The sequence below is a fragment of the Burkholderia sp. AU39826 genome, assembly GCF_020419965.1.
GTDB classification, from domain to species: Bacteria; Pseudomonadota; Gammaproteobacteria; order Burkholderiales; family Burkholderiaceae; genus Burkholderia; species Burkholderia semiarida.
Window position 1 is genome coordinate 57,672 of sequence record NZ_JAIZQG010000009.1, and the last position, 115,343, is coordinate 173,014.

Below are 115,343 nucleotides of genomic sequence, written 5' to 3' on the forward strand. Positions count from 1 at the left end.
CCGAGCCCCGACAACGCGCCGGTGAACGCGAACAGCACGAGCCACGGCATTCCCCACAGGCCGATCCACGCGTGCAGGTCGAACAGCGCGACGCGCAAGCCGTTGCCGCGCCGGATGCGCGCCGCGTCGGGCCAGCGCTTGCGATGCACGACGACGCCCGCGACGATGAGCACGAGCAGCACGATGCCCCACAGGCTGACGAAGATGCGCCCGGGGAAACCGGCGAACAACGTCTTGTGCAGCGTGACGATCACGTTCGCCCGCCCCGTATCGGGCAGCTTTGTGCCGGTCGCCGGATCGAGCGCGAGCGTGCATGTCTGGCGCGCGTCGCAGAAACGGATGGCCGGATCGTCCGGCCGCGGCAGCACGATGCGCGCGTCGCGCAACGCCACGCCGAGCGCCGCCGCGCGCGCGACGAGCGCATCGAGCGGCAGCGTCGGCCGTGCGACGGCGACCGATGGCGGCCGCCACCAGCCCTGCATCGAATCGAACGCGAGACTCCAGGTGCCGCTGAACAGCACGATGAACAGCACCACGCCGAACAGCGCGCCGGCGCCGCGATGCAGCGCGCGCCAGCGCGAACGCGACGACGCGTCCATGTCAGCGCCCTCCCCAGATCACCGCGCACGGCACGAGCACCGCGAGCCACGCACCCGCGCGCCACGCGGCCTGCCGCCAGCCGGGGGCGACGAGCACCCACAGCAGCGCGGCGACGCTCGCCACGAGCGTCATCAACACGGCCGCATAGAGCCGGTTCAGGCCGTCGCCGGGGTAATGACGGGCCAGCGTCACCGCGAGCGCGGCCGCACCCGGCAGCACGCCGCCGATCGCGATCGCCGCCCGCACGCCCCAGCCGGACGCCATCAGAATTGGCCGCGCACGGTCAGCATCACGTTGCGCGGTTCCCCGTAACGGTTGTTCCAGCCCGGCTGGCTCAGGCTCAGGTAGTAGTTCCGGTCGAACAGGTTGTTGACGTTGAGCGCGGCGCTCCAGTGCTTGTCGTAGCGGTAGCCGAGCCGCACGCTCGCGAGCGCGTAGCCGCCCTGGCGCATCGTGACGCCGTTCGCCTGCGCCGAATAACTGCTCTGCACCTGCACGCCGCCGCCGATGCTCCAGCGCCGCTCCTGCCAAGGCAGGTCGTAGTTGGTCCACAGCCGGAACAGGTGGCGCGGGTTCAGCAGCGGCGCGAACGTGCCCGCGTTCGCGAGGTTGTCCGCATAGCGCATCGTGTCGTACGTGTAGCTCGCCCATACGCTCCACCACGGCGTGATGCGGCCGTTCGCCTCGAATTCGAAGCCCTGGCTGCGCACGCTGCCGCCGTTCACGTAATAGCAGCTCGGCCCCGCGCACGGATGCGCGAGATCGACCTGCGGGTTGTTGTCGAGATCGATGCGGAACGCCGCGAGCGACACGTCGAGCTTGCCGCCCGCCAGTTCGCCCTTCACGCCGGTTTCATAGGTGCGCCCCTTCACCGGCGTCAGGATGCCGCCGCCCCACATCGACTTGGTCTGCGGCTGAAACACCTCCGCATAGCTCGCGTACCACGACCAGTCGCGCGCGAAATCCCAGATCAGCCCGCCATACGGCGTGAACTGGTGGCCGGTGTTGTAGTGCGCGCCGAGACTGTCCTGGTTCCACCAGCTCATCCGGCCGCCGAGCACGAGCGTCACCGGTTCCGCGAGCTTGATGCGGCCAAGCCCGTAGACGCCCTTCTGCGAAATGTCGTTCTGCTGCGACTGCTGGTACGGCCCGATGCCGGGCTCGGGCACGCTGCTCGGGTTCCAGCGGTACACGTTCACCGGCGTGCCGGCCACGTTGCCGAGCAGCGGCGCCGTCATCTGCCCGCTGCTGCTGTTCGCATACGTGATGCCGAACAGCAGGTCGTGCGTGAGCCCGAACGCATGCACGGGGCCCTGCACGTTCGCATCGACGCTGCGGCTGTAGCTGCTGAACTGGTACGCGCTGCCCGTCAGCCGGCCGCCGGCGCCCGTCGCCGGATCGATCGCGCCGAACGAACCCGCGTACTTCAGATCGGAGCGCACGCTCTGGTATTCGCCGCTGACCTTCGCCTTCCAGCCGGCGCCGAGCTTCTGTTCGACCGACGCGAACGCGCGCGTCGTGTCCCAGTTGAAGCGGCCCCACGCGGTGTCGAGGAACGTCGAGCGCGACAGGCCGAGGCTCGACCCGTCGCGCGCCATCGGCACGCCGGACATGTCGGGCACCGACGACGTCGTCTGGTACTGCGCGCCGAACGTGAGCAGCGTGTCGCGCGTCACGTCGACTTCGGTGACGCCGTAGATCGAACGCGTGTCCTGCTTCGCATGGTCGTAGAAGAAGTGGCGATCCTCGTACGCGGCGACGAGCCGGCTGCGCACGGTGCCGGCCGCATTGAGCGGGCCGCCGATGTCGGCTTCCGCGCGATAGCGGTCCCAACTGCCGACGCTCGCGGTCGCATGCGCGGAGAACTGGTATTGCGGACGCTTGCGCACGAGGTTGACGGTCGCGGCCGGATTGCCCGAGCCGTGCAGCAGCCCGTTCGCGCCCCGCAGGATTTCCACGCGCTCGTACACCGAGATGTCCTGCGGCGCGCTCGCCATGTCGCCGATCACGACCGGCACGCCGTCGAATTCGAACGAATCGACCTTGAAGCCGCGCACGAAGTACGCGGTGGTGAGCAGCACGTACGGCTGAACGGTCACGCCGGCCGACTGCTGCATCACCTCGTCGAGCGAGAACAGGTTCTGCTGGTCGATCCGCTCGCGCGTCGTCACGCTGACCGACTGCGGAATCTCGCGCAGCGCGAGCGGCATCTTGCCGACCGTCGCCACCGACGGATCGTCGGCCACGCCCCGCGATGCGTTCACCGCGATCGCCTTCAACTCGCCTGCGGCAGGCTGCGCGGCGCCCGCCTCTTCCTTGCGGACTTCCGCGCCGCCCGCTGGCGCCGCATCGGCGAACGCGGCCGCCGGATGCGCGGCGATCAGCAGGCCGAGATACAGCGACGGACGCCAGCGCCCGAAACGGGCGACGCGCGCGCCCTTCATCATCGATCTCCCAGGTTCCCGTACCTCGTACCGCATTCACGCCCCCGTATTTGATAATCATTCTCATTATCAATTAGAACCGGCAGGCGATTTTTCGATCGAGGGGCTTTTCCTATCGATTCCGGGCACGGCGGCCCGCATTGTTCACGTCACTGTTCGGATTCGGCCGGACGGGTTTCCTCGCCCCGGCCGGCGGGCGGCGCCCCGTCGGGCGGCTGGCCGGCGCGGGCGAACGTCCCGTACCACGCATCGGTCTCGATCAGCTGCGCATGCGTGCCGGTCGCCCGGATGCGGCCCGCGTCGAGCACGACGATCGTGTCGGCGGCCGCCGCGAGCGCCGGCTGGTGCGTGACGACGATGCGCGTGCGCTGCCCGCGCAGCGCGACGAGACTGTCGCGCACGCGTCGCGCGCTCAGTTCGTCGAGGCTCGCGGTCGGCTCGTCGAACATCAGCACCGGCGCCCGCGCGAGCAGCGCCCGCGCGAGGCACGCCCGCTGGCGCTGCCCGCCCGACAGCAACTGGCCGCCCGGCCCCACGTCGGTGTCGAGGCCGTCCGGCAGGCGCTCGGCGTCGCGCAGCAGGCCGACCGCGTCCAGCGCGGCGCGCAGCTGCGCATCGGTCGCATCCGGCCGCCCCATCCGCACGTTCCACGCGAGGCTGCCGCGAAACAGCCCGTTGTCCTGGAACACGAGGTTGCGCGTCGCGGCGAGCGTCGCCTCGCTCAGGTGCCGCACGTCCGAACGGCCGAGCAGCACGCGCCCGGCGCACGGATCGTCGAGCCGCGCGAGCAGGCCGAGCAGCGTGCTCTTGCCCGCGCCCGTGGGGCCGACGATCGCGACGAAGCCGCCCGCCGGACAATGCAGGTCGATCCCGTCGAGCAGCGTCGCGCCGCCGGCCGACCGATAGCCGACACGCACCGCGTCGACGCTCGCATCGTGTACCGGCGTGCCGCGCTCGGGGCTGTCGAAACGCGGTGCATGCAGCACCGCGAGCACGGTGTCGAGCGCGCGCCAGCCGCCGCGCAGCGCCTGGTCAAGCTGCGTGAGCTGCGCGAGCGGCTCGATGAAGCGCACGAGCAGCACGAGCACCGCCACGGCCGTCGCCGCGTCGAGCCGGCCGACCGCGACGGCCCACGCGCCGCCGACCAGCATCGCGACGAACACGCCCTGCACCGCGCCCGCGAAGCCGAGTTCGATCGGCAGCGAGCGCCGCATCAGCGCGCGCGTGCGGCGATGCCGTTCGTCGAACGCGCGCTGCAGCGCCGCGCGCGCATCGCCGTCCCGGCCCGCGAAGCGCAGCAATCCCTGATGCGCGGCGAAGGTCTGAAGCTGCACGGCCATGTCGCGATCGCCGGCGGCGCGCGCCTGTTCGAACGCGAGCGTGCGGGCGCCGCCACGCTCCAGCAGCGCGAACAGCAGCCCGGCCGCTGCCCCGAGGCACAGCGCGATGCGCCAGTCGATCCACGCGAGCCCCGCGACGACCGCAAGCGGCGTGACGACCGCGCCGATCAACGGCCCGAGCAGATGCGCGGGAATCCCCATCGCCTGCATCACCGGCCCGCGCAGCAACCCGGCCGGATGACTGTCGCGCACGGTCTGCCACGACGCGACGCGCGGCAGGTGTCGCACGAGGCGTTCGACGAGGCCGACGGCCAGCGCGCCGCCCGCGCGATAGCCGCGAAGCTGCGCGACGTACAGCACGAGCGCATGGCACAGCGTCAGCGCGCCGAGCACGGCCGTCCAGTGCAGCGCGGCCGCCTGCGCGCCGGCAAACCACGCGCGGATCAGCGGCACGAGCAGCAGCCCGCACGCGCCGTCGAGCAGCGCGGCGGCCAGCGCCCAGCCCACGCCGCGCCACAGCGCGCGGCGCGTGTCGCGCGGCAGGCATTGCAAACGTTCGAGCGACTGCATCATCGTGCGGCCTCCCCGCCTGCGGCGCCGCGTTCGCGCCAGAGCCGCGCATACAGCCCGTGCGCGGCGAGCAGCGCCGCATGCGTACCGCGTTCGACGATGCGGCCGCGTTCCATCACGAGAATCTGGTCCGCGTGCCGGATCGCATCGAGATCGTGGCTGACGATCACGCGCGTGCGCGCGTCGGCGCGCAGCGCGTTGCGCAACGCGCGCCCGGTTTGCGGATCGAGCGCCGACGCCGGTTCGTCGAGCAGCAGCAACGGCGCGCGCGACAGCAGCGCACGCGCGATCGACAGCCGCTGCAGTTCGCCGCCGGACAGGCGCACGTCGCGCCCGCACACGCAGTCGTAGCCGCCCGGCAATGCGTCGATGCGCGCGTCGAGACAGGCCGCGCGCGCGGCGGCGCGAATCGCGTCGCGATCGGCATCGGGCCGGTACAGCGCGATGTTCGCGGCAATCGACACATCGTCGAGCGCCGTCGCTTGCTGGAACACCATCGCAACCTGTTCGCGGCGCGTCTGCGATGTGAGCCGCCGCAGATCGGCGCCGCCGAGCCGCACCGTGCCGCGATCCGGATCCATGAAGCGCGCGAGCAGTATCAGCAGCGTGCTCTTGCCCGCGCCCGACGGCCCGACGATCGCCGTGGTCGTGCCGGCCGCGATCGTCGCATCGATGTCGCGCAGGATCGGCTCGCCGTCGATGTCGACCTGCACGCCGCGCAGTTCGATCGACGCATCGCGCGGCACCTGCGCCGCGCTGTCGGCGGGTTCCTGCAGGCCCGGCTGCGCGAGCAACGCGTCGAGCCGCGCGGCGGCCGCGCGCGCCTCGCGCAACGCATCGGCGCCATGACCGAGCGCGCGCACCGGCGCCGCGATGGCCCAGACCAGCAGCGCGAACGCGCACAGCGTGCCGACCGGCAACTGCCCGGCCGTCAGCCACGTCGCGCCGAACACGACCCACGCAAGCAGGAACGGCGTGCCGAGCAGCACCTGCGTGCAGGCGCCGAGCCCGCCGATGCGGCCGACCCACGCCGAGAACGCGTGCGAGAAATGCCCTGCCGACGCCAGCGCGGCCGCCTCGATGCCGGCGCCCGGATACTGCCGCACGAGCGCCGGATTCTGCGCGAGCTGCGCGTAGTCGCCCATCAATCGTTCGAGCGCCGCGTTGCGCGCCGCGAAGGCCGGCGCGAATCGCGCCGAACGCATCCAGCGGAACAGCGCCGCACCGGCGGCGAGCGGCGCGAGCGCGAACGCGAGCAGCACGGGATTCAGGTAAAGCAGGCACGCGAGCGCCGCGCACGGCACGACGACGAGCTGCGTGAGATCGGCCGGCGCATGCGCGACGAGCTGATGCAGCGCGCGCACGTCCTGATCGACGTGGCGCGCGACGCGGTCGCTGCCCGCGCGCGCGAACCAGCCCAGCGGCAAACGTTGCAGATGATCGGCGAGGCGCTTGCGCAGGCGGTCGCCGAGATCGGCGTCGACGCGGTGCGTCAGGTGCAGCGCGACCGTCTGGCCGCCCAGCCAGCACGCGCCGGCCGCCACGGCGGCGACGAGCCAGCCGCGCGCGGCCACATCGAGCTGCGGTGCGACGCGCCATGCGTCGGCGAGCTGCGCGAGCGCGAGCCACGGCACGAGCGACGCGATGCCGGCCAGCGCCTGCAACGCCACCGCGGCGACGAGCGGCGCCGCGAACGGCCGCAACATCGAAAGCAGCGGCCCGTTCATGCGGCACGCTCCAGCAGCATGCCGAGCGTCGCGGCGCGCGCATCGCCCGGCGGCTGCTCCGGAAAACCGAGTTGCGCGGTCAACTGCTGCCAGACGCGCGCCACGTCGATGCCGCGCTGGTTGCACGCATGCAGCCCTTCGCCGGACACGAGCCGATCGACCGCACGCACGGCGGCCTGCGGCCAGCTTCGCGCGTGAATCTCGCCCCACGTGTCCCGCGCGTCGTCGCAGATCTGGATGCTGGGCATGGTGTCGCCGGTCGGCTCGCCGAAGATCGGAAAGAGGCCGTCCTCGTCGGTCGCCGGCTCGCGCAGCGCGGGCGCCCACCACAGCGGGCCGTGCGGCGACGCGAGCGTCCAGGTGCCGGCGTCGGTCGTCAACGTGATGCTGAACAACAGGCTCATCCGGCCGTCGTCGGCCGCTGCCATCTCGTTGTGCACGCGCAGCGACACCGGCGTTTCGGCGAGCACCAGCGCGCATTCGCGCATCGACGACAGCGCCGGCCTGATCGGTTCGACCGACCACGGCCCGACACCCTGCAATGCGGCCGCAAGCACGTCGAGCGCCGCGTAGCTCGCCTGCACCGAGCACGCCACATCGGCATGCACGGGCGCGCACGTCTCGCACAGCCGTCGCGCGACCGCGATGAAGCGCGCGACGACCGGCAGGTTCGGATAGAAGCTGTTGAGCAGGCAGCGGCGGCCCTGGCGCGACGCGGTGCGCAGCACGCCGTCCCATTCGTCGGGCAGCAGCGGATGCTCGATCACGACGTCGATCCCGCGTTCGAGCAGCCGGCACGCGAGCGCGGCGCCTTGCTCGCCGCGCGCCGCGCCGCCGACGGCGACGCAGGCGACGCGCACGTCGTCGGGCAACGCTTCGACGCGGTCGAACACCGGCGCGCCGACGCGCGCGGCCAACGCCGCGGTGCGCGCGCTGCCCCGCCCGAGAATGCCGGCGACGCGATACGAACCGGACGCCGCGAGGCCCGCCGCATAGAACTGGCCGAAACGGGAGCCGGCCACGACGACCGGCAGCGGATGGACCTTCATCGTGCCTCCTTCAGGTGCGTGTCGACGAACGCGGCGTTCAGGCAGTCGAAATGACCGCCGGGAATATCGACGGCGGTGATGCCGCCGAGCGCCTGCGCCGTCCAGTAATCGATGAGCGCCGCGCGCTGCTGCGGGATCAGCGGGTTGCAGCGCTCCGGCACGAACAGCCGCAGCGCGCCCGCATACGGCGCATCGCCGGCCCAGTGGCACGCCTGCACCGAATGCATGAAAAGCCGGTAGAGCCGCTCGCGCTCGTCGAGCAGCGGATGCGCGAGTTCGTCCTGCATCGACAGGCCGGCCGCCGCGCGCAGCACGCGGCGACGCAGCGCATCGACCGGCTCGCAGCAATCGCCGAAGATCTCGAGCTGCGCCTGCAGGCTGCCGGGCGCGAGCCGCGCGGGGTCGGCCTTCAACGCGTCGGCGAGCGCGTCGGCCAGCACGTACGTTTCCGGGAAGCCGAGCGCATCGAGCGGCAGCCCGAGCGTCGCCGCGAAGTTGAACAGCACGAGCCGTTCGTCCTCGATCAGGTACGGAATCCGGTAGCTCGACACGATGTCGAGCGTGCGCACCGCGACGCCGAGCTGCACCAGCGACTTCGCCATTTCGAGCGCGACCAGCCCGCCCGAGCAATAGCCGAGCACGTCGACCTCGCGCACGCCGCTGCGCCACAGCGCCTCCGCGTAGCGCCGGCCCAGCGTCGCGTTCAGGTGGCGCACCGGCAGGTCGAGATAGTCCTGCGCGTCGCGCACCGCGAAGCCGAGCACCGGGCCGAGCCGCGCGAGCGCGGGAAGCACCGGACGATACGCATGCACGGTGCCGAGCCCTTCGTGCACGATCACGCGCGGCACGCCGTCGCCGGGCGCGAGCGGAATCGGGCGCACCGCCGCGCGCACGCGCGGCGCCGGCGCATGGACGACCGCCGATGCAGGCGGCGTGCGCGAGGCGGCAGGCGCAGCCGTCGACATCGCGCCCGCCGGCTGCGCGCTCGCGTCGCGCAGGCATTGCGCGAACGCGGCCGGCGTCGGCTGCGCGAGCACCCAGCGCAGCAGCCGGTCGAACGGATGCGCGTGCGCGAGCGGTTCCTCGCCGCGCAGCCGCGACACGAGCTGCGCGATCAGTAGCGAATCGCCGCCCGCGGCGAAGAAGTCCTGATCCGGCGAGACGTTGCGCGTATCGAGCACGGTTTCCCACAGGCCGATCAGCCGCGCCAACAGCGGATCGGCCGCCGGTGCGGGCGTCGATCGGGCCACGGCCGGTGCCGGTTCGCGGATCTCGGCGATGCCGGCCAGCGTGCGGCGGTCGATCTTGCCGTTCGCGGTCACCGGCAAACGTTCGAGCACGCGCAGTTGCGACGGCACCATGTAGCCCGGCACGCGCTCGGCCACGAACGCCAGCAGCGCATCCGGCGCGAGGCGCGCCGCGCCGCGCTTCACATGCGCCAGCAGGATGTCGTAGCCGAGCGCGGCGAGCGGCGTGCCGGGCGCGACGCAACCGAGCGCGCGATCGCCTGCCTCCGCCTGCAGCCATTCGAGCCACTGCGCGTGCGGCACGAACAACCGCGCGGATGCGGCCCGCGCGTCGTCCGGCGTCTCCATCATCAGCGCCTGGCTGATGCTGATTTCCGGATGCTCGGCCGTCAGCTCCTGGATCACCCACCACGCGTCAGGCGCCGACAGCGCGCGCAAGCCGGCGATCAGCGCGACCGTGTCGCGCGCATTGTTCAGCGCGCCGGAGCTGATCGTCAGGTCGACCGAATGCGGCGCGATGCCCTGCGCATCGCATCGCGCGTTCATGTCGAAGCGCACGAAGCGCATCCACGGATACGCGGCGAAACGCTCGCGCGCGGCCGCGAGGAAGTAGCTCGACACGTCGCTGAACAGGTAATCGATGCGCGTGCCGGCTTCGACGAGCGGCGCGAGCGCATCGACGATCGCCCGCGTCGCGGCGGCCGTGCCCGCGCCGATTTCGAGGATGCGCCACGCGCGCCGAGGCTCGCGCGCGACGACCGCACGCACGGCCTGCGCCATCCCGCGATGCAGCGCGCGGGCGTGCTCGCCGTCGCTGTACATCGCTTCGGCGATATGCGCGGTGCCTTCCGGGAACATCAGGCCGGCCGGCGATACGCTGCCGTCGATCTGCGCATCGAGGCATCCCGCGCTGGTGCGGAAATAATCGACGAGGACGGCCGGCCACAGATCGGGCGATGCGTGCTGCGCGAATGCATCCCAGCATGCGAGCGCGTCGACGACGCCGGCATCGGGCCGCATGCGCCAGCCGTCTTCGCCGTCCGCATCCAGCACGCCGTGCGCAACCAGCATCGCGAGCCAGTGGCGCAGCAGATGCCGTCGCGCCGCCGGCACACGCAGCCGCTCGCACAGCGTCGCGAAGCCGGTCGAGCCGTCGGCCGTCAGGCCACCGGCCGGCACGATCCACGCGGCGAGCGACGCCACGCACGCCGTTTCGAGTTGCCCGACCGAACGCGACATGTCCGCCTGCGCGGGCCAGCGTGCCGTGTCGAATGCCGCACGCGCATGCGTCGCGATCTCGTGCAGCGCATCGTCCTGCGCCGACGGAGGCGCGTCCGCGGCCTGCAGCGACACGAAGCTCGCGAGCCGGCGCTCCGCGCCGTCGCCGAGCACGATCGTCGCGGCCGCGCCGACGAGCGGATGCGCGGTCAGCGCCGCGTCGATCTCGGCCAGCTCGATCCGGTAGCCGCGGATCTTCACCTGATCGTCCTGCCGGCCGAGGAATTCGAGCGCGCCGTCGGCCCGCACGCGCCCGAGGTCGCCGGTGCGGTAAAGCCGGCGCCCGTCCGGATGACGGATGAACCGTTCGGCCGTGCGCACGGGATCGTTCGCATAGCCCGTCGCGAGCCCGACGCCGCCGATATGGATCTCCCCGCGCACGCCGGGCGGGCACGGCCGGCCAAGTGCGTCGAGCACTTCCATCGTCTGCCCGGTCAGCGCGCGGCCGTACGGAATGCTCGCGAGCTGCGTATCCTCCGGACGGATCGGATGCTCGATCGACCAGATCGACGCCTCGGTCGCGCCGCCGAGGCTGAACAGCGCGCTGTCGGGCCAGCGGCGCCACCAGCGGGCCGGCAGCGTCACCGGAATCCAGTCGCCCGACCACAGCACGCGGCGAGGGCCCGGCACGTCGAGCGCCGGCTCGCCTTCGAGGTAGTCGATCAGCATCTGTCCCTGGGCCGGCACCGAGTTCCACAGCGTCACGCGGTGGCGCGCCATCAACTCGGCCCAGTGCGACGGATCGTTGCCGCGCGCCGGGTCGGGCAGCACGACGCACGCCCCGCGCGCGGTCGCGCCGAAAAAGTCGTACACGGACAAGTCGAAGCTCAGTTCGGCCAGGCCCAGCACCACGTCGCCCGCGCCGACCGCATGTCGCGCGTTGATGTCGGCGAGCGTGTTGCACACCGCCGCGTGGCTCAGCATCACGCCCTTCGGCTCGCCGGTGGAGCCCGACGTGTAGATCACGTAGGCCAAGGCATCGGGGGCGACGTCGCGCGCGGCGCGCGGCGGCCATTGCGGATCGATCGGCAATGCATCGATATCGATGCGCACGCAACCATCGTGTTCGAACGCGAGCGCCTGCACGCTGACGACCGCGCGCACCCGCGCATTGCGCAGGATCGCCTGCTGCCGCAGCGCCGGCTGGCGGCTGTCGACCGGGACGTACGCGGCGCCCGCCTGGACGATCGCGAGCACGGCCGCGAGCTGGTGCGCGCACTTCGGCATCAGCACCGCGACGGTATCGCCCACGCCGACGCCGGCCCGTTCGAGCGCGCCGCGCAGCGCCGCCGCATGTTGCGCGACCTCGCGGTACGTGCGTGCGCCCCGCGCATCGATCACGACCGGCGCATCGGGCGTGCGCAGCGCCTGCGCGGCGAACCCGGCCGCGAGATGCGTATCGGCGTCCGGATGCACGTCGGCGACGGGCGCGGCGGACGGCAATACGATGTCGCCCGCGCGCGACCACCATTCGGCATCGTCGGCCAGCCGGCCCAGCAGCGCGACATACGCATCGAACATCGCGGACGGCATGCCGTGCGGAAACAGGTCGTCGCGTACGTCCCAGCCGATTTCCAGCCCGCCGAACTGGTCGGTCACCTGGCAGTCGAGCCACACCTGCGGCGTCTGGCTGATCATGTAGCGCGGCGGTTCGGCGCGCGCCGCGTGCTCGCCGAGCAGGCGCCCGACGCTGCCGATTCCGCTCGTGAACACCACCGGCATCAGCGCCGCATCCTTGCCGCGCCGCCGCGCGAGTTCGCGCATCACGTCGACGCCGGTGAACGCGCGATGGTCGAGATCGTCGAACATCCGCGCGCCGATCGCGCGGGCACGCTCGACGAAATCGCGCCCATGCGTCGCATCGACGGCGAGCAGGCTCAATGCGGTGAAATCGCCGAGCACCGCATCGATGCGCGGATGCACGGGCGGACGGTTCAGCACCGTCAGGTTCAGGCAGAACGCCGGCGCCTGACTCCAGCGGCCGACGACCTCGGCGAACGCGGCCAGCGCGACGCTCGCCGCGCTCAGCCCGAAACGGCTCGCATGGCCGCTCAGCGCGGCCCATTGCGCGCGATCGAGCCGCGCATGCCGATGCGTGAAGCGCGGCCGCCCGTCGGCGCGCAGCGCGGGCACGATCGGCAGATCGGGACGTGCGGGCAGATCGTCGAGCCGGGTGAGCCACCACGCCTTGTCGCGTGCATGGTCGGCACGCGTCGCGGCCTGCGCTTCATGCATCACATAGTCGCGAAACGTCGCGTCGAGCGGCGCCGGTTGCCATTGCGGATCGTCGTAACGACGCCGCCATTCGGCGAGCAGTAACTGCAGGCTCGCGTAGTCGATCAGCGTGAAATCCACGGACAGGTGCAGCACCGCGCCGTCCGGCCCGACGCTCACTTCCGGCTGCAGCACCGGCCAGCGGTCGAGCGCGTGCACCGCATGGTCGAGGCGCTCGCGCACGCGGTTCAGGTGGGCGTCGAATGCGTTCGCGTCGGCGTCGCGCAGGTCGTGCACGGTGAGCGGCTGCCACGGCACGTCGGGCAGCACGCGCTGCCATGCGTTGTCCTCGACGATCGCGCGCAGCATCGGATGGCGGGCGACGCACGCATTCCACGCGGCTTCGAAACGCACGCAGTCGAGATCCTTCGGTTCGTCGTATTCGACGTACAGATGGCAGGCGCTGCCGCCGAACTCGAACGATTCGTGCCGGCCGAGCACGTACGCGGCCTGTACCGGCGTCAGCGCGAACCGTTCGTACTGGCGCGCCGGATCGCCGCGCCACGCGCCGCCCTGAAGGAAACGGACGAACGCATCGCGTTCGGCCTTGATGCGCGCGGCGAGATCCGCGTCGAGCGCGCCGGCCGGCGCGCGATAGCGCAACTGGCCGTCGTCGTCGCACCACAGTTCGATCTGCCGTTCGCGGCAGAGGTCGAGCACGTCGTCGAAGCTCACAGCACGCCCTCCTCGATCGTCGCGAACGATGCGTCGCCATCGGCGGGCGCCGCAGGCGTCAGTGCGTCGAGCTGCGCCGCGAGACCGGCGAGCGTCGGCTGCCGGTAGAACGCGGCCATCCCGATCCGCACGCCGAGCCGCTCGCGCAGTTGCGCGAGCAGCCGTGTCGCGAGCAGGCTGTCGCCGCCGAGCGAGAAGAACGTAGCGTCACGCGCGTTCGCCGCGCGGCCGAGCGCCTGCTCCCAGCAGGCGAGCAATGTCGCGTGCCGTTCGTCGGCCGGCACGAACGCGTCGTGCGCGGCCGGCGCGTCGCCGAGTGCGCGCGCGAGGGCGTCCCCCACCGCCCGGCGATCGATCTTGCCGTTCGCGTTCAGCGGCCAGCGCGGCGCCCACCACAGCGCATCGGGGCGCATCGCGTCGGGCAACCGGTCGCGCAGCCAGTCGGCCAGCGCCGCCTGCGCGATCGGCTCGCCGGTCCGGCGCGCATCGATGCACGCGAACGCAGCCGAGCGCCAGCTCCGCGCATCGACCGCAAAGCCGCACGCGTGCGCGGCCGCCGCGAGCGCGTCGTGGGCGAACGGCCGCGGCGGCGACGCATCGCCCACGACGCCCGCGACGAGTTCGCGCAGCGGCGAATCGCGCAGCACGTCGGCGAGCAGCAGGCGGCCGTCCCGCGCGAGCAGCGCGGCCGCGATCCGGAACGTGTCGCGCGGATCGTCGCGCAGGTGCGCCGCCGCGAAACTGATCACGCAATCGAATGCGCCGAGATGGCGGGCGGGCAGCAAGCCGTCCTGCATCGTCTGAAGCGCAGGCAGCGTTCGCGTGAAGCGCGCCGGGGCGTCGTGCAGCAGGCCCGGCGACACGTCGAACAGCGTCACGTCGAAACGCGGATCGTCGAGCACGCCGAGCCCCGCATCGAGCGCCTGGCCCGCGCGCGCATCGAGCACCGCGACGCGCAATGCCCCTGCGTGTGCCGCGGCCTGCGCGTCCAGCGCGACGGCGAACGCGCGCAACGCGCGGGCGCCGTCCGGCAAACGCGTCGCGAACGCGAGCGGCGCCACGCACCGGTCCAGCGGCACGCGCTGCGCGGCGGTATCCGGCTCGGCGGCGAGCGCGCGCAGCGCGGCCGTCAGCTCGTCGAGATCGGTTCCCTGCCAGTCGAGCCGATCGAGCGCCGCGTCGATGGCCATCGATGCGTCGCCGTTTGCGTGCCAGTGCGCACGCAGCGACGGCGGCAGGCCCGCGCCATCATCGAGCAGCCGGCCGGCGACGGCACGCGCGACGGCCGCTTCCGCCGGCATCGTATCGGCCATGCCGGCCTCGACGAGCGATGACGGCGCCGTGTCCGCTGCCGCGCGATCGGCCGGCACGAACGCCGCGACGATGCGCGCGGCCTCGCCGTGGACGACGCTCGCGCACGCGCCGTCGATCAGCGGATGCGCGGCCAGCGCCGCCTCGATCTCGCCAAGTTCGATCCGGTGCCCGCGCACCTTCACCTGCCGATCCTCGCGCCCGAGGAATTCGAGCGTCCCGTCCGGCCAGTAGCGGCCGCGATCGCCGGTGCGATACCAGCGGCCCGACGCGTGCTGCACGAAACGCTGCGCGGTCAGCTCGGGATCGTTCCGGTAGCCGCGCGCGAGACTGTCGCCGCCGATCAGCAATTCGCCCGGCACGTAATCGGGCGCATCGCGCCCGTCGGCATCCACGACGCGATACGCCTGCCCCGGCAACGGCCGGCCGTACGGAATCGAACGCCAGTGCAGCGGCACGTCGTGCACCGTCTGCACGTTGGACCAGATGCCGGCCTCGGTCGCGCCGCCGAGCGCGTGGAACGCACAGGCATCGCCGCAGCGCTCGCGCAGCCGCGCCGGCAGGTCGAGCGCGATCCAGTCGCCGGACAGCAGCGCCGCGCGCACGCTCCGGCACGCGTCGCTCGCCGCCGGCACGGCCAGCGCCATTTCCAGCAGCGCAGGCGCCGAGTTCCACAGCGTCACGCGGTGCTGCGCGATCAGCTCGATCCAGCGCGCCGCATCGCGCGCTTCGTCCTGCGTCGGCAGCACGAGTTCGGCACCCGCCCCGAGCGCGCCGAACAGGTCGTACACCGACAGATCGAAATCGAGCGCCGATACCGCGAGCAGCCGGTCGCCCGCGCTCACGCCGAGCAGCGCGTCGATCGCATCGATCGTGTTGATCGCCGCCGCGTGCGTCATCTCGACGCCCTTCGGCACGCCGGTCGAACCGGACGTGTAGATCACGTAGGCCGTCGCCTGCGGCGCGACCGCGAGCGGCGCGGCCAGCGGCGCATGCCGCAGCAGCGCGGCGATGCCGACATGCGGCAGCGGCCCGTCCGCGCATGCGATGTCGCCGATCGCCATTTTCACGCCTGCCGCGCGCTCGATGAGCACCTTGCGCGCGACCGGCTGCGCGACGTCGAGCGGCACGTAGCACGCGCCGGCCGCCAGCACGCCGAACACGGCCGCGACCTGCGCGGGCCCGCGCGGCAGGCTGATCTCGACGGCATCGCCGTGCCCGATTCCGGCCGCCCGCAACCCGCCCGCGACCGCGAGCGCCTGCGCGGCCAGTTCAACGCGCGTCACCGCGCGGTCGCCGCAACGCAGGGCCACGGCGGCCGGCTCGCGCGCGGCCAGCGCGAAGAAATCGTGATGCAGCGTGCGCGCGCGGTCGCAGGCCGGCAACGCGTTGAGCGTATCGCGCACGCGCCGCTGCGCGGACGGCAGCTCGACCGCGATCGGCCACCGCCAGTCGCGATCGCACAGCGCCTGCACGAACGCGACATACGCGCCGAACATCGCGTCGATCATCCCGTCCGGGAACAGGCCGTCGACGCTGTCCCACGCGAGCAGCGCGCCGCCCGGCACGCGATAGAGCTGATGGTCGAGCCATACCTGCGGCGTCTGCGAAATCATGTCGTGCAGATCGCCGAATACCTGCGCGAACGCGTCGGGCACGAACGATTCGTCGCCGAGGTTGCACGAGAACACGACGGGCGCCGCGCGCGGCATGCCCTGCCGACGCGCATCGCGCAGCACGTCGAGCGCCGGATACGCGGCGTGCGCGATCGCACCGTGCAGCCGCTGCTGAAACGCACGCACCGTATCGGCCGCGCTCGCACCGGCTCGCACGTCGCATTCGACGAGCAACAGCGTCGTGAAATCGGCGATCACGCGGCCCAGGTCGGCCGCATCGCCGTGCCGGTCGAACAGCGGCACGTTGAGCAGGAATGCCTGCCGGCCGCTCCAGCGCGCGAGCACGGCCGCGAACGCCGCGCCGAACACCGACGACAGCGTGACGCCGTGCTGCGCGGCGCGCGCCTGCAGGCGCGCGAGCTCGTCCGTGCTCAGCGTATGCGCGACGCGGCTGAAACGCGGCGCGCGGATCGTTTCCGGCGCACGGGCGAGCGGCAGCGCGGGCCCTTCCGGCAACGTCGCGAGCCGCGCCTGCCACGCGTCGCGCGCCGCGGCGCGTGCATCGCGCGTTTCGGCCGCGCGACGCGCGAGCCAGGCCGGGAACCACGTCGACGGCGCGGCGGGCAGCGCCGACGGCTCGGCATACGCGACGCCGATCTCCTGCATCAGCAGCCGTACGCTGTCGACGTCGGCCGCGAGCAGATCGACACTGAGCCACACGCGATCCTCGCCGCCGGGCATCTGCACGAGTCCCATCATGAACACTTGCGCGTGCTCGACGTCGAGGCATTCGTGCGACCGGAACGCACGCAGCGACACCCATTCGGCCTGCGCATCGGCCGCCGTCCGGTCGCGCCAGTCCGCATGCGCGAACACCGGCGCATTCGACTCGGCGAGGATCTGCTGGCGGCCGCCGTCGAAACGCGCGCGCAGCATCGGATGACGCTCGCGCACGCGCCGGCATGCGATGTCGAGACGAACGGGATCGATCGCGCGGCTGCGGAATTCGAGAAACGCGTGACAGCTCACGTTGCCGAGCACTTCGCCGTCGCCGCGGCCGAGCCAGTACGCCTGCTGCACCGCGGACAACTCGAACGGCGCGTGCACGTCGACCGCTTCGGCAGCGACGACGGCCTCCGCCCGAGCGGCCCGAGCGACAGGCAGCGCACTCGCGAGCAACGCGGCCCACGCGCCGAGCGTCGGCGTGCGCGCGAGCGCATCGAACGTCAGCGCATGGCCGAGCCGGTTCAAGCGCGTCTGCAGATACATCAGCCGGATCGAATCGAGGCCGCAGCTCAGCAGGTCCTCGTCGTCGTCGAGCGACGCGATTTCATCGACGGATTCGTCGAGCAGCTCGGCGATCAGCTCGACGAGCCGCGCGCGAAAATCAGTAGGAGAACAACAGGAAGGATCGGAATGGTCGGTCGTGGAATCGACAACGGTCTGGCTCATGGGCACGCCTTGTATGGGTCGTTCGGCGGCGGCTCCGCGCGGCGGCGGCCACCTGTGAATGAGAATCTATCTCATTAACACCCATGCGCCCGGTCGATTCCTTTAGGCTGCCGGTCAGTTGTTTTAGATCGCCGCGCCCGCCAGTTCCTCGTGGTCGATCGCGTTCGACGACACGCGAATATCGCTCGGCGAAATGCCGTAGCGCTTGCGGAACGCGATCGAGAAATGCGCGGGGCTGTAGCCGACGCGGTACGCGACGGTCGATACGTTCGCATCCTCCGCGCACAGCATCGCGTGCGCGGTCCGCAGCCGGTATTCCTGCAGATACGCGTACACGCTCGTACCGAACACCTTGCGGAAACCGGCCGTCAGCTTGCGCGAATTCATCCCGACGCGCGCCGCGAGCGCGTCGAGCGTCGGCGGATGCTGGAGCTCGCGCGTCAGGATGTCGCTCGCTGCGTACACGCGCTCGACATCCGACGACGTGACGCGCACGTCGGCCGGCGCGGACTGCCGCTGCGTGGCCAGCAACTGCGCGCTCAGCGCGGTCAGCTCGAACGCCTTCGCCTTCAGGTAGTACTCGCGCACGGCCCCCTCGAACGGACAGGTGGCGATCTGCACGGCGAGCGCCTGCAGCGCCTTCGACGCCGGGCAACTGACGATGCGCGGATCGCCGCCCGTCGGCGCCAGCAGCTTCTCCGGCAGCAGGCTCAGGTTGCGGTCGAGTGCATCGAGGCCGAGCTGCACGATCGTGTAGCGCAGCGGCACGTCGCGGTCGTAGATCTGGTGCGTCGTGAATTCGCCGTCGTTGGCGATCACGCACAGGCCCGGCCCCTTGATGCATTGCTCGGGCTGGCCCGGCACGCGGCAGCGCAACTGCCCGCTCTGCACGAGGACGAGCTTCAGCCCTTTTTCGAGCGGCTCCTCGTACCAGTCGCGGCTATCCGAGCACAGCGTGCCGCTCATGAGTTTCATGCCCGCGTCGATGTGCACCACGCCCGGGTGATTGCCGGGCACGAGCACCGGCGGGTGACGTCGTGACGAAGCGAAGGAGGTCGATCTCATCGGAGGTCCGTTGGTTAGGCGGCACGCGCGGACCGGCACGCACCGGCAGCCGGCCGATTGTCCGGCCGGATTGGCCGGGCGCCGCGCGACCGGCGCCTGATCGAACGAAATTGCCGCGATATCGAAAGAAACGGCGCTATCGCAGCACCCGTTCCAAATGATAATACCTCTCATTTACATTTTCTGACAACTTGCCGGAACCCAAGGTCAGCGCATGCAACCCTCCCCTTCCTCCCTGGCGGCGGCCGTGCCGGCCGACGCGCCCGACTGGCCCGACGACTTCGCGCGCCGCTACCGCGACGCCGGCTACTGGCAGGACATGACGTTCTTCGACGCGCTCGACGCGTGCGCGCGGCGCCATCCCGACGCGCTCGCCATCGTCGACGGCGCGCGCCGCCTGCGCTATCGCGATCTGCTGGCGCGCATCCGCCGCCTCGCGGGCGGCCTCGCGCGGCTCGGCCTCACGCGCGGCGACGCGGTCGTCGTCCAGTTGCCGAACGGCGCGCGCTTCATCGAGACCTGCTTCGCGCTGTTCCAGCTCGGCGTGCGGCCGGTGCTCGCGCTGCCGGCCCACCGTCACTACGAGATCGGCGCGTTCTGCCGCTTCGCCGGTGCGCGTGCTTACCTCGGCGCGTCGCGACTCGGCGATTTCGACTGCCGGCCGCTGGCGGCGGCCTTGCAGGCCGACTGCCCGACGGTCGAGCACGTCGTGATGGCCGGCGACGATCACGCGTTCACGTCGTTCGACGCGCTGTACGACGCGCCGCCCGTGCACGCCTGCGCGGCGCGCGCCGACGACATCGCGTGCTTCCAGTTGTCGGGCGGCACGACCGGCACGCCGAAGCTGATTCCGCGCCGCCATCGCGAATACCTGTACAACGTGCGCGCGTGCAGCGCCGCGAGCGGTGTCGATGCCGACACCGTCTACCTCGCCGCGCTGCCGATGGCGCACAACTTCACGCTGTGCTGCCCCGGCACGATCGGCGCGCTGCTCGCGGGCGGCCGGATCGTGACGACCTCCCGGCCCGAGCCCGACCAGAGCTTCGCGCTGATCGCGCAGGAGCGCGTCACGCATACCGCGCTCGTGCCGCCGCTCGCGCTGCTGTGGCTCGACGAGCAGCCGCAACGGCAGGCCGACCTGTCGAGCCTGCGCGTGCTGCAGGTCGGCGGCGCCCGGCTGATGGACCACGCGGCCGCACGCGTGACGCCCGTGCTCGGCTGTCGATTGCAGCAGGTGTTCGGCATGGCCGAAGGGCTCATCTGCTGCACGCGGCTCGACGATACGCCCGAGCGCATCGCGCGCACGCAGGGCCGCCCCGTCTCCGAAGGCGACGAAGTGCGCATCGTCGACGAAGCCGGCGCACCGGTCGCGCCCGGCGAAATCGGCGAACTGCAGGTACGCGGCCCGTACACGATCCGCGGCTACTACCGGCTCGCGGAGCACGACGCGACGGCGTTCACGGCAGACGGCTTCTACCGCAGCGGCGACCGCGTGCGGCGCACCGCGGACGGCGACCTCGTCGTCGAAGGCCGCGACAAGGATCTGATCAACCGCGGCGGCGAGAAGGTCTCGGCCGAGGAAGTGGAGAACCTGCTGCTCGCGCATCCGCAGGTGCACGACGCGGCGGTCGTCGCGATGCCCGACCCGATGCTCGGCGAGCGGACCTGCGCGTTCGTCGTCGCACGCGCGCCTGCTCCGTCCAGACTGATGCTGAAACGCTACCTGCGCGACCGCGGGCTCGCGGCCTTCAAGATCCCCGATCGGATCGAATTCATGCCGCGCTTTCCGGAAACCGGCATCGGCAAGACCAGCAAGAAATCGCTGCGCGACCTGTTGCGCCGCCAGTTGCAGGCGGCGGCCGCATGAGCGCGCGCCCGATCGAGTCGAACTGGATTCGCGAGTTGCGGCTGTCGCCGTGCCCGCGCGCGCAGCTCGTCTGCTTTCCGCACGCGGGCGGCACCGCGAATTTCTTTCGCGGCTGGAGCCGGGCGCTGCCGTGGGACGTCGATCTGCTCGCGCTACAGTATCCGGGCCGCGAGGAACGCTTCGGCGAGCCGTGCCTGCACTCGATCGACGCGCTCGCCGGCCCCGCCGCCGACGCGCTGCAACGCCATGCACACGCGCCGCTCGTGCTGTTCGGGCACAGCCTCGGCGCGGCGCTCGCATACGAGGTCGCGGTGCGGCTCGAGGCGCGCGGCGCCGCGCCGCTTTACGTGGCCGTTTCCGCGCTGCCGCCGCCGCATCGCCAGCGCCCGTCGGATCTGCACCTGCAATCCGACGACGCGCTCATCGGCGACGTCGCCCGGCTGTCCGGCGAGCACGCCGCGCTGCTCGCCGACCCGGAAATGCGCGCGATCTACCTGCCGATGATCCGCGACGACTACCGCGCGATCGAAACGTATCGGCGCGAGCGTCCGCCGCGCATCGATGCGCCGCTCGGCGTGATGCTGCCGCTCGCCGATACCGAGCTCGACAGCGACGAGGCGCACGCGTGGCAGGACGTCGCGACGCGCCCGATCCACGTCGCGACGTTCGACGGCGACCACTTCTACCTGCGGCACCAGTACCCGGCGGTGATCGCCCATCTGGTCGAACGGATCGACCAGTCCCTTCGTTACGGAAAGGAGTACACATGAAAACACCGGACGCCTGCACGGGGCTTCCCGACATTCGCGAAGCGATCGATCGCCTGGACGCCGACATCATCGACGCGCTCGGCCGGCGCATGCAGTACGTAAAAGCCGCGTCGCGCTTCAAGCCGGACGAGGCGAGCATCGCCGCGCCGGAGCGGGTGGCCGCGATGCTGCCCGACCGGCGCCGCTGGGCCGAACAGGCCGGCCTCGACGCCGACTACGTCGAGACGCTGTTCGCCCAGCTCATCGCGTGGTACATCGCGCAGCAAACCCGATACTGGCGACAACAGCGGGGGCTCGCATGACCGCCGGCCTTCCACTGCTGCACGACACGTTCGCGCGGGCGGCCCGCCGCGCCGCCGCCACCGGCACGCCGACGCTGGCGTCGGTCTCGGTGCCGCTGCGCGCGCTTGACTTCTTCGACCTGATCGCCGCGTGGGACGACGGCGTCACGCCGTGGTGCTTCCACGAAGCCGGCGATGCGTCCGTCACGCTGTTCGGCTGGGGCTGCGCAGTCGAACTGAGCGCCGCCGGCGACACGCGCTTCGCGCAGATCGACGCGCGCTGGCGCACGCTCGTGCGCGACGCGGTCACGGCCGGCCCGCAGCCGCCGCGGCTCGTCGGCGGCTTCCGGTTCGATTCGCGGGGCCCGCGCAGCGCGCACTGGTCGCCGTTTGCCGACGCGAGCATGACGCTCGCGAAGCTGCTGATCGTGCGCGAAGGCGATGCGCACTGGGCCGTCTGCCAGCAGGTCGTCTCCGCCCACGACGATCCGGCCGCGCTCGCGCATGCGTGTCTTGCACGGATCGACTCGCTCGGCGCCCTTGCGCCGACCGCGGAAGACGAGGCGCCGCAACTGCTGCACACGCAGGCGCTGCAGGCGAGCGAATGGCAGCACGAAGTCCGTCGCGCGGTGGACGCGATCCACGACGGCGCATTCGGCAAGGTCGTGCTCGCGCGCGACGTGCTCGAGCAGTACGCGCGGCCGGTCGCGATCGCGCCGCTGCTGCGCCGTCTGCGGCGGCGCGACGCGCATGCGCACCTGTTCGCGGTCAGCCGCGAAGGGGCGTGCTTCGTCGGCGCCACGCCGGAACGGCTCGCGCGTGTCGCGGCCGGCGACGTGCGCACGCATGCGCTGGCCGGCACGATCCGGCGCGGCGCGACGCCCGACGACGATCGTGCGCTCGGCGCCGCACTGATGGCTTCGGCGAAGGAGCGGCTCGAACACGCGCTCGTCGTCGACGCCATCCGCGCCGCGCTCGGGCCGCTGTCGCGCGCGCTCGACGTGCCCGATCGACCGTCGCTGCACCGGCTGCCGAAGCTGCAGCACCTGAGCACGCCGATCCGCGCGACGCTGAATCCGGATGCGTCGCTGTTGCAGGTCGTCGCCGCGCTGCACCCGACGCCCGCGGTCGCCGGCCATCCGCGCGCACCGGCGCTCGACCACCTCCGTGCGCACGAAGGCTTCGATCGCGGCTGGTATGCGGCGCCGCTCGGCTGGATCGACGCGCACGGCAACGGCGATTTCATCGTCGCGCTGCGCTCGGCACTCGTCGCGGGCGGCGCGTGCCGGCTGTTCGCGGGCTGCGGCATCGTCGCCGATTCCGAGCCGGCCAACGAATATCAGGAAACCGAACTGAAGCTGTCGGGCATGCGGGCGGCGATCCGCGTGCGCGATACGGCGGCGGCGGTGCGTGGCCGCACGCCCGCGTCGGCCTCGTCGACGGTCGACTGATTCGCGCCGGCCGTCAAAGCAACGGCAGCGTTTGCCGGATATGGTCGGCGAAAGCGGCCGTCAGGTGCGACGGGCGCTTCCGATCGAACCGCAGCGTAATGCCCACGGCCGGCAACGGCGGCAAGTGCGGGTCGCCGTTGACGATCGCGAGGTCGGCCGGCACGGCCGTCTGCGTCATCACCGCGAACGCCTGCCCCGAGCGCACCAGCGCGATCAGCCCGGCGAGGCTGCTGCTCGCATACGCGACGCGATAGTCGCGGCCGGCGCGGTTCAACGCGTCGCACGCCGCGAGGTGATCGAGCGTATCGCGATCGGACAGCGCGAGCGGCAGCGGATCGAAATGCGCGGGCTCGAGCCCCGGATAGCCGATCCACACCAGTTGCTCGCGGCGAATGATGTCGTCGGTCGCGCCGTCGTCGGGCACGGAGATCATCGCCAGATCGACCGCACGCTTCTCCAGGTGTTCGACGAGCCGCGGCGTCGGCCCACACACGACTTCGACGATCGCCTGCGGATGCTGGCTCGAAAACTGCCGCAGCAGCGACGGCAGCCACACTTGCGCGTAATCGTCCGGGCACCCGAACCGGATCGTCCCCGACAGCCCCGTGCCGCACAGGTCGGCCATCGCCTCGTCGTGCAGCCGCAGGATGCGCTGCGCATGCACGAGCAGCCGCTCGCCCGGATGCGTGAGCACGACGCCCCGGCCGGTGCGCTGGAACAGCGGCTGGTCGACGGCCTCTTCGAGCCGCTTCATCTGCTGGCTGAGCGCGGATTGCGTGCGGCCGACCCGCGCGGCCGCGCGGCTCAACGCGCGCACCTCGGCGATCACGACGAACGAGCGCAGCAGGTCGATTTCGAGCGAAAGCGCCAAGGTATCAGCTCCTTTTCTACCTTGCATTAGAACTATTCGTTTCCATCAAACCAGACGCGCGCCTAGACTGCAAGCTCCCCCTGCCCTTTGCCCGGAGCCGCCCGATGTCCCTGAACGACGACGCAATCTTCTGGCGCAACGCCACGCAGCACCTGGTCCGCTACGGCGGCACGTTCGAGCCGATGATCGTCGAGCGCGCGAAAGGCAGCTTCGTCTACGACGCCGACGGCCGCGCGATCCTCGATTTCACGTCGGGCCAGATGAGCGCGGTGCTCGGCCACAGCCATCCGGAAATCGTGTCCGTCATCGGCGAATACGCGGGCAAGCTCGATCACCTGTTCAGCGGGATGCTGTCGCGGCCGGTCGTCGATCTCGCGACGCGCCTCGCCGAGATCACACCCGCCGGGCTCGACCGCGCGCTGCTGCTCAGCACCGGCGCCGAATCGAACGAGGCGGCGATCCGGATGGCGAAGCTCGTCACCGGCAAGTACGAGATCGTGGGCTTCGCGCAGTCGTGGCACGGGATGACGGGCGCCGCCGCATCGGCCACCTACAGCGCGGGCCGCAAGGGTGTGGGCCCCGCGTCGGTCGGCTCGTTCGCGATTCCGGCGCCGTTCGCGTACCGGCCGCGCTTCGAGCGCAACGGCGCGTACGACCCGCTCGCCGAACTCGACTACGCGTTCGACCTGATCGACCGGCAGTCGAGCGGCAACCTCGCCGCGTTCATCGCGGAGCCGATTCTCAGCTCGGGCGGGATCATCGAGCTGCCGGAAGGCTACATGGCCGCGCTCAAGCGCAAGTGCGAGGCACGCGGGATGCTGCTGATCCTCGACGAGGCGCAGACGGGCGTCGGCCGCACCGGCACGATGTTCGCGTGCCAGCGCGACGGCGTGACGCCCGACATCCTGACGCTGTCGAAGACGCTCGGCGCCGGGCTGCCGCTCGCGGCGATGGTCACGTCCGCGGCGATCGAGGAACGCGCGCACGCGCTCGGCTACCTGTTCTACACGACGCACGTGTCCGATCCGCTGCCGGCCGCCGTCGGCCTGCGCGTGCTCGACGTCGTGCAGCGCGACGGCCTCGTCGCGCGCGCGAACACGATGGGCGAGCGGCTGCGGCGCGGCCTGCTCGACCTGATGGAGCGCTTCGACTGCATCGGCGACGTGCGCGGGCGCGGGCTGCTGCTCGGCGTCGAGATCGTCAAGGATCGCCGCACCAAGGAGCCGGCGGACGGGCTCGGCGCGAAGATCACGCGCGAGTGCATGAAGCTCGGGCTCAGCATGAACATCGTGCAGTTGCCCGGCATGGGCGGCGTGTTCCGGATCGCGCCGCCGCTGACCGTCAGCGAAGACGAGATCGATCTCGGCCTGTCGCTGCTGGAGCAGGCGATTACCCGCGCGCTTTAGCGCCCGTCGCCGCCTCGCCCGGTCCGTCGCACCGGTTCAACCCGCCGGCGCGACGGACGCCCGATCGTTCAACCCGCTTCCGCCGCCCACGCCTGCGCATCGGCGCCGGCCGGAATACGCATCGGGCTCGACGGATCGGTCGCCGCGCGCCACACGGCTTCGGCGACGTCCTGCGCGTGCGTGATCGGCCCCGACGCATCGAGCATCCGCGCCACGGCCTTGCCGACGAAGTCCGCATACGCTTCGTGCTCGAAGCCGTGCATGTTGGCCCGTGCGTTGTCCGCGAAACGCGTGTCGGGCGCGCGGCCCGGCAGCACCAGATGCGCGCGCACGCCGAACGGTGCGAGTTCGACCGCCATCGATTCGGTGAACGCATTCACCGCCGCCTTGCTCGCCCGATACGCGCCGACCAGCGGCAACGCCTTCAGCGTGACGCTCGACGTGACGTTCACGACCACGCCGGCGCCGCGCGCGCGAAACTGCGGCAGCACGGCCTGCGTCACCGCGATCGTGCCGATCGTGTTGGTGTCGAACAGCGCGCGCACCGTGTCGAGCGGCGTGAGCTCGGCCGGTGCGGCCGCGCCGAAGCCCGCGTTGTTCACGAGCACGTCGATCGGGCCGGCGGCGTCGATCGCGGCGCGAATGCTGTCCGCGCTCGTCACGTCGAGCGGCAGCACGCGCAAGCGCTCCGACGGCGGCAGCACGTCGTCGGCCGGCCTGCGCATGGTCGCGACGACCTGCCAGTCGCGCGCCAGAAAATGGCGCGCGATTTCGAGGCCGAAGCCGGAGGAACAGCCGGTAATCAGTACGGTCTTCATGTGAACTCCCGGGGTGTGTTGAGCACGTGTCCGTACGATAGATGGCGGGAGCCGTATTCGCTACAATCGACAATCCGCTTTTCTTTTGCGAGAGTCCGGCGATGATCGACCCGCTGACCGAAGTCGTGACGCTGCTGCAACCGGGCGCGCGGTACTCGAAGTACGTGCGCGGCGCGAGCCCGTGGGCGATCAACCGCACGGTCGCCGGCGAGCCGTTCTATTGCGCGGTCCTCGACGGCGGCTGCCGGATCGCGATCGACGGGCATGCGCCGATCGAACTGCTGGCCGGCGACTTCATGCTGATTCCGGCGGCCTACGGCGTCGCGATGTCGAGCCTCGAACCGCCGCCGCCGGGCGTCGACACCGCCCCGCCCGTCATGCTCGACCACGGCGAATACCGGATCGGCGATCCGGCCAACCCGGTCGATACGCAGATGATGGCCGGCAACTGCAGTTTCGGTTCGCCCGATGCATCGCTGCTGGTGTCGCTGCTGCCCCGCTTCGTGCACGTGCGCGGCGAACCGCGGCTGACTACCCTCGTGCAACTGGTGCGCGACGAATCTCGCGCACAGCGGCCTGCCCGCGAGATCGTGCTGGCGCGTCTGCTGGAAGTGCTGCTGATCGAGGCGCTGCGGTTCACGACCGGCACGCACGCATCGCCCGGGCTCGTGCGCGGGCTCGCCGACAGCCGCCTCGCGGCCGCGCTGCGGCGAATGCACGAACGCCCCGCGCACCCGTGGACGATCGTCGAACTCGCGAAGGAAGCCGCGCTGTCGCGCTCGACGTTCTTCGAACGCTTCAGCCGCGCGGTCGGCGTCGCGCCGATGGAATACCTGCTGACGTGGCGCATGGCGCTCGCGAAGGATCTGCTTCGCCGCAACGAAGGCCGCATCGCGGAAATCGCGGCGCGCGTCGGCTACAGCTCGGCGAGCACGTTCAGCGTCGCGTTCGCGCGTCATGTCGGCCGGCCGCCCGCGCAATATGCGCGCGACGAACAGGCGGCGGTGAACGGAGCATGAACCGCACGCGCCTCCGCTGTTCCGCCGCCTGCTTACAGGGTCCGTCACACAACGACGACGTGAGAGGTAGCCGATGACGACAGATGCGAAAGCCACCGGCGAACCCGACCACTGGCTCGTCGCGCGCCGCGACGCGGAAACCGGCATCGAAAGCCTGCACGCGCATTTCAACGGCCATGCATACGACGCGCACGACCACGACGACATGCTGGTCGGCTTCACCGAACAGGGCGTGCAGCGCTTCCAGTGCCACCGCTCGCTGCATACGAGCGTGCCGGGCCGCGCGATCCTGATCGAGCCGGGCGCGATGCACGACGGCCACGCGCCCGAAGCCGGCGGCTTCACGTACGGGATGCTGTACCTGCCGCAAGCCTGGGTCGAGCGCGCCGCGCGCCGGCTCGACCTGCCGGGCCTCGGCAGCGTCGAAGCCACGTTCGGCCACACGCTCGTCGACGATCGCGGCCTCGTCGATGCGATCCGAAACGCGTTCTTCGCGCTCCACGACAACGAAGGCCGGCTTGCGCGCGACCAGACGCTCGACCGCCTGCTGATGCGGCTCGGCAGCCATCTGGGCGGCCCGCTTGTGCTGGAAAGCGACGTCGTGCCGCCCGCGATCGCACGCGTGCGCGACCTGCTGCACGAACGCATGGGCGACAACATCGGCCTCGACGAACTCGCGAGCGTCGCCGGCATCGACCGGTTCCGGCTGACGCGCATGTTCCAGCGCGCGTTCGGCACGTCGCCGCACGCGTACCTCGTGCGTTTGCGGCTGCGTGCCGCGCGCCGGCTGCTGGCCGCCGGCCGCACGCCCGCGCAGGCGGCCGCCGACGTCGGCTTCGCGGACCAGAGCCACCTCGGCCGCTGGTTCCGCCGCGCGTACCGGATCACGCCGGCCGCGTACCGGCAACTCTGCACAAACGTTCCAGACTGATCGCGCGCGGCGTCGGATCATGGGCGCTCCAACCAGGAGCAAGCATGTTCGATACCAAAGTAGCGCTGATCGTGCGCGACGATCTCGCCGCGTGGCAGAAACTCAATGTCGTCGCATTTCTCGCGACGGGCGTCGCCGCCGGCGCGCCCGAGGCGCTCGGCGAACCTTACGAGGACGCGGCCGGCCGCCGCTACGGCCGGATGCTGGGCCAGCCGATGCTGGTGTTCGCGGCCGATCTGAACGGATTGCAGGCCGCGCATCGGCAGGCGCTGTCGCGCGAGTTGACGATCGTGCCCTACGTGCGCGCGATGTTCTCGACCGGGCACGATGCGGCCAACCGCGAAGCGTTTCGCGCCGAGGATGCGGAGAATCCCGATCTGGTCGGGTTGGCGCTGCACGGGCCGAAGAAGGCTGTGGACAAAGCGGTGAAAGGGCTGGCGTTGCATGCGTGAACGCCGGCGGCGTGCCCGCTCGCCGTCGCCGGTCAGCGATGCGCGAGCACGTTGACGAGCTTGCCGAACGGGTCGCGCACGTAAAAGCGCCGCACGCCCCACGGCTCGTCGGCCGGGCCGTATTCGACGGGCACGCCGGCCGCATGAATACGCGCAAGCGCTTCGTCGAGATCGTCGACCTCGATCGACAGATCGGGCGTCGGCGTGCCCGATCCGCCCTGCGACGCGAAGCTGATCTGCACGGCCATCTGCTCGGCGTTGCCGTAGGTCGCGATCCAGCCGTGGTCCATCAGCAGGTCGAGGCCGAAGATGTGCCGATAGAAGCGCTTTGCGTCGTCGATCGAGCGTGTGTCGATATTGGCGACGATTCGTTTGACCTTCATCGGTTGTCTCCGGGAAGCGAGGACGTAGCCGATTCGACTACGATCGAAGCCGAATCGGCTGCGGATTCGCTACACAAACGGGCATGGCCCCCATCGTACCGACACATTCGAAACGACGCCAAAAAGCCGCCGGCCCGTTGCAGGCCAGCGGCTTCCCGCCGATCAACCGCCGAGATACGCTTGCTTGATCCGGTCGTTCGCGAGCAGGTTCGCGCCCGTGTCGGCCAGCACCACGCGCCCCGTTTCGAGCACGTAGCCGCGATCGGCCACGCCGAGCGCCTTGTTCGCGTTCTGCTCGACCAGGAACACCGTGACGCCTTCGTCGCGGATCGTCCGGATGATGTCGAAGATCTGCGCGATCACGAGCGGCGCGAGGCCGAGCGTCGGCTCGTCCAGCAGCAGCAGGCGCGGCTTGCTCATCAGCGCACGGCCGATCGCCAGCATCTGCTGCTCGCCGCCCGACATCGTGCCGGCGCGCTGCGCCGCGCGTTCCTTCAGGCGCGGAAACAGCTTGAACACGTGCTCGATGCCGTCGTCGATCTCGTGACGGCTCGCGAAAAAGCCGCCCATCTTCAGGTTCTCGAGCACCGTCAGGCTCGGGAACACGCGCCGCCCTTCCGGCGAGATCGCCATCCCCTGCCGCATGATCTGGTGCGTCGACATCGCGGTGATGTCGTTGCCCTCGAACAGCACGCGGCCCGACGACGCGCGCGGCGTGCCGCATACCGTCATCATCAGCGTCGTCTTGCCGGCGCCGTTGCTGCCGATCAGCGTGACGATCTCGCCCTTGTTCACCTCGATCGACACGCCCGCGAGCGCCTCGACCGCGCCGTAGTGCGTATGGACCTGTTCCAGCTTCAGCATCACTCTTCCCCCAGATACGCCTTGATCACGCGCGGGTCGTTGCGGACCGCTTCCGGCGTGCCGATCACGATCGGCCGGCCGTGCTCCATCACGAGGATGCGGTCGGACACGCCCATCACGAGGCTCATGTCGTGTTCGATCAGCAGCACCGATACGCCGAATTCACGGCGCAGCTTGTCGATCAGGTGCTGCAGCTCGATCTTTTCCTGCGGGTTGAGGCCGGCCGCCGGCTCGTCGAGCATCAAGAGACGCGGCTCGGTGATCATGCAGCGCGCGATCTCCAGACGCCGCTGGTGCCCGTACGACAGCGTGCCGGCCGGCCGGTTGGCGACCGCGGTCAGCCCCATCCGGTCGAGCCACACGGCCGCGCGTTCGAGCGCCTCCTTCTCGGCGTGACGATACGCGGGCGTCGCGAACAGGCCGTGCAGCAGCCCGGCCTTCACCTTCCGATGCTGCGCGACGAGCAGGTTCTCGACGACGGTCAGCGACTTGAACAGGCGGATGTTCTGGAACGTGCGCACCAGGCCCTTCAACGCGATCTGGTGGCTCGGCAGCCCGCCAATCGCGTGGCCGTCGAGCACGACGTCGCCGCCGGTCGGCTTGTAGAAGCCGCCGACGCAGTTGAACACGGTGGTCTTGCCCGCGCCGTTCGGCCCGATGATCGCGAACACCTCGTCGCGGCGCACGTCGAAATCGATGCCGTCCACCGCGAGCAACCCGCCGAAGCGCATCTGCAGCCCGGCAACCTTCAACAGTTCTGCATTCGCGCTCATTGCGGCAGCTCCACGTGAGGACGGCTCGCGGGCAAGAGGCCCTGCGGACGCCACATCATCATCAACACCATCACCAGACCGAAGATCAGCATCCGGTACTCGGCGAACCCGCGCGCGACTTCCGGCAGCACGGTCAGCAGGATCGCCGCGAGAATCACGCCGAGCTGCGAGCCCATCCCGCCGAGCACGACGATCGCGAGGATCAGCGCCGATTCGATGAAGGTGAACGATTCAGGATTCACGAGGCCCTGACGCGCGGCGAAGAACGCGCCGCCGATACCCGCGAACGCCGCGCCGAGCGTGAACGCCGACAGCTTGATGCGCGTCGGGTTCAGGCCGAGCGATCGGCACGCGATCTCGTCGTCGCGCAGCGCTTCCCATGCGCGGCCCATCGGCATGCGGATCAGGCGGCTCGTCACGAACAGCGTGAAGCCGACCAGCACCAGCGCGATCAGGTACAGGAAGATCACCATGTGCTCGCCGCTGTATTCCAGCCCGATCAGTTCATGGAAGGTCTTCGCGCCTTCGACGCTCGCCGAGCGCGCCATCTCGAAGCCGAACACCGTCGGCTTCGGAATGCTCGAGATGCCGTCCGGGCCGCCGGTGAGGCTCGTCAGGTTGTTCGCGAGCAGGCGGATGATTTCGCCGAAGCCGAGCGTGACGATCGCGAGATAGTCACCGCGCAAACGCAGCACCGGGAAGCCGAGCAGGAAGCCGAACGTCGCCGCGGCAATCGCCGCGATCGGCAGGCATTCCCAGAACGACAGCCCGAAATACTGGTTCAGCATCGCGTACGTATAGCCGCCGACCGCGTAGAAGCCGACATAGCCGAGATCCAGCAGCCCCGCGAAACCGACCACGATGTTCAGCCCGAGACCGAGGATCACGTAGATCAGCGCGAGCGTCGCGACGTCCACTGCACCGCGCGAGCCGAAGAACGGCCACACGAGGCCAACGGCTAGCAGCACCCAGATGATCGCGCGCTGCTGCCGCGCGCCCATCGCGGGCATTGCCGGCAGCTTCACCGCGGATTTCGCGCGCACGAGCCACGGCTTGAACAACTGGAACAGGAACACGGCCGCGACCGCGATCCACACCGGACGCCAGTGCGGCGTCAGCACCACCTGATAGCCGTCGAGCTTCAGCTGCAGGCCGAGCACCGGAATCGTGAGGATCGCCGTCAGGAGCGCGGCGGCCACGGCATTTTTCAGCGCCTGGCCGATCGATGCGTCGGCGGCCGGGCGGCGAACGGAAATGACTTGACTCATCTGCGTCTCCGTCAAACCTTTTCGATGTCCGACTTGCCGAGCAGGCCGGTCGGGCGGAAGAGCAGGATCAGCACGAGCAGGCCGAACGCGACCACGTCCTTGTACTCGGCCGGCATGTAGCCCGCGGCGAAGGTTTCGGCGAGGCCGAGCAGCACGCCGCCGAGCATCGCGCCCGGAATGCTGCCGATCCCGCCGAGCACCGCGGCGGTGAACGCCTTGATGCCCGCGACGAAGCCGATATACGGATTCAGCTTGCCGATCGTCAGCCCGATCAGCACGCCGCCGACGGCCGCCAGCATCGCGCCGAGCACGAACGTGAACGAGATCACGCGGTTCGTGTCGATGCCGAGCAGGTTCGCCATCTTCATGTCCTCGGCGCACGCGCGACACGCACGGCCCATCCGCGAATGCGAGATGAACAGCGTGAGCGCGATCATCAGCACGATCGTCACGCAGACGATCAGCAGGCGCGCATACGGAACCGTCACGTCGTAGTCGCCGCCGAGATGGATCTCGAACGCGCCGGAGATCAGCACCGGCACCGACACGTCGCGCGCGCCCTGGCCGATCTGCACGTAGTTCTGCAGGAAGATCGACATGCCGATCGCGGAAATCAGCGGCACGAGGCGCGGGCCGCCGCGCAGCGGGCGATACGCGACGCGCTCGACCGCGAAGCCGTACAGGCCGGTGACGATCACCGACACGATCAGCGCGGCGCCGAGCACGAGCGGCAGCGGATAGCCGGCGGAGATGCCGATGGCCGTCAGGGTCACGAGGCCCACGTATGCGCCGATCATGTAGATCTCGCCGTGGGCGAAGTTGATCATGCCGATGATGCCGTAGACCATCGAATAGCCGATGGCGATCAACGCATAGATCGCACCCAGCGTCAGGCCGTTGACGAGCTGCTGGGCGAATTGGGGAAAAAAGTCAGTCATGTGCGGGAAGCTCCCGTTGGCGCTGGGTCGCGTGCCGTCGCCGGATCACGGCGGCCGGCCGCGCGCAACGCACGGTGTCGTCTCGGGCCGCCCTTTGGCGCGCATGGGGCAGATGCGCGGCCAATACGCACCCGCCCCGTCCGGGTTTCGGGCGGGGCGGGTGCGCGAGCGGATACTCCGTTGTTACTTGGCGGCGGTCTTCGTCGCGTCCTTGTGCCACGTGTACACGACGAACTTGAACGCCTTCAGGTCGCCCTGCGCGTCATACGCGACCTTGCCGATCGGCGTGTCGAACGTCGTCTTGTGCATGTACGCGGCGACCTTCGTCGGGTCCGTCGTCTTCGCGCCCGCGATCGAGTCGGCGATGATCTTCACCGCTGCGTACGACGGCATCTGGAACGGGCCGTTCGGGTCGCGCTTCTTGTCCGCGAACGCCCTCACGAGCGCCGCGTTGGCCGGATCGGCCGAGAAGTCGGCCGGCAGCGTGACCAGCATGCCTTCCGAGGCCGGGCCGGCGATCGCCGTCACGTCCTTGTTGCCCACGCCTTCAGGCCCCATGAACGTCGCCTTCACGCCCTGCTCGCGCGCCTGGCGCATCAGCAGGCCCATTTCCGGGTGGTAGCCGCCGAAGTAGACGAAATCGACGCCTTGCGACTTCAGCTTCGTGATGATCGCCGAGTAGTCCGAATCGCCGGCGTTGATGCCTTCGAACAGCACGACCGGGATCTTCGCGGCTTCGAGGTCCTTCTTCACCGACGACGCGATGCCCTGGCCGTACGACTGCTTGTCGTGCAGGACCGCGACCTTCTTCGGCTTCACGTTGTTGATGATGTAGTGCGCGGCGGCCGGGCCTTGCTGATCGTCGCGGCCGATCGTGCGGAAGATGAAGTGGCGCTTCTTGCCTTCCGTCAGCTGCGGCGCGGTGGCCGACGGCGTGACCATCACGATGCCTTCGTTCTCGTAGATGTCCGACGCGGGAATCGTCGAACCCGAGCACACGTGGCCGATCACGTACTTGATCTTCTGGCTGACGATCTTGTTGGCGACGGCGACGGCCTGCTTCGGTTCGCACGCGTCGTCCATCATCACGACTTCGAACTTGTTGCCGCCCGCACCGCCTGCCGCGTTGATCTGTTCGATCGCGGTCAGCGCGCCGGCCTTCACCATGTCGCCGTATTGGGCGACCGAGCCGCTCATCGGACCAGCGATGGCGATCTTCACGGTTTCCGCTTGCGCGGCGGCGGCGCCGGCGGCGAACAGCACGGCGGCGACGGAAATGGACGTAAGACGGGACAGCGTCATCTGGGAGCTCCTCGATGTTGTTTAGTCATACGGGCAAAGGCGGCATGACTTGCGCAATCGAACAGCACCCGGGGCGAGGACATGGGACACGCCCGAGACACATAGAAGACGGAACTCCAGCGGAATGTTGCGTAGCGGGGCCCGGCTCTTGCAGTCCCCGAAGGGGACGTCTGGTTCGGAAAGACATCGTGATGCGTCTTGCATTGCGCAAGCGTTTCGCCTGCCCCGCTTGCCAAATCGCTCGTTCGGAGGGATGGTCCGACAGCCATTGGCAAGGCAGCCGAAATTATATGGGCGTTTTTCAATCGTCTGTCAAAAATGCCTGTCGATTGAGGGAAAACACGTACGTTTTGGAGGTGGGTGGGTGGCGACGGGGGCGCAACCTCCGGAAGGCGGGAACGTTTGCTTCGGGTGCAATCGGGTTGCTATTTGGCGGGGAGACCGGGCGGGTTCCTTGCTGGGCGTGGCGTTCGGCGAGAGCGTGATCCGCGATGGTGCGTTTTGTGGGCGGCCGAGGAGTCGATCGCCGGAAATCAATCGACTGATGATTGTGTGAGTGCGCATCAGAACGGGCGCTCGACATCGCGGCAAATCTTACTGTTTACCTTTAACACTAAACATTTTGAAAGCTTTTTGAGATTTCCATGAAATAATGTGGCCTCGCTTCAGCAATCCAGCCAGCCTCCCTGCAAGTCGCGCCCGCCGCGCCTCACAGTCGCTTCAGGGACGCTTCGACGTCCCCCTTGTCGCTCAGCCGCCAGCCAGTGATTTGCCGTTTTTGTTCAATGCACATCACCTGCTTCGAATCACCGATGAATTGCCCAATCCGCCTCTCTTCCGCCGCCGCGATCGCGTGCGCGCTTTCTGTTTGTGCTGCCCATGCTTCCGGACGCGATACGCTGGCCGATCGGTCGGCCGGTGCCAATGTGTTTCGCTCGGAGCGTGCGGCCGCCCGGGATGATGGGCATGCGGCGCGGTTGAGCCGCAGGCGGGTGCAGTTCGCCACGCCCGCCGAACGCAGCCCGTTCGATACGCCGGATACGCGGCCGCTGCGGGTGACGAGCGATGCGCTTGTGGCGTTGCCGCCTGCTTCTTCTGAGCGTGAACCCGATGTCATCTTGCCGCCGAATCGTGTCGCGCTCGGCGCGGGCGGGAGCGATAGTTTGGGTCGCGCTGTGCCGGGGTATGAGCAGCGCGAGCGGAACTGGAATGAATACCTGCGCGCTAATGGCTCTCGGCCGGCTGGCAGCGGCGGCTCATATGCGCCTCAGCGGCCGTACGATGCGCCGCGCGGTCCGCACGGCGCGCCGAATCCGTTCGATCCGTCGGTGCCGCAGCCAGAGACGCGGACGTTCTATGACAACGGCTCAGGGACGAAATGCACGGCTACCGGCGGTGCGGGGACGTCGCGGTCGTCTTGCGATATCGCTTGGTGATGCGTGGTTTGGGGTGGCTGCCGCCGGTTACGGCTGCTCTACCCCGTCCGGCGCGCTGCGCGACGTCGCGCAGCGCGGCCGCATCCCGCGGCGTTGCCTTTTACATCTGCGTGATGATCAGCCTGCCCGGCTCAATATCGATCCTCGCCTTACGGCCCGGAACAAAACACGCATCGTTGATCAGCCACATGCCACCAATCTTCATGTACGGATAAAACGTCTCCGGCCTCGGATCCATGGTCTTCGGGGTACCCCACATCTCCTGGATCGTGACGAAACGTTCCGTCTTCGGTGGTCGTGCTTTATGATTCGGCTTAGCCATGGACAACTCCTGTTCAGTTGGCCTGCGCCGCCTATTCGGAACATGATTGATCACAACGTGACGATTTGAAACAATTCCACGAGTTCAGACTCGACGTTGTGCGCCAGGCACGATACTCGTGCGGCCAATGCTGGGTTTTTGAGTGCGCACGCTTGTGGATGTCACTTGTGCTGAGCGTGTGCCCCGTCATCCTCATTCAGCGGGAAAGTCCCCATTTTTATAGCTGCGCCACAAAACCCTAACTGGCCAGCTATCCGATTTCCCGGCCAACATGCTCTTTGCGATCAGTTCGACGTCGTCTGAAACTCTTCCCGCGATGTCGGAATTTCCCGAGGCTCGAAACGAGAGCTTGAATGCCTTCTCTCTAATAAAATCCAAGAATTTCTTGTCGCGGACTACGAGGTCGAGTCCGTCGACTTCGTTAAACGCTTGCACCCAGAGATCGCCGAATGATGCGGCATCCCTTTTTTCAAGTAAGCCATCGAAATCCATGCCAGTAAAAAAATCGAAAAATCCCGGCTTGGATATCTCCGCATCGATACTATTCAAAATCTCATTTGGCATTCCATAATCCCTGTTCCTTGTGCCGATGACACTACCGCGGCGCTAACGTCAGTATAGATCCCGCCACCCTCCGGACGGAGGACAACTGCCCTTGAGCCGCCGGATCCGCCGGCCGAATGCGTCATACTCGAAATACGTTGGTACGATCTCGATCGAACTACGATTTGACTATGAAAAATCAACAGGTTAATCGTTTGCATGATTGCTCCTTTAATTCATTATTCACGGAGAACTAAGATTGAATAGCCACTCGTGATATTTCATCTTATCACGATCCGTCACGGTACCTGCAACGAGTTCACGAGCAAAATCCTTCTGCACGTTCATTTCATGGTCGACTGGATTCGCCACATGCTCTCCAATCAACTCAAAACTCTCCAAGTAGTCGATTCGGTTTATCAGAATCTCGGCACATGCAACCAACTGTTCCACGTTGTGTTCAGCACACCATTTTCCGCCGGCCACGCGACGTCGTCCGCGACGCGGAATACTTCCTTGCCGATGGGCGCGATCAGCTTGTCGCCGCGCGGCACGACGCGCGGCGCAATCAGGTCGCTGCTGCGGTCGCCCAGAAATTGCGCAATCGCGCATGAAGGAAACGGGCGCAGGAAAACACCATGCAGTGTGTCGAGAAAACCGTGCGTAAACGCCGGCACGTCATCTTCGATGCGCATGTCGTGGCTCGCCGCCATCAATGCGAACGACTGCAACAGGCGTTCGACGTGCGGATCGTCCGAATGCTCGCCGTTGATCGCCAGCCGGGCGGCAATTTTGGGGAAGCGCTGGGCAAACGTCTGCACCGAACGGCGCAGCAGCGTCAGTTCACGCTCGAAGTGCGGCAGCAGATCCTTGGGTTCGATGGGCATCCTCGTTCCGTCCGTCGCCGCATGTGCGTATGACGATGCAGCGTTAAAAAAGCGGAACGATTTTATTGGGACCACCTATTGTTTCATTCGCGACGCATCGAACGGGCGTCATTTCTGCGATGACGAATACTGCCGATGCCGCGCCTGAATGCCGCGAACATCAAGGCTCGCCGCTTGCAAACGGCCGTTCGGGCACTTTCGCGTCAATGGTGGCGAACCGTTACAGCGGACGGCACGGCGCGCGTGTCGGCGCGTCTACCCATGCGCGGCGTACCACCTCATCGCGGCGAGACCACAATCGCCGCCCGCCGATTCTGCGCGCGCCCTGCCGGCGTCCTGTTATCGCCCACCGGATCGCGCTTCCCTTTGCCGGCAATCGCGATCTGCTTCGCGTCGAGCCCGACGTCGACCAGTTCGATCGCCACCGCCTCCGCCCGCCGCCTCGACAATTCGATGTCGTACTTCTCCGTGCCCTCGTTATCCGAATACCCATAAACCCGCACGCCGTTGATGCCCGCCGACCGCAACGTTCGCCCGATCCGTTCGACGATCCGTCTGACATCCGGCTTGAGGTTGTATCGATCGAAATCGAACAGAATCGGCCCGGTCGAACCGAACTCGAACCCCTGCCCGGTCTCCTGGAACCCGGCCGACTTCAGCGCCGTCACCTGCGTCTGCGTCAGCCCCCGATGAAGCGGCAGCGGCGTGTTGCAGCCCCCCAGCAGCATGCACAGCAGCAGCGCACTCCCGACGCACATCCGCCCCGTGCTCACAGGAAACGAGTGGTTCATTTCGCATCCCCTTCCATCGCGCCCGCTCTGCAAGCGCTTCTTTTAACCGCCGCCGCGGCCTCGCCCGCGGCGCGAGTCGATCGACATCACACCGGCCCTGCCACGCTCTCCGCCAGTTGCCACGATCCCGGCCGCGCGCGCTTGGCGCGGTACATCGCGATATCCGCCGCGCGCAGCAGGCCGCTCGCGTCGGATGCGTGATCGGGAAACAGCGCAACGCCGGCACTCATCATGGTGGCCACCACGCGGCCGTCGGACAGCTCGATCGACGGCGCCATGCCGGACAGAAGCTCGTCGGCGATCCGGCACACGCTGCCCGCTTCAGGCACCGCCGCCAGCATCACCGCAAATTCGTCGCCGCCCAGGCGCGCGACGAGATCGGCCTCGCGCACCCGCGTGCGCAGCCGCGACGCGATGCCGATCAGCACCGCGTCGCCCGCATCGTGGCCGAGACCATCGTTGATCTCCTTGAAGCGGTCGCAGTCGAGATAAAGAACCGCGACCCGCTGCCCCGTCAACGTGGCGTCGCACAGCGCCAGCGCGAGACGCGATTCGAACTGCACGCGGTTGGGCAACCCGGTGAGCGCATCGTGCGTCGCCTTGTGTTCGAGCGACGCGTTCTCGTCGCGCAGCGTGTTCTGCCAGTCTTCGAATTCGTCGAGCAATGCGTTGAAGTCGTCGCCGAGCTGGTTCAGTTCGGCGATCGCCGCCGGCTCGACTCGCCGCGCGAACGCACGCTCGCGCCGCACCGCGTGCGCGACGCCCGCCAGCGCGCGCAGCGGCGAAACGATGTTGCGCAGCAGGCGCTTCGAACTGACGTACGCACCGAACACGCTGACGGCCAGGCAGCCGAGAATGCCGCCGACGCCGCCGAGCAGGAAGCCGAAGAACTGGTGCCCGCGGCCGCGCACGACGACGTGGCCGACGATGATGCCGTCGTGCATCACCGGGACGGTCACCGGCCCGGGCAGCGCCACGTCGGCGACCGCGCGCTCGAGCCGCGCGATCCCGCTTCCGGCCGGCAGCTGCCACGTGGCGAACAGTTGCCCGTTGCTGTCGGTGACGACCACCTGCGCGACGTCCTCGTCGCCGGCGATCATGCCGATCGCCTCGTTCGCCGCGACGCGATCGCCGAACACGAGCGCCGCCTCGACCGTGTAACCGAGCGAGCGCGCGAGCAGGTTCAGGTTGTTGCCGGCATACGCGCGCAACGCGATCACGGCGACGACGATCAACGACACGGCGGCCATCGTCACGGCGACGAACGCGAGCCGCAAGTGTGCGCGACGCAGCACGCTTTGCAACGTCGGGCGCGGCACGGGCGAAGCGGGAACGGGAAGCGAGGGCCGTGTCATGGCGTCACCGGCCGTCGTGCGAGATTGAGGACGTTCGGATGCACGCGCACGCCGCTGCGCGCGACGGCATCGAGGTTGATGTCGAACGACACGCGATCGCCGTCGACGTCGAGGCAGAACATGCCGCCCGCGGTGCAGGACGGATCGTGTTCCGCGATCGTCAGCACCGGATGGCCAGCCAATGCGGCTCTCACCCGCGCGCGCTCGTCGTTGTTCAAGGCGCCGAGATAGACGACGTCGCATGCGATGCCGAGCGACGGATCGTCGAAGCGGACGCGTTGCACGTCGAGCAGCGTCGAGCCGGCCTGCAGCGTGTCGGTCAGGCCGCGCGCGTAGTCGGGGCGCCCGGTGATGCACAGATGCAGGCGCACGGGCGTCGTCGGCCAGCGCGTGAAGCTGATGATGCCGAGTACGACGTGGCGCACGGCCGCGTCATGTGACGAAATGGCGGGATCGGCCGGGCTCGCGGCGGCGGCTGCGATGAGCCCATTGTCGGCCGGGCCGTCCGTATCGGCGAACGCTCCGGCGAGCACGGCGGGCGCGGCGCCCAACACGCAAACGATTGCGAACAACGCGCGGCGCAGCGAAGTGATCCGGCCGGGCCGGCGCGTCGTCCGTGCGGCGCCCTGCGCCGCGCCCGTCGGCGTCGCTGCCGTCGCAAGACAGGCAGCCGCCGCACACACTTTCGCTTCCATGATCGCAACATCCGCCGGCATCGCTCTGGCGCTGCCTCCTGCCTCCCTCCATGCGCGCAAGCACCGAACGACGCGCACGATTTCTTCATCTTAGGTAAAAAGTCGGATCACCAAGCAGTGGGAAACACCCGCGAAGAACACCCTGAATGGCATGGATCCGGTGCCGCGGCACGACGAGGCTGGCAATCGCGTCGACCGAAGCCGATCGGGTGTCGACGCGTGCAGATTGATCAGTGGATTGGACGCCCGTGCGCGGAAAACCTCATACGTTCCCACGCGCCAGGTGAGCGCCGGCAAATCGAATGACATCTCGCAACGGCTTTCGGGTCGGCCGGAACACTGCATTCGCAACCGGAGAAGTCGCGCGTGCGGCACGCGGCATGGACCTACGGTTGCATGCGCACCGGCCCGAAACGACGCACCAGGTCGTCATCGCTTGTCGGCTTCCTCGACGAAAATCTCGAACCACGCGTTCATCACGGCCCAGAAATCCACCGGTTCGAGTTCGGTCGGGTTCTCGTGCCACCAGATCCGCCCTGCGTCGCTCCCGTCGCCGGCGCTGTTGCGCAGGTCGAGGCACAGATAGTCGCCGCCGCCATTCTGGAACACCGTCCACACGAGATCGGGATTCACGCCGAGCTGGCGCGTCTCGTCGGGCGTCAGGTCGAGCTTGTCGGTCAACGCGGTCTGGTCGCCAATCGGCAACGGGCCCATCGAGTTCGCAGGGAAGAACGTCCAGCCGTTGTGCGTGAACTGGTAGAAGCTGCGCAGATCGTCGGGTAACGCGCGCCACAGCGGCATGTCGTCCGATACGAGCTCGCCGAGCGGCGGATGGCCGATGAAGAAGTTCAGGTCGTCCTGTTCGACCGTGTACGGATACAGCAGGCACAGATCGCCGCTCTCCTTCTGGAACACGGCGGGGCGCCGCAGCTTCTCCGCGAAGAACTGCTCGACCGCCGGCAGGCGGCCGGCGACGCCCGCCCACATCTTCGCGAGCCAGTTGCCGAGCGCGGCGTCGGGCGTATCCAACAGCACGCGCCACGCGGTCGGCACCTGCACGTCGGCGGGAATCTCGTTCGCTGCAAGCCAGACCTGGCCGCGCAGCTTGAAGCGCTTCAGTTCGGTCGTGTAAGTCGTTGCGGAAAGCTCGATCATTGCCACTCACCCTTGAATTCGTCGTCGACACATTCTACTTGGGCTGATCGCCAAGCAAATCCTTGATCTGCTGCTGCAGCATCGTCCGGTTGTCGGCCTCGCGCTGCATCATCTGCTGCCGGAATCCTTCGTCGACCTTGATGCCGCCCTTCTTGTATTCGGTCCAGTCGGTGTAGGACTTCGCGCCCTTCGACGTGTTCGCCGTCTCGCTCAGGCCCGCGAAGTTGTCCGGGTTGTTCAGGACCTTGACCTGGTTGTCGAAGGACAGATCCTTGAACCCGGGCATCTCGGTGATCTCCTTCATCGGCACGATGTGATCCGCGTGCAGCGGCTTGTCGATCGTCAGGCCCGGCAGCGCGGGGTCCTTCATGCCCGGCTCGTAGTTCTCGTTGACCATCTTCTGGATCTTCGAGCTCGGCGTCTTCGCGCGCAACTGGTCGTACAGCGTGCGCGGCACGCCCTTGGTCGTGACGCGGACGTTGCCGCCGTTCGCGCCGAGGGTGTTCGGCTCGATCTCCACCTTGGTGCGGTTCAACACGTCGACCGCGTTCTTCGCGGCTTCCGTGTCGGCGCCCTTCGCGCCCAGCCCGAGCAACGCGAACCCCGCGACCCCGACCATGATGTCGCCGTAGCCGGGGCCCAGCGATTCGCCCCACGAATGGAGCGCGTTCAGGCCGACGTTGGCGCCGATCACGGTGCCCGCGAACAGGGCGGTCGCACCCAGGCCGGCCGCGAGCGCGCCCAGCCCGGCCGCGCCGAGCGCGACGAAGCCGAGCACTTCGAGGGCCGTCTCGAACATCGCTTCCGTGTCGTGAATCTCCACGACGGTGACGGTCTCGCCGCCGACGGTCACGTTGTCGCTCGCCGTCTTGATGGCCGCGCCGCACTCCATCTTCATCGACAGGCGCGCCATCGGCCTGCCGTTGACGGTCACCGTGCGCGACCCCTGCGCGACCAGCAGCCGCGTCCGCGGAAAATGATTGAACGGCAGGCCGTTGCATTCGTCCGCATAATCGACGCCGGCACGCAGCGCGGACCGACTGTTGACCGTGACGTTCGACGCCCCCTGATGCAGCATGCCGGTGGTTGGACCGGGCAGGTTGGCCGCTTTCTGGATGCCGCGGACCAGCGCGCCGCCGGCGAGGCCGCCACCCGCGACGCAGCCGCCGATGATCGCGACGAGCGCGAGCCCGCCCGTGGCCGCGGTCGCCGTCACGATGGCCGCCGCGACCACCGCGCCGACCACCGCGCCCGCGATCATGCCGAGCAGGCCGAAGCCATGCCCGATCTCGTCGCCCGCGCGGGCCGCGCGCAGGGCGGCCTCGGCACCGCTCATGACTGCGCGCCGTCCGGCCGCGCGGCGGCCTGCCGACGCAGATGCGCGTCGATGTCCTGCAGCGAGACCAGCGGCGGCACACCCTCCACGGCCGTGACCGCTTCGAGCCGGCGCAGCAGCGGGAGCCCCGAGTAGCCGCGGCTGGGCCGCAACTCGTAGCGCCCTTCCGCCTTGAACAACCCGTGGCGGCTGTGCTGGACGATGCTCGGTTCGAGCGGCGAGCCGTCGCTCGCGAAGAACACCCAGTCGTGACTTTCGACTTCGCGCGTGCTGATCCGCTCGCACACCGAGCGCAGGTCCGGATAGACGCGCAGCACGCGCGTCTTCGCCGACAGCGCGAACACATGCGGCAGGCTTTCGTGGGCGGTCGCCGGCGTATCGGCCTCATCGGGCACGGGCGGCATCACGGCGAACGACGCGAGGATCGACGTCCACGCGGGCAGATGCCGCTCGAAATCCTCCACGCGCGCATTGAGCGTGAACACCAGCATCGCGTCGTCGAGCCGGACCATCGCCTGCCGCTGCCGCAGCACCGTCTTGTCGCTACGCCATTGGTAGTCGACCATGACGCCCGGCAGCCCGCCGATCGTGACGGCCTCGCGCGCGAGCGGCTTGTAGCCCGGAAACTGGCGCTTGAACGCCGTCTGCTGCGCATCCGCGTACGCGCCGGCGTCGTCCAGCGGCGTGTCGTAGTCGCGCGTGACCACGAATGCGACGTCCTTGCGACCGGACGCGTCCGGCAAATGGAACACGTTCATCGTCTGGTCGCGCCAGCCGTCGGGCAATGCCATGCGCCCCTCGTGCAATCGGTAAACCGTCATTCCGTTTTTCCTTTTATCGATCCGTGCACACGCGTGAGGGTCGAGCGTTACTTCGCCTTTTCACCGAAACCGACGCTCGACAGGCAATCGGGGTTGCGCTCCGCGAACCCGAACACCAGTTCGCCCCAACGCGTCTCCAAGCGGAACGTCGTCTCCTCGTTCGGCGAGCGGCCCGTCGGCGTACCGGCGATCCGCATCCCGGCGAAGCGCGCCTTCACGTCGTCGCGGCCGACGCAACGGCCGGACAGTGTCAACGTCAGCGCGCCATGCGCGTCGCCTTCGTTGCTCGTACGCAGCACGACGCGCTCGATCTGCGTGCCGTCGTCGAGCATGATCGGGGCACCGTCGTCGTTGCTCCAGAACGTGAAGTATTCGTTGCTCGATTCGCTGCGCGCGAGCTTCGCGTGAAGCAGGTGTTCGACGGGCTCGCGCCGGATCGGCTGATGCGCGCCGATCTGGTCGATTACTTGCCAGAGACTGAGTTGAACGGTTGTATGCATCTTCTTCGATCCTTCCGAACACGCCGGTGTCACGCCCAGCGACAATGCTAGCAGCAGCGATGCGACGATCGCCGCGCCGCGGCCGCGCTTAGTGGGACGGGGGATAAGTACGGTCATACCAGCTTCCGTAGTACGTTTGGTAATTGACATACTGGCCGTTGACCGGCACCGACGCGTATTCGCCCGCGCCATAGACCTGGCCGATGGCGGCACGCGCCGCGTTCGCGTCGCCGTTCTTCACGAACTGGTCGTACGCGGCGTTGTAGGCCGGCGAATTGGCCGGATTGCCGGCGATCCGGATATCGGGCCCGCCGTGCGCGAGGATTTCGCGCTGCACCTTGATGTTGTTCATCGTCGCCGCGCCTTCGTCCGCCAGTTCGCTGTTGACGTAATGGGCCCTGCTCGACAAATCCGGCGCGCCCGGGTACAGCGCGTGTCCGGTTTCATGCGCGAGCCCCTGGACGACGGCCTGCGGATTCCCGCGGTCGTTGCCGTCGATCACGATCGTCGGCGGCTGGCCGTGCTTGTTCGTGGACGATCCCCCATTCGCCGGGCCGTACTGGATCTGCCAGCCGTCCTTTTGCAACCTGGCGATGTCGCGTTCGAGCGTCGGCGACTTCGCGGCGAGCTTGTCGACGTCGGCGCCGAGCCCGGTCGCCACCGCCTTCTTCGGCACGCCTTTCGCCTGCTTTTTCCCATGTGCCGGCGCGGCGGCCGCCGCGCCTCCGCCGCCGCCACGACCTCCTCCTCCGCCACCGGCCGCCGGTGCGGCGGCGTTCGGCTCGGGAGCGGCCGGATCGTTCACCGGCACGAGCGGCGGCGCCGCGGGCCCGGTCGCACCGTCGGGATTCAGGTCGACACTTTGCGAGCCCAGCACCACCACGCGCGTGCCGTCGAGCACGATCTGCCCGTCGGCCGACAGCGTGATCTTCGCCTTCCCGCATTCGAGCACGATCGACTGGGAACCCTTCACGTGCACGTGCTCGGTATCGGATTCGATCTGCACCGGACCCTTCGCCTTGAGCGCCATGTGCTGTTCCTGCGCGTGCAGGATCACCGCCGTCTTCGCCGTGTGCTGGATGTGTTCGTCCTGCGACTGCACCGAAATCGCCTTGCGCACGATGCTCGCGTGCTGGCCCTGCGTGACGATGTTCGTCTGGTTCGGGCCGTTCACGACCGTCACATGATTGTTCTGGACCGTCGTGGCCATATCCTTCTGGCTGTGGATATTGACCAGTTCCTCGCCCTTCTTGTCGTGGATCACGACTTCGCAGAACCCGCCGCCGCCGGGCGTGGAGTTGCTGTGAAAACCCATCTGGTGCGCACCGTCGGGCAATCCGTACGGCGGCGTCTGCTCCGCGTTGAACATGCGGCCGACGATGATCGGCCGGTCGGGGTCGCCGTTGAGGAAATCGACGATGACCTCCTGGTTCACGCGCGGAATCGCGACGGTGCCCCAGCCGCGCCCCGCCCACGGCTGCGACACGCGGATCCAGCAGGAGCTGTCCTGGTCGTTCTTGCCGTAGCGGTCCCACGGAAACTGCACCTTGATCCGGCCCATTCCGTCGGTATGAATCTCCTGCCCCTTCGGGCCGACGACGATCGCGCTCTGCGGACCGGGCATCACCGGCTTGTCATGTTGCCGCACCGGACGATACGGAATCTTGCTGCGGATCAGCGTCAGCTCGTTGCGGAAGCTGCCGGGCTGCGCCGATGCATCGTCGAAGTTGTTCTTCGCGTCGATCCGGATCCCGACGACCAGGAACGTGTTGTCGTCCTGCTTGGCCGGATCGAACCAGAAGTGCCCGTCGATCTTGAACTTGCGGCCGACCGTGAGCCCGCGGCAACCGGATTCGCCGCGAAATACCTTGGCCTGCCACTCGTACACCTCGAGCCGGCGCTTGGCTTCCGCCTCGCCCTCCCTGGTGTCCTTGTATGCGAATGCCGAATTGCCGTCGTACACCTCGAGCTTCGGCGCATTGCCCTGATCGGCCAGCGTCGGCAGTTCGACGTAAGGCCGGCCCTTCGGGTGTTTGTAGTCGAACGTATGGAGCGCCACCACGCCGGGCTGTGTTTCGCGGCTCGCCGACAGCGCGGTCAGGCGGTCCGCCTGCTGCACGCCGCTCGCCGCGTTGTAGGTCACGACGGGATCGTGTGCCTGGTCGGGGCAGGACGCCGAATCGTCGGCGATCACGAGCGTGTGACCGTCCTGCCGGTATTCGAAGTAGTAGAACAGCCCGTGCCGCTCGAGCAGCCGGCTGACGAAATTCAGGTCGCTTTCCTGGAACTGGACGACGTAGTCCTCGGGCTTCAGCTCCTGCTTGACATGCGTCTGGTAATCGACCAGCGCACCGTAATCGGCGAAGACCTTGTGCAGCACGTCGAGCACCGTGACCTGCTGATAGATCCGGCTGTTGACCCGCTTGCCGAGATACCAGAGCCACGGCGCCAGGTCGCCGCGATAATGCGCGATGCCGCCGTCGTTGCGCTCGAAGCCGAACCGGACCAGATAGCCGTGGATCTGCCGCTCCGATCCGTCCTGGAGCGCGATGTTGACCGTGACCGCCTGGTTCAGGACGTCCTTCAGGTCGATCGACGGATTCTGCGTGATCAGGTCCAGCGTGTAGGCGGGCATTTCCGACAGCGCTTCGCCGCCCGTGATCGCCGCGATCGACAGCGCGCGGTTGCCGGTCAGCGATGACTGGAAACGCAGCAGGCGAGTCGTCTCGCTGAACGGCAACGACGCCGCCGCGGCGGCGCCAGGCTGCGCAGCGGTCTGGCCCGGAACGAAAAATTGCGGAGCGGAAGCCAGATCGGAAAGCGGTTGCCCGGCGAGCGGGTGATCGTCGACGGGCGCCGCCGCGTCGGCCGCCGCCATCGGCATCGCCGAGGCGCCCGCACCGCGCATGCCGGCCATCGCGCCGGAAGCGAGTGGCCCGGCCAGCGGATTCAGCATGCCGGCCGCCGGGGCGGCCATCGACGCCGCGATCTGCGCCGGATTCCCGCCGGCGGCCAGCGCCTTCATGACGGCCGACGCGGTCGGTGCGATCTTGCCGACGGCGGGATTCGCCGCCGCGGCCAATTGCATCGCGCCCGACTGCAGCGCGCCGGCAAGCGGGGACGATCCCGCGGACTCGGCCAATCCGGCGATTCCTGGCAACTCTTTCATGGGCCCTCTCGCTTTCTTTTTCGATTGCCGCGGCGCATGCGACGCGGCATTACTACATGTCGGTATCCGAAATATTAATTTCGGAATGCGTCTCCGGCGAAACGCGATTCGCGGCTTTCAGGCGATCAACGCAATCGCATTCGCCAGCAGACGGACATTCGAGAAAATCGCTATCTTCTCCCACGTTTATGTCTTTTTCTTGGCGCGGTCGGCTGTCTCTCAGGGCAAGCGGCGCCATCATAACGGCCCGCCTCGGGCGAGTCCATACCTTTCAATTAAGCAGTCCCTCGAATTACGCCGGTAAGCCGGCGGTGCAGCGGGACCTGGATCTTCCGGAATGACGCAACGGGTAAATTTGGCAATTCCGCGATGCAGCATCGTACGATTTACCGATGCCCCGGATCAAATGATCAACACGATCGGCGGCTTATGACAGGGTGTCGACACGTGGTGTGCAACGCATCGAGAATCGCGGGCGCCGGCGCGCGCATGCCGTCGCCATCGACGAACGTCAGTGCCGCCCGCGCCTGGCGCCCGGTTAGAATCCGGAATATCGCGAATCGTAAGTACGCATCCGGCAAGCCGAATCGGTTTTTGCGAATCGCATGACATCGCGGGTATCCTGACGGCAAGCTGTCCGTCGGCAGCCCTCCTCCGGAATTCGCCCCGACTGCAACGTCGGTTTCCAACCTGTCTCGACCGTTGTTCATTCATACCGATGGATTTCGACGTCATCGTTCTCGGCGCCGGCATCGTCGGCGTCTGCGCCGCGCTGCACCTGCAGGATCGCGGCCGCAAGGTCGCCCTCGTCGATCGCGGCGCGCCCGGCGAAGGCACGAGCTTCGGCAATGCCGGGCTGATCGAGCGCTCGTCGGTCGAACCGTACCCGTTCCCCCGCAGCCCGTTCACGCTGATGCGTTATGCGCTGAACCGCTCGACCGACCTCTACTGGCACAGCGCGTCGCTGCCCGCGTTCGCACCGTGGCTCGCGCGGTTCTGGTGGGAATCGGCGCCGCTGCGTCACGCGGCGGCCTCGCGCGACATGCTGCCGCTGATCGAGCGCTGCATCGTCGAACACGACGCGCTGATCGCGCGGGCCGGCGCCGGTGAACTGGTCCGCGCCAGCGGCTGGCTGGAAGCGTTCCGCACGCCGGCCGCATTCGAGCGCGGCGTGGCCGACGCCGGCCTCACCGCGCGCCGCCACGGGCTCGGCATCACGCCGCTCGACGCGGCCGCGCTGCGCGCGCACGAACCGAGCCTCGCACCGGGCTTCTGCGGCGCGCTGCACTGGCTCGACCCGAAAAGCGTCGTCGATCCGGCCGCGCTCGTCAAAGCGTATGCGCAACTGTTCGTGCAGGGCGGCGGCACGCTGCTGACCGGCGACGCCGCGAGCCTCGACGCGCTGTCGCCCGGCTGGCAGGTCCGGACCGACGACGGCCCCGCGGCCGCGCCGGCCGTCGTCGTCGCGCTCGGCCCGTGGTCCGACACGGTGTTCGGCAAGTTCGGCTACAAGATCCCGCTGCGCGAGAAGCGCGGCTATCACATGCACTACGCGCCGTCCGCGCGCGGCGTGCCGTCGGCGCCGATCGTCGATCGCGAATACGGCTACGTGATCGCGCCGATGCGGCGCGGGCTGCGGCTGACGACCGGCGTCGAGATCGCGCGGCGCCGCGTGCCGCCCACCGGCGTGCAGCTCGAACGCGCGGAACGCGTCGCGCGGCCGGTGTTCGGTTTCGGCGAGCGGCTCGACCCGCATCCGTGGCTCGGCTTCCGGCCGTGCACGCCCGACATGCGCCCGGTGATCGGCCCCGCGCCCGCGCATCGCGGGCTGTGGTTCGCGTTCGGGCACAACCATCACGGGCTGACGCTCGGCCCCGTCACCGGCCGCCTGCTCGCCGAGATGATGACCGGGGAAGCACCGTTCACCGATCCGGCGCCGTATCGCGCGGATCGCTTCTGAGCGGGCGATGCCGGCCGGCACGCAGGCCTGACGGCGTCGTGCCCGCCGCCGTCAGCGAAAACGAAGCTGGCCCCGCCCGAGCTGAGAAACGGACGCGCAGCCCATCAGCCGCATGTCCCGCTCGATCTCCGTGCGCATCAGCTGCAACGCGCGCTCGACGCCGGGCTGCCCGGCGGCGGCGAGCGGAAACAGGTAATAGCGCCCCAGCCCGACGGCCTTCGCACCGAGCGCCAGCGCCTTGAGCACGTGCGAACCCCGTTGCACGCCACCATCCATCATCACGTCGATCCGGTCGCCCACCGCATCGACCACCTCGGCAAGCTGGTCGAACGCGGCGCGCGAGCCGTCCAGTTGCCGTCCGCCGTGGTTCGACAACACGATGCCGGTGCAGCCGATGTCCACCGCCCTGCGCGCGTCGTCGACCGACATCACGCCTTTCAGGCAAAACTGCCCGTTCCACTCCCGCACCATCGCGGCGACGTCGTCCCACGACATCGACGGATCGAGCATGTCCGTGAAGTAACGGCTGATCGACATCGCGCCGCCGCCCATGTCGACATGCTGGTCGAGTTGCGGCAAACGGAACCGCTCGTGGGTCAGGTAGTTGATCGCCCAGGCCGGCTTCAACGCGAATTCGGTAAGCCCCGCGAGCGTCAGCCGGAACGGAATCGAAAAGCCGGTGCGCTTGTCGCGCTCGCGATTGCCGCCGGTGATGCTGTCCACCGTCAGCATCATCACGTTCACGCCGGCCTCCCTCGAGCGGTTCATCATCTCGCGGTTGAGGCCGCGGTCCTTGTGAAAATAGAACTGGTAGACCTGCGGGCCCGGGCTGATCGCACGGGCTTCTTCCAGGCTCACGGTGCCGAGCGACGACACGCCGAACATCGTGTCGAATTTCGCGGCGGCGGCGGCGACCGCGCGCTCGCCGTCATGGTGAAACAGGCGTTGCAGCGCGGTCGGCGAACAGTACACCGGCATGCCGAGCTTTTGCCCCATGACCGTCACCGACAGATCGACGTCGCGCACGCCGCGCAACACGTTCGGCACGAGATCGCAGCTTTCGAACGCGCTCGTGTTGCGTCGATACGTGGTTTCATCGTCGGCCGCGCCGTCGATGTAATTGAAGATCGGCCCCGGCAACCGTCGCCTGGCCAGCTCGCGGAAGTCGTGGAAATTGTGGCAATCGTTCACGCGCATTCGTCACACTCCATTCGGCGCGCGAGCGGCATGCCGATCGACCGGCGCGCATCGCTCGCATCGCAGCGTTCGTTCTGTCCCGGCGGCCGATACCCTCGTGCGATGCGCACGCCGCATCGGCACGCGAAAATCCGCATCGCGTCGGCCGCGGCCGACCATGCGGCGAATCGGCTCGCGCTCAGTCGAGCGCACGGCCAAAGATGCGGATCACTTCATCGAGATGCTCGGCCATCGCGCGACGCGCGGCGTCGGGGTCGCGCGCGCGGATCGCGTCGAGGATCGCGCGGTGTTCCAGCTCCGAGCGGTGCGGCATGTCGTTCGGCATGTACAGCGACTGCAGCCGCTGGAACATCGGGTCGTACTTGTGCGCCAGCAGTTGCTTGATCATCAGCGCATACGCGGCGTTGTCGCTCGCTTCCGCGATGCGGATATGGAACAGCCGGTCGCCCGGGTGCGTGAGCGAGCCGCTGCGGTTGTCGTCCTGGTTGCGCAGGAACGCTTCGTGGATACCTTCGATCTGCGCGTCCGAGCCGTGCCGCGCGGCCAGCGACGCGGCTTCCGGCTCGATCAGCCGGCGCGCCTGCAGCAGCGCGAACGGCGGGATTTCGGTATCGAGATCGAGTGCGATGCCGAGCTCCGGATCGATCTCGACGATCGAGAACGGCGCGACCGTCCCGACCGGTGCCGGCGCGGGTTCGGGCGCGGCCGCCGTTTCAGGAAGCCGCACCTTCACGCCGTCGCCGACGCGCACGCTGACGAGCCCGCTCACCTCGAGCGCGATCAGCGCCTCGCGCACCGACGTGCGAGACACGCCGAACTGTTCGGCGAGCTCGCGCTCGGGCGGCAGATAGCTGCCCGGCGGGAAATCGCCCGACTCGATCATCGCGCTGAGCTTGTCGGCGATCTGCTGGTAGAGGCGGCGGTTCTGAATCGGCTGGATGGACATACGTTGACGCTGGTAATCGGTTTCGTTGCGGACGGCCCGACGCATCGCACAGACCGCTCGCGCCTATTCTATATGCCGCGCTTCACATCGCCCGGCACCGCGTAGCAACGCGCGGCCGTGCCGCCCCACAACGCGCCGCGCTCGGCCGCCGACAGCCGCGATTCGGCCCAGCGCTCGACGAGCGACGCCACCTCGTCATACGACGCCGCGAGCAGGCACACGGGCCAGTCCGATCCGAACATCAGCCGCTGCGGGCCGAATGCGTCGAGCGCCGCGTCGAGGCACTGCTCGATATGCCGGATGTCCTGCGCGCGCAGGCCGCGCCGCCAGTCGGCCTCGGTCACGAGCCCCGACAGCTTGCATGCGACGTGCGGCAGCGCGCCGAGCTCGCGCAGCGACGCGCGCCAGCGTGCGAACGCGGTGTCGTCGCGCCCGAACTCGGCGAGCGCCGGCTTGCCGCAATGATCGAGCACGAGCCAGTGCACATCGTGCCGCGCGCAGAACGCACGGACCGCCGGCAACTGGCGTTCGAACACGAGCACGTCGTACACGTAGCCGTTCGCCTGCAGCCACGCCACACCGCGATTGAAAGCGGGATCGGCGACGAATGCGCCGACGTCGGCTTCGTCCTGCACCTGATGACGAAAGCCGCGCAGCTTCGGGCTGCGCCACTCGGCGACGCGGTCGGCCAGCGCCGGCGCACCGAGATCCTCCCAGCCGACCACCGCCGCGATGCGCGCGTCGTCGCGCGCGAGGTCGAGCAGGAACGCCGTCTCGTCGCGCCCGGCGCGCGCCTGCACCGCGATCGACGCGCCAAGCGCCTGCGCATGCAGTTGCGGCCAGAGCATATCGGGCAGGTAGTCGCGCGCGAGCACGCCCATGCCGGGGCTGATCCACGGATAGTCGGCCGCGCGATAACGCCAGAAGTGCTGATGCGAATCGATACGCACTGCGCCCATGATCCCCTCGTGTTCAATCGACTCGGCGGCGGCGGCGCGCATCGTCGCGATCGCCGCCGGCACGCCACGCTCAGTCGTACAACACCGCCGCGATCTTCGGATCGTCGATATTGGTCTTGTCGTACCAGTAGAAGCCGGTATCGATGACCTTCGGCAGCTTCTCGCCCTTGATCGCCTTCACGGCCGCCTCGACCGTCTTGTAGCCGATCCCGATCGGGTTCTGCGTGATCGCGCCGGCCATCAGCCCGCTGCGGATCGCATCCTTCTGCTGCTTGCCGGAGTCGTAGCCGACGATCACGACCTTGCGCTTCATCTCGCGCACGCCGTTGACCACGCCGATCGCCGAGCCCTCGTTGGTGCCGAACAGCCCCTTGAGCTTCGGATACGCCTGCAGGATCGACTTCGTCACTTCGGTCGATTTCAGCTGATCGCCTTCGCCGTACTGCACGGTCACGACCTGCACCTTCGGGTGCGCGGATTTCATCCGTTCGAGGAAGCCGTCGCGGCGGTCGATGCCGGTGCGGCTCGTCTGGTCGTGCGCGACCACGGCAACCTGCCCTTCGTCGCCGATCAGCGCGGCGAGCTTGTCGGCGGCGAGCGCGGCGGCCGCCTTGTTGTTGGTCGCGGCCGTCGTTACCGGAATGTCGCTGTCCACGCCCGAATCGAACGCGATCACCGGGATCTTCTCGGCCTGCGCCTTCTTCAGCAACGGCAGCGCGGCCTTGCTGTCGAGCGCCGCGAAGCCGAGCGCGGCCGGCTTCTTCGCAATCGCGGCCGACAGCATGTCGATCTGCTTGTCGACCATCGCCTCGGTTTCCGGCCCTTCGAACGTCACCTTCACCTTGTAGTCCTTCGCGGCCTGCGTCGCGCCCGATTTCACGGCCTGCCAGAACTGATGCTGGAAGCCTTTCGAGATCAGCGGGATGTACGTCTCCTGCGCCTGCGCGCCGGCCGTGACGCCGACGGCGAACGTCAGCCCGACGATCGCGTTCAACACCTTGCTCCTGATCACTTCGCGTCTCCTTGGTTGGTATCGACTGAAATGCCGGCCCGGCCGGCGGTGCAGCGCCTGGGTGCCCGTGTTCGTTTCTTCCTGCGCGCGTGCATCAGCGGCGGCGCCGGCGCAGGATGTCCACATAGACGGCGAGGATGATGATCACGCCCGTCACGACCGTCTGCCATTCCTGCGCGACCGACATGATGCGCAACCCGTTGGTCAGCACGCTCATGATGAACGCGCCGATGATGGTGCCGACGATGCTGCCCGCGCCGCCCGACAGCGACGTGCCGCCGATCACGACGGCCGCGATCGCATCGAGCTCGTAGCCCTGCCCGAGCGCCGGCTGCGCGGAATTGAGCCGCGACGCGATCAGCAGGCCGGCGATCCCGCACACCGCGCCGCTGAACGTGTACACGGCGATCTTCCACGCGTCGACGTTCACGCCGGACAACCGCAGCGCTTCCTCGTTGCTGCCGAGCGCGAACGTGTAGCGGCCGAAGATCGTCCGATTCAGCACGATCGACGCGCCGATCGCGACGAGGAACAGGATCAGCACCGCGTTCGGGATCGGCAGCGCGGGGATCAGGTTGCCGATCAGCGAATCCTGCGCGATCGACGTGAAGCCCGGCGTATCGTTGAAGTAGATCGGCCGCGTGCCCGAGATCACGAGCGACAGCCCCTTGAGCAGCATCATCATGCCGAGCGTCGCGATGAACGGCGGCACCTTCATCTTCGCGATCACGAAGCCCGACACGCAGCCCGACAGCGCGCCGAAGCACAGCGCGGCCAGGATCCCGAGCGGCAGCGGCATCCCCCACTTCGTCAACACGACGCCGGCCATCACCGCGCAGAACGTCATCAGCGTGCCGACCGACAGGTCGATGCCGGACGTGATGATCACGTACGTGCACGCGACGGCCAGCACGCCGTTCACGGCGGTGGCCTGCAGGATCGACACGAGGTTGTCGACTTCGAGGAAGTTCGACGACGCGAAGCTGAAGAACGCGATCAGCAGCACGAGGCTCGCGAACGCGAGCAGCTTCTGCCGCGCGGCCGGGTTGAAGAAGCGCGACTTCAGGCTCGATGCGGCGGCCGGCGTGTCGCCGGTGGCCAGGGGCGGAACGGGATGCGTATCGTTGGACATGATCGTTAGGCGTCTGAGCGTCTGATTCAGGACAACACGGTCGACTCGCGCTGCGTCGCGAGCTGCATGATCTTTTCCTGCGTGGCGTCGGCCGCGCGCAATTCGCCGGTCACGCGGCCTTCGCACATCACGAGAATCCGGTGGCTCATGCGCAGCACCTCGGGCAACTCCGACGAGATCATCACGATCGCCTTGCCGTCGGCGGCCAGCGCGTCGAGCAGCTTGTAGATCTCGCTTTTCGCGCCGACGTCGATGCCGCGCGTCGGCTCGTCGAAGAACAGGATGTCGCAGTCGCGCAGCAGCCACTTCGCGATCACGATCTTCTGCTGGTTGCCGCCCGACAGCAGTCGCGCGGGCTGCGCGACCGACGGCGTGCGGATCGCGAGCCGCCGTACGTACGACTGCGCGGCGTCGCGCATCGCGCGCGCATCGAGGAACAGGCCGCGGCGCACGAAGCGGCGCATGCTCGACAGCGCGATGTTGTTCTGCACGTCCATCCCGACCGCGAGCCCGAAGTGCTTGCGATCCTCGGACAGGTAGCCGATGCCATATTTCACCGCATCGGCGGGCGTGCGGATCGTCACGGCCCGGCCGTGCACGCGGATCTCGCCCGCGTCCACCGGATCCGCGCCGAATACCGCACGCGCGACCTCGGTGCGGCCCGCGCCCATCAGCCCGGCGAAGCCGAGGATCTCGCCGCGCCGCAGCGTGAAGCCGACGTCGCGGATCGCGCGGCCGCGCGACAGCCCGCGCACCTCGAGCGCAATCTCGTTCGCGGACGTATCGGGCGGCGTGCGGCTTTCCGTATCGAGCTGGCGGCCGACCATCATCGAGATGATCGATTCCATCGACGTGTCCGCCATCGGCACGGTCGCGACATACTTGCCATCGCGCATCACGGTCACGCGATCGGCGATCTGGCGCAGCTCGTCCATCTTGTGCGAGATGTACACGATGCCGACCCCGTTCGCGCGCAGGTCGCGGATGATGCGGAACAGTTCGGCGATCTCCGCGTTGTTCAGCGCGGCGGTCGGCTCGTCCATGATCAGCGCGCGCGAGTCGAACGACAGCGCCTTCGCGATCTCGACCATCTGCTGCTTCGCGACCGTCAGCCGGCCGACCGGCGTGCGCGGGTCGAGATCGAGCCGCATCCGCCGGAAGATCGCCGCCGCGTCGCGGTTGAGTTTCTCTTCGTCGACGAACACGCCGAAGCGGCCGCGCGGCTCGCGACCGATGAAGATGTTCTGCGCGACGCTCAGGTGATTCATCAGGTTCAGCTCCTGATGGATGATGCCGATGCCGAGCGCCTGGGCGGTGCGCGGATCGGCGATCTCCACCGGGCGGCCGTCCATCCGGATCTCGCCTTCGTCCTTCTGGTACACGCCCGCGAGAATCTTCATCAGCGTCGACTTGCCGGCGCCGTTCTCGCCCATCAGCGCATGCACTTCGCCCGCGCGCAGGTCGAAACGGCAATCGTCGAGCGCCTGCACGCCCGGAAAGCGCTTGCCGATGCCGGTCAGCGCGATCAGCGGCGGGGCGGTGTTCGGGTTCAGGTCGGGTTGCATCGCGCGCGGCCCTCAGCTGATCGCACGATCGAGATGCGTATAGCCGCCATCGACGAACAGCCACTGGCCCGTCGTGTGCGATGCGCGATCCGACAGCAGGAACACGGCCGTGTCGGCAATTTCGTCGGCCGTCGTGAAGCGCCGGCCGAGCGGCACCTTGCCGGCAATCTCCGCGACCTTCGCTTGCGGGTCGTCGAAGCCGGCGATCCAGTTCTGGTAGAGCGGCGTCATCACTTCGGCCGGGATCACCGCGTTCACGCGCACGCCGTCGTCGCGCAACGCGACCGCCCATTCGCGCGTCAGCGCGAGCTGCGCGCCCTTCGACGCGCAATAGCCGCTCGTGTTGCCCTGCCCGGTCACGGCCGTCTTCGACGAGATGTTGACGATCGCGCCGCGCGCCGCCTTCAGGTGCGGCACGCAGTAATGCGCCATCACGTAGTAGTGGATCAGGTTGCGTTCGAGCGATGCGACGAACGCGTCGCGCCCGGCGTCGAGCCCGATGCTGTCGTTGATGCCCGCGTTGTTGACGAGCCCGTCGATACGGCCGAACCGCGCGATGGTCTGTGCAACGGCGTCGCGGCACTGCGCGTCGTCCTGCAGTTCGACCGTGACGCAAGCGGCGCGCGGCTGTTTCCGCGTGAGTTCGCGCCAGAAGCCGTCGTCCGGTGCGTGGCGCGCGAACACCGCCGGTATCGCGCCTTCGCCGGCCAGCCGCATCGAGATCGCGGCGCCGATGCCCGACGCGCCGCCGGTCACGATCACGACCTTGTCTTGCAGATTCAAATCCACTTCGCGTCTCCGTCGTTCATGTTGTCGCCGTGCACGGCGCGCGGGGTGCGCCCGACGCGCACAGCGCGCGCCGTCGTGCGTCGCCCGCGTCAGCCGCGGAACCGGTACTGCTCCAGCGATTCGGGCTTCATCTCGATCGAGAAACCGGGCGCGGTCGGCGGCATGTACGCCGCGTTGCGCACCACGCACGGCTCGACGAAATGCTCGTGCAGGTGATCGACGTACTCGGTCACGCGCCCTTCCTTCGTGCCGGAGATGCACACGTAATCGATCATCGACAGATGCTGCACGTATTCGCACAGCCCGACGCCGCCCGCATGCGGGCACACCGGCAGCCCGTATTTCGCGGCCATCAGCATCACCGCGAGAATCTCGTTCACGCCGCCGAGCCGGCACGCATCGATCTGCACGACGTCGATCGCGCCGCGCGCGATGAACTGCTTGAACAGCACGCGGTTCTGGCACATCTCGCCGGTCGCGACCTGCACCGGCGCGATCGCGTCGCGGATCTTGCGATGCCCTTCGACGTCGTCGGGGCTCGTCGGCTCCTCGATGAACCACGGCCGCGCGAACGCGAGCTCGCGCACCCAGTCGATCGCCGCGTCGACTTCCCACACCTGGTTCGCGTCGATCATCAGCTTGCGCTCGGGGCCGATCACCTCGCGCGCGATCGTCACGCGGCGAATGTCGTCCTCGAGGTTCGCGCCGACTTTCAGCTTCACGTAGTCGAAACCCTCGTCCACCGCCTCGCGGCACAGCCGGCGCAGCTTGTCGTCGCTGTAGCCGAGCCAGCCGGCCGACGTCGTGTAGCACGGGTAGCCGTCGCGCTCCAGCGCGGCGATCCGCGCGGCCTTGCCGGGCGCCTGCCGGCGCAGCAGCTCGAGCGCTTCGTCCGGGCGCAGGCAGTCAGTCAGGTAGCGGAAGTCGATCGCCCGTACCAGTTCCTCCGGGCGCATGTCGGCGACGAGCCGCCACAGCGGCTTGCCGGCGGCCTTCGCCCACAAATCCCATACCGCATTGACGACGGCGCCCGTCGCCAGATGGATCGCGCCCTTGTCGGGGCCGATCCAGCGCAACTGGCTATCCGACGTGACGTGCCGCCAGAAGCGGCCCATGTCCTCGCGAATCCAGTCGAGGTCGAGGCCGACGACGAGGTGACGCATCGCGTCGATCGCCGCGCAGCAGATTTCGTTGCCGCGGCCGATGGTGAACGTGAGCCCGTGACCTTCGAGCCCGTCGCGGTCGGTTTCGAGCACGACGTAGGCCGCCGAATAATCGGGGTCCGGATTCATCGCGTCGGACCCGTCGAGCTGGCGCGAGGTCGGAAAGCGCACGTCGAGGACGCGCATCGATCGAATGATAGGCATGACGAACCGTCCGTTAAAGGGAATCAGGCCTGCACGGTGCGCTGGCGTTGCTCGCCGAGCCCGTCGATGCCGAGCGTGATCACCTGTCCGGCACGCAGGTAGACGGGCGGCTTCTGCCCGAGGCCGACGCCCGGCGGCGTGCCGGTCGAGATCACGTCGCCCGGCTGCAGGCTCATGAAGCGGCTCAGGTAGCTGATCAGGTACGGCACGCGGAACACCATCGTCGCGGTCGTGCCGTTCTGGTAGCGGTGGCCGTCCACCTCGAGCCACAGCCGCAACGCGTGCGGATCGGGCACTTCGTCGGCCGTCACGAGCCACGGGCCGATGGGGCCGAACGTGTCGTTGCCCTTGCCCTTGTCCCACGTGCCGCCGCGCTCGAGCTGGTATTCGCGCTCCGACACGTCGTTGACGACGCAGTAGCCGGCGACGTGCGACAGCGCATCGGCTTCGTCGATATAGCGGCCGCCCTGGCCGATCACCACACCGAGCTCGACTTCCCAGTCGGTTTTCTCCGAGCCCCGCGGGATCTCGACGTCGTCGTTCGGGCCCGAGATCGCGCTCGTCCACTTGCCGAACACGACGGGCTCCTTCGGCACCTCCATCCCCGATTCGGCCGCGTGATCCGAGTAGTTGAGCCCGATGCAGATGAACTTGCCGACGCGGCCGACGCACGCGCCGAGCCGCGGCGTGCCGTCGACGCGCGGCAGCGACGACGGGTCGAGATCGCGCAGCCGCGCGAGCGACGCGGGGGTCAGCGCGTCGCCGGCGATATCGTCGATCACGCCGGACAGGTCGCGAATGTGGCCCTGCGCATCCAGCAGGCCCGGCTTTTCATGGTGTTTGTCGCCAAATCTCAGCAGTTTCATGTCGTTGTCTGAACGGAAAGTGAATGGGAAGGCGTGGTCGGGCAGACGCGGTCGGCTAGACGCGGTCGGCTAGACGCGGTCAGTTCGACCAGCCGCCGTCGATCAGGTGAATCGTGCCGGTGGTGAACGACGCTTCGTCGGACGCCAGATACAGCGCGAGCGCGGCCACTTCGTCCGCGGTACCGATGCGGCCGATCGGCTGGCGCGCGACGAATGCCTGGCGTACCTCGTCGGCGGACACGTGGCGCGTGCGCGCCTGGTCGGCGATGCGTTGCTCGAGCGACGGCGATTCGATCGTGCCCGGGCAGATCGCGTTGCAGCGGATGCCGCGCTCGACGAAATCGGCGGCTACCGCCTTGGTCAGCCCGATCACGGCCGCCTTGGTGGTGCCGTACACGAAGCGGTTCGGCACGCCCTTCACGCTCGACGCGGCCGACGCCATGTTGACGATCGACGCGCCGCCGGCTTCGAGCATCGCGGGCAACAGCGCGCGGATCAGCCGGTACATCGACGTGACGTTCAGGTTCAGCGAGAACGCCCACGCGTGTTCGTCGCACTCGAGGATCGAGCCGTGGTGCACGTAGCCCGCGCAGTTGAACAGCACGTCGAACGCGCGTTCGCTCGCGGCGAGCGCCGTGATGTCGCTCGCGTCGGTGACGTCGAGCCGCCGCGTGACCAGCCGGCCGCCCGCACGCTCGGCGTCGGCCTCGAGCCGCACCAGCGCGGCTTCGTTGACGTCCGTCGCCAGCACGTCGGCGCCCTCGCTCGCGAACCGCAGCGCGGTCGCGCGGCCGATGCCCTGCCCGGCCGCCGTCACCAGCGCGCGTTTGCCCTGCAATCTCATGAGCATGTCTCCGAAAAAGCCGGCCGCCAGTCGGCCGATTGGCACAAAGGACTAAAGGTCCAACCAATCATAGGAAGGGACGGCGTGTTTGTCACGAACTTGGGATTCAGTATTTACCCAGGGCTGTTCAATCCGTCGGTCGCAAGAATTCGGTGGGCGAGCGGCGTTGAAGTGCCACCCCGCGGTCCGCTCAAACCCAATACCAGCGGGCCTTCCAGCCGATCACCGGGCAACGTCCGGCGCGGCGGACAACGTAAACTGACAAAAAAGTCATGTTCGCGTCAGGGTGTCAACGGGTGGCGCACGTCATCATGGTGCTGCCGGACCGCGCTTCCGGTACATCGCCCCCCTGCCCGCGCCGGATCCCTGCGGGCACCTCCGTCCCCCGGCGATGTATCCCGTGACTGGGCGAGCAGACACGGCGCGCGGCCCGATTTTCCGCCCCGGACTTTCCGTCCGGGGCTTTTTGTTCATGGTTTTTCAAGAAAATAAGCGCGGATTGTTTCTAAATCGGCAAAAGGTAATTCGAGCCGGACAGGATGTTTTTTCCGGTCACAGACGCTTACATTTAGCGCACCACTCATGGAAACCGCTACGGATTCGCCATCGGGTAGTGACATCCACTGCCACGGCCGAAACCGCACGAGCTTTAGGAAACGGCAAAATGAAGGCCTCCAAATCCCTGCCTGCGCTCGATCCCGCCGACGTCCACGTCGAAATTCTGGAACGTTCCGATACGCTGCTCGTCGTGCGCTGGGTCGAACCCGGCCGCTGTCACTACGGCGAACAACGCTGGCGCCGCCGCTTCGCGCAGCGCACCGGCACCTGCGCGCTGTCGCGCCAGGTCATTCACCGCGGCGACGAAGTGTTCCGCCCGGCCGAGCGCCCGGCCCCCGCGAACGCCGCCGCCATGATCTCCGCCGCCGAGGTGCTCGCGCTGGCCGGCAGCAGGTAACGCCTGCCGGCCGTGCGCCGGGCTGGCGGTGCCACGCCATATGCCAGCCCTAGAAGCGCCGGTCTAATTCTCCTGCTTGTCTGCGACGTCCGTCCACACTATCGTTACATCACTCGATGTAACGATTACGTGTCGCGGCCGACCGGCCGCGCCGATGGAGGCAGACATGCATGCATGGAGCGCGCGCCACGTCCCGGCGCAAGGCGGCAAGGTCGCGGTCGTGACGGGCGCCAACAGCGGCCTCGGCTGGCAGCTCGCGGAGACGCTGGCCGCGAAAGGCGCGACGGTCGTGATGGGCTGCCGCGACGCCGCGCGCGGCGCGCAGGCGGCCGACGCGATCCGCCGGCTTCATCCTCATGCACGCGTCGAAGTCGATCCGCTCGACCTCGCCGATCTCGCGTCGATCGCGCGCTTCGCGGCCGACGTCGGCGAACGCCACGGCCGCGTCGACATCCTGTGCAACAACGCCGGCGTGATGTTCCTGCCGCTGCGGCACACGCGCGACGGCTTCGAGATGCAGTTCGGCACCAACCACCTTGGCCATTTCGCGCTGACCGGCCATCTCTTCTGCCGGCGCTGGGCGCCGCGCGCCGGCCGCGCGTCGTCACGATGTCGAGCGGCTTCAACCGCGGCGGCCGGATTCGCGTGGACGACCTGCGCGCCGCGCAGCGCTACAACCGTTATCTCGCTTACTGCGACAGCAAGCTCGCGAACCTCGTGTTCGCGATCGAGTTGCAGCGCCGCTTCGAACGCGCGGCGTTCGCCGGCATCAGCGTGGCCGCGCACCCCGGCTACGCGGCGACCAACCTGCAGTTCGCGGGCCCGGCGATGGACCGCTCGCCCGCTCGCGCCGCGCTGATGCGTGCCGCGAACCGTTATCTCGCCCAGCCGGCCGACCAGGGCGCGCTGCCGGCGATTCATGCGGCGACGTCGCCCGATGTGGCCGGCGGCGCGTATATCGGTCCGTCCGGCTGGTTCGAATCGCGCGGGCTGCCGGCGCCGGCGAGCGTGCCGCGCGCGGCGCGCAATGCGGCGTCCGCGGCGTTGCTGTGGGAAGCATCGGAAGCCGCGACGGGTGTGCGCTTTCTCAGCGCCGACGCGCCCGCCGGACGCTCGCAGCGCCGACCGTTCGACACGGCGGCCGAGGCGCGCTGAACCGCGCACCGCCCGCCGCAACATTCTTCATACTTATTACGCCCACCGAAAAGAAAGCCCGTTGAAAGACTGATTCGACGCCGCACTGTTACCAGCCAGGAAACAATTTATCGTCAAAATCAGCGTTTACCCTGAACACGCCGGTGACTAAGATTTGATCAATCGCTCAAGACATGGTGTCGAGAGCGAACTCAATAAAACACCGGAGGTCACCATGAAATCGCTCGTTTCCGCAGTCGTTGCCGCTGCCGCCCTGTCCGCTTCGTTCGGCGCGTTTGCCCAAAGCACCGTGACGCGCGCTCAAGTGCGCAACGAACTCGTCCAGCTCGAACAAGCCGGCTACAAGCCGGGCGTGTCGAGCCCGTACTACCCGAACGACATCCAGAGCGCCGAAGCGCGCGTGCATGGCGCCGACACCAGCGGCTACGGCGCGCAACCGGCGCCGCTCGTCCACTCGGGCGCACCGGCCGCCGCTTCGTCGAACGCACGCGACTCGATCTTCTTCGGCCAGTAAGCCGAGGCGCCCCGGCGGGCGCCGCGCGTCGCGCGATGAAGTCACGCAGTCCTGACGAGCCCCGTTCGCGGGGCTCGTGTTCTTTGTGAAACGCATACCTCCGCCGCCCGGCAGCGGGTGGCTTCGCCCGGACGCCCGGCGTCCGGGTGCTTTTTCCCCGAAAAGGCGTGCGTGAATGCGCCGTGTGCGGGGGTCAGCGCACCGCGGCCGGCACCGACCGCGACAGCACCCGCCACCGCGACAGCAACTCGTCGCGATCGACGTAGCAGCCCTGCAAGTGCCGGCGGCCCGTCGACGGCTCGAACGCCGTGCGCGCATGCAGCACGCGCCGGTTGTCGAACGCCCACATGTCGCCCGCCCGCAGTCGGCGCTGCACGCGAAAGCGCGGTTCGCGCGCCAGCGCGAGGAACCGCCGGTACGCGCGATAGACGGCCGCCACCGAGCCGGCCGGCGCATCGAGCGGCCCGCGCAGGAAGTTCGCGACACGCACTTCCGTCACGTTGCCGCGCGCATCGCGCCCGATCACCGGCGCCGAACAGCGGTAGTCGCTGTTCGCGCTCTTGTTCCAGAACTCGAACGGCGTCGACGCGAGCCGCTCGAAATCGTCCGGATGTTCGCGCCGCAGCGCATCCGCGAGCGCGAAGCCGTCGAGGAAGATGCTGTCGCCGCCCGTCGCATCGTTCGCAAGGCAATGCAGGAATTGCACGCCCGGCTGCAATTCGCGCGTCGGCAGGTCGGTGTGCGGCGGCAGATTCAGCGACGTATACGCATTGCTGTCCGGGCGCGGCTTCGATTCGACGTCGAACAGCACGCCGAAATTGCTTTCGCGGATCAGGCCGACGCGGCGCGCGATCTCGTCCACGCGGCCGCGCTCGGCCGGCACGCCCTCGACGAGCGTGAGCCCCGTGCGCTGCAATGCGCCGAGCCATGCGAACAACGCGCGGTCGTCATCCATCACGTCACGCCACGCGAACACACCGATCGCCGTTGCATCGTCGCCGGTCCATACGTGCCGCCCGTGCGCGGCCACGCGCTCGGCGCGCGACGCGTCGTCGTACGCATGCGCACGCAACCATCCCGGCGACCACGCGCTGCGGTGCCCGTCGTTCCATTCCACATGCAGCGCGCCGTCGGTTTCGACGTGCACGGTGAGCGCGGACAGATCGTCGCGCGCATCGGCGATCTCGAACACCTGTTCGCGCGTGATCGCATGCACGCACGCCGAACACGCGCAGTTGTCGCGCAGCCAGTCGAAATGAAATGGCGATCGTCGCGCGTCGCTCCACTCGACGTGCACCGCGCCATCGCCGATCGTCGCCGCCGCGATGGCCGCGTCAGCCGAAAACGTCCGCCAGTCCTCGATACGGTGTTGCGCTGCTGCCTGCATCGTTGCCTCCCGGAAAACGCCCGCTACGCGTATGGTGCGAGCAAGAACCCGCCGACCGTCCGGTGCATCCGTGCGGCCTGCGGGCTCGTCCCGAGCGCGCGCCAGCAGCCGTGCACCAGCCCCTCTCCCATCCAGTAGTGCGCGACGCCGCCGGCCGCGCGAATGCGCTCGACGTACACGCGCGCATCGTCTCGCAGCGGATCATGCTCCGCGCCGATCGCCAGCACCGGCGGCAGCCCGTCGAAGCGAGTGGCTTCGAGCGGCACCGACGCACGCAGCAGCGGATCGCCGTCGCGCAGCACGTCGCGAAGGCTGCCGCTCCAGTACAGCTCACGATAGCGGTGCACGTCGTCGAGCGTCAGCATCGGCGCGTGCGCTTCGGCTTCGCGCGCGGGCGATTGCGGTTCGAAGCCGAGCATCGGATAGACGAGCGCGATGCCGTCCACGCCGCTTTCGCCCGCATCGCGCAGCGCGGTCGCCACCGCCGCCGCGAGCATCCCGCCCGCGCTGTCGCCCGCGAGCGTCAGCGGATGCACGCAGCGCCCGAACGGCCAGCGCGCATCGCGTGCGGCACGCGTGACGGCCAGGCAATCTTCAAGCGCGGCCGGCGCACGGTGTTCGGGCGCCAGCCGATAGTCGACCGCGATCACGTCGACGCCGGTATCGGCCGCCAGTTGCGCGGTGATCAACGCATGGCTGTCGAGCGAGCCGACGACGAAACCGCCCCCATGAAAAAACAGCACCGTGCCGCGCGGCGCGCCGTGCCCGGACGTATAGCGCCGCAGCGCGATCGTGCGGCCGTCCGGCGCGTGCCACTCGGCGTTCTGCTGCACGATGCCGGCCGGCAGCGCGGCCGGCGTCCATTCGGCCGCGAAGCGGTCGTAGAGGCGGCGCTGCTCGTCGGGCGAGCGCGCCGCCGCATCGGCCGGATACCACGCGTCGACGGCCGCGACGAACGCCGCGATTTCCGGTTCGAGCATCGTGTGCGCTCCGCGGCGGAAGTGGAAGGTCGAAGATCGACGGTAAAGCGCGCCGCTAGCGCCGCGGCGGCAGCGCGATCACGCGGCCCGCATACGCGGGCGCCGCGCAATCGCGCTGCAACGCATGCAGTTCCGCCACGCGCGCGGCCACGTCGTCGTCGAACGGCGCCGATTTCGCGCCGTCGCGCGTATCGACGTGCAGCAGCATCTGCTCGCTCGCCGATACCGCGTCGTCATGCCCTTGCGCGAACAGTTCGAGATACAGGTGCAGCCGCTTCGCGTCGTGCGCGAGCACGCGCGCATCGACGCGCACCGGCGTGCCTTCCTTGATCTCGTGCAGGTAGTTCACGTGCGCTTCGAGCGTGTAGACCGAGCGACCCCGCGTGCGACGCGCGGCGTCGTCGAGGCCGATGCGATCCAGCAACGCATCGGTCGCGAAGCTGAAGATCAGCAGGTAGAACGCATCGCGCAGGTGGCCGTTGTAGTCGACCCAATCGGGCCGCACCACGTCGCGGTAAATCGTCAGCGGGGTATCGCCCGTCATCGCCTGTCCTTTATTCCTCGAATCGCATCCCGTGCCGCGCCTTCACCGCGGCGATCGCCTTCAGCACCTCGGTGATGCACTCGTCGCGATAGCGTTCGAGTTCCTTGATGCTGCGCGCGCCCTGCTGTTCGGTCGTGCCTTCGACGACGCTGTCGATCAGCGCGTCGGTGAGCTTCGGCGCGACCAGCTTCGTCCATGGCAGTTCGAGCGCGGGGCCGAACTGCTGCATGAAGTGTCGCATGCCCGCGTCGCCGCCGGCGAGCGTATAGGTCAGGAACGTGCCCATGAACGACCAGCGGATACCCGCGCCGAAACGGATTGCGTCGTCGATCTCGCCGGTCGTCGCGACGCCTTCGTTGACGAGATGCAGCGCCTCGCGCCACAACGCTTCGAGCAAACGATCCGCGATGAAGCCCGGCACTTCCTTGCGCACGTGCAGCGGCCGCATGCCGAGCCTGCGGTAGATCTCCATCGCGGCTTCGACCGCTTCCGGCGACGTGCGCGCGCCGCCGAGCACCTCGACGAGCGGCAGCAGGTAGACCGGATTGAACGGGTGGCCGACCACGCAGCGCTCCGGATGCGTCGCACGCGCGTAGAAGTCGGTCGGCAGCAGCCCCGACGTCGACGACGCGATGATCGCGTCCGGCTTCGCCGCGCGGCTGATCTGCTCGTGCAGTTCGAGCTTCAGCGCCTCGCGCTCGGGCGCGCTTTCCTGGATGAAATCGGCATCGGCGACGCACGCTTCGATCGTCGACACGAACCGCAGCCGCGCCGGATCGGCGCCCGGCGCGAGGCCGACGCGCTCCAGCGCGGGCCACGCGTTCGCGACGTTCGCGCGCAGCCGTGCTTCGGCGCCGGGCGCCGGGTCCCACACGACCACGTCGAGACCGTGCGCGAGCGCACGGCAAATCCATCCGCTGCCGATGACGCCGGTGCCGATCGCGGCGAACGTCTTGATGTCGGTCTTCACAGCCATGTCAACGCATCCTTCGAATCAGGGGAAATCGATGGCGGCCGCGCGTGGACGCACGCCGCCGTGTCATGCCGGTCAGTGGGTGAAAAAACTCACGCGAATTCGGCGATCGCGCGGCGTTCGAGCGGACGCTCGCCGCGCGCCGGCAAGCCGAGCTTGCGGCGGCCTTCGGCCGGCGTCAGCACGCGCCCGCCGAGCCGTTCGATGATTTCGCGCGCGCGCTCGACGAGCGTGCCGTTGGTCGCATGCACGCCGCGGTCGAGCCAGATGTTGTCTTCGAGTCCCACGCGTACGTGACCGCCGAGCAGCATCGCCTGCGCGACCATCGGCATCTGCATGCGGCCGATTCCGAAGCCGGCCCAGTGCGCACCCGGCGGCAGGTTGTCGACCATCGCCTTCATCGTGCCGGTGTCGGCCGGCGCGCCCCACGGGATGCCGAGGCACAGCTGGAACAGCGGCGGATCGTCGAGCAGCCCTTCCTTCAGCAACTGCTTCGCGAACCACAGATGGCCCGTATCGAAGATTTCCAGCTCAGGCTTCACGCCGAGTTCCTGGATGCGCTTCGCGCCGGCGCGCAACTGCGCGGGCGTCGACACGTAGATGTAATCGCCGTCGCCGAAATTCAGCGTGCCGCAGTCGAGCGTGCAGATCTCGGGCAACAGTTCCTCGACGTGCGCGAGACGCGTGAGGCCGCCGACGAGATCGGTGCCCTTGCCGAAGCGCATCGGGTCCTCGCCGGGGCCGATCTCGAGATCGCCGCCCATGCCGGCCGTCAAGTTGATGATCACGTCGACGTCGGCCGAGCGGATGCGGTCGACCACCTCGCGATACAGGTTCGGGTCGCGGCTGCCGCGCCCCGTTAGCGGATCGCGCACGTGGCAGTGGGCGACCGTCGCGCCGGCCTTCGCGGCTTCGATCGCGGCGGCCGCGATCTCCTTCGGCGTGACGGGAATCGCCGGATGCTTGCCGACCGTATCGCCAGCGCCGGTGACGGCGCAGGTGATGATGACTTCGTGATTCATGCTGGATGCCTCGCTTGATTCGGGTTGTGTCGCATTGCGGGTAGCGCGCGGGCGCCGGCCATCACAGACCGAGATACGCCTTCACGGCTGGCAGGCCGTCCTTGCCGTCGAACGTCTTGACGCCCGCGAGCCACGGATCGAGCACCTGCGGGTTTTTCTTCAGGTACGCCTTCGCGGCCTCGGCCGGCTTGGTCTTGTTCATCACCGACTGCATCAGCTGGTTCTCGAGCTGCGTCGAGAAGCGCAGGTTCGTCACGAGCTTGCCCGCGTTCGGGCAGCGCGCGATGAAGTCGGGCGCGGTGAGCGTGTACACGCGCGCCTCGCCGTAGTTCGGCCCGAACGCCGCGTCGCCGCCCGACAGGTAATTCATGCTGAGCTGGATGTTCATCGGGTGCGGCTCCCAGCCGAGGAACACGACCCACTTCTTCTCGCGAATCGCGCGCTCGACCGTCACGAGCATCCCGGCCTCGCTCGATTCGACGAGCTTGAAGCCGCCGAGCCCGTACTGGTTCGTGTCGATCATCTTCTGGATCGTCGCGTTCGCGCTGCTGCCCGGCTCGATCCCGTAGATCTTGCCGTCGAGTTCCGCGCGGTGTTTCGCGATGTCGTCGAAGGTCTTCAGGCCGGCCTGGTATGCGTAGCTCGGCACCGCGAGCGTCGCCTTCGCGCCGGACAGGTTCGGCGGCTCGACGACGTTGATCGATTTGCTGTCGAGGAACGGTTGCAACTGCTTCTGCTGCACGGGCCACCAATAGCCGAGCGACACGTCGAGCTGCTTGCTCTTGAGGCCGGCGAACGAGATCGGCACCGATGCGATCGTCGTGGTCGGCTTGTAGCCGAGCGCCTCGAACACGGTCGACGCGAGCGCGGTGGTCGACGTGATGTCGGTCCAGCCGATATCCGCGAAACGCACGGTGCGGCAGGTCGCGGCCTCCGTCTCGGCCAGCGCGGCCTGCGTGAACGCGCCCGTCGCCAGCACGGCCGCGGCAAGCGCGGCGATCTTCGTCGACTTCATGGTTCGATTCCTCCCGGTTGGTCTCGCGGCAGCCGGTGCGCGAAGTGTGCGCCGGCCTGCATCGTGGGAGTAAAAGTAACGAGCCATATTCGCCGCGAGAAGACCGGCGGCGACCTGTTCTTGCCTGTTTGCGACTATGAGTGGAAACCACTAGGTTTCGTCCGAGGCTTGACGGACGGGGGTTTGGGGTTTTTATGGAGATCCGCCGGATTGCCCGGATGCGGCGCGCACCTTTCGATTCCGTCACGGTGTTGCTGACGGATTTCCGACGCGTTGCCGGATGCCGTGGGCCGGCCCTATGCTGGCAGTCGCCGGGCGTTCGCGCGCGGCGCGCCCCGTCGCCGTGCCGCACCGGGCCCGGACGTCGCGCGTCGCTGGAACGAATGCAGACGGACACGGCCGCCCGTCGCGACGTCAGTCTTCGATCTTTCCGCCAAGGAACACCATGATGCTTGCCGCTTTCTTCGTCGTCGCCCTTGTCGCCCTCATCGCGCCCATGTACCGCGGCGTGATGCACGGCGCGGATGCGAAGCTTCGCGCGCGATTCGATGAGGAGGCCCCGCGCGGCGATGCGGCACGCCAGTTGATGCGCGACGCGGGATACAACGTCTGATCGGCATACCTGGCATCGCGCGGCATTCGGCGAGCGCGATCCGCGTCGCCGGCGCGGCGTGCGTCATTGTCGGCGGGGGGCTGATCCGCGCGTGACGGCCGCGCTTGCGTTCCCGATACGCCGGAAACGCACGCATTCGCCGCGACGCTCACGCGTAGTTCATCATCACCGACTTGCTTTCCGTGTACTGATCGATCACCGCGCGGCCGAGTTCGCGGCCGAAGCCCGACTGCTTCATCCCGCCGAACGGCAACGCGTTGTCGAGCAGCGAGTGGCAGTTGACCCACACGGTGCCGGCCGCAATACGCGGAATCAGCTTGTGGATCGCCGCAAGATCGTTCGACCAGATGCTCGCGCCGAGGCCATACGGGGTGTCGTTCGCGAGCCGTACGGCCGTGTCGGCGTCGTCGAACGGCATCGCGACGAGCACCGGCCCGAAAATCTCCTCGCGCACCACGCGCATCGCATGCGTCGTATCGACCAGCACCGTCGGTTCGACGAAGAAGCCGGGGCCGTCGATCGCGCGGCCGCCCGCCGCCGCGCGCGCACCGTCGCCAAACCCCGAGTCGATGTAACCGCATACGCGCTCGCGCTGCTTCGCCGACACGAGCGGGCCGACCTGCGTGGCCGGGTCCATCCCCGGGCCGATCTTCAGGCTCGCGGCGATCTTCGCGACGCGCTCGATCACGCCGTCGAACACCTTCGAGTGGATGTACGCGCGCGACCCGGCCGTGCACACCTGCCCCTGATTGAAGAAGATCGCGTTCGCGACGCCCCGCGCGGCCTTGTCGAGATCGACGTCGGGCAGCACGATCACCGGCGACTTGCCGCCGAGTTCCAGCGACATCCGCGTCATGTTGTCGAGCGCCGCGTGGCCGATCGTCTTGCCCGTCTGCGTCGATCCGGTGAACGCGATCTTGTCGATGCGCGGATCGCGCGACAGCGCCGCGCCGGCCGTGTGACCGTAGCCGGTGACGATATTGACGACGCCGTCCGGGAACCCGGCCGCCTGGATCAGCTCGCCCAGCCGCAATGCGCTCAGCGGCGTGTCCTCGGCGGGCTTCAGCACGACGGTGCAGCCGGTCGCCAGCGACGGCGCGATTTTCCATGCGGCCATCAGCAGCGGGAAATTCCACGGAATGATCGCGCCGACCACGCCGACGGGCTCCTTGCGCGTATAGGCGAAGATCTCGCTGTCCGGCAGGTACGGCATGCCGGCATCGATCACGCTGCCTTCGATCTTCGTCGCCCAGCCGGCCATGTAGCGGAAGCACTGCGCGGCCATCGCGACGTCGAGCCCCTGCGCGACCATCACCGGCTTGCCGTTGTCGAGCGATTCGATCTCGGCAAGCTCGCGCGCGTGGGTTTCGATCAGGTCGGCGAGCACGAGCATCAGGCGCTCGCGGTCGGTGGTCTTCGCGCTGCGCCACGGGCCCGCATCGAAGGCGCGGCGCGCGGCATCGACCGCCTGCTGCACGTCGCGCTCGTCGGCTTCGGGCACCCGTGCGATCACGGCGCCGTCGGCCGGGTTCACCACATCGAGTTCGCGACCCGACGCGGCATCGCACCATTCGGCGCCGATCAGCATCTTCTTCGGCTTCGCGAGAAACGCGCGCGTTGCGTCAAGCAGTGCAAAGGTTTCGTTCGTCTCCATGTTCACGTTTCCTTGATTCGTTGAATGAGTCGGTCAATAGCGATCCGTGACGCCGTCGATCCCGCGCGCCTGCAACGCGCGGACGAGGCCGGCGCGCACGGTCGCGACGTCGGACAATGCGGGACGGCGGTGCGCGGCGACTTCGGCGGCCGTATACGGCTTGAAGTCGCGCGGCAGCGCATCGCGGTTCATCGTCGTCAGCACCCAGTTGAGCACGTCGGCCAGCTCCCGATCCGACAGCGCCGAGTTCGACGCGCCGGGCACGCGCATCACGTACTCGCGCCCGGCCGGCAGGTGCGTGAAATAGCCGAGCGAATTCGCGAGCGGCGGCACCTTGCCGGGAATGCCGCCACCCGTGGCCGTGTGGCAACCCATGCAGTTGAGCACCCAGTGCTGCCGCGCGAGCGCGGCATCGGCCGCGCCGTCGGCCCGTGCGGGCGCGGACGCGACGAACGCGCAGGCCGCGGCGCCCGACACCAGCAGCCTGCACGACAGGCGATGCACCACGCCGCAGGACCGCGACGACGGCGCGCACCGCGTGCCCTGCATGGACGCGCGAATGCCGTTCACAGGCCGAGCCCCTTGATCACCGCCGCGCGCTGCGCATGCACGGCCGCGCCGTCCATCGGCTTCGCGCGCGCCGCGCGGATATCGGCGGCCGTGAACGGTTTCTCGTCGCCGTGCTGCGCGTTGAGGTCGAACACGACGTAGTTGAGCACGTGCGCGATGTCGTCGTCGCTCGCGCTCGCGAACGACGGCATCTTGAAGTTGTAGCGCTTGCCATGCACGTCGATCTCGCCAAACATCCCGTGCAGCAGCGTCGCGATCAGTTGCGCTCGCCCCGCTTCCGCCGCCGCATACTTGCCCGGATACTCGGTCAGCGGCGGCGCGAGGCCGTCCTGCCCTTTCCCGCCCGCCTGGTGACACACCACGCACTGTGCGTCGAACAGGCTTTTCCCGGCCGGGTAATGGACGGTTGCCTGTGCGCCCGCCGCGGCGGGCCACGCGAAGGCCGCCACGGCCGCCATGCACGCCACGACGATGTTTCCTGCCTGCTTCACTTTCATTGTTTTGCCGCTCCCAGCAGAACCGAAACCGAACAGTGGTAATTCGAATTACCGTTCGCCATGCACCAGTTGATGTCGTTGTTCAGCGACAGCTTGTACAGCGGCTTCTCGCGCTCGTTGCGGTTGCAGAAGCATTTGCCGCACGAGGTCTTGCCGCAGCAGTCGTTGTACGACACGATGTAGTCCGAACCATCGTGCGGATTGCGGCAGGTGCCGATCCACGTGATCGGAGAAGGCGTCGTGCCCGGCGGACAACTGCTCGACGTGCCGCCGCAGCAGCTGCAGAGCCAGCCGTCGATCGCGCAGTATTTCCAGTAGTCGCAGCTCGTCGGGTCGTCGCTCGCGCCCGCCGCGGCGGCACCGGATGCGCCTGACGCCCCCGACACCGCCTCGGCCGCATACGCGGTACGGTCGACGGGCAGCAGCGGCAACAGCGCCGACCCCACCAGCACCTTGCCGAGCTTCGCCATCGCGCCGCGCCGCGAGCTGTGCTGCGCGACGCCGCGCGCCGACCGCTCGAACCATGAATCAAACACGCCCATGTCGTCGTTCTCCAATGACGTTGAAAAAGGTTCGGCCGGTCATGCGTGCCGCGCGTGCGCGTCGTGGGCATCGTGGCCGTGATCGCCGTGCACGAACTGCTGCAACGACGCGACGCCGCGCTCCTTCGCCTCGAACAGGCTCTCGAGATGCTCGCGCGTGTTGACGAGCCCCTTCGCGCGCACGGTGCCCGTTTCGTCGAGCAGGACCGCATACGGCAGCTTGCCGATCTGATAAGCGAGGCCGAGCTCCCGCGACAGCACGTACGGGAAGCGCCCGAGGTCGTGCTTTCGCGCGAAGCGCGTGTGTTCGTCGGCATCGCCGTCGCTCGCGAGCACGATGTTCACCGGCGTCGCCTCGCTGGCCTGCAGCGACGGCAGCAGCGGCAGCAGCTTCTTGCAGACCGGGCACGTCGGCGACAGGAAGAACAGCAGCGTGGCCTTGCCCGCTGCATCGATGCCGCCGACCTTCACATGCGACCCGCGAATGTCGGTCAGTTCGAACGTCGGCGCGATCGCGCCGACCGCCGGCCCCTTGTCGATCATCAGCGCGCCGGCCGGCATGATGCGTTCGTACAGGATGCCGATCTGGCGCACCAGCGCGAGGCAGATCGCGCCGAGCGCGAGGACGGCCACCCACAACAGGGCGGTGGAAACGGTGAGAGCGGTTTGCATCATGAATTCCTCAGATGAGAAAGGCGCGGGACGTTGGCGAGCAGCACGTCGACGGTGAGCAGCGCGCAGACGATCAGCAGCACAGAGAAGAACAGCGTCAGGTAGTCGAGCCACACGATGGCGCGCACGCCCGGCTCGACGAAGGCGGTCGCCGCCAGCGCGACGAGCAGCAGCACGCGGCCGACATGCAGCCAGCCGATGCCGCGCGGTGCGTCCGCACGCGCGGCCGTGAAGCCGGAACAGCCGCAGTCGATGTCGGTGCGGCCGCGCAGCAGATTGATCGCGAGCCCGGCGGCAAACGCCGCGAGCAGCGCGATCAGGCCGCTCGCGCCGGCCGCGCGTGTGTCGGGAAACAGCAGCGCCACCGCGGCGACCACTTCCGCGAGCGGAATCGCGAATGCGACGGGCCCGGTCAGCGCATCGGGCAGCAGCCGGTAGCCGGCAAGCGCCTGGCGGAACGCGGCGGGCCGGCGCATCTTCGCGAAGGCGCCGAGCAGCACGACGGCGGCCGCGCCGGCCTGCGCGCTGGTGGCGAGTACGGGATCGAGTGTCATCGCGGCCTCACGGGTTGACGAGCAGCGACGACGTATTGCCGACCTGCTTCTCGACGTGCCGCAGCGCGCCGGTGCGCGCGTCCATCACGACGAGGTCGGAGGTCGCCGTCAGCCCGTAGAAGAGCGGCTTGTCGTCTTCGCTGACCTGAATCGACACGAGCGGCTCGACCTTCATCTGCGCGAGATCCCAGCGCGCGACGCGCTGTTTCGTCTTCAGGTCGTATACCCACACCTGCGTGCCGGGATCCTTGTGCGAACCGTCGGCGCCCTTGTGCATCAGCACGTAGTAGCGGTGCTGCTTCGCGTGCACGGCCGTCTGCTGCAGGCCGCCCGGGCGCCAGCCCTCGGCGCGCTCGGCGTCCGTCAGCAGCGGCCACGGCTTGCCGAACGCCGGCTTGTCGCCGCTGAAATCGGCGCTGCGCACGTTGCCGCCGTAGGTGGTGAACAGATAGCCGCCGTCGTACCGCGACGCGTTCACGAACGCTGGATCCCTGTCGACGTCGATGAACGCGTCCGACATCGTGCGCTTCGCCTCCTTCCCGTTCGCGTCGAGCGTGACGGTCAGCGCCTTGCCGCTTTCGCACAGCGCGGTGAAGCGGTCGTTACCCGACGGATAGGCGAGCACGCACGCGGCCATGTCGATCTCCGACAGCACCTGCTTCGAGACGGCGTCGATCACCGTCACGGACGCGGCCGGCGTGATGTTCGCGACGTACAGCCGCTTGCCGTCCGCGCTGAACGCGGTGTTGTAGGGCGACGGCACGTGTTGCGCGTGCTTCGCCGGAATCACGATCTCGCCCGCGTGATCGAGCGTCGTGTTGTCGATCATCTCGACGACGTCGGTGCGCGTGCCGTGCGAGCCGCGCGAGAAGTAAGTCGTCGCGACGAAGCTCGTCTTGCGGTCCGGCGAGATCGCGAAACCGGGGGCGAAGCCGCCGTCGATCTGGCCGAGCAGCTTCTTTGCATCGGCGTCGTACACGTGGATGCGCCCGTCGGTCATCGACGGCATCGAGATGTCGACGACATAGACCTCGTGCGGATGCCACGGCGGCATCTTCCGCACGACCAGCTCTTCGGGTTTTTCCGTCGCGTTCGCGCTGCCGGCCCATGCCGCCGCCAACGCCAGCGTCGCCGCGAGCGCCGCGGTTCGTCGCCTTGTCCTCATGCCGCCTCCAGTGGGGAATTCACGTTGTGTGAGGCGACTGTAGTTCGACAATAAATGCGTCCAGCACCCGGACCGGCAACGCGTACGTGCCGATTCGGGATATCGGAAATGTGCGTGAAAGCCTCGCGGCGGCATGCGTTGCGCCCCTCTGAAGCACGCGCACGAAATAGCGCTGGCCCGTATTGCGTCGACCGCCCGGTCGGTTTAATCTTGCGCGGTCCGAACGATCGCCGGAGGTGCCGTGCTCGCGTTTCATCAGAGGTTCGACGACGCAGACCGGCATGCGGAGGCGCTGCGCGGCTGGAATCAGCGTTACGACCAGATAGGCTCCGGTGCGTATCGCAGCGCGGTCAAATACGCGGTGCTCGATGGCGTCCAGCTCTTCCAGGAAGCGGCGAACGTGCGCATCATCCAGCGCGGATGTTTGCCGCACGGCCATACGGTGTTCGGCATGCCTCTGACCGGCTCGGGCACCTTCGCGTTCGGCGACGCGCGCCTCGAACGCGGCACGATCGTGATGGCGCGCGGCGGCATACCGTTCGAACTCCATTCACCCGACGACATGTCGCTGATCGGCGTGGTCATCGAACCCGAATTGATGCAGCAGATCGAAGATGCCGCCGACGTCCGGCTGGACGCACGCGCGCTGCGGCGCGGCGTCGTCGAGGTGCCGGTCGCCGCGCACGAACGCGCGAGCGTGCAGCTCGCGACGCTGCTCGAACGCGTGCTGTCGGCGCCCGACACGTTCGATTCGGCCCGCGCGCAGTGCGCGATGCGCGCCGACGTCGGCAACGTGCTCGTCGATCTCCTCACGTACCGGATGCCCGAGCCGTCGAACCGGCTCACGCACGCCTGCCACGCCGACATCGTGCGCCGCGTGCACGACTACGTGATCGAGCACCCGGAAGCGCCGGTCGACATCCTGAGCCTCTGCACGCAATTGCGCGTGAGCCGGCGCACGATGCAGAACAGCTTTCAGTCGGTCGTCCAGACGAGCCCGCTCAACTACACGCGCTCGCTGCGCCTCGCGCAGGTCCGGCGCCTGCTGCTCGACACGCGGCAATCCGACCTGCCGATCAGCGAGGCGGCCGCGCGCTGGGGCTTCATGCATCTCGGGCATTTCGCGAACGCGTACAAGGCCCAGTTCGGCGAATTGCCGTCGACGACCGTGCGCCGGACGGCGCATCGTGCGAAAACGCGCTGAGCGCCGGCAAAACCCGCGATAATCGGGCTTGAACGTCCGGCGAGCGCGCCGGGCGCGGCCCGCTCGCCGCGTCGCGCGGTGCGCGACGTCCACCCGCTTCCACCCACGCTCCGATGCCCGAGGACTTCCACTTCCTGCTGCTGCCCGGCTTCTCCGCGCTCGGCTTCATGTCCGCGGTCGAGCCGCTGCGCGTCGCGAACCGCTTTCGCACCGAGCTCTATCGCTGGCACGTGATCAGCGCGGACGGCGCGCCGGTCGCCGCGAGCAACGGCATTCCGGTCGCCGCCGAAGCCGCGTGCGCGGACGTCCCGCGGGTCGATACGGTGTTCGTCGTCGCGGGCTTCGATCCGCTCGTGTGCTACACGCGTACGCTCGGCGACTGGCTGCGCCGCCAGCACCGGCATGGCGCCACGCTCGGCGGCATCGATACGGGCAGCTTCGTGCTCGCGGAAGCCGGGCTGTTCGACGCGTCGCAATCGCTCACGCTGCACTGGGAAGCGCTCGCCGCGTTCCGCGAGCGCTACCCGGGCCTGAACGCGACGCAGGAGCTGTTCGAGATCGACGACCGGCGCATCACTTGCGCGGGCGGCACCGCGTCGATCGACATGATGCTCGACCTGATCGGCCGCCGGCACGGCGCCGACCTCGCGGCGGCGATCTCCGAGCAGTTCGTCGTCAGCCGCATCCGGCAGCGCTCGGACAGCCAGCGGCTCGAGATCGCCGCGCGCTACGGCGTGCACAACCGCAAGCTGATCCAGGTGATCGGCACGATGCAGCGGCACATGGAGAACCCGCTCGGCTCCGACGCGCTCGCGCAGGAGGTCTCGATCACGCGGCGCCAGCTCGAACGGCTGTTCAGCGCGACGCTGAACGACACGCCGACGCGCTTCTACCTGAACCTGCGCCTCGATCGCGCGCGCGAGCTGCTGCAACAGACCGACATGAGCATCACGTCGGTCTGCGTCGCGTGCGGCTTCGAATCGCCGTCGCACTTCTCGCGCACCTATCGCGCGCGATTCGGGATGAGCCCGCGCAGCGACCGGCGGGCAACGCGCTGATCGTCGCGGCTTTTGACTACAATCCGGCGCGGTATTGCGGGTTCCGACAGCGTTTCCCGCCGTTCGCTCAACAATGCCGGCGATTGAACGGCCAACCGAAGCGGTCGTCGAAAATAATCTGGAATGTCGTTGAAAATATTCTGTAACATACCAAACAAAGTTAGATAGGGAGCCTAACGACACGCTTGCGTCATCTCCACGCGCGTCGGGTCGTGCAGGCTGCCAACCGATATCCGATATCGATCCGAGGGGTATGACATGACGATGCTCGATTCGCCGTCGCCGCACCTGCCTGCCGTTCGCTTCTCCTCCGCTTCGCCTGCCCGCTTATTTTCGACCTGACAGTTAGGTTTCCTTAGTCAGTCGAGACTCCCAGCACCGCTTCGCCGCACCGGTTCCATCGAACCGGCGCGCGGGCCGTGTCGTGCCTGCTCGCCACGAGCGCGCGGGCGTGTCCAACCGTTGAGATGAGGATCACGTATGCAGACATCACGCAAAGCATTGCCGCTCGCCCTGGGTCTCGCGCTCGGTTTCGGCATCGTCGGCGGCACCCTGGCCGATACGAAAGTGTCGAATCCGCAGGCCGCGAGCCTGCGCGAAAGCCTGACGCGCGGCGTCGCGCCGCCGCCCGCGAAGGCCGATACGGCCACCGGGCAATTCCGCGCGGACGGCGTCGCCGTCACGCTGTACAACCCGGCCTATCGCGCCAGGAAGGCCGCCGCGACGCCCGCCGCCACCGCGCGCGACTTCATCGCGTCGCAGGCGGCGCAACTCGGGCTCGACGCCACCGCGCTCGCGAGCCTCGTCGTCACGTCGGAACGCGACGACGCCGACTTCACCGTCGTGCGCCTGCAGCAGCAGGCCGCCGGATTGCCCGTGTACGGCAGCGACATCGCGGTGACCGTCGCGAAGGACGGCCGCATCCTGTACGTCGCGAGCAACACGATCAACGGCGTGGTCGCGACGACGCGCAAGTCGCAGGCCGTCGACCAGCAGCAGGCGCTCGAGCGCGCCCGCGCGTATCTCGGCGTGAGCGGCTTCACGCATCTGGATGCGCAGCTCGTCGCGTTCGTCGACAAGGCCGGCACGCATACGGCATGGAAGGTGCGCGGCCGCCCGCAGGACGGCCCGAAGGGCGACTGGGAGCTGCTGATCGACGCGGGCAGCGGCGAAGTGCTGCGCGCCGAGGACAAGGCGTTCTACGCGACCGACGGCACCGGCTTCGTGTTCCGCCCCGATCCGCTGTCGCCGACGAAGAGCAGCTACGGCAGCACGGGCTACAAGGACGGCAACGACACCGATTCGACGCAGCTCACGGCCGCGCGCGTGCGCGTGACGCTGAAGGATGTCGCGCAGTCGGGCACGCGCTACACGCTGACGGGCCCGTACGCGGCATGCGTCGATTTCGACGCGCCGCTCGACAAGGCCTGCCCGTCGCAGTCCACGCCCGCGTTCGAATTCACGCGCGGCAACCTGTATTTCGAGGCGGTGAACGTGTACTACCACATCGACACGTTCCTGCGTTACGTGAACCAGACGCTCGGCATCAAGGCGCTGCCGTACCAGTACACGGGCGGCGTGCAGTACGACCCGCACGGCGAATCGGGCGACGACAACTCGTCGTACTCGTCGAGCAGCGGCCGACTGACCTTCGGGCAGGGCGGCGTCGACGACGCGGAAGACGCGGACGTCGTGATCCACGAGCTCGGCCACGGCATCCACGACTGGGTCACCAACGGCGGCCTGTCGCAACAGGAAGGCTTGTCCGAAGGCACCGGCGACTATCTCGCCGCCGCGTACAGCCGCGACTTCAACCAGTGGAGCCCGTCGGACGCGCAGTATCACTGGGTCTACAACTGGGACGGCCACAACGAGTTCTGGGCCGGCCGCGTGACCAACTGGAACGTCGGGCGCACCTATGCGCAGGCGCGCGGCGCGGAGATCCACACGGCCGGCCAGTACTGGGCGTCGTGCAACCTCGTCGCGCGCGACGCGATCGGCGCGCAGGCGATGGACAAGGCGTTCCTGAAGGGGCTGTCGATGACCAACAGCTCGACCAACCAGAAGGCCGCCGCGCAGGCCGTGCTGACCGCCGCATCCGCGCTCGGCTACAGCAGCGCGCAGCTCACCGCGATCGGCAACGCGTACAACAAGAGCTGCACGTACGGCGTGACCGTTCCGCAGAAGTCGTAATACCGCAGCAGGCGGGAGCACATCGCACGACCTGCGGCGCGCTCCCTTCATCGACATCGCCATCCTCACGAGATCGAACATGCCTACTCTGACACCGACCCGCCTGAGCGCCGCGCTGGGCGGCATGCTGCTGACCGCCGTCGCGCACGCGACGCCCGTCTGGATCACGCTCGGCGACACCGCGTTCCGCCAGCTTCAACGCATCGATGCGTCCGCAACCGCGCAGTACAGCACGACCGTCGATGCCGGCAAGGCGGCCGACGGCACCGCGCGCCGCGAAACCGTTCACGTCGTCGAGATCGACGATGCCCGGCTCGGCGAACTGGCCCACGCCGTCCACCACACGCGCGGCCACGGGCCCGGCTACGTCGTCCACGATTCGTTCGACGACGCGTGGCAGGCGCTCCAACCGTTGCCGGCGACGCTCGCGAAACAGGCCGCCGCCCCCGCGTACACGGTGTCGAACGTGCCGCAGATCGGCGCGTGGATCCAGCAACTGCAGGCGAGCAACATCGTCGGCACGATCACGTCGCTGTCCGGCTTCACGAACCGCTACTACACGACGTCGCACGGCGTTGCGGCGTCCGACTGGCTCGCGCTGCAGTGGAAGCAGCTGGCCGGCTCGCGCGCCGACATCACCGTCGAACAGTTCGCGCATACCGGTTTTCCGCAGAAATCCGTGATCCTGACGATCCGCGGCAGCGATCCGGCCGCGGGCACCGTCGTGCTCGGCGGCCACCTCGATTCGACCGTCGGCCGCACGACGGAGAACACGCGCTCGCCCGGCGCCGACGACGATGCGTCGGGCATCGCCAGCCTGACCGAGGCGCTGCGCGTGCTGCTCGCGAACAACTACCGGCCGAAACGGACGATCAAGTTCGTCGGGTACGCGGCCGAGGAAGCCGGCCTGCTCGGCTCGAAGGCGATCGCGAAGCAGTTCCGCACGCAGAATGCGAACGTGGTCGGCGTGCTGCAGCTCGACATGACGAACTACAAGGGCGATCCGAAGGATATCTACCTGATCACCGACTACACGAACGCGGCGCAGAACACCTACGTGAAGAACCTGGCGGCGACCTACCTGCCCGAGCTCGCGATCGGCACGTCGCAATGCGGCTATGCGTGCTCGGATCACGCGTCGTGGAACGCGCAGGGGTATCCGGCATCGTTCCCGTTCGAGGCCGACCAGAACGACAGCCCGTACATTCACACGGTGAACGACACGCTGGAAAACTCGGATCGACAGGCGAACCATGCGCTGAAATTCGGCAAGCTGGCGCTGGCCTATGCGGTCGATCTCGGCGGCATGGCGGGCGCGACGATCAAGCGCTGAGCGTTCGTCGTCGAGCGGCTTTCTCGTTCGGCAACGAAACGGGCGTTCACCCGCGCGGGTGCGCCCGTTCGCATGCCTTTGCTCCGACCGGCTAGAATCGTCGTTCGACCACTCGCTACACGCTCGCCCACCATGACCGAATCCACCCGCTCCATCGACGACCTGTCGCCCGATCGCGTCACGACCGCGTTCGACCTGCCCGGCCATACGACCGTCCGCTCGCTCGGCGTCGCGCAGGGTATCGTCGTGCGCTCGCGCTCGATCGTCGGCTCGTTCGGCGCGTCGCTGCAGACGATCTTCGGCGGCAACATCACGCTTTATACGTCGCTGTGCGAGAAGGCGCGCGAACAGGCGTTCGACAAGATGCTCGCCGATGCGCGCAAGCTCGGTGCGAATGCGATCGTCGCGATGCGCTACGACTCGACCGAGATCGGGTCGGGCGTCACGGAAGTCATCTGCTACGGCACGGCCGTGCGCGTGACGCAGGACGCGTGACGGGATCGCGCATCACGCGTCACGCATCGCGTTCGAGCGACTTCATGTTCGTGAGCTGCGGAAACAGCCGCATCCACGCCAGCGCGACGGCGATCGTCGCCACGCCGCCGACGACGATCGCGGCCGGCGCGCCCCACCATGCCGCCGTCACGCCCGATTCGAATTCGCCGAGCTGGTTCGACGTGCCGATGAACAGCGAATTGACCGCGCTCACGCGACCGAGCATGTCGTCGGGCGTGCGCAGTTGCACGAGCGACAGCCGCACGACGACGCTCACGACATCCGATGCACCAAGTGCCGCCAGCGCGACGAGCGACAGCACGAAATGCCTCGACAGCCCGAACACGATCGTCGCGATGCCGAACGCGATCACGCCGCCGAACATCGCACGACCCGGCCGCCCCTTCAACGGGAAGCGCGTGAGCCACAGCGTGCCCGCGAGCGCGCCGACCGCCGGCGCCGCGCGCAATGCGCCGAGCCCCCACGGGCCGACCTGCAGGATGTCGCGCGCATAGATCGGCAGCAGCGCGGTTGCGCCGCCGAACAGCACGGCGAACAGGTCGAGCGACAGCGCGCCGAGAATCGCCGGTTCGCGCCGGATGAACGCGATGCCCGAAAACACCGAGCGCAGCGTGACCGGCTCGCGGGCGGGCGGCGCCCCGCGCAGCGGAATCGTGCCGCTCAGCACCGCCGCGATCGCGAAGGCCGCGACGCTCGTGCCGAACGCGACGGGTGCGCCGACACCGTAAAGCAACCCGCCGCACGCGGGCCCGAGGATCTGCGCGGCCTGGTTCGCGGACGTCGACAGCGCGGTCGCGCGCGGCAGGTCGGCGCGCGGCACGACGGCCGGCAGCAGCGACGACACCGACGGCGACTCGAACGCGCGGGCCGTGCCGACGACCGCCGCGAGCGCATACACGGCCGGCGCGGCCAGCCACCCTTGCAGCGCGCCGAGCAGGAACACGCCGGCGGCCAGTGCTTCGACGCTCTGGCAGATCGTCGCGATGCGCCGGCGGTCGTAACGGTCAGCCACCTGCCCGACGACGAGCGTCAGCGCGAACATCGGCACGAACTGCGCGAGGCCGACGAGGCCGAGCGCGAACGCACTGTGCGTGAGCGCGTACACGTACCAGCCGATCGCGACCGACAGGATCTGGAAAGCCAGCGACGACATCACGCGCGTACCCCAGAAGCGCTGGAACGGTGCGTGGCGGAACAGGTTGGCGGGTAACGAGGATAAAGGACTGGAATCGGGCACGGGGGTGGTCATCGGGGTCTCGGCGGTCGGCGGTGCACACCGCAACCGTTCGGGAAACGACGACACACGCGAATGCGTGCGTGCGGCAACGGTGCAGGCGCGGCCAAACCGCGATGATATGCCAACCGCCGAAAACCGGCCGGCCGCCGGCCACGCGCCCCGTCGAGCCGCGGCATCGCACAAAAAAAAGCGCGAACCACGGTTCGCGCCAAAGAGAGACCTCGCTGAAGACGTCACATCACTACACTGCACCCACTCGCTCAGAACGAATGCCGCATCCCGATCCGCACGTCGGCCTGCGTCTGCGTCGTCGACGGCGTGAAGCTGTAGCCGATCACCGCATCGACGCCCTGCGACGCGCGCAGGTAGTCGCCGGAGATGTACACGTCCGTGCGCTTCGACAGCAGGTAATGCAGGCCCGCCGTGCCCTGGTTCCAGTGATGGCCTTCGAAGCGCGTGTGCTGGTAGCCTGCGATGAAGCTCAGCGCCGGCGTGAACTGGTACAGGCCGCCGCCTTCGTACACCTGCATGTGCGACGACTGGCCGAAGCCCTTGATCGTCGTGTACGAGTAGTTGGCATCGAGCGTCAGCTTGCCGATCGTGTAGCTCGTGCCGATGCCGAACGTGCCCTGGCTGTCGACACCCATCGGCGTGTTCGCGAACAGGTCGGTACGTGCGCCGGTCGCCGGATCGACGGTGACGGTCTGCTGGCCGAGGAACGTGTGCGTGCCGATCATCGCATACGGGTCGAACGCGTAGATGCCGTTCGGGTTGTTCAGGCGCGTGTACGCGGCGCCGATCGAGAAGTCGCCCTTCGTGAAGCTCGCGCCCGCGCTCCATGCGCTGTTGCGATGGAAGTTGCCCGCGACGTTGCCGAACGAGTACATCGCGCCGAACTTGAAGCCGCTCATGTCGTTCGACAGGAACTTCACCGAATTCGGCAGGCGGTCGCCGTTGAAGCGGTCGAAGTCGCCCTGGTGGATTGCGTAACCGCTGCCCCAGGCCGAGATGTTGTAGATCGACACGAGTTCGTTCGTGATGTCGAGCTGGTTGCCGAACGACAACGTGCCCCAGTCGTTCTGCAGGCCCACATACGCCTGCCGGCCGAATTCCGCGCCGCCGAAGCCGAGTTGCCCGTTGCCGAGACGGAAGCCGCTCTCCAGCACGAACACCGCCTTCAGGCCGCCGCCCAGGTCTTCGGTGCCCTTGAGGCCGAAGCGGTTTCCGTACGCGACGCCGTCGTCGAACTTGACCACGTGCGAGCCGCCCGTGTTGTTCACGTACGTGATACCGGCGTCGAGAATCCCGTACAGCGTCACGCTGCTTTGCGCGTGTCCGACGGCGGGAATACAGGCCGCGCATGCAAGCGCGGCGGCTACGGCAACTTTCGTGTGCTTCATTGTCGACCACCCTCCCTGAACCATTCGATGGATAGAATCTCGTCCCGGCGCGTGCCGCGATGCGCCGGTGGATTCGAATTCAGACCGCCCCGCTGGCTTCGGTATTTCGTTTTCCGCAATAACGCAGCCATTGGCGAAAAATACAAACCCATATTTCGGGTCACCCGTCTGAAGGCGACACTAAATGGTCACGATGCGACGGGTCGGGAAAACACGTAGACAGGCGGCACGGCGAAAACCGGCCGCCCGGAGGGAGGCGATCAGCGGCCGTCGAGGGCCGCACGCACGGCCGGCAGGCCCGGCGCGCCGGCCGCGGTCGTCACGCCGTCGAGCCAGCCGGCGACCAGCGCGGGCTCGGCTTTCAGCGCATGCTGCGCCGCGAGCGCGGGCGGCGTCTTGTTGTCGAGCATGTCGGCGATCATCCGGTTCTCGACGTCGACGGAGAACGTCATCTGCCGGAACAGCCGCGCGAGGTTCGCGCACTGGCCGGCGAACCCGGCACGCGCGACCGTGTTGACCGTCGCACCGCCGTAGTTCGCGCCGAAATACGCGTCGCCGCCCGACAGATACGTCAGATGAAACTTCGTGTTCATCAGATGCGGCTCCCACGCGAGAAACACGATCCAGCGCTTGTCGCGCACCGCGCGCTCGACCTGCGTGAGCATGCCCGTTTCGCTCGATTCGACGAGCGACCAGTTCGCGGACCCGAGCGCGTGGTCGGACAGCATCCGCTTGATGTTCTGGTTCGCGGGCGCACCGGGCTCGATCCCGTAGATCTTGCCGTCGAAGCGGTCCGCGTAGCGCGCGAGATCGGCGAACGTATGCACGCCGGCGGCGGCCACATAGTCGGGCACCGCGAGCGTGAACTTCGCACCGCTCAGGTTCGCATGCAGCACGTCGATCGATTTCTCGTCGACGAACGGCTTCACGAGCGGCGCCTGCGCGGGCATCCAGTTGCCGAGGAACACGTCGACCTGGCCTTTCTTCAAGCCCTGGTACGTGATCGGCACCGACAGGTTCGCCACCGCCTGCCGGTAGCCGAGCGCCTTCAGCACGACGCCCGCCATCGCGTTCGTCGCATCGATGTCGGTCCAGCCGGGCGCCGCCATCTTCACGTCGCCGCACGTGCTCGGATCGGCGGCAGTCGCAGGCTGCGTCGCCGCCACGCACGCGGCGGCGGCGAGCGCCGCGCCGATCCTTCGGATTGCTGCATCGCATTGCCGTTTCATCGTCCGCTTCCTCCGTCGTTCGTCAATGTTCGCACTGCCGGACGTTCAGCGCCCGACGCGCGGAAAACGCGCCATCGCCTCGAGCGTGTCGAGTTCGATGTGATTGCGCATGTAGCGCTGGCTCGCGTCGGTAAACGGCTGCCAGTCCCACGCGTGGATGCGGCCCTGCGTCGTCGCCGCGTAATGGAAGCGCCGGCGCCGCTGGCTCGCGCGCACCTGCCGGTCCAGCTCGGGCAGGTTCCAGCGCTGCCCGGCCTCCGCACGGAACGCGGCGAGCACGTCGGCGGCTTCCGGCCGACCGGCCAGATTCGTGAGCTCGCGCGGGTCGTCCGACAGGTTGTAGAGCTGGTCCGGATCGGCCGGGCAATGCACGTATTTCCAGTCGCCGCGGCGGATCATCACGATCGGCGCGAGCGCCCCTTCCGCGAGGTATTCGCCGAGCGCGACGTCGTGCGCGGGCGTGCCGTGCAGGTGCGGCACGAGGCTCGCGCCGTCGACCGGGTCCGGCCAGCCGCCGGCGGGCGCCGCGCCGGCCAGGTCGACGAGCGTCGGCAGCAAATCGACGTGCGACACGGGCCCGCGCACGCGCGCGGCGCCGAAGCGGCCCGGCGCATGCACGATCAGCGGCACGCGGCAGCCGCCCTCGAAGAACGTCATCTTGTACCAGAGCCCGCGCTCGCCGAGCATGTCGCCGTGGTCGGACGTGACGATCACGATCGTGTCGTCGGCGAACCCGCATTGCTCGAGCGCGGCCAGCACGCTGCCGAACTGCGTGTCGACATAGGACGTCGCGCCGTAATACGCGCGGCGTGCGGCGCGGATCTGCGCGTCCGTCGGCGGCGTGCGGTCGTTCTCGCAGACGAAGCGCAGCCGCTGCGAATGCGGATCGCTTTCGGCCGCATCGAGCCGCACGGCCGGCATGTCGATCTCGTCATCGTCGTAGCGATCCCAGTATTCGCGCGTGATCGCATACGGGTCGTGCGGATGGGTCAGCGACACGACCATGCAGAACGGCCGCGCATCGTGTCCGGCCGCACGCTCGCGCGCGACGTCGTACAGCTTCTGCTTCGCGGCGAACGTCACTTCGTCGTCGAAGTCGAGCTGGTTCGTGCGCACGCACGGGCCGGCGTCGAGCACCGAGCTCATGTTGTGATACCAGCTCGGCCGCTCGGTCGGGCTGTCCCAGTCGGGCACCCAGCCGAAATCGGCAGGATAGATGTCGGTCGTGAGGCGCTCCTCGAAGCCGTGCAACTGGTCGGGCCCGCAGAAGTGCATCTTGCCGGACAGCATCGTCCGGTAGCCGCCCGCGCGCAGGTAGTGCGCGAACGTCAGCGTTTGCGCGGGCAATTCGGCGGCGTTATCGTAGGCGCCGATGCCCGACGGCAGCTTGCCGGTCAGCAGCGAGAAGCGCGACGGCGCGCACAGCGGGCTCGCGCAGTACGCGGCGTCGAACACCACGCCTTCGGCCGCAAGCCGGTCGAGCGTCGGCGTGCGGGCGACGCGGTTGCCGTACGCGGGCAGCGCGAACGGCGTGAGCTGGTCGGCCATCAGGATCAGGATGTTGGGTGTCGGGTTCGTCATCGGCGATCGTGGGAAAAGCGGTGTTCGAATGGAACGGCTCGCCGCTCGGGCAGCGAGACGTCCGGCATGACGGAGGCGGCCCGCGGAAACTGCCGCGCGCCGGGGCCGCGCTGGCTAGAATCGCGGAATCCGTTGCCGCCGGCGCGTGAAGCGCATGTGCCGTACCGTCCGCTGCACTATCGCCCGCCCGAATTCGTGCGGGTAGGCGTCCGGCCCTTATGGGGCCATTAGAGGGACTTATGTCGAAACCCGAACCGTTACCGTCGATGCAGGCGCTGCGCGCGTTCGAATCGGCCGCCCGGCTCGCGAGCTTCACGGCCGCCGCGCGCGAGCTCGGCTCGACGCAGCCGGCCGTGAGCCAGCAGGTGTTCCAGCTCGAAGCCGAACTCGGCGTGCCGCTGTTCGAACGCAGCCCGCGTGGCGTCACGCTGACGGCCGACGGCGAGTGCCTGTACGAAGCCGTGCGGCTGAGCCTCGACACGCTGCGCGGCGCGACCGCGACGCTGCGCGCGCGCCGCGAGCACGGCGCGCTCACGATCGTCACCGACTTCGGTTTCGCGACCTACTGGCTGATGCCGCGCCTGGCCGGGCTCAAGCGCGTGATGCCGGACGTCGACGTGCGCGTCGTCACGTCACAGGATTACGACGCGCAACGCGACCACGGCGACATCGCGATCCTGTTCGGCGACGGCCACTGGCCGTCGTGCACGGCCGCGCGGCTGTTTCCGGAATCCGTCACGCCCGTGTGCTCGCCCGCGTTTCGCGACGCGCACCGGGGCGTCGCGCGGGCCGACCACCTGCTCGCGCTGCCGCTGCTGCACGTGCAGCCGACGCGCCCCGAGCGCTGGCTGTCGTGGGCGGGCTGGTTCGACGCGCACGGGCTCGAACCGCCGGCCGCCGCGCGCGGCGTGACCTTCAACAGCTATGCGCTCGTGATCCACGCGGCGCTGCTCGGCGAAGGCGTCGCGCTCGGCTGGTCGCCGCTCGTCGACGAACTCGTCGCGAGCGGCCAGCTCGTGAAGCTCGTCGATGCGCCCGTCGTCACGTCGCGCGGCTACTTCCTGGTGCGGCCGCCGCAGCGGCCGGAGCCGGACGCGACCCACGTGTTCCGGCGCTGGCTGCTCGACGCGTGCGCGGGGGCCTGACACGGCCCGCACCCTGCGGCCCTCGCCCGCCCGCTGGCGCACCGATACCAGCCACACGGCGCGTTGGTTCTATCCGCCGCGAAATCGTCCTGATTTACTTGAGCCTCCCGCTACCCACGCGGCGCGGCGCTGTCGTGCGCCGCCGCGCGGCCGTACGCCCCCTGCCATCCGAGGAGTCTCATGACCGCCGAGCACCGCCCCGATCAATTCGTCCTGACACTGTCGTGCCCGAGCGCGGCCGGTCAGGTCGCCGCCGTCGTCGGCTTTCTCGATCGCCATCGCTGCTATGTCGATGCGCTGAACGTGTTCGACGACGATCTCAGCAACCGCTTCTTCGTGCGCTGCGTCTTTCATCCGACGGATGAGACGTTGCAGATCGACGCGCTGCGCCAGGAATTCGCGCCGATCGCGGCCGGACTCGCCGGCCACGATGGCGGCATCCAGTGGGCGATCCACGATGTCAACGCGCGGCCGAAGGTGCTGATCATGGTGTCGAAGCTCGAGCACTGCCTCGCGGATCTGCTGTTCCGCTGGCGCATGGGCGAGCTGAAGATGGATATCGTCGGCATCGTGTCGAACCACCCCGACTTCGAGCCGCTTGCCGCGCAGCATGGGTTGCCGTTCCGACACTTCCCGATCACGGCGGAGACCAAGGCGCAGCAGGAAGCGCAATGGCTCGACTTCTTCGAATCGAGCGGCGCCGAGCTCGTGATCCTCGCGCGCTACATGCAGGTGCTGTCGCCGGAGACGAGCGCGAAGCTCGCGAACCGCGCGATCAACATTCATCACTCGTTCCTGCCCGGCTTCAAGGGCGCGAAGCCGTATCACCAGGCGCATGCGCGCGGCGTGAAGCTGATCGGCGCGACCGCGCACTTCGTGACCGACGATCTCGACGAAGGCCCGATCATCGAGCAGGTCGTCGAGCGTGTCGATCATGCGCTGCGGCCGGAGCAACTGCTTGCGGTGGGGCGCGATGTCGAATCGCTGACGCTTGCGCGCGCTGTGAAGGCGTTCATCGAGCGGCGGGTGTTTCTGAACGGCGACCGGACGGTGGTGTTTTCGTAAGCTGGCCAGGGCGTGTTCGAACGCGGGGGAAACGAACAAGGCCCGACCGGCGTGGACCGGTCGGGCCTTGTTGTCGTCTTTGTCGTCGTGGGCGCTTCGCGCGATGGCCCCGTGTGCGGTTTCCGGAGCCATCGCGCTGCGACACGCAGGCATTACCGCATCACTTCACCCAAGCAAAGTAGTACGACAACCAGATCGTGAGCGCCGCGCCGATCAACGCCGCATACGGCATCAGGCTCAGCCAAGGCGCGCGCTTCGGCACTTCGAGCTCCATGTCGCGCTGCATTTGCGCGGGGAAGCGGCCGCGGTCCTGCCAGTAGTGGCGATACAGGAACACCGGCACGATCAGCAGCATCGCGATCAGCCCGTTACGCAACGTGCCCTCGCCCTGCAGGTTCGCGCCCGCGCCAACATAGACGAGGTTCGCATAGCCGCAAATCGAGCCCGCGACGAGCAGCCACGTCGGGCAGCGGAACGGCCGATCCCAGTTGCCGCGATCCATCCGGTGGATCCAGCCCGACTGAAGATTCAGGAATACGAACAGCATGTAGCAGACGTTCGAGATCGACAGCACCGTCATGTAGTCCGACATCATCAGCAACACGAGGTTGAAGCCGAGGTCGGTCCACATCGCGCGCGTGGGCGAGCCGTGCTCGTTCACGTGCGACAGGTACTTCGGCAGCCAGCCGTCGACCGACGCCTGGTACAGCGTGCGCGACGAACCCATCATCGACGTCATCACGATCAGCAGGATCGACAGCATCAGCATCACGACGACCGCATTCGCGACCCACGCGCCACCGCCGACGATCTTCGCCATCGCGGCTGCGACGCCGGTGCCGTCGCCGATCGCCGGATCGAGCATCGCCTGCGTGCCGAGCGCGCCCTGGAACGCCATCGGCACGAGCGTCATCACGACGAGACACAGCGCGCCCGACCAGAAGATCGCCTTCGCGGTATCGCGCCGCGGATCGCGGAATTCACGCGTGTAGCAGACGGCCGTCTCGAAACCGTACGACGCCCAGCCGGCCATGAACATCGCGCCGAGCGCCATCGTCACGCCCTGCCCGTTCCACGCGCCGAAGGTCGCGGCCGTGAGGTTGCCCTGCGCGTCGTGACCGAGCGGCAGCAGTGGGAGCAGGTTCGACATCGGCACGTCGCCGGTGACGAACGGCACGATGCCGACGATCAAGAGCGGCGTGAGCGACGCGATGCCGAGAATGCGCTGCGTACGCGCGGCCTTCGACGCACCGCTGTGCTGAAGCTTGAACGTGATGAGAAGCAGAATCGTCGCGATGATGAACGTCGCGTTGATTCGCAAAGACAGACCGGGCTTGATGAACCCGAGATCCGCAACCTTGAGCTGCCAGTGCAGCACCGCCGCATTGGCGGGAAAGAGACTCGTGAGCGCATAGCTTGCCGCGAGGCCGCAGCCGAGCGCGAGCATCGGCGACCACGCGAGCCAGTTGCACCACACGGACACCGGGGCAATCAGCTTGCTGTAACGAACCCAGCCGATCGCGCCATACACCGACGCGCCGCCCGATTTATGCGGAAATAGCCCGGATATTTCCGCATAAGTCGCGCTTTGAACCAGCCCCATCGTGATCGCGGCGATCCAGATCGCCCACGCGGGCTGGCCGATCGTCGCGCATACGCCGCCGATCGTGAACAGCACGCCTGCCGGCACGCCGCTCGTTACCCAAAAAGCGTCTTTCCAGGTCAGGCCACGATGCAGCGTGTGGCCCGTCGAATCATGTGAGATGGTTGCCTCGACATCACTGGTGCGATTAGCACGCAGTCCTGCTTGACTCATCCAATTCCTCCTCTCGATCAGCGTAAGCGCTTCAACGTTTACGCTGCTCCGATACAAAGCGGGATGACTCCGCACAAGGGCGCTAGTGTAACAACTTACGCGCTTTTTTGCAGAATCCGAAAAAGAATTCCGGGATATGGCTGCATTTCATCCTCATTGTTTCGGATTCCTGCATGCTATTCCCGGCGTGTTTTTATGATGATTCGTACGACGTATGTCGGGAGACTTACTGCGCGCCTTCCGTCCACGCATTCACGCGGTCGGCATGCGCCGCGATCCACGCATCCGCGGCCGCTTCCGGCTTCGAGCCGTTCTGGATCGCCAGCATCACGCTGTCGATTTCACCCGGCTTCCACTGGAATTTCTTCAGGAACGCGACGACCGGCTTCGCCTTGGTTTCGAGGCCCGGATTCACGACGCTGTCGACGTGCTCGGCGCCGCCGAACACCTTCTTCGGATCCTCGAGGAAGCGCAGCTTCCACTTCGCGAACATCCAGTGCGGCGCCCAGCCGGTCACGATCACCGGCTTGTTCGCGCCGACCGAGCGCGACAATTCGGCCGTCATCGCGCTGCCCGAGCTCGGCATCAGCGTGTAGCTCAGCCCGTAGTTCTTGATCGCTTCGTCGGTCTTGCGCATCACGCCCGCACCGGCATCGATGCCGACGATGCGGCCGCCGAAGCTGCTCTTCTCGGCGTTCAGATCGTCGATGCTCTTCGCCTTCACGTAATCGGGGACGATCAGGCCGATCTTCGCGTCGGGAAAGTTCGCGCCGAGGTCGACGACCTTGCTCTTGTATTCGCTCCAGTAGGAGCCGTGCGTGACCGGCAGCCATGCGGACAACGTCGCATCGAGATCGCCGCGTGCGACGCCCTGCCACATGATCCCGGCGGCGACCGGCACGAGCTTCACCTCGTAGCCGAGCTTCTTCTCGATCACGCGCGCGGCGACGTTCGACGTCGCGACGCTGTCGTCCCAGCCTTCGACGTAACCGATTTTCAGCGTCGGCTTCGTATCGGCGAGCGCCGATGCGCTCAGTGCCGCCATCGCCGACAGTGCGCCGGCCCAAAACAGTTTTCCGAACAATTTCATGGTCGATCTCCTTGGTCTGCGCACCGTGCGCGTTGTCTCTCTAGGTTCTTCAACCACAAATCCGCGGTATCGTTGTTTTCCGACAGATGCTTGTCCGGACGCGACGCGCCCGGACAGCCGATGGCGCCTGCGACTACTTGTCGATCACGAGATCCGACAGCGGCTTGCTGCAGCACAGCAGCACCATCCCCTGATCGATCTCGCGCTGGCGGATGCCGCCGTTGTGTTTCATCTCGACCTGCCCCGACACGAGCTTCACCTTGCACGTACCGCACATGCCCTGCGTGCACGATGCCGGCAGCCGCACGCCCGACTGGCGCGCCGCGTCGAGCACGTGCTGCTCCGAGCCGCACGAAATCTCGCGATTGCTCTTCGCGAAGCTGACCGTGTACTGCTTCGTGCCGGCGGCGTCGCCTTCGGCCGGCGGCGCGAGATCGGCCAGCAGCTCGTCGCTCGCGGTCTGCGCGAGCGTCTCGAACGAGAAGCTTTCCTCGTGATACTGCTTGCGATCGAAGCCGGCTTCGTCGAGCAGGTCGCGCACCGCCTTCATGTACGGTGCGGGGCCGCACGTGAAGATTTCGCGTTCCATGAAATCCGGCGCGATCAGCTTCAGCAGCGGCAGCGTCAGGAAGCCGGTGACGCCCGGCCAGTTGGTGCGTGCGCCGACGCGCTCGACGACGAACGACGTGCGGAAATTCGTGTGGTTCGACGCGATCAGGTCGAGCTCGCGCGCGAAGATGATGTCGTCCGGCGTGCGTGCGCTGTGCACGAACAGGATGTCGCGATCTTCCGCGAGATCATGGTGTGCACGGCTCATCGACATCAGCGGCGTGATGCCCGAGCCGGCCGACAGGAACAGGTACTTGCGCGCCGGATGCCTTGCACACGTGAATTCGCCGGCCGGGCCGAGCACGCGCACCGACGCGCCCGGCTGCAGGTTGTCGTGCAGCCAGTTCGACACCTTGCCGCCCGGCACGCGCTTCACCGTGATCGACACCGTGTGCGGCCGCGCCGGCGACGACGAGATCGTGTAGCAGCGGTTGATCGTTTCGCCGTCGATGTCGAGCTCGAGCGTGAGGAACTGCCCGGGCTCGAACGAAAACGTGCGGCCCTGCGGCGAACGGAAGAAGAAACTCTTCACGTCGTGCGTTTCCTGCCGCACGTGGCAGCACACCAGCGTTTCCTCGACGTCGCTCGTCCAGCGCTCGGGCAGCGCGTTCCAGAACGCCGGGCGCGTCACCCGGCTGTCCGCCGGCTCGAAATTGGCCGCATCTCGCATCATGTCAGCCTCCGCAGGGCCGCCCCAAGGAGGCTGACCGCCCCCGCGGGGGGCAGTGAACGAAGTGAACGTGAGGGTCGTTTCATCAGTTGCTCCGCTTGCTGTTCCGCTGACGACTACGCGCCGGTTTGTTCGGCGAGCCGGCCGATGTACCAGGCCGAGAATTTTTCGACGAGACCTTCCGTGTACGGCGAATACGGGCCCGGCTCGTACGCACTGCTGGTCGCGCCGCGCTGCGAGAATTCGACGAGCGCGCGATCCTGGTCGTTGGTCGCGTTCCACACGGCCGTGAGGTTCTTCACGTCGTAGTCGATGCCTTCCTTCGCGTCCTTGTGCACGAGCCACTTCGTGCGCACGAGCGTCTTGCCAGCCGACAGCGGGATCACCGAGAACGTCACGATGTGATCGCTCATGAAGTGGTGCCACGAGTTCGGCTGCGTCCAGAACGACAGCCCGCCGAGGTCGGCCTTGTCGAAGCCGCCGAGCAGCTTCTTCGACGCGACCTTCGCGTCGAGCGTCTGCGATTCGCCGTGGCGGTCGAGCGGCAGGCGCTGCGTGCGGAAACCCGTCACGTCGAGCAGCTTTTCGATTTCGGCGGACGGCAGGCCCATCTCCGCCCACTCCTTGCCGCGGCGCACGCAGGTCTCGGCGAAAGCGTCCATGCCTTCGGCGTTCGCGTCGGAACGCTGGTAGCCGAAGCCGTATTCGTACAGCGAGATCGTCAGCTCCGGATGGTTCGCGACGCAGTGATAGCACTCGCGGTTGTTCTCCATCGTGAGCTTCCAGTTGCCTTCCTCGATGATGTCGATCTGCGCGGCGATCTTCGTGTTCGGCAGATCGTGCGGCAGCAGGTACGGTTCCATCTCGGCGCGCATCTGCGCGAAATCGACGGGCGGCTCATCGGCGAGGCAGATGAAGATCAGGCCCGCGAGGTTCTCGACGTGCACCGACTTCAGGCTGTGCTTGCAACGGTCGAACTTCTCGCCCATGTGCTCGGCGAACATCAGTTGGCCCGTCAGGTTGTAGGTCCAGCTGTGGTACGGGCACACGATGTTGCCGACCGAGCCTTTATCTTCGTTGCACAGGCGTGCGCCGCGGTGACGGCACACGTTGTGGAACGCGCGGATCGCCATGTCGTCGTCGCGCACGATCAGGATCGAATCGTTGCCCAACTGCACGGTCACGTAATCGCCCGGCTCGGGAATGTCCGGTTCGATCGCCACCTGGATCCAGTGCTGGCGGAAAATCGCCTCCATGTCGAGCGCGAAAATGTCCTCGCTCGTGTAGAACGGCGCTTCGAGGCTGTAGCCTGCCTTGCGGCGTTCGATCAATGCACGAATGTCTGCCGATACTTTCATCGTTTGCTCCGGATTCCTTGCATCCCTGGGTTCTTGCCGACAGGCATCAAAATCAGTAGTCGATGAGCTGATGCTCGCGCAAATACGCAAGGATCACTTGTGCTTTTTCGACCGAACTCCCTTCATTTACGACGTTGCCGCCACGGCTTTCGGTCGTCGTCGCGGACAGCATCCGGGCATGCCCGGAGCGCTTCTCGGCGGCGACCAGTTTTACGGGTTTACGCTCGACCGGGCCGACCGTCCACGCGGTCGCGTCGGCGTCCGCCCCGCTCGCCGCGAGCGCCGGCCGGATCGCGCCGGCGCGCAGCCGCGCATAGGCATAGCGCGGCTCGACACCGGCGAGCGGATGGACGGCCACGACGGCCGGCAGCGCCGCGTCGACACGTCGCCGCAGTCCTTTCGGCAAAAATTGCCGGACTGCCACGCGACCGCCATCGACCGTCACGTCGACGGCCGAGCCGACGAGCGGATAGCCGAGCGCCGCGGCGACGCGGTACGGCAGCATCCCGGTGTCGTACGCGCCCTCGGCGCGCGTGCCGGTCAGCACGAGGTCGTAGCCTTCGATGCGCGCGGCGAGCGCGTGCACGGCATCGTCGCCTTCGCGGCAGGCCAGCACTTCGACCTCCCGCGCGCCGAGCGCCAGATACTCGGCGAGCGCGGCGTTCGCGGGGTCGCCCGCGTGGATCACGTCGAGCGTCGCGCGATGTTTTTCCGCGAGCTGGCGGCCGGTTTCGAGCGCGGCCGCATCGTTGCGGCTGTAGCGCGCGACGCCGCTGACCGGATGCCGGCCGACGGACACGAGCACCGCGATGCGTTGCAAGGGACGAGGGGCATTCATGCGGCGACTCCTTCGGGTTCACGGGTACCGACCGCGGCCGGCGATTCGCCGCGCGCGGCCCGCGCGGCCTGGACCTGTTCGATCAGCGCGGCGATCGTCGCCTGCGCGTCGCCGACCACCGTCAGGTTCGCGCGCTTGGCGATCGGCGCGCTGCCGTCGAGGTTCACCGCGATCACGTGGCGGCAATCCTTGATCCCCTGCAAATGCTGCACCGCGCCCGAGATGCCGAACGCGATATACACGCTCGCCTCGACCGTCTTGCCGGTCGCGCCGACCTGCTTGTCGCGCGTGAAGTGGCCGTTGTCGACCGCGACGCGGCTCGCGCCGATCGCCGCGCCGAACACGCCGGCCAGCCGCTCGAACGCAGCGATGTCGGACACGCCGTTGCCGGCCGACACGATGAAATCGGCTTCCTCGAGCGCGACCTGGGCCGCATCGATTTCGTCGAGGCCGAGATCGCGGTATGGCTGCGCGGCGTCATGCACCGGGCGGATGAAATCGGCAGCCACGCGTTCGCCGGCGCCGACGAACGGCAGCTTCGCCTCCACCGCGTTCTGCGCGAGCAGGATCACGTCGGGCAGCGCACGGGTCGCGAACGCGCGCCCGGCCTGCGCGTACGCGCCCACGTGCTTCGCGTCGATCTCGACGACGTGGGTCGCGACGCTCGCGCCGGCCGCCGCCGCGTAACGGCGGCCGAGATCGCCGTCGCCGGTCGCGTTGTCGGGCACGAACACATGCTTCGGGGCGAGCGCGGCCACACAGGCCTGCAATGCTTGCAGTTCGCTTTCGGGATCGAACGCGCGGCGATCGAAGCCGGTCAGCTCGAGCAGCTTGTCGACACCCAGTTCGGCCACGTCGTCCTTGAGTTCGCCGAACGCGAGCAGCGCGACTTCGGTCTGCGCATCGGCAAGCACGGCCGCGGCGGCGATCGCCTGCCGCGAATGGTCGTCGAGCGCGCCGCGTTCGCCATGGGCGACCACCAGCATCACGTGCTTCGGATCCTGCAGCGCGCGGCGCGGCTTCGCCGCCGCGGCGCCATGACCGTGCGCGGACCACTGCGCGGCGTTCGCATCGGCGCTGCCTTCCTCGCCGAGCGTGATGCGCTTCAGGCCGGCGGCCGTGATGATGAACGGCCGGCGCGGATCGATTCGTTTGATCGTATTCATCGATTCACTCCAGCGAGGCGGCGACGAGTTCAGCGACGTCGAGCACGTCGGGGCGCGGGCCCACGACGCCTTCGAGCATGGCCGTGCAGTTCGGGCACGCAACCGCGACCACGTCCGCGCCGATCGTGCGTGCGTCGGCGATGCGGATGTCCGGGATGCGCTGCTTGCCGGGGATGTCGGTGAGCGGCGCGCCGCCGCCACCGCCGCAGCAGCGGCCGCGCATGCCGTGGCGCTCCATCTCGACGACCTGGATGCCGATCGTCTTCAGCAGCTTGCGCGGTGCTTCCGTCTCGCCGTTGTAGCGGCCGAGGTAGCACGGGTCGTGATACGTGGTGCGCTTCTCCTGCAGCGCCTCGACCGCCTTCGGCGCGATCTTGCCGCTGTCGGCCAGTTCGGCCAGATACGTCGTGTGATGCTTGACCGTCACGCGCAGCCCGAGCGCACGGTATTCGTTGCGCAGGCTGTGCATCACGTGCGGGTCGGCCGTCACGATCTGCTTGTACGACAGCGTGCCGAGCGTGCCGATCAGGCGCTTCGCCATCTGCTGGAACGTCGCTTCGTCGCCGAGCCGGCGCGCGACGTCGCCCGTGTCGGTCTCGGTCGGGCCGAGCACCGCATAGTCGACGCCCGCCTTGTTCAGCACCTTCACGAACGCACGCAGCGTGCGCTGGTAGCGCATGTCGAACGCGCCTTCGCCCGCGACGAACAGCACGTCGACCGGCTTGCCGGGCTGCGCGACGGGTGCGCTCAGGTCGACCGACCAGTCGTAGCGCGCGGCCGTGTCGTAGCCGCCCATCGTGCCCGTCTCGCGCAGGTTCGCGAGTACTTCCTGGCCCTTGCCCGGCACCGTGCCGTGCACGAGCGTGCGGTTGCGGCGCATGTCGACGATCGCGTCGACGTGTTCGATCAGCATCGGGCATTCCTGCACGCACGCGCGGCAGGTGGTGCACGACCACAGCGTCTGTTCCTCGATCAGGCCCGACACGATCGGGCCGTTCGGCTCGCCGCGATGCTGGCCGACAGGCAGGCCCGGCGTCGGGCTGCCCGCGTACGCCGCATCGGTGCCGCCGGCCATCCCGACGACGAGATCCTGGATCAGCTTCTTCGGGTTCAGCGGCTGGCCCGACGCGAACGCGGGGCACGCGGCTTCGCACTTGCCGCACTGCACGCATGCGTCGAAGCTCAGCAACTGGTTCCAGCGGAATTCGACCGGCTTCGCGACGCCGTACTCCTGATGCTCGATGTCCGGCAGCTTCAGCGCGGTCGGCGGCGTGGCCGTGCCGTTGCCGGTGAACGATTCGCGGGTGGCCGCGAAACGCTCCTGGCGCGGGTGAAACGCGAGGTGCAGCAGGCCGGCGATCGCGTGCTTCATCGGGCCGCCTTTCGCCGCGCCGACCGTCATCGTGAACGCGCCGATGCCGATCAGCAGCGCGCAGAGCACCGCGAACGCACCCGACATCGCGCCGGTCGGCACCAGCATGAACAGCACGAGGCCGAGCGCGAACGAACCGAGCAGCCAGGGCAGCGTATTCCACGGGCCGCGCGACAGGCGCGCCGGCACGTTCTTCGCCGCGCGGCGACGCCACACGAACACCGCGCCGACCAGCATCGCGAGCGCCGCGAGGAAGATCAGCTTGTCGAGCCACGGCGAGTAGATCGCGAGGCCGTAGTTGACGAACACCAGCGCGAGCGCGCCGATCGCGCCGCCGGCGGTCGCGACGTGGGTCTTCGCGATGTACGGATCGCGGGCGACCACGTGGTGCAGGTCGACGAAATAACGCTTCGGAATCGCGAACAGGTTCGCGACGCCAAACGCGCCGGGCGCGGTGGCGCGGCCCAGACGCCAGTAGGACGAGCGCTTCGCGACCGCGAACGCGAGCCCCGCCACCGACAGCCACAACAAGGCGGTAATGAGGAAGGACGGATTCATCTTTTAGAAATCCTTCACGAGACGCAGCGAGTCGTAGATCGCACCGTGGACGTTGTGCATCGAGATGCAGTCGCCGACACGGAACAGCAGGAAACGGCCGTTGCCGAGTTCTTCCGACAGGCACGGCTGCGGCTCGGCCGCGAACAGCGTGTGCGGATCGATCTGGCCGCGGTTCACCGATTCCGGCTTGAGCTTCCAGTACAGCTCGTCGTTCGGCGACGAGCCGTTCTCGATCACCACCTGGTCGACCGCGCGCTCTTCCAGTTCTTCCGTGTACTCGTTGCGCAGCACGGCGATCATCTTGCCGTTCTCTTCATAGACGCGATCGAGCATCGTGTTCGGCGTCGGGATCACGCCGAACGCGTACAGGCGGCGATAGAAGATCGGGAACGTCGTGCCGCCGCAATCGTCGGCGACCTTCACGTCCGGCGTCACCACCTCGACCTTCGAGCCGCGGCTCGCCATGAAGTCGGCCACGCCGGCGCCCGCATGCGTGCTCACGCCGTCGAACAGCAGCACGTTCTGCTTCGGCTCGACCTTGCCGGTCAGGATGTCCCACGAGCTCACGGCAAGGCCTTCGGCCACGCCCCACGCCGGCACCTGCCACGTGAAGCTCGAACCGCCGGTGGCAAGCACGACGATGTCCGGCTTCTCGGCCATGATCATCTTCTCGTCGGCGGCCACGCCGAGACGCCGGTCGACGCCCAGGCGCTTCGTTTCCATGTCGAACCAGCGGATGATCCCCGACATCTGCTCGCGCTGCGGCGCCTTCGCGGCGATCATCACCTGGCCGCCCACTTCCGCGTTCTTCTCGAACAGCACGACGTCGTGGCCGCGCAGCTTCGCGACGCGCGCGGCCTCGAGGCCCGCCGGGCCGGCGCCGACCACCACGACCTTGCGCTTGGGGCCGCGCGACTTCTCGATGATGTGCGGCATCGTCGCTTCGCGCGACGTCGCCGCGTTCTGGATGCACAGCACGTCGAGCCCGTTGTACTGGCGATCGATGCAATAGTTCGCGCCGACGCACTGCTTGATTTCGTCCTCGCGGCCGTCGCGGATCTTGATCACCATGTGCGGATCGGCGATCTGCGCGCGCGTCATGCCGACCAGGTCGATCATCCCGTTCGCGAGCAGGCGCTCGGCCTGCCCCGCGTCGCGGATGCTCTGCGCGTGCATCACCGGAATCTTCACGACCGACTTGATGCCGGCCGCGAGATGCACGAACGGCTCCGGCGGCAGCGCCATCGGCGGCATGCAGTTGGCGATCGTGTTGTGCGTATCGCCGCCCGAGCCCACCACGCTCAGGTAGTCGATCAGGCCCGTCTCGGACATTGCCTGCGCGATTTCCTTCAGCGCTTCGTGATCGAGGCCGTCCTCGTGGAATTCGTCGCCGCACATGCGCAGGCCGACGCAGAAATCCTTGCCGACCGCCTCGCGCACGGCCGTCAGCACTTCGATACCGAAGCGCAGGCGGTTTTCGAGGCTGCCGCCCCATTCGTCGGTGCGATGGTTCGAACGCTTGCTCCAGAACTGGTCGATCAGGTGCTGGTGCGCGGCGGAGATTTCGATGCCGTCCATGCCGGCCGCCTTCACGCGCTTCGCGGCCGCCGCGAAATCGCCGATGATGCGGCGGATTTCCTCGATCTCGATGATCTTCGCGTTGCCGCGGTGCACGGGTTCGCGCACGCCCGACGGCGACATCAGGTGCGGCCAGTGCTCGCCGTGAAACGACGAGCGGCGGCCCATGTGCGTCGCCTGGATCATGATCTTCGCGCCGTGCTTGTGCATCGTGTCGGCCAGGCGCGTGAGCGGATCGATGATCTTGTCGGTCGACAGGTTCACCGATTTCCACCAGCCTTGCGGGCTGTCGATCGACACCGGGCTCGAGCCGCCGCAGATGGCCAGGCCGACGCCACCCTTCGCCTTTTCTTCGTAGTAGCGGATATAGCGGTCGCCCGGCAGGCCGCCCGGCTCGGCATACACCTCCGCGTGCGCGGTGCTGACGATCCGGTTGCGCAGCGTCAGCTGGTTCAGCTGCATGGGTTTGAACAGGTGGGGATAACGCATCGCTGGCGACCTCTGGCGTTCGAATGTCTCGTGTTGCGGGTGTTGTTCTGCTTCAGTGAATCAATGCGTCAGTGCGCGATCGGCGACACTTCGAAGACGCAGTGGTCGTGATGCTCGGCCGCGCACTGCACTTCCTTCGATTGCGCGCGCGGCGCATGCTTGCCTTCCGGCGTCGTGTCGTTGACCCAGTCCATCGCGCCCGCGAACCAGCCCGCGAACATGTAGCAGAGCTTGCCTTCCTTGCCCGGCTGCTGGAGCACGAACGACGAGTGGCGCAGCTCGATCTTCGCGCGTGCGCTCGCCGGATCTGCCTCGATGATCGAGAACAGCCCCCAGCCGCGTTGCGACAGGCGCTTCAGGTAATGCTCGAACACGGCCATGCCGGTGATGCCGTGCTGCTTGGCTTCCTTGTCGCACCAGTGGTAAGCCGACTTGTAGCCGGCCTTGTAGAGGATCTCGGCATACGCTTCGACGCCGAGCGCTTCCTCGACGGCGACGTGGTTGTTCGTGAAGAAGTGGCGCGGCACGTACAGCATCGGCAGCGCGTCGGTGGTCCAGACGCCGGTATCGGGATCGACGTTAATCGGCAGTTGCGGTTGCATCGTGGTGACTCCGTGAGGAAAGTGGCCGCGCGGCTCGGCGCGCAGGCGCGACATCGTCCGCGTGCCCGCGCGGCAAGCGCTGGCACGTCCCGATTTTTTTATGTTGAAACGAAGGGAGCGGTTCGGCTCGGCGGGCGCTTACGCGCCCCACACGTCCTTGAACACGCGTACCCAGTTCTCGCCCATGATCTTGCGGATGCGCGACTCCTTCCAGCCGTGACGTTCCATCGCGGCGGTCAGGTTCGGGAATTCGCCGATCGTGCGGATGCCGTCCGGGTTGATCACCTTGCCGAAGTTCGTCAGCTGGCGATAGCGGCCCTTGTCATGCGTCAGCATGTCGAAGAATTCCTTCGCGAAATCCTGCGTGAAGTCCGTGCCGATGCCGACCGCGTCCTCGCCGATCAGGTTCACGACGTAGTCGATCGCCTCGATGTAGTCGTCGATGTTCGCTTCGATGCCGCGCTTCAGGAACGGCGCGAACATCGTCACGCCGACGAAGCCGCCCGCATCGGCGATCTCCTTCAGTTGCGCGTCGCTCTTGTTGCGCGGATGCTCCTTCAGGCCCGACGGCAGGCAGTGCGAGTAGCACACCGGCTTCTTCGAGAACGCGATCGCTTCCGACGACGTATTGCCGCCCACGTGCGACAGGTCGACCATGATGCCGACGCGGTTCATCTCGGTGATCACTTCGCGGCCGAAATCCGACAGCCCGCCGTCGCGCTCGTAGCAGCCGGTGCCGACGAGGTTCTGCGTGTTGTAGCAAAGCTGCACGACGCGCACGCCCATGTCGGCGAACGCCTCGATGTAGCCGAGGTTGTCCTCGAACGCATGCGCGTTCTGGAAGCCGAGGATGATGCCGGTCTTGCCTTCCTTCTTCGCGCGGAAGATGTCATCCGTCGTGCGCACGAGCGTCAGCAGCTCGCCGTTGTCGCGGATCTTCTTCTTCATCACGCCGATGTTGTCGACGGTCTTGGTGAAGTTCTCCCACACCGACACCGTGCAGTTCGCGGCCGTGATACCACCCTTGCGCATGTCCTCGAACACCGGCTTCTCGAACTTCGAGATGTTCAGTCCGTCGATGATGATGCTGTCCTGATGCAGCGTGCTCATATCTGCTCTCGCTCGTGTGACTGTTCTTGTGGGGTCGATCAGTAGATCGGGAAGCGCTCGCAGAGCGCGAAGATCTCGCGGCGCACGCGCTGCTCGGTTGCCGGGTCGCCCTCGGGGTTCGCCCGCAGCGCGTCGAACACTTCGAGGATCAGGCGGCCGATCTCGCGGAACTCCGCGACGCCGAAACCGCGCGTCGTGCCGGCCGGCGTGCCGAGGCGAATGCCCGACGTGACGGTCGGCTTCTCGGTGTCGAACGGGATGCCGTTCTTGTTGCAGGTGATGCCCGCGCGTTCCAGCGCCTGCTCGACCGGCGCACCCTTCAGGCCCTTCGGGCGCAGGTCCACCAGCAGCAGATGGTTGTCGGTGCCGCCCGTGACGAGATCGACGCCGCCGGCCTTCAGCACTTCGCCGAGCGCCTGCGCGTTCGCGAGCACGTTGTCGATGTAGGTCTTGAAATCCGCATGCAGCACTTCGCCGAACGCGACGGCCTTGCCGGCGATCACGTGCATCAGCGGGCCGCCCTGCAGACCGGGGAACACGGCCGAGTTGATCTTCTTCGCGATCTCCTCGTCGTTGGTCAGCACGAAGCCGCCGCGCGGGCCGCGCAGCGTCTTGTGCGTGGTCGACGTGACGACGTGCGCGTGCTCGACCGGGTTCGCGTGGCGACCCGCGGCGATCACGCCCGCGATGTGCGCCATGTCGACCATCAGCTTCGCGCCGACGCTGTCGGCGATCGCGCGAAAGCGTGCGAAGTCGAGCGCGCGCGGGTACGCCGAGAAGCCGGCGATGATGAGGTTCGGCTTGTGCTCGTGGGCGAGCGCCTCGACCTGATCGTAGTCGATGCGCAGCGTGTCGCGGTTCACGCCGTACTGGACCGCGTTGAACCACTTGCCCGACAGTGCCGGCTTCGCGCCGTGCGTCAGGTGGCCGCCGGCATCCAGCGACATGCCGAGCACCGTGTCGCCCGGCTTGGCCAGCGCGAGCATCACCGAGCCGTTCGCCTGCGCGCCCGAGTGCGGCTGCACGTTCGCGTAGCCGGCGTTGAAGATCTGCTTCACGCGTTCGATCGCGAGCGCCTCGACCTCATCGGCGAATTCGCAGCCGCCGTAGTAGCGCTTGCCGGGATAGCCTTCCGCGTACTTGTTGGTCAGTACCGAGCCCTGCGCCTCGAGCACGCCGCGCGACACGATGTTTTCCGACGCGATCAGCTCGACCTGCGACTGCTGACGCTCGAGTTCCTTCAGGATGGCGCTGCGCACCGGCGCGTCGCGCTCGGCAAGGGGCTGCGAGAAGAAAGGCTGGGTGTTCGACATAGTGCGTCCGTGACGAAGAATAAAGGGCTGCAACCGAAGCTCAGGGCCCGCCGTGCCTGGGTTTGCCGCTCGTCCAGTGCAAGGCTGCCGACGGCTCTATTCTTGTCGTTCGGATTTTCGGCGGATTGATGAATTTAGACGCGTTCTTTGCCTTTTCCGCCATGCGCGTCCGTTTTATACAAGTGACCGGTCGTGCTTTTCGGTACGGCCGCTCGAAACGGCATTGGACGTTCACCTATGGACACGCACACCGGCAGTGCGTTTGCCGCACGTTCGAGTGCGCCGTCTCCCGGATACGGTGCAGTGCAGCAACGCGCCGATGCCCAGACGACGTATGGGGCTAGGGTTTAGCCGTATGGCACGCTTGTTGCACTCGCTCACACAATACCGCAGCCCGATTCGTGCCCCGGGCCAAAAGCTATTAGAGATTCAAGGAACGCTCCCCATGTCGCCCGACCGCACAGCGTCGCTGTCCCACTTCGCGTTCATGCCTTTACCGAACTTCACGATGATCGCGTTCACCAATGCGATCGAGGTGCTTCGGATGGCGAACTACCTGAGCGGCCAGCCGCTCTATCGCTGGTCGGTGATCAGCCCGGACGGCGGCCCGGTTACGGCGAGCAACGGCCTGACGGTCGACACGGGCCCGGCCGAGTGCGTGGGACAACCCGACATCGTGTTCGTGTGCGGCGGCGTCGACGTGCAGCGCGCGACCACGCCCGCCCATCTGTCGACACTGCGCCGCTTCGCGCGCTCCGGCATCCCGCTCGGCAGCCTGTGCACGGGCACCTATGCGCTCGCGAAATCGGGGCTGCTCGCTGGCTACGCGTGCGCGATCCACTGGGAGAACATGTCGGCGCTGAAGGAAGAGTTTCCGGACACGCGCTTCCTGAAGGAACTGTTCGTGATCGACCGCGACCGCATCACGTGCACGGGCGGTGTCGCGCCGCTCGACATGATGCTGAACCTGATCGCCGCGCGCGTGGGCACCGCACGCGTCACGCAGATCGCCGAGCAGTTCATCGTCGAACACGTGCGCGATACGAGCGCACAACAGCGCATGCCGCTCGTCGCGCGCCTGGGCTCCGCGAACAAGTCGCTGTTCGAAGTGATCTCGCTGATGGAGAACAACATCGAGGAGCCGCTGTCGCGCGAGGAGCTCGCGCGGCTCGCGAACATGTCGCAGCGGCAGTTGCAGCGCCTCTTCCGCGAGCACCTCGGGATGACGCCGACGCACTACTACCTGACGCTGCGGCTGCGCCGGGCGCGCGAGTTGCTGCTGCAGACCGACATGTCGATCATGCACATCACGATGGCGTGCGGCTTCCAGTCGGCATGCCACTTCAGCAAGAGCTACCGTGACGCGTTCGGCGTCGCGCCGACGCGTGAGCGGCGCAAGCAGGTGGCGCCGCTCGCGCAGGGCGCGGCGAGTGCGGGGCCTGCGTTTCCGGCGCATGTGCTGCATGCGTGAAGCAGGTACTACCTGAAAAAAAAAGCGGCCTCGAAGGCCGCTTTCCGTTTGCGCTTACGATCCCCACACCTGCATTTCGTCGAGCGAATACCCCCACTGCGTCGCCCGCTTCGTGCCGAGCATCCGCACGTAGCGGCCCTGCGCCTTCAGGTTCGGCAGCGTCACATGCCCGTACGACACGCCGTTGCTCGTCGAGTAGATCGTCGTCCAGTTCGCGTTGTCGTTCGACGTCTGGATCTGGTAGACGAGCGCACCCGCATCCCAGTACAGATCGATGCTGCTGATCGCCTTCGTCGCGCCGAGATCGACCGAGATCCATTGTGGATCGACACCCGCGCCTTCCGGCGAATCCCAGCGCGTGCTCGTCGTGTTGCCGTCGAACGCCTTGTCCGGCGTCAGCGACGCGTTGTAGCTCGCCGACGCCGCGGCCGGCCGCCCTTGCGACAGCAGCGTGCGTGTAACGGCCGGGCCGCCGTAGTAGTTCGCGCCGAGCTTCGCCTTCGTTGCGTCGGCATTCACGCCGAACTGCGACAGGCTCCAGCGCTGCCCGGTCGTCACGTCGCCGACGTATAGCTGATAGCCGCCCGCCGTCGTCGACGAGAAGAACAGGTAGTTCGTACCGCTGACCGGCGCCGGATCCGAGTTGTTGCTCATGCAGTCGTTGAGCGCGAGCGCGCTCGGCGTCGAGGCCGGGTCGGCCGTCTTCGCATAGATCTGGTCGGCCCCGCCGCTGTCCTTCCAGCGTGCGTAGTACACCATGCCGTCCGCACGCACGGTCGGGTAGTACGTCTGCAGCCCGGCCGGACGATCGAACACGGCGGTCGCGCCGGTCGCGAGCGTGCGCTTCATCAGCCCCATGTTCGCGCCGGTGCCGGTCGCGTAGTACACGGCGCTCGCGTCCGGGGCGAGGAACGGCATCGAGTACTCGGCGCCGGCCGGTGCGTTCGTCAGGCTCACCACCGACGTGAACACCGGGCCCGCGCTCGTGTACGACAGCGTCGCCTGCTTGACGTCGCCGTTCTGCTTGAACACGAGCGTCTTGCCGTCCGTGCTGAACTTCGGATCCTCGTTGCGCGTGGCGCCCGTGCTGTGCGTCATGTTGACGGGCGGCGTGCCCGCGCCGAGCTGCAGCATGAACACGTTCCATGCGCCGTTGCTGATGCCCATGAACGCGAGCCACTTGCCGTCAGGGCTGAACACGCCGTTCATCGGATCGGTGATGCCCCACGCGCTTTTGCTGAGCTGCGTCAGCGTATGGGCCGAGAAGTCGTAGAGGAAAAGCTGGCTCGTGCCGTCGCCGTACTTGACGTAGCTGTGATAGACGAGCTTTCCGGTGAGCGCGGCGGGGAACGTCGCGTTCGGCTGGGCGGCGGGATTGTTGACGCAGGCTGCGGCTGCGACGCCGCCGAACAGGTTGAGGGCGATGCCGGCCACGAGGCCGGCGACGAGGGTCTTCAGTTTCACGCTGGATGCTTTCGGGTAAGGTAAGGACGCCGCAACAAAGGACTCGCGCGACACGCGCGGGCGTCACGGATTCGCGGTCGGGCAGCGTGAATTCCGTATCGGTCGGACAGCGGGAACAAAGCTTGCGAGAGGATGCCCGCTTGTCAGACGAAAGAACAGGATCAGAGCGCTCACAAAACATGCGGATCAGCGATATGGGGCGCGCTTGCACGTGACGGCTGCCGTACTACTCTTTGTCATCGAGGTCCAACGGCCGGAGGGCACGCATGAAGCGCTATGCGGTGCTGGCAAAGACGATCGCCGACGCCATCCGGCGCGGCGATCTGGCGGCCGGCGCGCGCATCCCTACCGTGCGCGCGGCATGCCGCGCGTATCGCGTGAGCCCGTCCACGGTGTTTCGTGCGTACTACGCGCTGGAAAGCGAGGGCCTGATCGTCGCGCGGGCGCGCTCCGGCTATTTCGTCGCGAATCTCGCGGACAAGCACGTACGGTTCGGCCGCGATCCGCCGCGCAAGCCGGCCGCCGTGCAAGCCGACGACGATGACGCGCTGCCCCGCCTGCTCGATTCGCTCAAGTGCGACGACATCGTGCCGCTCGGCTCGGCATTCGCGAGCTATTCGCTGTTTCCGATGAGCAGCCTGTGGCGTCACGTGGCGTCGGCCGCCCGGCACATGGATCGCACGAAACTGCTGGAGGGCCTGCCGCCCGGCTACGACCCGCTGCGCCGCCAGATCGCGTTGCGCTACCTGAACGCGGGTGCGTCGCTGCCGCTGGAGGAAATCGTCATCACGACGGGGGCGATCGAAGCGCTGACGCTCAGTCTGCAGGCGCTGACACGTCCGGGCGACATCGTCGCGATCGAGCGGCCGGCATTCCACGCGGTGTTGCAGGCCGTCCAGTGCCTGCACCTGAAGGCCGTCGAGATTCCGGTCGACCCGCGCACGGGCCTCGACCTCGACGCGCTCGCCGAGGCGCTCGATACGCATCCGGTGCGCGCGTGCTGGTTCATGACGTCGCTCCACAATCCCACCGGCGCGACGCTGACCGACGAGCGCAAGCGCGCGCTGATCGACCTGCTCGCGTCGCGCGGCGTGCCGCTGATCGAGGACGACGTGTATGGCGAACTGCAGTTCGGCACGGCGCCCACACGCCCCGCGAAACTGTACGACGATAACGGGCTCGTCCTGCATTGCGGGTCGTTCTCGAAGTGCCTCGCGCCCGGCTTCCGGATCGGCTGGGTCGCGGCCGGTCGCTTCGTGGGGCAGATCCGGCAGGCCAAAGGCGCGAGCGCGCCGGCCGCCGACGTCCCCGCGCAGATGGCGATTTCGAGCTACCTGCGCGACGGCGCATACGACCGGTTCCTGCGCAAGCTGCGGCGCAATCTCGCCGCGCACCAGGCGCAAATGTTGTCGGCCGTGCGCGCGTATTTTCCGGCGGACACCGAAGTGTTCGCGCCGCGCGGCGGGTATTTCCTGTGGATCGAATTGCCGCCGCACGTGGATGCGATGCACCTGTTCGGCGATGCGATGGAAAGCGGCGTCAGCATCGCGCCCGGGCCGCTTTTCTCCGCGACCGGCGGCTTTCGCCGCTATGTGCGACTCAACTACGGACGACCGTGGACGCCGGCCGTCGAGCGCGCACTGGAGACGCTCGGCACGCTCGCGGCGCGACAGCGGCACGGCAGTTAGCACGAAACGAGCGGCACGCGACCCGCGACAATCGCCTTGCGTTTCGCGCGCGGGCGACAAACAATGAAGCGGAAGGCAGCCGCGGACGAACGGTTCCAAGCGTCCGATGTTATGGAGAATCTCATGAACGCCGCATGCGAACGACCGTCGATGTGCAGCCCGACGATAGCGTTCATCGGTTGCTGACGATGCGCGTCCTGCCCACTCGAAGCGTCCGCGCGCGCGATGCGTGGCGTGCCGTGCTGAATGCGCGCGCCGAATCGCGGCACGCGACGTGCTGCCGCTGCCGCGAATGCGGCTTCGTCGCGTTCCGCGCACTGGAGCACTGCCCCGTCTGCGGTCAATGGAACGGGCCGTTCGAGCCGATCGATCGCCGACCGGCCGACGCACACGCCGCGCATGCGCCGCGGTCATTCCACACGTGGTCGTCGCGCGTCGCCCGCGCGCTGCGCAACGCGGCTTTCCAGCGGCCGCGCGCGTCGAGCGCGCCGATCCTGAGCATCCTCACGGTCGTACTGCTCGTCGGCGGCTACGTGACGGTCGACCAGACCTGCAAGGCCGATCCCGTTTGTCGCGGGTCCGGTGCGCCGGCCGCCGTCGCGACCGAAACCGGGTTGCCCGCGTCGAACGATCCGTTCCTGCCGGTCTTGCCCGCACCCGTCTACCCGTTCCATTCGCCTGATGCAACGCAAGTGGCGGCCGATCCGCAACAGGGTGCCCCGGTCGCCGTCAAACCCGCTCGCCCGATGGCGGTTGCGCAGGCCGCGCCATCGTTGCGCGTACCTGACCGGACGCGCGCCGGCGCAATCCGCGGAGCCGACTGGAAAGGCAACCGCGACACCGCCCATCGCACGCGCGCGATCCGCCGCGTCAGCGCGCACACCGGGCGTGCACGTCGCGTCGCGGCCAGCCACGCCGAAATCGCGAAGCTCTATCGCGGCCACTGAGCGTGGCCCGGGCCCGCGCGCGACGACGATCGCCGCGACGCCGCACGATCGGGGTCGCCGGTCGCCGCGTTGCGCTGCCCTTCGCTCCCGCAACGAAAAACGGGCGGCCCGTTTCCGGAGCCGCCCGTTCTCGCGTCACGCGTCGCGTGTCGAACGCCAGCGCATCACGCCGCCAGCAACCCGTGCGGATCGATGACGAATTTGCGCGGCGCGCCGCCGTCGAACTTCTTGTAGCCTTCCGGCGCCTGGTCGAGCGAAATCACTTCGACGTTGACGATCTTCGCGATCGGCAGCCGGTCGAACAGGATCGCCTGCATCAGGTTGCGGTTGTACTTGAGCACCGGCGTCTGGCCCGTGAAGAACGAATGCGACTTCGCCCAGCCGAGGCCGAAGCGGATGCTCAGGCTGCCGTGCTGCGCGGCCTTGTCCTTCGCGCCCGGATCGTCCGTCACGTACAGGCCCGGGATGCCGATCGCGCCGGCCGGGCGCGTGATCTCCATCAGCGAGTTCAGCACCGTCGCGGGCGCTTCCTCCGAATGGCCCGACGAACCGTGGCCGTGCGCCTCGAAGCCGACGCAATCGACCGCGCAGTCGATCTCGGGCACGCCGAGGATCTGCTCGATCTGCTCGCCGAGCGACGCGTCCTTCGACAGGTCGACCGTCTCGAACCCCATCGCCCGTGCGTGCGCGAGGCGTTCCGCATTCATGTCGCCGACGATCGTCACGGCCGCGCCGAGCAGGCGCGCCGATGCGGCCGCCGCCATGCCGACCGGGCCCGCGCCCGCGATATAGACCGTCGAACCGGGCTTCACGCCCGCGCTCACCGCACCGTGATAACCGGTCGGCAGAATGTCGGACAGGCAGGTCAGGTCGCGGATCTTCGCCATCGCCTGATCGCGATCCGGGAATTTCAGCAGGTTGAAATCGGCATACGGCACGAGCACGTATTCGGCCTGGCCGCCGATCCAGCCGCCCATGTCGACGTAGCCGTATGCGCCGCCCGCACGCGACGGGTTCACGTTCAGGCACACGCCCGTATGCGTGTCCTTGCACATCGCGCAGCGGCCGCACGCGACGTTGAACGGCACCGACACGAGATCGCCGATCTTCAGCGTCTCGACGTCGCGGCCCACTTCGACCACTTCACCGGTGATCTCGTGACCGAGCACGAGGCCGATCGGCGCGGTCGTGCGGCCGCGCACCATGTGCTGGTCGGAGCCGCAGATGTTCGTGCTGACCACCTTCAGGATCACGCCGTGGCCGATCGCGCGGCCGGTCGGGTCGACCATCTTCGGATAATCGATTTTCTGGACTTCGACCTTGCCCGGCCCAAGATAGACGACACCTCGATTGCTGCTCATCGTATTGTCTCCATGTCTCGTTGGATGGCGCGGCGGCGCGCCGGCTCATGCGGCGCACACGCAACGTGCTGTTCGAGAGTAGTCCGGGAGGCAGGGGCGCCGATGTCTCAAACGCGACATGCGTTTGATCGGCGCCGACATCGATGGCGGAAATACGAAAGTCGGGCGGGAAACGACGGGGACGCCCCAGGTGCGAAACGCACCGGGGTCGGACCAGCCCTCGCGGCCTGCCGCCGCCGCGACGGCGGGCGCTACCCGCGCTGATTCTCGCGGATGATCGCGGCGGCGGCGGCCTCCGCATCGCTCGCGACGCCGTCGTGCACGCGCGTGCTGACGGCCGGCGTCGGCGGCTCGCTGTCGAGCGCGTGGCCGTTGCGGTCGTGCGTGTCGACCGTCGCGCGCATCGACAGCCCGACGCGCAGCGGATGCGCGGCGAGGTCGCGCGGATCGAGCGCGATCACGACCGGCACGCGCTGCACGACCTTGATCCAGTTGCCGGCCGCGTTCTGCGACGGCAGCATCGAGAACGCGCTGCCCGTGCCCGCCGAGAAGCCCTGCACGCGGCCGCGATAGGCGACGCGCGAGCCGTAGAGATCCGACACGACCTCGACCGGCTGCCCGACGCGCATGTGGCGAATCTGCCCTTCCTTGAAATTCGCCTCGACCCACAGCCGGTCGAGCTGCACGATCGACATCAGCGGCACACCGGGCCCGACTTGCTGGCCGACCTGCACCGAGCGCTGCCCGATCGTGCCGTCGACCGGCGCGACGATCGTCGTGCGCTTCAGGTTCCGGTACGCGAGCTTGAATTGCGCGGCCGCCTGCACGACGGCCGGGCTTTCGTCGACGGGAAGCTTGCTGCCGAGCGCGCGCGCCGCGTCGAGCTGCGCCTGCGCGGCCGCGAGGTTCGCCTGCGCGCCGGCCACCGCCGCGCGGGCCCGCGCCAGTTCTTCCGGCGCGACGATTTCGACCGATGCGCCCGAGCGCGCGGCCAGCGCGCGCTGCGCCAGCGACAGGTCGGCGCGGCGCGCATTCACGGCCTCGACGTACATCGTGTTCGAGATTTTCGCGTTCGCGACCTGCCGCACCGCCTGCGCGAGCTGCGCCTTCGCCTGCGCGAACGCGACGGACGCCTCGGTGTCATCGAGCTTCACGAGCGTCTGCCCCGCGCGCACGGCCTGCGTATCGGCGACCTGCACGTCGGTCACGGTGCCCGGAATCTGCGCGGTGACCTGCACGATGCTGCCCGCGACGTACGCGTCGTCGGTGTCTTCGTCATAGCGGGCGCTCGACAGCCAGTACGCGACCCACGCGATCGCGGCCAGCAGCACGATCGCGAGGAACACGGTGAAGCGCTTGCGGCGCGTCGCGCGGCGTGCATCGAGGGCCGGGTCGTTCACCGCGGCCGGCGGCGCGGCGGAATGAAGGTTGTCGTGGTGCATCAGTTCATCAGTCGCTCTGCGTGACGATCAGACGATCGTGCTGGAACACGGGAATCGCGGGCATCGGCGCCGGGCCCGGCATCGGACTCGCCGAGGCCGTACGTGCGAGAACGGGGGTGCCACGCGGCGTCGCGTCGGAGTGGGTCGCACCGACCGTGGACGGGCGCGTGGTGTCGTCGCGTCGTGCGGATTCAGGCGCGGACACGGCCCTCGTCGTGGCGATGGCCGGTGAAACCGTGACGCTCCGCGCGGGCGAGTCGTTCGACGGGCCGGCTACCGCTACCGGGTTCGCGGCCACGGCGGCCGGCGCGCCGCGTCTGGCCGCCGCCCCGCCACGCGCCCGCTGCACGGCCGGCGCTCGCGCCTGCACGACCGTCGCGTCCGCATCGAACCCGCCGCCCAGCGCGCCGATCAGCCCGACGCGCAGCGTCCGCTGCTTGCCGAGCAACGCGATCATTTGCGCGCGCTCGTCGATCAGCGTGAGATCCGCGACATCGACGTCCTTCTGCATCAGCACGCCGCGCCGATGCCGGTCCGCCGCGATCTGCACGATCTTCTGCGCGGCCGCGACCGCATCCTGCTGCTGCGCGACGAGCGTCTGCGACGTCTGCAGCGACGTGACGAGTTGCGCGACCTGCCCGAGCGCGTCGTCGACGGTCTTGTTGTACAGCCCGATCGCGACGTCGGCCTGCGCGACGTCCGCGCCGAGCTTCGCCTTCAGCCGGCCGCGATCGAAGATCGGCAGCGAGATCGCGGGGCCGACGGAGCCGGCGAGCGAATCGCGCGAGAACAGCGACGCGGGCGTCAGCGCGAACACGCCGCCGAGCGCGACGAGGTTCACATCCGGATAGAACTGCGCGCGCGTCGAGTCGGCGTTCGCGAACGCGGCCTCGACCCGCAGCCGCGCGGCGACGATGTCGGGCCGGCGGCCGAGCAGATCGGCCGGCAGCCGGGCGGGCAGCGCGCCGCCCGCGAACGCGCCCACGCGCGGCCGCTGCAGCGCGAGCCCGCGCTCCGGGCCACGGCCCGACAGCACGCCGAGTTGCAGTTGCGCGAGCTTGATCTGCTCGTCGTTCAGCGCGATCTGTTCGAGCAGGCGGCTGCGCTTGATCGCCGCGTCGCTCGCGTCGTACGCATTGTCGAGGCCACGCGCGGTGCGCTCGCGCAGCACGGCCGTCACGCGCTGGCTGATCTTCAGCTTCTGCTGCAACAGGTCGCGCACCGCGTACGCCTGGTCGAGCTGGCAATACACGGTGACGATCGCGACGGCCAGCGTGAGCCGCACCTGTTCGGCCTCGACGCCGGCGGCGTCGCGCAACGACATCAGGCTCTTCGTCGCCGCGCGGTTCTTGCCCCACAGGTCGAGCTGGTAGTTCAGTCCGACGAAGATCGACGACGGCGACACGTTCGGATCGCCGAAAATCTGCACCGGCACGCGATAGCCGCCGGCCGTCACGTCCGCGATGTCGCCGGGCTTCGGCATCCGCGCGCGGCTGATCGTCGCGCCGGCCGTGCCCGTCAGCCCGGTCAGCGAATCGAACTGCTGAAGCTGCGCCTGCGCGATGCGCAACCGCGCCTGTGCAACCTGCACATCGGGACTGTTCCGCGACGCCTCGGCCACCAGGTCGTCGAGCTGCGGATCCTGTAGCTGCTTCACCCAGTCGGGCGCCGGCCACGCGCCGTTTGGGCCGGGGCCGGCGGTATGCACGAGCGCATCGTCGGCCGGCGCGCGCAGCGACAGCGACGGCAGGAAGCCCGACGGCACGCATCCGCTCAACGCGAGCAATGCCGCGGCGGCCGCGATCATCGCGCCGCCCTTCACGCCACGCGGCGAACCCGCCGCTTGCTTCATCCGACGCATCGTCACCCCTGCCGAACGCGCTGCGCCCGCGCGGCCAGACGCGGCCGCGTGCGCTCGAGCGGGCCGAGCCGGCCGAACAGGCCGTCCGCGACGCCGAACAGGATGCCGGCCAGCTTCGCGCGCTTGTCGCGCTCGACGAGCGCGATCTGCACCACCTGCCACACGGTCAGCAGGTTCGGCACGAGCGCCACCGGAAAACGCAGCCCGTACTGCATCCCGAGCTGCACCGCATTGCGCGCGCTGTAGTAGCGCCGTTGCCACGAATGGTTCATCGACGTCATTTCAAAAGGGCCGATCGCATGCCGCCGTTTCGCGCCGATCCGGTGCGACAGCACCAGCGACGGCACGACATAGAGCGGCACGTTGCGCGACAGCGCGCGGAAGCTGTATTCGGTATCGACGTGATCGATGAACAGCGTCTCGTCGAAGCGGCCAAGCACGTCGAACGCATCGCGCGACACGACGCAGCCCGATGAAATCAGGAACGCGCAGCGCTGCATCGGCGTGCCCGGCTCGATGCGCAGGCGGCGCAGGCCGATGCCGTTCGTCGCGAGTTCCGGCAGAAAGCTGCGCGCGTTCTCGTCGAAGATGCGCGGGCCGGCGAGGAACGCGCGCCCGCCAAGCCCCGCGCAAACCTCGCGCATCGTCGGGAAATACGCGGCCGGCACCGACGAATCCTGGTCGAACAGCGCGACCGCATCGACGCGGTCGCGAAACAGCGCCGCGAGCCCCGCGTTGTACGCGCCCGCGATGCCGCCGCGATTGCCGTGATGCAGCAGCGCGATGCCTTCACGCGCGCACAGGTCGCGCACCCGTGCATCGGCCTGCGGCGTGTTGTCGAGGACGAGCAGCGCATCGCACGCGTGCCGCCACGCGCGCAGCGCGTCGAGCTGTGCGTCGCTGGGGTGATACAGGATCACGAGCGCGCCGAGTGTCGTCATGGTCTCTCCTCAATGTCCGAACGATGCGGCCGCGCCGCGTTTCGGCCGCGTCAGCCACATCATCGCGGCGAGCGCGAGACACGTCATGCTCGCCATCCAGAACATGTCGTTGGTCGCCATCATGTAGGCCTGCTGCATCACGACGTGATGCAGCGTCGTCAGCTCGCGCACGCCGTCCACGCCCATCGCGTTCAGCGCATGCACGAAGCGTTGCGTGTTCGCCGACGCATGCGTGACCGATTGGGACACGACGTCGTAGTGATAGGTCGCGCGGTTGTCCCACAGCGTCACGCTCATCGCGGTGCCGAACGCGGCCGACAGCGTGCGCAGGAAATTCGACAGGCTGGACGCGGCGGCGAGCCGGTCGTCCGGAATGCGCGACAGCGTCGCGGCGGTCAGCGGAATGAAGAAACACGGCAGCCCGATCCCCTGGATCAGCCCGGGTGCTGCGATCTGCGCGAACGTCATCTTCAGCGTGAAATGCGCGTCCCACGCGAGCACGACCGCGAACACGAGGAAGCCGAACGTCGCGAGCACGCGTGCGTCGAAGCGGTGCGCATGCAGCCCGACGAGGATCGAGAATACGAGCGCGAGCACGCCGAGCGACGCGGTCGCGAGCCCCGCATGAAACGCGTTGTAGCCCATCACGGCCTGCATCCACAGCGGAAACACCACGCCGACCACGGAGAAGCTCATCATGCCGAGCGAGATGATCAGCACGCAGAACGAGAACGTGCGGTCGCGAAACAGGCTCAGGTCGACCACCGGATGCGCTTCGCCCGCTTCCCAGATCAGCAGCGACACGATCGCGAGCGCCGCCACCACCGCGAGGGTGACGATCAGCGGCGAATCGAACCAGCCGCGGTCGTGGCCGAGATCGAGCATCGCCTGCAGCGAGCCGACGCCGATCACGAGCAGCACGATGCCCGGCACGTCGATCGGGCCGGCCGCGCCGCGCTGCGCGTCGGGGCGCAGCATCGCGGTGCACACCGCGAACGAGAACAACCCGATCGGCAAGTTGATCAGGAAGATCCACGGCCACGAAAAGTTGTCGACGATCCAGCCGCCGACCACCGGCCCGAAGATCGGCGCGAGCAGCACCGTCATCGCCCACAGCGCGAGCGCGATCGTACGTTT

Annotated in this window: 95 protein-coding genes and 1 pseudogene (2 of these 96 cut by a window edge); 24 read left to right on the forward strand and 72 right to left on the reverse strand. The window is 68.1% G+C overall.

Going from position 1 to position 115,343, the window contains the following annotated elements:
• The 9 genes from LGM42_RS17690 to LGM42_RS17730 all read right to left on the reverse strand — a co-directional run.
• On the reverse strand, positions 1 to 599 hold the 5' end (the start) of the coding sequence (locus LGM42_RS17690; protein WP_226232765.1) for a PepSY-associated TM helix domain-containing protein. It extends 913 nt beyond the left edge of the window; only the first 599 of its 1,512 coding nucleotides appear in the window; the start codon lies at positions 597 to 599; the stop codon falls past the left edge of the window.
• A gap of 1 nt (position 600) precedes the next feature.
• Positions 601 to 864 carry a hypothetical protein gene (locus LGM42_RS17695; RefSeq protein WP_226232766.1) on the reverse strand — a complete coding sequence of 88 codons (264 nt, stop codon included), beginning with the start codon at positions 862 to 864 and terminating at the stop codon, positions 601 to 603.
• The gene (locus LGM42_RS17700; RefSeq protein ID WP_226232767.1) at positions 864 to 3,047 is read right to left on the reverse strand and encodes a TonB-dependent siderophore receptor; all 2,184 of its coding nucleotides are present in this window, start codon (positions 3,045 to 3,047) and stop codon (positions 864 to 866) included. Before LGM42_RS17700 ends, LGM42_RS17695 begins: the two co-directional genes overlap by 1 nt.
• Positions 3,048 to 3,193: 146 nt before the next feature.
• Positions 3,194 to 4,957, reverse strand: coding sequence for an ABC transporter ATP-binding protein (locus LGM42_RS17705; protein ID WP_319001456.1), 1,764 nt, complete (start codon positions 4,955 to 4,957; stop codon positions 3,194 to 3,196).
• Complete coding sequence (locus LGM42_RS17710) at positions 4,954 to 6,681, reverse strand: ATP-binding cassette domain-containing protein (protein WP_226232768.1); 1,728 nt, start codon at positions 6,679 to 6,681, stop codon at positions 4,954 to 4,956. Before LGM42_RS17710 ends, LGM42_RS17705 begins: the two co-directional genes overlap by 4 nt.
• The gene (locus LGM42_RS17715) at positions 6,678 to 7,730 is read right to left on the reverse strand and encodes a Gfo/Idh/MocA family oxidoreductase (RefSeq protein ID WP_226232769.1); all 1,053 of its coding nucleotides are present in this window, start codon (positions 7,728 to 7,730) and stop codon (positions 6,678 to 6,680) included. Before LGM42_RS17715 ends, LGM42_RS17710 begins: the two co-directional genes overlap by 4 nt.
• The gene (locus tag LGM42_RS17720) at positions 7,727 to 13,204 is read right to left on the reverse strand and encodes a non-ribosomal peptide synthetase (protein ID WP_226232770.1); all 5,478 of its coding nucleotides are present in this window, start codon (positions 13,202 to 13,204) and stop codon (positions 7,727 to 7,729) included. Before LGM42_RS17720 ends, LGM42_RS17715 begins: the two co-directional genes overlap by 4 nt.
• Positions 13,201 to 17,583, reverse strand: coding sequence for a non-ribosomal peptide synthetase (locus LGM42_RS17725; RefSeq protein WP_226232771.1), 4,383 nt, complete (start codon positions 17,581 to 17,583; stop codon positions 13,201 to 13,203). Before LGM42_RS17725 ends, LGM42_RS17720 begins: the two co-directional genes overlap by 4 nt.
• A gap of 123 nt (positions 17,584 to 17,706) precedes the next feature.
• A complete protein-coding gene (locus LGM42_RS17730; protein WP_059584474.1) occupies positions 17,707 to 18,648 on the reverse strand; it encodes a helix-turn-helix transcriptional regulator in 942 nt (313 codons plus the stop codon).
• 214 nt (positions 18,649 to 18,862) lie between these two features.
• Between LGM42_RS17730 and LGM42_RS17735 the strand changes: the two genes are divergently transcribed.
• Genes LGM42_RS17735 through LGM42_RS17750 form a run of 4 tightly spaced genes read left to right on the forward strand, consistent with a single transcriptional unit; the run spans position 18,863 to position 23,017 of the window.
• Positions 18,863 to 20,515 (forward strand): (2,3-dihydroxybenzoyl)adenylate synthase, encoded by a 1,653-nt coding sequence (locus tag LGM42_RS17735; RefSeq protein WP_226232772.1) that lies wholly within the window; start codon positions 18,863 to 18,865, stop codon positions 20,513 to 20,515.
• The gene (locus LGM42_RS17740; RefSeq protein WP_060310563.1) at positions 20,512 to 21,285 is read left to right on the forward strand and encodes a thioesterase II family protein; all 774 of its coding nucleotides are present in this window, start codon (positions 20,512 to 20,514) and stop codon (positions 21,283 to 21,285) included. Before LGM42_RS17735 ends, LGM42_RS17740 begins: the two co-directional genes overlap by 4 nt.
• Positions 21,282 to 21,587 (forward strand): isochorismate lyase, encoded by a 306-nt coding sequence (locus LGM42_RS17745; RefSeq protein ID WP_059640806.1) that lies wholly within the window; start codon positions 21,282 to 21,284, stop codon positions 21,585 to 21,587. The genes LGM42_RS17740 and LGM42_RS17745 overlap by 4 nt, the downstream gene beginning before the upstream one ends.
• Positions 21,584 to 23,017 (forward strand): isochorismate synthase, encoded by a 1,434-nt coding sequence (locus tag LGM42_RS17750; protein ID WP_226232773.1) that lies wholly within the window; start codon positions 21,584 to 21,586, stop codon positions 23,015 to 23,017. Before LGM42_RS17745 ends, LGM42_RS17750 begins: the two co-directional genes overlap by 4 nt.
• Before the next feature lie 13 nt (positions 23,018 to 23,030).
• On the opposite strand, the gene LGM42_RS17755 is transcribed toward LGM42_RS17750, so the two are convergent.
• Positions 23,031 to 23,915 (reverse strand): LysR family transcriptional regulator, encoded by an 885-nt coding sequence (locus LGM42_RS17755; RefSeq protein ID WP_226232774.1) that lies wholly within the window; start codon positions 23,913 to 23,915, stop codon positions 23,031 to 23,033.
• 77 nt (positions 23,916 to 23,992) lie between these two features.
• Here LGM42_RS17755 and LGM42_RS17760 point away from each other — a divergent pair, with 77 nt between their 5' ends.
• Entirely contained in the window at positions 23,993 to 25,294 is a 1,302-nt protein-coding gene (locus LGM42_RS17760) for an aspartate aminotransferase family protein (protein ID WP_226232775.1), read from the forward strand.
• A gap of 68 nt (positions 25,295 to 25,362) precedes the next feature.
• Here LGM42_RS17760 and LGM42_RS17765 read toward each other — a convergent pair whose 3' ends face one another.
• A complete protein-coding gene (locus tag LGM42_RS17765) occupies positions 25,363 to 26,112 on the reverse strand; it encodes an SDR family oxidoreductase (RefSeq protein WP_060310558.1) in 750 nt (249 codons plus the stop codon).
• Between the two features lie 41 nt (positions 26,113 to 26,153).
• Here LGM42_RS17765 and LGM42_RS17770 point away from each other — a divergent pair, with 41 nt between their 5' ends.
• From LGM42_RS17770 to LGM42_RS17780, 3 genes are all read left to right on the forward strand, one after another.
• A complete protein-coding gene (locus tag LGM42_RS17770; RefSeq protein ID WP_060310557.1) occupies positions 26,154 to 27,131 on the forward strand; it encodes an AraC family transcriptional regulator in 978 nt (325 codons plus the stop codon).
• A 73-nt stretch (positions 27,132 to 27,204) separates the two neighbouring features.
• Positions 27,205 to 28,062: an AraC family transcriptional regulator gene (locus LGM42_RS17775; protein ID WP_226232776.1), complete on the forward strand. Its 858-nt coding sequence runs from the start codon at positions 27,205 to 27,207 to the stop codon at positions 28,060 to 28,062.
• Positions 28,063 to 28,106: 44 nt separating this feature from the next.
• Positions 28,107 to 28,514 (forward strand): DUF2000 domain-containing protein, encoded by a 408-nt coding sequence (locus tag LGM42_RS17780; RefSeq protein WP_099317764.1) that lies wholly within the window; start codon positions 28,107 to 28,109, stop codon positions 28,512 to 28,514.
• 32 nt (positions 28,515 to 28,546) lie between these two features.
• Here LGM42_RS17780 and LGM42_RS17785 read toward each other — a convergent pair whose 3' ends face one another.
• From LGM42_RS17785 to LGM42_RS17810, 6 genes are all read right to left on the reverse strand, one after another.
• Positions 28,547 to 28,897, reverse strand: coding sequence for a VOC family protein (locus LGM42_RS17785; RefSeq protein ID WP_226232777.1), 351 nt, complete (start codon positions 28,895 to 28,897; stop codon positions 28,547 to 28,549).
• Positions 28,898 to 29,059: 162 nt separating this feature from the next.
• A complete protein-coding gene (locus tag LGM42_RS17790; protein WP_006484776.1) occupies positions 29,060 to 29,761 on the reverse strand; it encodes an ABC transporter ATP-binding protein in 702 nt (233 codons plus the stop codon).
• Positions 29,761 to 30,534, reverse strand: coding sequence for a high-affinity branched-chain amino acid ABC transporter ATP-binding protein LivG (livG, locus tag LGM42_RS17795; protein WP_059640789.1), 774 nt, complete (start codon positions 30,532 to 30,534; stop codon positions 29,761 to 29,763). The genes LGM42_RS17790 and livG overlap by 1 nt, the downstream gene beginning before the upstream one ends.
• Positions 30,531 to 31,802: a high-affinity branched-chain amino acid ABC transporter permease LivM gene (locus LGM42_RS17800; RefSeq protein WP_226232778.1), complete on the reverse strand. Its 1,272-nt coding sequence runs from the start codon at positions 31,800 to 31,802 to the stop codon at positions 30,531 to 30,533. Before LGM42_RS17800 ends, livG begins: the two co-directional genes overlap by 4 nt.
• An 11-nt stretch (positions 31,803 to 31,813) precedes the next feature.
• Positions 31,814 to 32,740 (reverse strand): high-affinity branched-chain amino acid ABC transporter permease LivH, encoded by a 927-nt coding sequence (gene livH, locus LGM42_RS17805; RefSeq protein WP_059584442.1) that lies wholly within the window; start codon positions 32,738 to 32,740, stop codon positions 31,814 to 31,816.
• Positions 32,741 to 32,923: 183 nt separating this feature from the next.
• Positions 32,924 to 34,042, reverse strand: a complete 1,119-nt coding sequence (locus tag LGM42_RS17810) for a branched-chain amino acid ABC transporter substrate-binding protein (protein WP_226232779.1) — start codon at positions 34,040 to 34,042, stop codon at positions 32,924 to 32,926.
• Positions 34,043 to 34,827: 785 nt separating this feature from the next.
• Between LGM42_RS17810 and LGM42_RS17815 the strand changes: the two genes are divergently transcribed.
• A complete protein-coding gene (locus tag LGM42_RS17815) occupies positions 34,828 to 35,478 on the forward strand; it encodes a hypothetical protein (RefSeq protein ID WP_226232826.1) in 651 nt (216 codons plus the stop codon).
• A 100-nt stretch (positions 35,479 to 35,578) separates the two neighbouring features.
• Here LGM42_RS17815 and LGM42_RS17820 read toward each other — a convergent pair whose 3' ends face one another.
• The 11 genes from LGM42_RS17820 to LGM42_RS17870 form a co-directional block, all read right to left on the reverse strand.
• Positions 35,579 to 35,800 carry a hypothetical protein gene (locus LGM42_RS17820; RefSeq protein WP_059584438.1) on the reverse strand — a complete coding sequence of 74 codons (222 nt, stop codon included), beginning with the start codon at positions 35,798 to 35,800 and terminating at the stop codon, positions 35,579 to 35,581.
• A gap of 192 nt (positions 35,801 to 35,992) precedes the next feature.
• On the reverse strand, positions 35,993 to 36,364 hold the full coding sequence (locus LGM42_RS17825) for a hypothetical protein (RefSeq protein ID WP_226232780.1): 372 nt from the start codon (positions 36,362 to 36,364) through the stop codon (positions 35,993 to 35,995).
• A gap of 398 nt (positions 36,365 to 36,762) precedes the next feature.
• Positions 36,763 to 37,230, reverse strand: coding sequence for a type VI secretion system baseplate subunit TssF (locus tag LGM42_RS17830; protein ID WP_226232781.1), 468 nt, complete (start codon positions 37,228 to 37,230; stop codon positions 36,763 to 36,765).
• Between the two features lie 278 nt (positions 37,231 to 37,508).
• Positions 37,509 to 38,021 carry an OmpA family protein gene (locus LGM42_RS17835; RefSeq protein ID WP_226232782.1) on the reverse strand — a complete coding sequence of 171 codons (513 nt, stop codon included), beginning with the start codon at positions 38,019 to 38,021 and terminating at the stop codon, positions 37,509 to 37,511.
• An 86-nt stretch (positions 38,022 to 38,107) separates the two neighbouring features.
• Positions 38,108 to 39,376, reverse strand: coding sequence for a diguanylate cyclase domain-containing protein (locus tag LGM42_RS17840; protein WP_226232783.1), 1,269 nt, complete (start codon positions 39,374 to 39,376; stop codon positions 38,108 to 38,110).
• Positions 39,373 to 40,071: a YfiR family protein gene (locus LGM42_RS17845; protein WP_226232784.1), complete on the reverse strand. Its 699-nt coding sequence runs from the start codon at positions 40,069 to 40,071 to the stop codon at positions 39,373 to 39,375. Before LGM42_RS17845 ends, LGM42_RS17840 begins: the two co-directional genes overlap by 4 nt.
• 429 nt (positions 40,072 to 40,500) lie before the next feature.
• Positions 40,501 to 41,226 carry an SMI1/KNR4 family protein gene (locus LGM42_RS17850; RefSeq protein WP_059584425.1) on the reverse strand — a complete coding sequence of 242 codons (726 nt, stop codon included), beginning with the start codon at positions 41,224 to 41,226 and terminating at the stop codon, positions 40,501 to 40,503.
• 34 nt (positions 41,227 to 41,260) lie between these two features.
• On the reverse strand, positions 41,261 to 42,562 hold the full coding sequence (locus LGM42_RS17855) for a PAAR domain-containing protein (protein WP_060314329.1): 1,302 nt from the start codon (positions 42,560 to 42,562) through the stop codon (positions 41,261 to 41,263).
• Positions 42,559 to 43,353 carry a DcrB-related protein gene (locus LGM42_RS17860; RefSeq protein ID WP_060314326.1) on the reverse strand — a complete coding sequence of 265 codons (795 nt, stop codon included), beginning with the start codon at positions 43,351 to 43,353 and terminating at the stop codon, positions 42,559 to 42,561. The genes LGM42_RS17855 and LGM42_RS17860 overlap by 4 nt, the downstream gene beginning before the upstream one ends.
• Positions 43,354 to 43,430: 77 nt before the next feature.
• The gene (locus LGM42_RS17865; protein ID WP_124657675.1) at positions 43,431 to 43,883 is read right to left on the reverse strand and encodes a hypothetical protein; all 453 of its coding nucleotides are present in this window, start codon (positions 43,881 to 43,883) and stop codon (positions 43,431 to 43,433) included.
• A gap of 88 nt (positions 43,884 to 43,971) precedes the next feature.
• On the reverse strand, positions 43,972 to 47,052 hold the full coding sequence (locus LGM42_RS17870) for a type VI secretion system Vgr family protein (protein ID WP_226232785.1): 3,081 nt from the start codon (positions 47,050 to 47,052) through the stop codon (positions 43,972 to 43,974).
• Positions 47,053 to 47,770: 718 nt separating this feature from the next.
• Between LGM42_RS17870 and LGM42_RS17875 the strand changes: the two genes are divergently transcribed.
• Entirely contained in the window at positions 47,771 to 49,012 is a 1,242-nt protein-coding gene (locus LGM42_RS17875) for an NAD(P)/FAD-dependent oxidoreductase (RefSeq protein ID WP_059584421.1), read from the forward strand.
• Positions 49,013 to 49,063: 51 nt separating this feature from the next.
• Here LGM42_RS17875 and LGM42_RS17880 read toward each other — a convergent pair whose 3' ends face one another.
• The 10 genes from LGM42_RS17880 to LGM42_RS17925 form a co-directional block, all read right to left on the reverse strand.
• Positions 49,064 to 50,209 carry an alpha-hydroxy acid oxidase gene (locus tag LGM42_RS17880; RefSeq protein ID WP_226232786.1) on the reverse strand — a complete coding sequence of 382 codons (1,146 nt, stop codon included), beginning with the start codon at positions 50,207 to 50,209 and terminating at the stop codon, positions 49,064 to 49,066.
• Positions 50,210 to 50,387: 178 nt separating this feature from the next.
• Positions 50,388 to 51,155: a FadR/GntR family transcriptional regulator gene (locus LGM42_RS17885; RefSeq protein WP_060314314.1), complete on the reverse strand. Its 768-nt coding sequence runs from the start codon at positions 51,153 to 51,155 to the stop codon at positions 50,388 to 50,390.
• 68 nt (positions 51,156 to 51,223) lie between these two features.
• A complete protein-coding gene (locus LGM42_RS17890; RefSeq protein ID WP_226232787.1) occupies positions 51,224 to 52,114 on the reverse strand; it encodes an amidohydrolase family protein in 891 nt (296 codons plus the stop codon).
• A gap of 70 nt (positions 52,115 to 52,184) precedes the next feature.
• Positions 52,185 to 53,126, reverse strand: coding sequence for an ABC transporter substrate-binding protein (locus LGM42_RS17895; RefSeq protein ID WP_059502372.1), 942 nt, complete (start codon positions 53,124 to 53,126; stop codon positions 52,185 to 52,187).
• Between the two features lie 94 nt (positions 53,127 to 53,220).
• On the reverse strand, positions 53,221 to 54,258 hold the full coding sequence (locus LGM42_RS17900) for an ABC transporter permease (RefSeq protein ID WP_059584416.1): 1,038 nt from the start codon (positions 54,256 to 54,258) through the stop codon (positions 53,221 to 53,223).
• A gap of 26 nt (positions 54,259 to 54,284) precedes the next feature.
• Positions 54,285 to 55,823, reverse strand: a complete 1,539-nt coding sequence (locus LGM42_RS17905; protein WP_060314311.1) for a sugar ABC transporter ATP-binding protein — start codon at positions 55,821 to 55,823, stop codon at positions 54,285 to 54,287.
• Between the two features lie 12 nt (positions 55,824 to 55,835).
• Positions 55,836 to 56,612 (reverse strand): SDR family oxidoreductase, encoded by a 777-nt coding sequence (locus LGM42_RS17910; protein ID WP_226232788.1) that lies wholly within the window; start codon positions 56,610 to 56,612, stop codon positions 55,836 to 55,838.
• A gap of 89 nt (positions 56,613 to 56,701) precedes the next feature.
• Complete coding sequence (locus LGM42_RS17915) at positions 56,702 to 57,979, reverse strand: L-fuconate dehydratase (protein ID WP_226232789.1); 1,278 nt, start codon at positions 57,977 to 57,979, stop codon at positions 56,702 to 56,704.
• A 23-nt stretch (positions 57,980 to 58,002) separates the two neighbouring features.
• On the reverse strand, positions 58,003 to 58,845 hold the full coding sequence (locus LGM42_RS17920) for an ureidoglycolate lyase (protein WP_226232790.1): 843 nt from the start codon (positions 58,843 to 58,845) through the stop codon (positions 58,003 to 58,005).
• Between the two features lie 79 nt (positions 58,846 to 58,924).
• Positions 58,925 to 59,689: an SDR family oxidoreductase gene (locus tag LGM42_RS17925; RefSeq protein ID WP_226232791.1), complete on the reverse strand. Its 765-nt coding sequence runs from the start codon at positions 59,687 to 59,689 to the stop codon at positions 58,925 to 58,927.
• A gap of 664 nt (positions 59,690 to 60,353) precedes the next feature.
• On the opposite strand from LGM42_RS17925, the gene LGM42_RS17930 reads away from it, so the two are divergent.
• From LGM42_RS17930 to LGM42_RS17940, 3 genes and pseudogenes are all read left to right on the forward strand, one after another.
• On the forward strand, positions 60,354 to 60,644 hold the full coding sequence (locus LGM42_RS17930; RefSeq protein ID WP_006484717.1) for a DUF3331 domain-containing protein: 291 nt from the start codon (positions 60,354 to 60,356) through the stop codon (positions 60,642 to 60,644).
• Between the two features lie 166 nt (positions 60,645 to 60,810).
• Positions 60,811 to 61,799: pseudogene (locus LGM42_RS17935) on the forward strand (oxidoreductase).
• A gap of 214 nt (positions 61,800 to 62,013) precedes the next feature.
• On the forward strand, positions 62,014 to 62,313 hold the full coding sequence (locus tag LGM42_RS17940) for a DUF4148 domain-containing protein (RefSeq protein ID WP_050012329.1): 300 nt from the start codon (positions 62,014 to 62,016) through the stop codon (positions 62,311 to 62,313).
• 193 nt (positions 62,314 to 62,506) lie between these two features.
• On the opposite strand, the gene LGM42_RS17945 is transcribed toward LGM42_RS17940, so the two are convergent.
• The 6 genes from LGM42_RS17945 to LGM42_RS17970 form a co-directional block, all read right to left on the reverse strand.
• Positions 62,507 to 63,700: a TauD/TfdA family dioxygenase gene (locus LGM42_RS17945; RefSeq protein WP_059584408.1), complete on the reverse strand. Its 1,194-nt coding sequence runs from the start codon at positions 63,698 to 63,700 to the stop codon at positions 62,507 to 62,509.
• A gap of 23 nt (positions 63,701 to 63,723) precedes the next feature.
• Positions 63,724 to 64,680 (reverse strand): alpha/beta hydrolase, encoded by a 957-nt coding sequence (locus LGM42_RS17950; RefSeq protein ID WP_226232792.1) that lies wholly within the window; start codon positions 64,678 to 64,680, stop codon positions 63,724 to 63,726.
• A 55-nt stretch (positions 64,681 to 64,735) separates the two neighbouring features.
• Positions 64,736 to 65,224 (reverse strand): thioesterase family protein, encoded by a 489-nt coding sequence (locus LGM42_RS17955; protein WP_226232793.1) that lies wholly within the window; start codon positions 65,222 to 65,224, stop codon positions 64,736 to 64,738.
• A 10-nt stretch (positions 65,225 to 65,234) separates the two neighbouring features.
• Complete coding sequence (locus LGM42_RS17960; protein WP_226232794.1) at positions 65,235 to 66,200, reverse strand: L-carnitine dehydrogenase; 966 nt, start codon at positions 66,198 to 66,200, stop codon at positions 65,235 to 65,237.
• A gap of 89 nt (positions 66,201 to 66,289) precedes the next feature.
• The gene (locus LGM42_RS17965; RefSeq protein ID WP_059584402.1) at positions 66,290 to 67,219 is read right to left on the reverse strand and encodes a 3-keto-5-aminohexanoate cleavage protein; all 930 of its coding nucleotides are present in this window, start codon (positions 67,217 to 67,219) and stop codon (positions 66,290 to 66,292) included.
• A 61-nt stretch (positions 67,220 to 67,280) separates the two neighbouring features.
• Positions 67,281 to 68,234 (reverse strand): choline ABC transporter substrate-binding protein, encoded by a 954-nt coding sequence (locus LGM42_RS17970; RefSeq protein ID WP_059584400.1) that lies wholly within the window; start codon positions 68,232 to 68,234, stop codon positions 67,281 to 67,283.
• A gap of 445 nt (positions 68,235 to 68,679) precedes the next feature.
• Here LGM42_RS17970 and LGM42_RS17975 point away from each other — a divergent pair, with 445 nt between their 5' ends.
• A complete protein-coding gene (locus LGM42_RS17975; RefSeq protein ID WP_155634553.1) occupies positions 68,680 to 68,847 on the forward strand; it encodes a hypothetical protein in 168 nt (55 codons plus the stop codon).
• Positions 68,848 to 68,995: 148 nt separating this feature from the next.
• On the opposite strand, the gene LGM42_RS17980 is transcribed toward LGM42_RS17975, so the two are convergent.
• The 7 genes from LGM42_RS17980 to LGM42_RS18010 are packed head-to-tail and all read right to left on the reverse strand — an operon-like array spanning position 68,996 to position 74,501.
• Positions 68,996 to 70,501, reverse strand: coding sequence for an aldehyde dehydrogenase family protein (locus tag LGM42_RS17980; protein ID WP_226232795.1), 1,506 nt, complete (start codon positions 70,499 to 70,501; stop codon positions 68,996 to 68,998).
• A 33-nt stretch (positions 70,502 to 70,534) separates the two neighbouring features.
• Positions 70,535 to 71,050, reverse strand: a complete 516-nt coding sequence (locus LGM42_RS17985; RefSeq protein WP_226232827.1) for a c-type cytochrome — start codon at positions 71,048 to 71,050, stop codon at positions 70,535 to 70,537.
• Between the two features lie 17 nt (positions 71,051 to 71,067).
• Entirely contained in the window at positions 71,068 to 71,568 is a 501-nt protein-coding gene (locus tag LGM42_RS17990; protein WP_060314275.1) for a c-type cytochrome, read from the reverse strand.
• Complete coding sequence (locus tag LGM42_RS17995; protein ID WP_059643247.1) at positions 71,565 to 72,110, reverse strand: methylamine dehydrogenase light chain; 546 nt, start codon at positions 72,108 to 72,110, stop codon at positions 71,565 to 71,567. Before LGM42_RS17995 ends, LGM42_RS17990 begins: the two co-directional genes overlap by 4 nt.
• A gap of 39 nt (positions 72,111 to 72,149) precedes the next feature.
• A complete protein-coding gene (gene mauD / locus LGM42_RS18000) occupies positions 72,150 to 72,785 on the reverse strand; it encodes a methylamine dehydrogenase accessory protein MauD (RefSeq protein ID WP_060314272.1) in 636 nt (211 codons plus the stop codon).
• On the reverse strand, positions 72,782 to 73,336 hold the full coding sequence (locus tag LGM42_RS18005; protein ID WP_226232796.1) for a MauE/DoxX family redox-associated membrane protein: 555 nt from the start codon (positions 73,334 to 73,336) through the stop codon (positions 72,782 to 72,784). Before LGM42_RS18005 ends, mauD begins: the two co-directional genes overlap by 4 nt.
• Before the next feature lie 7 nt (positions 73,337 to 73,343).
• Positions 73,344 to 74,501, reverse strand: coding sequence for an amine dehydrogenase large subunit (locus LGM42_RS18010; RefSeq protein ID WP_226232797.1), 1,158 nt, complete (start codon positions 74,499 to 74,501; stop codon positions 73,344 to 73,346).
• A 241-nt stretch (positions 74,502 to 74,742) separates the two neighbouring features.
• Here LGM42_RS18010 and LGM42_RS18015 point away from each other — a divergent pair, with 241 nt between their 5' ends.
• The 5 genes from LGM42_RS18015 to LGM42_RS18035 all read left to right on the forward strand — a co-directional run bounded on the left by LGM42_RS18015 (position 74,743) and on the right by LGM42_RS18035 (position 80,784).
• Positions 74,743 to 75,705 carry a helix-turn-helix domain-containing protein gene (locus LGM42_RS18015; RefSeq protein ID WP_226232798.1) on the forward strand — a complete coding sequence of 321 codons (963 nt, stop codon included), beginning with the start codon at positions 74,743 to 74,745 and terminating at the stop codon, positions 75,703 to 75,705.
• A 113-nt stretch (positions 75,706 to 75,818) separates the two neighbouring features.
• Complete coding sequence (locus tag LGM42_RS18020; RefSeq protein WP_060314258.1) at positions 75,819 to 76,763, forward strand: GlxA family transcriptional regulator; 945 nt, start codon at positions 75,819 to 75,821, stop codon at positions 76,761 to 76,763.
• A 480-nt stretch (positions 76,764 to 77,243) separates the two neighbouring features.
• The gene (locus tag LGM42_RS18025; RefSeq protein ID WP_226232799.1) at positions 77,244 to 78,956 is read left to right on the forward strand and encodes a M36 family metallopeptidase; all 1,713 of its coding nucleotides are present in this window, start codon (positions 77,244 to 77,246) and stop codon (positions 78,954 to 78,956) included.
• A gap of 79 nt (positions 78,957 to 79,035) precedes the next feature.
• A complete protein-coding gene (locus tag LGM42_RS18030; protein ID WP_226232800.1) occupies positions 79,036 to 80,289 on the forward strand; it encodes a M20/M25/M40 family metallo-hydrolase in 1,254 nt (417 codons plus the stop codon).
• A 132-nt stretch (positions 80,290 to 80,421) separates the two neighbouring features.
• Positions 80,422 to 80,784 carry a YbjQ family protein gene (locus tag LGM42_RS18035; RefSeq protein WP_059584382.1) on the forward strand — a complete coding sequence of 121 codons (363 nt, stop codon included), beginning with the start codon at positions 80,422 to 80,424 and terminating at the stop codon, positions 80,782 to 80,784.
• 19 nt (positions 80,785 to 80,803) lie between these two features.
• Here LGM42_RS18035 and LGM42_RS18040 read toward each other — a convergent pair whose 3' ends face one another.
• The 4 genes from LGM42_RS18040 to betC all read right to left on the reverse strand — a co-directional run bounded on the left by LGM42_RS18040 (position 80,804) and on the right by betC (position 86,252).
• A complete protein-coding gene (locus LGM42_RS18040) occupies positions 80,804 to 82,279 on the reverse strand; it encodes an MFS transporter (RefSeq protein ID WP_413227418.1) in 1,476 nt (491 codons plus the stop codon).
• 23 nt (positions 82,280 to 82,302) lie between these two features.
• Positions 82,303 to 83,442, reverse strand: coding sequence for a porin (locus LGM42_RS18045; RefSeq protein ID WP_060314249.1), 1,140 nt, complete (start codon positions 83,440 to 83,442; stop codon positions 82,303 to 82,305).
• 260 nt (positions 83,443 to 83,702) lie between these two features.
• The gene (gene choX / locus LGM42_RS18050) at positions 83,703 to 84,671 is read right to left on the reverse strand and encodes a choline ABC transporter substrate-binding protein (RefSeq protein ID WP_226232802.1); all 969 of its coding nucleotides are present in this window, start codon (positions 84,669 to 84,671) and stop codon (positions 83,703 to 83,705) included.
• A 45-nt stretch (positions 84,672 to 84,716) separates the two neighbouring features.
• Positions 84,717 to 86,252 carry a choline-sulfatase gene (gene betC / locus LGM42_RS18055; RefSeq protein WP_124862773.1) on the reverse strand — a complete coding sequence of 512 codons (1,536 nt, stop codon included), beginning with the start codon at positions 86,250 to 86,252 and terminating at the stop codon, positions 84,717 to 84,719.
• A gap of 239 nt (positions 86,253 to 86,491) precedes the next feature.
• On the opposite strand from betC, the gene LGM42_RS18060 reads away from it, so the two are divergent.
• Together LGM42_RS18060 and purU are read left to right on the forward strand one after the other, a co-directional pair.
• The gene (locus LGM42_RS18060; RefSeq protein WP_059643217.1) at positions 86,492 to 87,397 is read left to right on the forward strand and encodes a choline sulfate utilization transcriptional regulator; all 906 of its coding nucleotides are present in this window, start codon (positions 86,492 to 86,494) and stop codon (positions 87,395 to 87,397) included.
• Between the two features lie 180 nt (positions 87,398 to 87,577).
• A complete protein-coding gene (purU, locus tag LGM42_RS18065) occupies positions 87,578 to 88,462 on the forward strand; it encodes a formyltetrahydrofolate deformylase (RefSeq protein ID WP_060314237.1) in 885 nt (294 codons plus the stop codon).
• Between the two features lie 160 nt (positions 88,463 to 88,622).
• Here the strand turns inward: purU and LGM42_RS18070 are convergent, their stop codons facing one another.
• From LGM42_RS18070 to LGM42_RS18120, 11 genes are all read right to left on the reverse strand, one after another.
• Positions 88,623 to 90,278 (reverse strand): APC family permease, encoded by a 1,656-nt coding sequence (locus LGM42_RS18070; RefSeq protein WP_226221196.1) that lies wholly within the window; start codon positions 90,276 to 90,278, stop codon positions 88,623 to 88,625.
• A gap of 226 nt (positions 90,279 to 90,504) precedes the next feature.
• Positions 90,505 to 91,368, reverse strand: a complete 864-nt coding sequence (locus LGM42_RS18075) for a glycine betaine ABC transporter substrate-binding protein (RefSeq protein ID WP_059642386.1) — start codon at positions 91,366 to 91,368, stop codon at positions 90,505 to 90,507.
• A gap of 133 nt (positions 91,369 to 91,501) precedes the next feature.
• The gene (locus tag LGM42_RS18080; protein WP_059583194.1) at positions 91,502 to 92,650 is read right to left on the reverse strand and encodes a hybrid-cluster NAD(P)-dependent oxidoreductase; all 1,149 of its coding nucleotides are present in this window, start codon (positions 92,648 to 92,650) and stop codon (positions 91,502 to 91,504) included.
• Positions 92,651 to 92,763: 113 nt separating this feature from the next.
• On the reverse strand, positions 92,764 to 94,005 hold the full coding sequence (locus LGM42_RS18085; RefSeq protein ID WP_059583196.1) for an aromatic ring-hydroxylating oxygenase subunit alpha: 1,242 nt from the start codon (positions 94,003 to 94,005) through the stop codon (positions 92,764 to 92,766).
• Positions 94,006 to 94,057: 52 nt separating this feature from the next.
• Positions 94,058 to 94,843: an electron transfer flavoprotein subunit beta/FixA family protein gene (locus LGM42_RS18090; RefSeq protein WP_226232803.1), complete on the reverse strand. Its 786-nt coding sequence runs from the start codon at positions 94,841 to 94,843 to the stop codon at positions 94,058 to 94,060.
• Entirely contained in the window at positions 94,840 to 96,009 is a 1,170-nt protein-coding gene (locus LGM42_RS18095; RefSeq protein ID WP_060316995.1) for an electron transfer flavoprotein subunit alpha/FixB family protein, read from the reverse strand. Before LGM42_RS18095 ends, LGM42_RS18090 begins: the two co-directional genes overlap by 4 nt.
• Before the next feature lie 4 nt (positions 96,010 to 96,013).
• Positions 96,014 to 97,939, reverse strand: a complete 1,926-nt coding sequence (locus LGM42_RS18100) for a (Fe-S)-binding protein (RefSeq protein ID WP_226232804.1) — start codon at positions 97,937 to 97,939, stop codon at positions 96,014 to 96,016.
• A 3-nt stretch (positions 97,940 to 97,942) separates the two neighbouring features.
• Complete coding sequence (locus LGM42_RS18105) at positions 97,943 to 100,006, reverse strand: NADH:flavin oxidoreductase (RefSeq protein ID WP_006488987.1); 2,064 nt, start codon at positions 100,004 to 100,006, stop codon at positions 97,943 to 97,945.
• 68 nt (positions 100,007 to 100,074) lie between these two features.
• Positions 100,075 to 100,608 carry a DUF5943 domain-containing protein gene (locus LGM42_RS18110; RefSeq protein ID WP_059583203.1) on the reverse strand — a complete coding sequence of 178 codons (534 nt, stop codon included), beginning with the start codon at positions 100,606 to 100,608 and terminating at the stop codon, positions 100,075 to 100,077.
• Between the two features lie 138 nt (positions 100,609 to 100,746).
• Positions 100,747 to 101,718 (reverse strand): dipeptidase, encoded by a 972-nt coding sequence (locus tag LGM42_RS18115; RefSeq protein WP_034186088.1) that lies wholly within the window; start codon positions 101,716 to 101,718, stop codon positions 100,747 to 100,749.
• 38 nt (positions 101,719 to 101,756) lie between these two features.
• A complete protein-coding gene (locus LGM42_RS18120) occupies positions 101,757 to 103,031 on the reverse strand; it encodes a serine hydroxymethyltransferase (RefSeq protein ID WP_226232805.1) in 1,275 nt (424 codons plus the stop codon).
• Between the two features lie 355 nt (positions 103,032 to 103,386).
• Between LGM42_RS18120 and LGM42_RS18125 the strand changes: the two genes are divergently transcribed.
• On the forward strand, positions 103,387 to 104,502 hold the full coding sequence (locus tag LGM42_RS18125; protein WP_081059242.1) for a GlxA family transcriptional regulator: 1,116 nt from the start codon (positions 103,387 to 103,389) through the stop codon (positions 104,500 to 104,502).
• Positions 104,503 to 104,556: 54 nt separating this feature from the next.
• Here LGM42_RS18125 and LGM42_RS18130 read toward each other — a convergent pair whose 3' ends face one another.
• The gene (locus LGM42_RS18130) at positions 104,557 to 105,966 is read right to left on the reverse strand and encodes a discoidin domain-containing protein (RefSeq protein WP_226232806.1); all 1,410 of its coding nucleotides are present in this window, start codon (positions 105,964 to 105,966) and stop codon (positions 104,557 to 104,559) included.
• Positions 105,967 to 106,232: 266 nt separating this feature from the next.
• Here LGM42_RS18130 and LGM42_RS18135 point away from each other — a divergent pair, with 266 nt between their 5' ends.
• On the forward strand, positions 106,233 to 107,654 hold the full coding sequence (locus LGM42_RS18135; protein WP_089465738.1) for a PLP-dependent aminotransferase family protein: 1,422 nt from the start codon (positions 106,233 to 106,235) through the stop codon (positions 107,652 to 107,654).
• A gap of 188 nt (positions 107,655 to 107,842) precedes the next feature.
• Positions 107,843 to 108,601, forward strand: coding sequence for a hypothetical protein (locus LGM42_RS18140; RefSeq protein ID WP_226232828.1), 759 nt, complete (start codon positions 107,843 to 107,845; stop codon positions 108,599 to 108,601).
• Between the two features lie 164 nt (positions 108,602 to 108,765).
• Here LGM42_RS18140 and fdhA read toward each other — a convergent pair whose 3' ends face one another.
• The 5 genes from fdhA to LGM42_RS18165 form a co-directional block, all read right to left on the reverse strand.
• Positions 108,766 to 109,962 carry a formaldehyde dehydrogenase, glutathione-independent gene (gene fdhA, locus LGM42_RS18145; protein WP_044844368.1) on the reverse strand — a complete coding sequence of 399 codons (1,197 nt, stop codon included), beginning with the start codon at positions 109,960 to 109,962 and terminating at the stop codon, positions 108,766 to 108,768.
• Between the two features lie 251 nt (positions 109,963 to 110,213).
• Positions 110,214 to 111,404: an HlyD family efflux transporter periplasmic adaptor subunit gene (locus LGM42_RS18150; RefSeq protein WP_226232807.1), complete on the reverse strand. Its 1,191-nt coding sequence runs from the start codon at positions 111,402 to 111,404 to the stop codon at positions 110,214 to 110,216.
• Positions 111,405 to 111,411: 7 nt separating this feature from the next.
• Positions 111,412 to 113,256: an efflux transporter outer membrane subunit gene (locus tag LGM42_RS18155; protein WP_226232808.1), complete on the reverse strand. Its 1,845-nt coding sequence runs from the start codon at positions 113,254 to 113,256 to the stop codon at positions 111,412 to 111,414.
• Positions 113,257 to 113,267: 11 nt separating this feature from the next.
• Positions 113,268 to 114,206: a glycosyltransferase family 2 protein gene (locus tag LGM42_RS18160; RefSeq protein ID WP_226232809.1), complete on the reverse strand. Its 939-nt coding sequence runs from the start codon at positions 114,204 to 114,206 to the stop codon at positions 113,268 to 113,270.
• Positions 114,207 to 114,215: 9 nt separating this feature from the next.
• A protein-coding gene (locus LGM42_RS18165) for a DHA2 family efflux MFS transporter permease subunit (protein WP_226232810.1) crosses the window boundary here: on the reverse strand, positions 114,216 to 115,343 show its 3' portion. Its footprint extends 465 nt past the window's final position; only the last 1,128 of its 1,593 coding nucleotides appear in the window; its start codon lies off the right edge, out of view — the gene reads right to left on this strand; it ends in the stop codon at positions 114,216 to 114,218.

Coding starts and splice junctions, on each gene's coding strand:
- LGM42_RS18075 (WP_059642386.1), bottom strand. CDS start 91,368: ATGAAATTGTTCGGAAAACTGTTTTGGGCCGGCGCACTGTCGGCGATG.
- LGM42_RS17865 (WP_124657675.1), bottom strand. CDS start 43,883: ATGCATACAACCGTTCAACTCAGTCTCTGGCAAGTAATCGACCAGATC.
- LGM42_RS18090 (WP_226232803.1), bottom strand. CDS start 94,843: ATGAATGCCCCTCGTCCCTTGCAACGCATCGCGGTGCTCGTGTCCGTC.
- LGM42_RS17745 (WP_059640806.1), top strand. CDS start 21,282: ATGAAAACACCGGACGCCTGCACGGGGCTTCCCGACATTCGCGAAGCG.
- LGM42_RS17925 (WP_226232791.1), bottom strand. CDS start 59,689: ATGAGATTGCAGGGCAAACGCGCGCTGGTGACGGCGGCCGGGCAGGGC.
- LGM42_RS18110 (WP_059583203.1), bottom strand. CDS start 100,608: ATGCAACCGCAACTGCCGATTAACGTCGATCCCGATACCGGCGTCTGG.
- LGM42_RS17740 (WP_060310563.1), top strand. CDS start 20,512: ATGAGCGCGCGCCCGATCGAGTCGAACTGGATTCGCGAGTTGCGGCTG.
- LGM42_RS18160 (WP_226232809.1), bottom strand. CDS start 114,206: ATGACGACACTCGGCGCGCTCGTGATCCTGTATCACCCCAGCGACGCA.
- livG (WP_059640789.1), bottom strand. CDS start 30,534: ATGAGCGCGAATGCAGAACTGTTGAAGGTTGCCGGGCTGCAGATGCGC.
- fdhA (WP_044844368.1), bottom strand. CDS start 109,962: ATGAGCAGCAATCGAGGTGTCGTCTATCTTGGGCCGGGCAAGGTCGAA.
- LGM42_RS17855 (WP_060314329.1), bottom strand. CDS start 42,562: ATGAGCGGTGCCGAGGCCGCCCTGCGCGCGGCCCGCGCGGGCGACGAG.
- LGM42_RS17705 (WP_319001456.1), bottom strand. CDS start 4,957: ATGATGCAGTCGCTCGAACGTTTGCAATGCCTGCCGCGCGACACGCGC.
- LGM42_RS17735 (WP_226232772.1), top strand. CDS start 18,863: ATGCAACCCTCCCCTTCCTCCCTGGCGGCGGCCGTGCCGGCCGACGCG.
- LGM42_RS18005 (WP_226232796.1), bottom strand. CDS start 73,336: ATGACACTCGATCCCGTACTCGCCACCAGCGCGCAGGCCGGCGCGGCC.
- LGM42_RS17900 (WP_059584416.1), bottom strand. CDS start 54,258: ATGTCCAACGATACGCATCCCGTTCCGCCCCTGGCCACCGGCGACACG.
- LGM42_RS17945 (WP_059584408.1), bottom strand. CDS start 63,700: ATGCAGGCAGCAGCGCAACACCGTATCGAGGACTGGCGGACGTTTTCG.
- LGM42_RS17810 (WP_226232779.1), bottom strand. CDS start 34,042: ATGACGCTGTCCCGTCTTACGTCCATTTCCGTCGCCGCCGTGCTGTTC.
- LGM42_RS17970 (WP_059584400.1), bottom strand. CDS start 68,234: ATGAAGTCGACGAAGATCGCCGCGCTTGCCGCGGCCGTGCTGGCGACG.
- betC (WP_124862773.1), bottom strand. CDS start 86,252: ATGACGAACCCGACACCCAACATCCTGATCCTGATGGCCGACCAGCTC.
- LGM42_RS17980 (WP_226232795.1), bottom strand. CDS start 70,501: ATGGAGACGAACGAAACCTTTGCACTGCTTGACGCAACGCGCGCGTTT.
- LGM42_RS18070 (WP_226221196.1), bottom strand. CDS start 90,278: ATGAGTCAAGCAGGACTGCGTGCTAATCGCACCAGTGATGTCGAGGCA.
- LGM42_RS18035 (WP_059584382.1), top strand. CDS start 80,422: ATGACCGAATCCACCCGCTCCATCGACGACCTGTCGCCCGATCGCGTC.
- mauD (WP_060314272.1), bottom strand. CDS start 72,785: ATGATGCAAACCGCTCTCACCGTTTCCACCGCCCTGTTGTGGGTGGCC.
- LGM42_RS17975 (WP_155634553.1), top strand. CDS start 68,680: ATGATGCTTGCCGCTTTCTTCGTCGTCGCCCTTGTCGCCCTCATCGCG.
- LGM42_RS17790 (WP_006484776.1), bottom strand. CDS start 29,761: ATGCTGAAGCTGGAACAGGTCCATACGCACTACGGCGCGGTCGAGGCG.
- LGM42_RS17755 (WP_226232774.1), bottom strand. CDS start 23,915: ATGCAAGGTAGAAAAGGAGCTGATACCTTGGCGCTTTCGCTCGAAATC.
- LGM42_RS17785 (WP_226232777.1), bottom strand. CDS start 28,897: ATGAAGGTCAAACGAATCGTCGCCAATATCGACACACGCTCGATCGAC.
- LGM42_RS17870 (WP_226232785.1), bottom strand. CDS start 47,052: ATGAAAGAGTTGCCAGGAATCGCCGGATTGGCCGAGTCCGCGGGATCG.
- LGM42_RS18045 (WP_060314249.1), bottom strand. CDS start 83,442: ATGAAGCACACGAAAGTTGCCGTAGCCGCCGCGCTTGCATGCGCGGCC.
- LGM42_RS17700 (WP_226232767.1), bottom strand. CDS start 3,047: ATGATGAAGGGCGCGCGCGTCGCCCGTTTCGGGCGCTGGCGTCCGTCG.
- LGM42_RS18020 (WP_060314258.1), top strand. CDS start 75,819: ATGCCCGAGGACTTCCACTTCCTGCTGCTGCCCGGCTTCTCCGCGCTC.
- LGM42_RS17875 (WP_059584421.1), top strand. CDS start 47,771: ATGGATTTCGACGTCATCGTTCTCGGCGCCGGCATCGTCGGCGTCTGC.
- LGM42_RS18105 (WP_006488987.1), bottom strand. CDS start 100,006: ATGCGTTATCCCCACCTGTTCAAACCCATGCAGCTGAACCAGCTGACG.
- LGM42_RS17920 (WP_226232790.1), bottom strand. CDS start 58,845: ATGAAACTGCTGAGATTTGGCGACAAACACCATGAAAAGCCGGGCCTG.
- LGM42_RS17775 (WP_226232776.1), top strand. CDS start 27,205: ATGACGACAGATGCGAAAGCCACCGGCGAACCCGACCACTGGCTCGTC.
- LGM42_RS18085 (WP_059583196.1), bottom strand. CDS start 94,005: ATGAAAGTATCGGCAGACATTCGTGCATTGATCGAACGCCGCAAGGCA.
- LGM42_RS17995 (WP_059643247.1), bottom strand. CDS start 72,110: ATGGGCGTGTTTGATTCATGGTTCGAGCGGTCGGCGCGCGGCGTCGCG.
- LGM42_RS17815 (WP_226232826.1), top strand. CDS start 34,828: ATGCACATCACCTGCTTCGAATCACCGATGAATTGCCCAATCCGCCTC.
- LGM42_RS17845 (WP_226232784.1), bottom strand. CDS start 40,071: ATGGAAGCGAAAGTGTGTGCGGCGGCTGCCTGTCTTGCGACGGCAGCG.
- LGM42_RS18115 (WP_034186088.1), bottom strand. CDS start 101,718: ATGAGCACGCTGCATCAGGACAGCATCATCATCGACGGACTGAACATC.
- LGM42_RS17835 (WP_226232782.1), bottom strand. CDS start 38,021: ATGAACCACTCGTTTCCTGTGAGCACGGGGCGGATGTGCGTCGGGAGT.
- LGM42_RS17965 (WP_059584402.1), bottom strand. CDS start 67,219: ATGAATCACGAAGTCATCATCACCTGCGCCGTCACCGGCGCTGGCGAT.
- LGM42_RS17710 (WP_226232768.1), bottom strand. CDS start 6,681: ATGAACGGGCCGCTGCTTTCGATGTTGCGGCCGTTCGCGGCGCCGCTC.
- LGM42_RS17915 (WP_226232789.1), bottom strand. CDS start 57,979: ATGCCTATCATTCGATCGATGCGCGTCCTCGACGTGCGCTTTCCGACC.
- LGM42_RS17990 (WP_060314275.1), bottom strand. CDS start 71,568: ATGAAAGTGAAGCAGGCAGGAAACATCGTCGTGGCGTGCATGGCGGCC.
- LGM42_RS17730 (WP_059584474.1), bottom strand. CDS start 18,648: ATGAGATCGACCTCCTTCGCTTCGTCACGACGTCACCCGCCGGTGCTC.
- LGM42_RS17985 (WP_226232827.1), bottom strand. CDS start 71,050: ATGCAGGGCACGCGGTGCGCGCCGTCGTCGCGGTCCTGCGGCGTGGTG.
- LGM42_RS17960 (WP_226232794.1), bottom strand. CDS start 66,200: ATGGCTGTGAAGACCGACATCAAGACGTTCGCCGCGATCGGCACCGGC.
- LGM42_RS17850 (WP_059584425.1), bottom strand. CDS start 41,226: ATGATCGAGCTTTCCGCAACGACTTACACGACCGAACTGAAGCGCTTC.
- LGM42_RS18150 (WP_226232807.1), bottom strand. CDS start 111,404: ATGCACCACGACAACCTTCATTCCGCCGCGCCGCCGGCCGCGGTGAAC.
- LGM42_RS17825 (WP_226232780.1), bottom strand. CDS start 36,364: ATGCCAAATGAGATTTTGAATAGTATCGATGCGGAGATATCCAAGCCG.
- LGM42_RS17930 (WP_006484717.1), top strand. CDS start 60,354: ATGAAGGCCTCCAAATCCCTGCCTGCGCTCGATCCCGCCGACGTCCAC.
- LGM42_RS17940 (WP_050012329.1), top strand. CDS start 62,014: ATGAAATCGCTCGTTTCCGCAGTCGTTGCCGCTGCCGCCCTGTCCGCT.
- LGM42_RS17750 (WP_226232773.1), top strand. CDS start 21,584: ATGACCGCCGGCCTTCCACTGCTGCACGACACGTTCGCGCGGGCGGCC.
- LGM42_RS17860 (WP_060314326.1), bottom strand. CDS start 43,353: ATGGCATTGCCCGACGGCTGGCGCGACCAGACGATGAACGTGTTCCAT.
- LGM42_RS17725 (WP_226232771.1), bottom strand. CDS start 17,583: ATGAGCCAGACCGTTGTCGATTCCACGACCGACCATTCCGATCCTTCC.
- LGM42_RS17950 (WP_226232792.1), bottom strand. CDS start 64,680: ATGCTCGAACCGGAAATCGCGGCGTTCGTCGCGGCCGTCGACGCGTGG.
- LGM42_RS17770 (WP_060310557.1), top strand. CDS start 26,154: ATGGCGGGAGCCGTATTCGCTACAATCGACAATCCGCTTTTCTTTTGC.
- LGM42_RS17780 (WP_099317764.1), top strand. CDS start 28,107: ATGTTCGATACCAAAGTAGCGCTGATCGTGCGCGACGATCTCGCCGCG.
- LGM42_RS17905 (WP_060314311.1), bottom strand. CDS start 55,823: ATGCAACCCGACCTGAACCCGAACACCGCCCCGCCGCTGATCGCGCTG.
- LGM42_RS18135 (WP_089465738.1), top strand. CDS start 106,233: ATGAAGCGCTATGCGGTGCTGGCAAAGACGATCGCCGACGCCATCCGG.
- LGM42_RS18125 (WP_081059242.1), top strand. CDS start 103,387: ATGGCACGCTTGTTGCACTCGCTCACACAATACCGCAGCCCGATTCGT.
- choX (WP_226232802.1), bottom strand. CDS start 84,671: ATGAAACGGCAATGCGATGCAGCAATCCGAAGGATCGGCGCGGCGCTC.
- LGM42_RS18025 (WP_226232799.1), top strand. CDS start 77,244: ATGCAGACATCACGCAAAGCATTGCCGCTCGCCCTGGGTCTCGCGCTC.
- LGM42_RS18030 (WP_226232800.1), top strand. CDS start 79,036: ATGCCTACTCTGACACCGACCCGCCTGAGCGCCGCGCTGGGCGGCATG.
- LGM42_RS17890 (WP_226232787.1), bottom strand. CDS start 52,114: ATGGGCGCAGTGCGTATCGATTCGCATCAGCACTTCTGGCGTTATCGC.
- LGM42_RS17955 (WP_226232793.1), bottom strand. CDS start 65,224: ATGACGGGCGATACCCCGCTGACGATTTACCGCGACGTGGTGCGGCCC.
- LGM42_RS17820 (WP_059584438.1), bottom strand. CDS start 35,800: ATGGCTAAGCCGAATCATAAAGCACGACCACCGAAGACGGAACGTTTC.
- LGM42_RS18060 (WP_059643217.1), top strand. CDS start 86,492: ATGTCGAAACCCGAACCGTTACCGTCGATGCAGGCGCTGCGCGCGTTC.
- LGM42_RS17840 (WP_226232783.1), bottom strand. CDS start 39,376: ATGACACGGCCCTCGCTTCCCGTTCCCGCTTCGCCCGTGCCGCGCCCG.
- LGM42_RS18080 (WP_059583194.1), bottom strand. CDS start 92,650: ATGATGCGAGATGCGGCCAATTTCGAGCCGGCGGACAGCCGGGTGACG.
- LGM42_RS18100 (WP_226232804.1), bottom strand. CDS start 97,939: ATGAATCCGTCCTTCCTCATTACCGCCTTGTTGTGGCTGTCGGTGGCG.
- LGM42_RS18140 (WP_226232828.1), top strand. CDS start 107,843: ATGCGCGTCCTGCCCACTCGAAGCGTCCGCGCGCGCGATGCGTGGCGT.
- LGM42_RS18095 (WP_060316995.1), bottom strand. CDS start 96,009: ATGAATACGATCAAACGAATCGATCCGCGCCGGCCGTTCATCATCACG.
- LGM42_RS17760 (WP_226232775.1), top strand. CDS start 23,993: ATGTCCCTGAACGACGACGCAATCTTCTGGCGCAACGCCACGCAGCAC.
- LGM42_RS18155 (WP_226232808.1), bottom strand. CDS start 113,256: ATGAAGCAAGCGGCGGGTTCGCCGCGTGGCGTGAAGGGCGGCGCGATG.
- LGM42_RS18120 (WP_226232805.1), bottom strand. CDS start 103,031: ATGTCGAACACCCAGCCTTTCTTCTCGCAGCCCCTTGCCGAGCGCGAC.
- LGM42_RS17695 (WP_226232766.1), bottom strand. CDS start 864: ATGGCGTCCGGCTGGGGCGTGCGGGCGGCGATCGCGATCGGCGGCGTG.
- LGM42_RS17885 (WP_060314314.1), bottom strand. CDS start 51,155: ATGTCCATCCAGCCGATTCAGAACCGCCGCCTCTACCAGCAGATCGCC.
- LGM42_RS17800 (WP_226232778.1), bottom strand. CDS start 31,802: ATGAGTCAAGTCATTTCCGTTCGCCGCCCGGCCGCCGACGCATCGATC.
- LGM42_RS17715 (WP_226232769.1), bottom strand. CDS start 7,730: ATGAAGGTCCATCCGCTGCCGGTCGTCGTGGCCGGCTCCCGTTTCGGC.
- purU (WP_060314237.1), top strand. CDS start 87,578: ATGACCGCCGAGCACCGCCCCGATCAATTCGTCCTGACACTGTCGTGC.
- LGM42_RS17880 (WP_226232786.1), bottom strand. CDS start 50,209: ATGCGCGTGAACGATTGCCACAATTTCCACGACTTCCGCGAGCTGGCC.
- LGM42_RS17765 (WP_060310558.1), bottom strand. CDS start 26,112: ATGAAGACCGTACTGATTACCGGCTGTTCCTCCGGCTTCGGCCTCGAA.
- LGM42_RS18010 (WP_226232797.1), bottom strand. CDS start 74,501: ATGAGGACAAGGCGACGAACCGCGGCGCTCGCGGCGACGCTGGCGTTG.
- livH (WP_059584442.1), bottom strand. CDS start 32,740: ATGACTGACTTTTTTCCCCAATTCGCCCAGCAGCTCGTCAACGGCCTG.
- LGM42_RS17830 (WP_226232781.1), bottom strand. CDS start 37,230: ATGCCCATCGAACCCAAGGATCTGCTGCCGCACTTCGAGCGTGAACTG.